This is a genomic window from Bacillus sp. N12A5, assembly GCF_026790125.1.
Lineage (GTDB): Bacteria > Bacillota > Bacilli > Bacillales > Bacillaceae > Bacillus.
The window spans coordinates 57672-173014 of record NZ_JALAMR010000002.1; the positions used below are offsets into that span (position 1 = coordinate 57672).

A 115343-nucleotide genomic window follows, 5' to 3' on the forward strand; every position below is an offset into this window, starting at 1 on the left:
CTGCGGACATTGCCGGAATCAAGCGGTTTATTATGGTCAGCGCCCTGCAAGCCCATAACCGTGAAAATTGGAATGAGACACTCAAACCTTATTATGTGGCCAAGCATTATGCTGATAAAATTCTGGAAGCGAGCGGTTTAACTTATACGATTATCCGTCCGGGAGGCCTTCGCAATGAGCCTGGAACGGGAACTGTTTCAGCAGCGAAGGATCTGGAGCGGGGATTTATTTCCCGTGATGACGTTGCAAAAACGGTCATTGCCTCTTTAGATGAGAAGAATACGGAAAATCGGGCCTTTGATCTGACAGAAGGAGATATTCCGATTGCCGAAGCATTGAAGAAACTATGACAGTACTGACACTCAGGGCTTTTTGCTCTTGAGTGTTTTTTTCTGTTTCTCTATAATGGAGGAGAAAGCTTGGCTTCAATAATGAATGACTATTCATTCACTTTAAGGGGTGGGAGAATGAATCTTGTTTCAAAATTGGAAGAAACAGCATCTGAGAAGCCCGACAGCATCGCATGCAGGTTTAGGGATCATACTATGACGTATCAGGAGCTGAATGAAAGCATTCAGCGATTTGCGGACGGCCTTCAGGAAGCCGGTATGGAGAAAGGGGACCATCTAGCTTTGCTGCTTGGCAATTCGCCGGATTTTATCATCGCATTTTTTGGTGCGTTAAAGGCTGGAATCGTAGCCGTGCCCATCAATCCGATGTACACGCCGACAGAAATCGGTTATATGCTGACAAATGGTGATGTAAAAGCAATCGTGGGCGTTGATCAGCTTTTGCCGCTTTATGAAAGCATGCATGAGTCGCTGCCGAAGGTTAAGCTCGTCATTTTATGCCAGACGGGAGAGGCTGAGCCGGAAGCTTCAGACCCAGAGGTCAGAATGAAAATGACAACGTTTGCAAAAATCATGCGCCCGACATCTTCCGCTCAACAAAACCCAGAGATTGTCCCTGATGCTACCGCGGTTATTTTATATACGTCAGGAACAACCGGAAAACCGAAAGGCGCAATGCTGACCCATCAGAATTTGTACAGCAATGCCAACGATGTCGCCGGCTATTTGGGAATGGATGAGAAGGACAATGTGGTTTGCGCTCTTCCCATGTTTCACGTATTTTGTTTAACCGTTTGCATGAATGCTCCGCTGATGAGCGGTGCAACCGTTTTGATTGAACCTCAGTTCAGTCCGGCATCTGTTTTTACGCTTGTTAAGCAGCGGAAGGCGACCATTTTTGCGGGTGTGCCTACAATGTATAATTACTTGTTTCAGCATGAAAACGGCAAGAAAGATGATTTTTCTTCCATCCGGCTGTGCATTTCGGGAGGAGCGGCCATGCCAGTCGCACTGCTGACGGCGTTTGAAGAAAAATTCGGCGTTACCATTTTGGAGGGCTACGGGCTCTCAGAAGCATCGCCCGTCACGTGCTTTAACCCGTTTGACAGGGGAAGAAAGCCGGGCTCCATCGGGACAAGTATCTTACACGTCGAAAACAAGGTCGTAGATGCGCTCGGACGCGAGCTGCCCGCTCATCAGGTCGGTGAATTGATTGTGAAAGGCCCCAATGTGATGAAGGGCTATTATAAAATGCCGATGGAAACAGAGCATGCGTTAAAAGATGGGTGGCTTTATACGGGGGACTTGGCTAGACGGGATGAGGACGGCTATTTTTACATTGTTGACCGGAAAAAAGACATGATCATTGTAGGGGGATACAACGTATATCCGCGTGAGGTGGAAGAAGTGCTGTACAGCCACCCGGATGTCAAGGAGGCGGTCGTTATCGGCGTGCCTGACCCACAAAGCGGGGAAGCGGTAAAGGGATATATTGTACCAAAGCGCTCTGGGGTTACAGAAGCGGATATCATGCAGCACTGTGAAAAACATCTGGCAAAATACAAACGGCCAGCCGCCATTACGTTTCTTGACGATATTCCGAAAAATGCGACGGGGAAAATGCTCAGACGGGCGCTCAGAGATATTTTGCCACAATAAAATGAAAAAGCGAAGCGGCGGAGCTTCGCTTTTTCATTTTCAATCCTTTGCTTCTTTTTTCATAATGTTTAGCAGCGCCTTTGTATCGCTTTTACTTAATTTGTAGTATGTGCCGTCCTTCAAATAAACGGCTTGCTGGCTGCCGTCAATCCATAGCCTGAATGAGTCAAAACGGTCTTTATGAAACTTGATTGTCCCTTCGTAATCAGGGGGTGATGTTTTTTCTGGCTTCATCTGTTTCCCCTGATTCATAATGTCCAGCATATCCTTAACATGCTGCCTTTTTTTAATTTCGATATCCTCCTGGCCGTTTGTAGACAGTGTGATCATATCCGCATCTACTGATTGATACACATCGCCTGACCGGCTGTAAAGGTAGAAAAATGCAAGAAACACAAGACCGATAACCACGATGGCTGCCACGATTTTTTTCATTTTCATCACTCCAAACGTTGTTAGTTTTCCCAGCGATCGGGCTTTCCATGCTTAAAAGGACGGAAAAGTGCGAATGCACAGCTTGGTTCTAAGAATTTGAATTTATGATTACAATAGAAGTAACGGGTAGATGTGAGGAGTGAGGCGTTATGCGCAAGTGGATTGCGGCGGCAGGGCTTGCTTACGTGCTGTACGGGCTGTTTTTTTATTGGTATTTTTTCCTGTCCGGTGATTCCGCCGTACCGGAGGCCGTAAAAGGGACGCAGGCTGATCCGGCTTCTTTCATGAAGCCGTCTGAATTGGCAGTGGCCGAGCAATATTCGAATGTAAAGAACTTTTTATTTTTTATCGGAATTCCTCTTGATTGGTTTTTGTTTTTTGTATTGCTGATCAGTGGCGTTTCTAAGAGAATCAAGAAATGGATGGAAGCGGCCGTCCCTTTTCGTTTTTTGCAAATCATTGGTTTTGTGTTTGTGCTTTCGCTTATCACAACGTTGGTGACGCTGCCTTTAGATTGGATAGGCTATCAAGTATCGCTTGAATTCAATATTTCCACACAGACTGCAGCCAGCTGGGCCAAGGATCAGGTCATAGACTTTTGGATCAGCTTTCCAATCTTTACGCTTTGCGTTCTCGTGTTTTATTGGCTGATCAAAAGGCATGAAAAAAAATGGTGGTTATACGCGTGGCTGTTAACTGTGCCGTTTTCGCTGTTTTTGTTTTTCATTCAGCCGGTCATTATCGACCCTTTATACAATGATTTTTATCCGCTGAAAAACAAAGAGCTTGAAAGCAAAATTTTAGAGCTGGCAGAAGAAGCCGATATACCGGCGAATCATGTATATGAAGTGAACATGTCTGAAAAAACAAATGCGCTGAATGCCTATGTCACAGGAATTGGGGCGAACAAACGGATTGTGTTGTGGGATACGACACTGAACAAACTTGACGATTCAGAAATTCTCTTTATTATGGGCCACGAAATGGGCCATTATGTCATGAAGCACGTCTATATCGGACTGGCCGGCTATTTGCTCGTGTCGCTCGCTGGATTTTATTTCATTGATAAGCTTTACAAGCGGACGGTCCGCTTTACCCGCAATATGTTTCATTTAGAGGGACGGCATGACCTTGCAGCACTGCCGCTGCTATTGCTTTTGGTGTCCGTTTTGAGCTTTGCGGTCACGCCTTTTTCTAATGCGGTTTCGCGGTATCAGGAGAATCAGGCTGACCGGTATGGGATCGAGCTGACGGAGAACAGAGAAGCCGCTGTGAAGACGTTTCAGGATTTGGCTGTGACGGGACTGAGCCAGGTTGATCCTCCCGTGCTTGTAAAAATTTTCAGAGGCAGCCACCCTTCGATTATGGAACGGATACAACACGCGGAAAAAGAAGAGAATGCGTCGGAACATCAGGATGCCGACAAATAAAAAAGAAGCAGGTATGGAGGAACCTGCTTCTTTTTAATATTATTGTGCAGCTGCTTGTACGTTGATTAACCCTTTTCCATAGTAGAAAGAGTTTCCAAGGTATGTTGCAGTGCTTTCTAAACGATCACGGACTTGCGCGTTTGTCCAAGTCGGGTGCTTAGAAAGAATTAACGCTGCTGCTCCGGCAACGTGAGGAGTCGCCATGGACGTTCCGTTGTAAGCACCGTAAGTGCCTCCAGGAAGTGTGCTTTGGATGGATACGCCAGGAGCCATCACATCAAGCTCAGAACCTGCGCTTGAGAATGAAGCTCTTTGGTTGCTGCTGTTTACCGCACCTACCGCAATGGTAGAAGGATATTTTGCAGGGTAGCCGACTGTGCTTGTGCTTCCGGACGAACCTTCGTTTCCGGCAGCGGCGGCAACAACGATGCCGCTGGAAACGGCTTTGTCAACGACTGTTTTCAGCGCTGTAGAACCAGTAGGTCCGCCAAGGCTCATGTTGATGACATCCATATTGTTGGAAATGGCCCACTCAATGCCGTTAATAATCCAGCTGTATTGGCCGCTTCCTGATGAATCAAGAACTTTTACTGCATATAACGATGCGTTTGGCGCTACGCCCAGTACACCGATTGTGTTATTAAGAGCGGCAATTGTACCGGCTACATGCGTGCCGTGAGAGCTGCCGTCCTGGTATGGGTTTGTTTCAGAAGGTACGAAGCTTGCTCCGCCTTTAACGTTTAAGTCAGGATGAGAAGAGTCAATTCCGCTGTCGATAACAGCTACTTTTACGTTAGAGCCTGTGTAGCCTTGAGAGTGAAGAGCCGGCGCTTTAATTTGAGAAATGCCGTAAGGAACAGATTGCGCATATTCATGTGCAATATGATCTTCTTCCACATATGCAACACTCGGATCTTGCTTTAATTCTTTTACAGCTTTTTCATCCAATGTTGCTGCGGCTGCGTTAACATATTTGAACTGCTTTTGAACTTTTCCGCCTTTCTCAGAAATAACATCCTTTTTCTTAGCGGAACTCATGGCACTCATTGTCTGTTTAAATCCAACAATATACTTCTTTTCTGTACTGCTTTTTCCGGCAGCCTGCGCAGACATGTTGCTGAACGCCATCGTAAAGATTAACGTTAACGCAAACAACAAACTGATCCACAATTTTTTGCTTCTCACTCTTTACCCTCTCCTTTTAAAAAGATTCAGATTAGACCCATTAGAGGGACTATTCTGTAAATTTATTGTAATAGATGGATTAATATTTTAGTAGACCTATTTTTTCGCGATGATTTTAACTCTATTTAGGTATATCATCTCTCGTTATTTCCGTAGAGACTCGAAATAACGATTTTCATACAGAAAAGAACGAAAATAGACATGAGTAAATGTTCATTATGCTGAAATGTCATCCTTTTTTAGGTTAAATGCTCCTGTGTCCCGGCAAATTCCTGTCGAAAAAATTCCTTCTAATGACCTGTGTATGTTGCGGGTCGGTTATTGGATATTATTGTGATATTTTTTTAATGCATGCTGATAAAAGTATTCTGAAAAACAAACTTTACAGAAAATTCTACTAAAGATAAAATAAAACGATTATAGAGAGGGAGGAAGAAATAATATGAATATTCGACAAGCAAAGTTATCAGATGCGGCAGACATCGCACCTCTGTTTAACCAGTATCGGGAATTTTATAAGCAGGCGTCCGATCTGAAAGGGGCGGAGGCTTTTATAAAAGCGCGTTTGGAAAATCACGAGTCTATTATTTTGATCGCTGAAGAAAATGAAGAATTCATAGGCTTTACCCAGCTCTATCCAACGTTTTCTTCTGTGTCCATGAAAAGAATCTATATATTAAATGACTTATTCGTCGCTCCTCATGCGCGAACAAAGGGAGCCGGCGGGCAGCTGCTGTCTGCCGCGAAGGATTATGCTGCGGAAAACGGGGCAAAATGTTTATCGCTTCAGACGGAACACCATAATCGGACGGCAAGAAGCCTATATGAGCAAAACGGCTATGAAGAGGAAACAGCATTTGTCCATTATCGTCTCAATGTGCCGGCGAAATGAAAATGGAAGCTTGATGATTTGGTTTTTTGAACGTTCTTCGGTTACGATATAAATGAAAAGGAGTGTGCCGAATGTCAACGTTATTTCAAGCATTGCTGGCAGAAAAAAATGCCGATGAGGTTTCAGTCAATGTAAAAACCATGTCAACAGAGGATTTGCCGAAAGACGGTTTTCTGATTAAAATCGCTTATTCCGGCATCAATTATAAAGATGGCCTGGCCGGAAAAGCAGGCGGAAATATCGTCAGAGAGTATCCGCTAATTTTAGGCATTGATGCTGCGGGTACGGTCGTCTCTTCCAATGATCCGCGTTTTGCCGAGGGGGATGAAGTGATTGCGACCAGCTATGAGCTTGGTGTCTCTCGCAATGGCGGATTAAGTGAATATGCTTCAGTGCCTGGTGACTGGCTGGTGCCTTTGCCAGCGAATCTTACTTTAAAAGAAGCGATGGTGTACGGAACGGCGGGATTCACTGCGGCGTTATCGGTGCATCGGCTTGAGCAGAACGGGCTGTCTCCCGAAAAAGGGAGCGTGCTCGTCACAGGAGCAACCGGCGGAGTCGGCGGTATTGCCATATCGATGCTGAACAAGCGGGGCTATGATGTGGTGGCAAGCACCGGAAACCGGGATGCCGCTGACTATTTGAAGCAGCTTGGTGCTAGCGAAGTGATCAGCAGGGAAGATGTCTATGACGGAACGCTTAAAGCGCTGTCCAAGCAGCAATGGCAGGGAGCGGTTGATCCTGTTGGCGGAAAACAGCTTGCGTCGCTTTTAAGCAAAGTCCAATATGGCGGATCTGTCGCGGTGAGCGGATTAACGGGCGGGGGAGAGGTTCCTGCAACGGTGTATCCGTTTATTCTCCGCGGGGTCAGCCTGCTCGGAATCGACTCAGTGTATTGCCCGATGGATGTCAGAGCCGCTGTTTGGGAGCGCATGTCTTCTGATCTCAAGCCTGATCAGCTGCTGTCAATCGTGGACAAGGAAGTATCATTGGAAGAAGTCCCGGCTGCATTAAACGATATTTTGCAAAATCGCATTCAAGGAAGAATCATTGTGAAGCTTTAATAGGTCAGCTTGCAGAGAAAGCCAAGCTTTTCTGCAAGCTTTTGTATGTTCAGGAATATGTACAAGGTATTAAGCTGCGAACTGCTGTGCCCGAAACATACGCGAATGCCCCTTTAAATGATGTTCCAAATGAGCTTGTCAGATATGCCTCGTTACTGTAACGCCTGCGTAACTAAGTTTCTGGTGCACTGATCTAAAACATCAATGCTTGTCATGTTTCATTCTCTAAATATGAATTGATATCGTTAACAAAAATAAGGTCATCGGCCAGGAGTTCATCCAAGCTTCGATTCTCTTGAAAGCTGTTTTTAATCGTTCCTCTAGGATTTTCCCCCCCTCACTTTGTTACAGTGAGAAACAAGTTTTTCCTGTAAACTGAACTTTCTCTTCTTATGAAAAAATAATTAGTGATAATGATTCTCATTCCGTGTTATACTATCTCTTGGACATCTAAATCGCAGAAACTACATACAGGAGAGACTGGAACGCATGAAAAAAACACTGATTATTCTTACAGTTTTACTTCTTTCTGTCTTAACGGCTGCCTGCTCGTCTTCAAGCGGCAACCAAAACAGCAAAGAACATAAAGTGACGGTAACACATGATTTAGGAAAGACAAACGTGTCTGCGAATCCGAAGCGGGTTGTTGTTCTTGAGCTTGGTTTTATCGACACGCTGCTTGATCTCGGCATTACACCTGTCGGAGTTGCCGATGACAATAAAGCGAAGCAGCTAATTAACAAAGACGTGCTGAAGAAAATTGACGGCTATACATCGGTCGGCACCCGCTCACAGCCAAGCATGGAAAAAATCGCTTCATTAAAACCTGATTTCATTATTGCCGACACGACCCGGCATAAAAAGGTATACGATCAGCTGAAAAAAATCGCGCCGACGATTGCGCTTGATAATTTAAACGCTGATTACCAAGATACAATTGATGCTTCACTTATGATTGCAAAAGCAGTCGGCAAGGAAAATGAAATGGAGAAGAAGCTGACGGCACATGAAGAAAAGCTTAACGAGACAAAGCGAAAAATCAGTGCTAACAGCAAATCTGTGCTTTTGATTGGAAATACAAACGATACGATTATGGCAAGAGATGAAAATTTCTTTACATCAAGACTTTTAACACAGGTCGGCTATCGATATGCGATCAGCACGTCAGGCAACAGCGAATCAAGCAATGGCGGCGACTCAGTGAACATGAAAATGACACTTGAGCAGCTGCTGAAAACAGATCCGGATGTCATTATCCTGATGACTGGAAAAACAGATGACCTCGATGCGGACGGCAAACGCCCGATCGAAAAGAATGTGCTTTGGAAAAAGCTGAAGGCAGTGAAAAACGGACAAGTGTACCACGTAGACCGTGCGGTATGGTCTCTCCGCCGCAGTGTGGACGGGGCGAATGCTATTTTGGATGAGCTTCAGCAAGAGATGCCAACCGAGAAGAAATAAAAGAAAAGACAGGCGAATGCCTGTCTTTTCTTATTTGATAAAACCGGATAAATGGCTGTTGATATTATAGTCTTTAATACGCCATTTCTCTTCAGCAAATTCAATATTGCTGAGGCAGGCGTTGACAAGGCGTGTGTTTTGAAGCTCAGGGTCACCGCCGGAAATTTCCGTCAGCAGTGCATGAATCGCTGCGCCATGCGCGACGATCAGCACCTTCTGGTTTGGATATGCATGATTTACTTTTACTAAACCGCCCATCAGCCTATCAGTGAGTTCTTCCAACGTTTCCATATTCGGATAGTTTTTATCCGGATAGCGCTTTGTCCGTTCTTCCAGCAGCATGCCCTCCGCATCGCCGTAATCACGTTCTTTAAAGTCATCCATTTCGACAATCGGAAGGTGCAGATATTCATTTATGATTTCCGCGGTTCTTTTCGCTCTTTTCAGCGGACTTGTCACAATGACATCCCAAGAAAAATCCTTTACATATTCTCCGGTTTCTCTTGCTTGGCGTTCACCTGTCGCGTTCAGCGGGATATCGGTTTTGCCTTGGCATTTTTGCTGCAGGTTCCAATCGGTTTCTCCATGTCTTACTAAGCAAACGGCTGTCATAAAATCCCCTTCCTGACTTTGATCTTATCGCCATTATACTAAATCAAAAGCACGCATCCTATGAAAAAGTCCTACGCCAGAATTTCAAATAATAAAGCCAGTCCGACTCCGCCGCCGCTTCCGATGGCTGCAACGGCATATTGACAGTCTTTCCGCCTTTGCGCTTCATAAAACAACCTGGTTACCAGAGCTGCACCCGATGCGCCGTACGGATGGCCGAGAGCTAATGCGCCGCCGCGCACATTGATTTTTGAAAAGGGGATGCCGAGTTCTTGCGAGCAAACACAAATTTTGACGGCAAAGGCTTCATTGATTTCATATAAATCGATATCATCAGGTGTTACTTCGTGTGCGGTTAAGAGATTACGGATTGCATCAACCGGTGCTGCGGGCGGATAGTTTGGATGAATCCCGCTGACAGCGCTGCCGATAAACCGGAGCACAGGCTTAAGCCCTAGGGCGGCCGCTTTTTCTTCTTCCATTACAAGGAGAGCGGCTGCTCCGTCTGATATGCCGCTGGTGTTGGCTGCTGTAACTGTTCCGGAGCGGGTGTCGAAAACGGGCTTTGCACGGGAAACAATTGCTTCTATCCGCCGCTTCTTCACAAAGGCTTCGTCCGTTTTTAGTTCTCCTAAAGAAACAATTTCTTCATGGTAATATCCTGCATCATGCGCCCTTCTGCTGCGTTGATGGCTGAGAAGTGCATATTCATCCTGAAGTTTTCTGCTGATGGCATAACGTGCTGCTGTATATTCTGCTGCTATCCCCATGTCTGGATCGCCGATCACATCTGGAGAAAAGCGGGCCCGTTCTGGAAAAGGCGATCGGCTGCTGCTTTCTGAGCCGCCCGCGATATACATCGTACCGGCTCCAGCTTGAATCAGACTGCAGGCATAGCGCACGGCTTCAAGGCCGGAGCCGCATTGTCTGTCAATCGTCATCCCAGGAACCGATAAAGGCAGTCCGGCTTGCAGTGCTGACAGCCTGGCAAGGTTGCCGCCTCGACCGGTCGCGTTTCCGAGAATCACTTCATCGATTTGATCCTCTAGGTTTTGGCTGAGACAGCTGATGACAGGAGCGGCTAAATCCTCAGGAAGAAACTGCTTTAGCAGTCCGTTTTGTTTTCCGAAAATCGTTCGTTTTGCACCAACAATAACCGCATTCAAGTTATACGGCACCTTCCTCAAGCCATTTCCTCAGCCTGGAACGGGCGATTTTTCCGCTGCTCGTTTCCGGCAGGCACTCTGTAAACACCCATTTTTTCGGAATTTTATAGGATGCCAGCTTCTGTTTGCACCAGGCTTTCAGCTTTCTGGCATCAGTGTTTCCATGAATGACAGCCACGGCAATTTCTCCCCAGTACTCGTCAGGGATTCCAATGACAGCCGCGTTTTCAACCTCTGGACAGGAGAGAAGCACACGCTCAATCTCTTCCGGGAAAATATTCAATCCCCCATATACGATCATTCCGTTTTCTCTCCCCGATATGTATAAAAAGCCATCCTCATCGACAAAGCCCATATCATCCACTGTCAACCATTCATCTGGTGTGCTGCCGTTGACATAGCCGGAAAAACGCATTGGGCTTTTGACAAATATTTTTCCGATTTCCCCGGGCTGACAGCGTTCTCCGGCAGCGTTGCGGATTTCAATCTGGACGTTGTGAAAAGGGCGCCCTGCTGAATGCGGCTTTCGTTGGCTGTCTTCCGGTGAGGAGTATGTCACAAAGCTTAGCTCTGATGTACCGTAAAAATCGTACAGCTTGAGATGAGGCCATGTAGCGGCCAGCTTCTTCTTAGATTCTGCCGGCCAGTCTGCACCCGATGAAATGACTTTAACGGGATTGCTGGGAAAGCCCTCAATCCGGGTGAGGGCGTCTGTCATCGTCGGTACGGTATAGAGAACACTAACGGGTTCACGGTTCAGCCATTCCTTCGTCTGAGAAGGGGAAAACTTTTTCAGCAAACAAACGGTTCCTCCGAGAAACAAAGTACTGATTGCCCCATATAAGAAGTGAGAAGACATTAACGTTCCAGGGATCAATACCGTGTCATTTGATGAAATTGAAAAATCTGATTCTGTACATGTAAAGCTCTCTATCCATGAGCGGTGAGACCGCGTGAAGGCCTTCGGTTTTCCTGTGGAGCCAGACGTAAAACCCATGTAAAAGGGATGCTCTGGGTCAACGATAGGCAAGGGAGCAGTAGATTCCTCAGCGATATTTGCCATGCAGTTATCCAGCAACACAACTGGTGTCTCGCTATCCATTAGTTTGTGTTTGAAAAAGGCTGTAGTAACCACTAGATCCGCATTGCTTACAGACAGCCTCTCCTTACATTCAGCCGCGCTCCAGCGAGTGTCGATAGGAATGGCCGTACACCCAGCCGCCGCAGCTCCGGCAAACAGCTGTAAAAACGCCACGCTGTTTGGAAGCAGGATCGCTACACGTTTCGGCATGCTCGGCTGTGATCGCAGCCAATTTGCGGTTTGAGAGACAAGACGAGCCCAATCCCGGTACGTGATTTGCTGTGATTCGGTGTGGATCGCTACACGTCCGGGCGATGTTTCGGCGGTAGATGAATAGGTATGAGTAATTGTCATGTAGTGTCAGCCTCCTTTCGTAAACATCGTATCAGAAAGAGACAAGGCTTGGGTGATTTTTATAGCCAGAAACGCAGATACGGCAGCTTTTATCAAATCACCGGGCACATATGCAAGGCTCATGAAGGCGGCCTGTGACAAATCAATATGCATGATAAAAGCTTGTACGGGTATACCGAGCAGATAAATAAAGATGATGCCAAATACGATATGAGTAAAAAAGAGACGCAATACAGTCACCTTTCGCAGCCTGGCAGCGGCTAAACTGATCAGCCATGAGGCGAAGGGATAAGCGATTAAAAAACCCGCGCTCGGTCCGAAAAAAACGCCGAACCCGCCTCGGCCGCCGGGCAGAAGCGGCGCTCCGAAGGCAACAAGCAGCAAAAAGACAAGCTGGCTTAAGAAAGCAGACTTTGGCTTGAGGATGCTGCCTGCCAGCATGACACCAAGCGTTTGCAATGTAATCGGAACGGGTGTAAAGGATAAGAAGAGAGGGGGCATAAAACCCAGCACTGCCATCAGTGCGGTGAAAATGGCAATATGCATCATGTCTATTAATCTCAGCATGTGAAATCCTCCAAACAGTAATAAAATATGGTTATACAATAAAGGCAGGCAAATACTATGTCAACTTATTTTTATTTATAGTTAACATAAAAAGCACGAAAAAACCGGCCATTTGGCAGACCGGTTTTTTGATGCTTATTCTTCTGTCAGGATGACTAGCGAATCAACAGATGCGGCCACGTGAGAAACGGCGCGGCTGACTTCCTGAAGCCCTCCAAGAAAGGCCTGCAAATCGACGTCGATTTTGCCTGATTGCTCTTTGCTGATTTTCATGCTGTGGACGATTTCATCGAATAAGCGGTTAATTTGCGTCATTTTTTCTTTGCTCTCGCTGACCAGCCCATTTACGTCTTTGATATGCTTGGATACGATATTAATTTGTGTATTCGTATTGTTCACAAGCTCTGACACAGTAGAGACAGTTTTTTTCGTGTCCTCAGAAAGCTTCCGCACTTCATTTGCTACTACAGCGAAGCCTTTTCCGTGTTCGCCGGCACGCGCAGATTCAATCGAAGCATTAAGCGAGAGAAGGTTTGTTTGCTCTGCAATACCTGTAACGATGCCGAATATTTTTTCAATTTGCTGTGCAATTTCATCCAGCTTGACCATTTCCTTTTCGATTTGGACAAGGCTTGTGTCAATTTGGTTCATCTGTTTTTGTTGGATTTCAAGCTCTTTTTTCCCGCCGATTGACTTTTCTTCAACAGTGCTGGATGTCACTGTGCCGGCTTTGGATGCTTGGGAAATGCCTTCAGATTTGTCCACAAGCTCTTGAACGGATCTGCTCGTTTCTGAAAACAGATTGGCAATCGACCCAGACGTTTCTTGAATTTTCTGATGAAGAAGGTTTTTCTTTTCTTCTTGTTCATCACGAGTCTGATTGTACTCATTTTGAAACGCTTCAAGGACGAGCTGTTGTTCTAAGTTCAAGATTTTAGTTGTCGCTTTGATGGCTTTCAGCAATTCTTGGTGGTCTGTAATGGATGACTCGTAAATATCAATCATTGACAATAGCAGTTCTTGAAAAGCACCCATATACCATTTTGGCAGAAGGCCTATTCTCAAATGAATGGAGGCGATTCGGTTGCGTTTTTCAATAAATTCATCGTCAATAATGCCTGCAAACATTTCTTGAATATGCTGTTTTAACGTTTGTTTTAAGCGGTCAACTGAGCTGTGATCATTAATGATATCCATCAATGAGCTTTCATGGTCAAGGTTTTTATAAAACGCATCGACGATGTATACGATGTTTTCTTGAATTAACGGCTGAAGCTGCTCTAACACGTAAAGCTCGGCATCTCCTAACCTGACCATTTTGAGCTGTTTTTTGACATCTGCATGTTTGTTTGTGAGGTGAATGCGGTTTTTTTGCTGTCCGTTTGATTCAGAAAAATAAGCTGTTTTTTGTTTTCTATCTTTTTTAAATAACAATACAATGATCCCCCTTGGGAAAAATATAATTTTTACTTTTTGGCTTTTTAAGCCTTTTTCTTTTTTATCGGCCAAGAGAAACATGAATGAAGCTGCAGTAGAAAAATATTTGAAAAACCGTTCATTAAAATGAACGGTTTAATCGAGATCTATTTGTTTTAATGGTTTGATGGCCGGGCCCTCTACAACTTCGCCAGATGGCTTAAAGCGTGATCCGTGGCACGGACAATCCCATGTATGCTCACCGTCGTTCCACTCGACCTCGCAGCCTAAATGGGTGCACGTTGTATCAACGAGGTGGAGGCAGCCTTGTTCATCCCGAAAAGCTCCCGCGCGTTTGCCGTTCACGGTGACGGCTTTCCCTTCACCAGGCGCAATGTCTTCAAACTGGACGTCAGGCTTTTCAAGCTTTCCTTTAATAAAATGCTTGGCGACATCGGCATTGTAGGAAATCACTTTCTGCACTCCGGGGTTCAGATGGAAACGGGACGGTGTAAATATGCTTTCGTATGGATTGTCTTTTTTCTCTACTAGGTCTGACAATAGAGTGGCTGCGACAGCTGATGTCGTCATGCCCCATTTTTTGAACCCGGTTGCTACAAGAATATTGTTCTCATTTTCCGACATCGGCCCGATAAACGGGATTTTATCGATTGTCACGAGATCCTGGGTGGACCAATAATATGGAATGCTTTCGATGCCGATGGTGCTTTCGGCCAGCTGTCTCAGTGTTTCATAATGTGTCGACATGTCTTTTCCCTGTCCTGTTTTATGGCTTACTCCGCTGAAGAGAATCAGCTTTTCACCGTTGACAATGGTATAGCGGAGCGCTATTGACGGCTGGTCGATACTCAAATACATGCCCTCGGGATATTCGCTCTTCGGCTTGATGGCGAGAACGTACGATCTGTCAGAATACATTCTCGCAGCATATAATCCGCCTCCGTCATAAAAAGGGAAGTGGGAACAGCATATGATAAAGCGGCTCTTGATGGCGTGCCGGCTTTTGGTTACCACTTCAGGCCTTTCTCCTTTTTTGATATCAAGCGCGACGGTCTCTTCATAAATCCGTCCGCCTTTTTGAACAATCTGCTCCAGAAGCGCTTTTAAGTATTGCAGCGGATGAAATTGGGCTTGATTCTTCATGACAAGCGCCAGCTTAGAACCTACGGGAATCGGAAGATCCTTGATAAGATCTCTTTCAATTCCAAGCTTTGTGTATGCCTCATGCTCAGTGCGGATTTTTTGTACAGCGTTTTCTTTTGCTGTGTAAAGATAAGCATCTTGTTCGATCCATTCGCAATCAATTTGATGTTCATCTACAATGCCTTTTATGTAATCAATTGCGTTTTGATTCGCTTCATAATAAAGCCTTGCGTGGTTCAGCCCGAAATTGCGGATAAACTCATCGTATATCATGTCATGCTGGGCAGTAATTTTAGCGGTCGTATGGGCAGTGGTGCCGTTGAGCACCTGGTTTGCTTCAATCAATACGACACGGAAGCCTCTTTTCGTAAGTTCATATGCCGTTGTGATCCCCGTAATCCCGCCTCCGATAATGGTGACGTCACATTCAGTGTCCTCTTGAAGCGCCGGAAAAGAAGGCAGGTCAGTTGATGTTTTCCAGTACGTTTCAGGTGATTCCTTTGCAAAATGTTGATTAGCCAAGCCGTTATACCTCCCATCAGATTTATTCTTAATTTTTCCATATTCTATCTTTTCATACATAGGAAGCAGGCAATGTTCATAACATAATAGGGTTGAAAAGGAGTGATTTCATTGGCGAATCAAAAAAAGAAAACATTGCCGCCTCAGCAACAGAACCAGCAGCCGGGTTTAGAATATCTCATGGATCCCCGTCCGGTTTTTGATAAGCCGAAGAAAGCGAAAAAATTAGAGGGCAAAACCGCTATTATTACCGGGGGAGACAGCGGAATCGGACGCGCTGTTTCGGTATTATTCGCAAAAGAAGGGGCTAATGTGGTCATTGTGTATTTGAATGAACACCAGGACGCCGAGGAAACAAAGCAGTATGTAGAAAAGGAAGGAGTTAAATGCCTGCTGATTGCCGGAGATGTCGGGGATGAAGCGTTTTGCAATGATGTGGTCAGGCAGGCAAGCCAAGCGTTTCCGTCCATTGATATATTGGTCAACAATGCGGCAGAGCAGCATGTCCAGCCAGGTATTGAAAAAATCACAAGCCACCAGCTGGTCAGAACCTTCCAAACGAACATTTTCTCCATGTTTTACTTAACAAAGGCGGTGCTCCCTCATTTGAAAAAGGGCAGCTCTATCATTAATACTGCCTCAATAACCGCTTATAAAGGCAATAAAACGCTGATTGATTATTCAGCGACAAAAGGTGCAATTGTTACGTTTACAAGGTCACTTTCCCAGTCGCTCGTTCAGCAGGGCATACGGGTTAATGCAGTAGCGCCGGGGCCCATCTGGACACCGCTTATCCCGGCCAGCTTTGCCGCAAAGGATGTGGAAGTGTTCGGATCAGATGTGCCGATGGAACGCCCAGGGCAGCCGGTGGAAGTGGCGCCAAGCTATTTATACCTTGCAAGCGACGATTCCACATATGTCACAGGACAGACGATTCACGTCAATGGAGGAACGATCGTAAACGGGTAATAAAAAGCCAATCCTTATGGATTGGCTTATTCGCTCTTCTTGAGCGCAGCATATTCTTTAGAGAGCGTAAGAAACGCATCTTTATCTTTTTCGTCCAAGGCTTTGTTAATTTGGTCCGTCAGCATGGAAAGCCGACGCTTATACAAGGATTCATCGAGCACCATTTGAATGTAGATATCCGTCATTGTGACATCGAATTCTTTTGTTTTTTGCGTGTTGCGGGACTTCATGAGCTCAGTGTACGATTTTTTCTCTTTCATAAAGAATCCCCCCAATGCCTTTTTTATAGTATATGGATAACGGTCGAAAAAATCAATAAATTTTTATAATTTTTAGACAACTAATACTTGGCAATCTATCGACATATCCTGCAAAATGCCGAAAACCAGCTGTTCTTATAAAAGTAAAATTGGTTTATTACTAGTTAATTAGTACCATTAAATATCATTAAAAGATGATTTTAGCTTATTTGTTAAAAAAACCTGTCGTTTTATAAAAACAGATGATAGATTATTAGTATAAATTTTGCAGAAAAAGGATGGAGGCCATAATATGAGTCAGAAAACTGACACTCCCTTAGAATCGTATGAAGTAAACAGTGAAACAATTGCTGTGCTGCCAGAGGAAATGGACGGTAAAATCTGTTCTAAAATTATTGAAAAAGACTGCGTGTTTTACGTCAGCATGAAGCCGCTGCAAATTGTCGACAGAAGCTGCCGTTTTTTCGGATCAAGCTATGCGGGAAGAAAAGCTGGAACGTATGAAGTGACAAAAATTTCACACAAACCGCCGATCATGGTGGACCCTTCGAATCAAATCTTTTTATTCCCTACACTTTCTTCGACAAGACCCCAATGCGGCTGGATTTCCCATGTTCATGTGAAAGAATTCAAACCGACTGAATTCGACGATACGGAAGTGACGTTTTCGAACGGCAAAACGATGGAGCTGCCGATCTCCTATAATTCGTTCGAGAACCAGGTTTACAGGACAGCATGGCTCAGAACCAAATTCCAAGACAGAATTGAACACCGCGTGCCGAAGCGGCAGGAATTTATGCTGTATCCGAAGGAAGAGCGGACAAAGATGATTTATGATTTTATTTTGCGTGAGCTCGGGGAGCGGTATTAGAAAATAGAAAGGAGCTGGCCGAACAGGGCAGCTCCTTCTCCTGCTTTAGGCTGTCGGAATTCCTCCGGTGATGCCATATACCTGTGATGTTACATAGCTCGAATTCTCTGAAGCTAAGAATACATAAACATCAGCCAATTCCACTGGCTGCCCAGCACGGTTTAATGGGGTCGGGGGCGTGCCTTGGCCGAATTTCGGGATGTTTTCCGCCGGCTGTCCGCCGGAAACTTGCAGGGGCGTCCAAATTGGCCCAGGCGCAACTGAATTCACTCTGATGCCTTTAGAAGCCAGCTGTTTTCCCAGTCCGATGGTAAAGCCGATAATGGCGTTTTTCGTTGCTGCGTAATCTAACAGCATTGGGCTTGGATTGTAGCCTTCAACTGAGGTAGTAGTAATAATCGATGCGCCCTCCGGCAAATACGGAAGTGCCGCTTTTACAACCCAGTAAAGGGAAAAGACGTTCACTTCAAATGTTTTATAGATTTGTTCAGTAGGCAGATTTTCGATGTTTTCGACCGCTTGCTGTTTGCCTGCAACGAGCGCCAGTACATCAAGCCCTCCGAGCTCCTGATGCGCCTGTTTGACTAGTTCCTGGCAAAAGGATTCATCGCTCAAGTCTCCGGGGATCAGCACTGCTTTTCGGCCTTCTGCTTCAATCAGTTCTTTTACCTCATCAGCATCTGGCTGTTCCTCTGGCAAGTAATTAATGGCCACATCGGCACCTTCCCGGGCGTAAGCAATCGCGGCAGCGCGGCCGATGCCGGAATCGCCGCCGGTGACAAGCGCTTTTCGGCCTGTTAGCTTGCCAGATCCTTTGTAGCTTTTTTCTCCGCAATCAGGGACAGGCTTCATGTTCTTTTGCAGGCCTGGCGGCTCTTGATATTGTTCGGGAAATTCATCATGAAAAAATGTTTTTATAGCATTCGTAAGATTTGAATCAGACATCATCAACGCTCCTTTTCTGTTTGGTGTACACTCGTATGTGTACCCCTGAGCATAAGGAGAAAAACATGTTTTGGCAGTTTGAACACTGGTGGATCAAAGAAAAAAAGAAAAAACAAACCCTTCTTCCATATTTATCTTGTCAAATAAGACTATATGAATTATGATAAATTCGAGCTATAAATCAACTAAATTTTGGGTGTTGGGGGAGTGAATCGTCATGAAAAAAGCGGCGGCGGTTTTGCTGTCACTCGGTCTCGTTTTCAGTTTTTCATACGGAGCTGACCATGTGGCGGAAGCCAAAACAAAGGTGAAGGTGTATAAGAACTGCAAGGAGTTAAACAAAGTATACAAAGGCGGGGTGGCCCGCACTTCGAAGGTGAAAAACAAAGGCGGAAAAACAAAGTACAAGCCTTACGTCTCTAAGGATCTTTATGATGCCAATAAAAAGAAAGACCGCGATAAAGACCTTATCGCCTGTGAACGGTAAATAAGAAAAAGAGCAATCTGGTGTCCAGATTGCTTTTTTTATGCTTATGCCGCCTGATCGGCCGCAGCGCTTTTCGCTTTCCTTGTCATAAGGCTGACTGCCATCATGACCGAGATGTTCAAAAGCAGGGCGGCGATGCCGACATTCAAGTCTTTTGCGGCTTGCGGCAGCGCGGGAAATAAAGTGCCGATCGTTGTTTCCGTCATTGTAATATAAGTAACTGCCCCGACACCTGCAATAATGCCCGCGAAGGCTCCCTGCTTCGTCACCACATTATGCTTGAACAGGCTGAACAAAAGGGCGGGGAATAGCTGTGTGACAAGGCTGTAGCCCATCAATAGCAGCGTTACAATGGTATTCCCGCCTTTGAATGTAAAGTATACCGAGATTAACGCGATCACCGGAACTAAATACTTAGCCAGCACCGATATATGCTGTTCTGTCGTGCGGGGCGCGAACACCTTGTACACATTTTTTGCAAACAGCGTGGAGGCGGACATTAAGATCATAGACCCCGGAACAAGCGCCGTTAGCAGTCCGGCAGCACCGATGATCCCGACAAACCAAGGGTCAAATGTTTGCAGTGACAGTCGCAAAAGAGATAGATCTCCGTCCGCGCCTTTCAAACCGGGAACTTGCAGGATAGCCGCAAAGCCGACGAAAAGGACGAAGAGCAGGACCAGCTGGTATAAAGGCATGAAGATGGCGTTTTTGCGAAAGACTTTTGGGCTTTCGGCTGAATAAGATGCGGAAAACGTATGCGGCCACATGTAAAACCCAAGCGCTGTCAAGAGCACAGTTGAACTGAACCACGCGGCACTTTGTCCTGTATCAGGAAGCGTAAGAAAACCCGGCTTTGCCGTTTCAATCTGCTGAAACATGTCTTGAAATCCGCCGTAGTAATGAATCGGCAAATACACACCTAAAAACAGGACGACAACCAAAATCATGATGTCTTTCACAACCGATATCCAAGCAGACCCATGAATGCCGGATACCATAACGTAAACCGTGATGGAAACGGCGCCGATCCAGATGGCGGCGGCCGGAGAGATTCTGCCGTACGATGTTTCCGATACAATCAGCCCGAGGCCTTTCAGCTGCAGCACGAGATACGGAATGAGAGCGGCAATGCCTACCAGTGAAACGAGAACGCCAAGCAGAGGGCTGTCGTATTTTTTGGTAAAAAAATCAGACTGTGACATCAGCTTATGCTGTTTCGCGTACGTCCAAACTGCCGGAAGAAGCCAATAAGAAAGGATGTAGGCCAGGCATCCGTAGGCGATGATGTAAAAGGCCGGACCGCCTTTCCCATAGGCCCAGCCGCTGCCGCCGAGAAACGTAAAGGTGGTATAAATTTCGCCTGCCATCAATAGGAAGACGAACACGGTTCCGAAGCCGCGGCCTCCAACCGTCCACTGTTCAAGATTCATGTCTTTTCCTTTTTGGGCGCGAATACCGAGAAAAATGCTTAAGAGCAGGACGCCGAAAATGATCATGAGAGCTGCGTTCATTCTGCTTCCTCCTTTTTATTTTCTTTGTCGAGCACATACACAATCGCCATCAGCGCGGAGGTCAGAAGGGCCCACATGACGATATAAGCAAGAATAAACGGCATGCCGAACACATAGGGAGTCACTTTATTTGCAAAAGGGATGCCGAGCAAAATTCCGATAAAGGGCAAAGCGGCGAGAACGTGAATCAGTTTCATAGAATCCTCCTTCTAGGTTAAGGTTGAGGTGTGCGCGCAGATATGGCGGCAGATGTCATTTTTTGAGGTGAAAGGCTGTGGTTCGAATTATAAATAAATTTATTTTGTTTGTATAGTGTGAATTATCTGATATTTATTGTTGGAAGCTCCCGAAGAGGGAGCGGTCAGTCTCGGGAGTGCGCAGAATAATGCAAAAGACTCAGGGTCTGTCAGGGGCAAATAAATAGAGCGTTAATAACTCGCTGACCTGCTCTCGGATTCGCGGATTAAAATAGCGGTGCTTTTCTTCATAACCATCAATTACAAATACATAAAGCGTAAAGGCCTCATCGCGTTCCGCCTCGTGGATTGAAATTTTCCTTTCCCTCAGTTCTTTTCTGACCTCAATCAAATCCTTTTGTGCTATTTTTAATGATTCGCTGATAAGCTGTTTATAAGGATGCTTCAATTTTAAAGTGCTTTGCTCAATTCCGGCGAGATCACGATTGAAAATTGTAATTGCCATGGGCAAAAAGAGAGCCCTTTCAATTAAATCGTATATTTCCTCTTTCTGATTCGGCATGCTGACTCCTTCTTTCTGGCGGGAACGTTTGTTCTATTTGTATTCTATATCGGCTGGTGAAATGTTTCAAGACAGAAAAAATCACCAAAACTTTTTAGTTTTTTGCTGATAATGTGTAGAATAAGGATAGACAAACCCGGTAAGGAGTATAAATGTTGGAGCATTTTTTATCCTATTTGACACAAGAACATTTAACTGAATTCTTTCAAAGCTATAGGGCTTTCGGTCCGCTCATTGCTGTGCTGCTGCCTTTGATTGAAGCATTTCTCCCGTTTTTGCCGCTGATCGTGTTTGTGGTGGCGAATACAAACTCGTTTGGCCTGTGGGAAGGATTCATCCTGTCTTGGGCAGGGTCAACTGCTGGATCAATTCTTGTTTTTTTGATTGTCCGTCAATATGGACAGAGAAGATTGCTTGGTTTTATCCGCAGTCATCCGTCGGTCAGAAAACTGATGTTATGGGTGGAAAGACACGGCTTCGGTCCTATGTTTCTTCTGCTTTGTTTTCCGTTTACACCGTCAGCCGCGGTGAATGTTGTTGCCGGTTTGTCAAGGATCGGAACGCGGCCGTTTATTTTGGCGGCAGCCTCGGGAAAGCTTGTCATGATTTTTATGATCAGCTTCATCGGATATGATCTGCACGCGCTGATTACACAGCCGATTCGAACGGTCATCGCCGTATTGGTGATCACTGTCTTATGGTATGTCGGCAAAAAGGTGGAGCGGTACCTGCATGTGAGGGCCAGTCAGCGTGAGCATGATGGAGGGAGACAGTAACATGAAAAAACGGTTTTGGTTTCTTGCCGGTGTAGTGTCCGTCGTTCTCGCCATTCAGGTTAAAAATGCCGTCTTTATCGATTACAAAGTGGAAGGCGTCAGTATGAACCCGACCTTTCAGGAAGGGAACGAACTGCTGGTCAATAAATTTTCGCATCGATTTAAAACCATCCATCGTTTTGATATTGTCCTTTTTAAAGGCCCTGATCAAAAAGTGCTGATTAAGCGGGTAATCGGATTGCCCGGTGAATCGATCAAATATAAAGATGATCAGCTATATGTGAACGGAAAACAGGTTGCTGAACCATTTTTGAAGCATTTGAAGTCTGTTTCAGCGGGAAGCCATGTCACGGGTGATTTTTCTTTGAAAGATGTGACAGGATCAAGCAAGGTGCCGAAAGGACAATATTTTGTCGTTGGAGATAATCGCATATACAGCTTCGACAGCCGGCACTTTGGCCCGGTTAGAGAAAAAAAGATTGTCGGTGTGATTTCCGATGCTGAACAAAAAGACGCCAATTGAAGAGGCGTCTTTTTTATGCTGTTTGGAAAAATGTGTTGAAGAAAAATTTGTTAGGGGATATAATCATTATTGTTACGTGCGTAACAATAGAGTGGTTTGTTTCTTAATTTGTGTTTATTTTTCAATATCTTTAAATTTGTTTCAAACGAAACAAAAGGAGTGATGAAGATGAATTATGAAGCAGTGATTATAGGTGGAGGCCCGGTTGGATTTATGGTGGCCTCTGAGCTTGCGATGGCCGGAGTGAAGACATGTGTAATTGAGCGGCTTGAAAAGCCTGTCCCGCATTCCAAGGCACTGACGCTGCATCCCCGCACGCTCGAGCTTCTTGAAATGAGAGGGATCTTAGAGCGTTTCATATCCTGCGGAAGCAAGATACCATCCGGGCACTTTTCAATGCTGGATACCCGTCTTGATTTTTCAGGCTTGGAAACGAGCTGTCCTTATACGCTTTTGCTTCCGCAGGCTAAAACAGAGCAGCTGCTTGAGGAGCATGCGCGAAGCTTGGGAGCAGAGGTGTTTCGAGGGGCAGAGGTGCTGACGGTTACGCAAAACGCATCAGAGGCGCAAATCATTTTCAAGGATCGGGATGGCAGTGTGAGGACGATCACAAGTATGTTTGCCGTTGGTGCCGATGGAGCAGGAAGTACTGTCCGGAAACAGGCTGGAATTGAGTTTCCGGGAACAGACAGCACCATTACTGCATCGCTTGGAGATGTGGCGCTCCTTTCTCCGCCGCCGTCAGGCGTGCTGTCCCTTTGCACAAAAGAGGGGGGTGTCATGATTGTTCCGCTTTCTCCTGACCGATACCGTGTCGTCGTGATCAGCCCTTATCGCACGCAGACGCCGAAAGATGTGCCTGTCACTGGGGAGGAGCTGAAAACGGATCTCATGCGAATTTGCGGGAGTGACTTCGGTTTAACCGAGCCTTCGTGGATGTCGCGGTTCGGGAACGCCGCACGCCAAGCGAAGCGGTATCGGGACGGCAGGATCTTTCTTGCGGGAGATGCGGCGCACATTCATTTTCCAGCGGGCGGCCAAGGGCTGAATGTCGGCCTTCAGGATGCGATGAACCTTGGATGGAAGCTTGCAGCGGCTGTTAAGGGATCTGCGCCTTCATGGCTTTTGGACAGCTATCATGAGGAACGGCATCCGGTTGCTGAAGGCCTTCTGAGAAACACGGAGGCGCAGACAAAGCTGATCGATTTTACTCAAGCCGGTCTCCATTTACGTAGTATGATGTCCGAGCTGCTCGCCTATCCTGAAGTGAACCGAGATGTAGCGGGGCAAATTTCTGCGCTTGATGTCAGGTATAAACCTGATCCCAATATGCCGCCGCATCGTTTGAACGGGGCAAGAGTGGCTGATATGGAGCTGATTCTTTCCGACGGCAGTATGGAGCGGCTGTACAGCTGTCTTCAAAAGGGTACTTTCGTTTTGCTGTCATTGATGCAAGATGCTGATGGTCATGCCCAAGGTAAAGGCTTACGCACGGTAAACGCTTCGCTTACAGAACCGAATGAAGAGTGGCGGGACGTGCATACAATATTGATTCGCCCTGACGGACATGTTGCTTGGGCGGTAGATGCATCGGCGCCCGATTGTGCCGAGGTGATTCAAAAAGGGATTAGCCGCTGGCTTCCCGCCATCAGCCGAGTGTAACGCAATTCGATTGTTTCATCAGTAACAAAACGGTATGATAGAAGAAACAATCGAATGAAAAAGGATGGAAAACCCGATGGACACAGATCATACGAAACGCAATCTTTTTGAATTGTATGCGGAGCTTATTCATCAGCAGGAGAAATGGGAGGGGCTTATTAAAGCCTTTTTATCCGACGAATTGAAGAAGCTGGATGCCGAGCACGGGAGTAAATCCCAATTGACGATGACAGAAATTCATGTTCTTTCGTGTGTCGGTGACAATGAACCAATCAATGTCACGTCTATAGCAGAAAAAATGAATACGACAAAAGCGACTGTATCGCGCATCAGCACAAAATTGCTCAGTGCGGGATTCCTTCATAGAACTCAGCTTAGCGATAACAAAAAGGAGGTCTACTTCCGACTGACGCCGGCTGGGAAAAAACTTCACAATTTGCATAAATATTATCATCAGAAGGTCGAACAGCGTTTTCTGTCATTTTTTGACCGGTATACAGAGGAAGAGATTCTTTTTGCGGAACGGCTGTTTCGGGATTTGGTGACAAAATGGTATCCGTCGTCAGAAGAAATGGAAGATGGTCTTCACAACGTTTTTAAATAAAAAACACGCACTGAGGTGCGTGTTTTTCACGTTTCTTCTTTCTTTTTCAGGATAGTAAGGTAAATCAGATTTCCTCCGGCTAAAATCATAAGCGGCAGTCCAGGGGAGCCGGATGTCACCACATTATAAATCAGCCAGATTCCTAAGCATATTCCGTAATATAAGTGCATTGTTTTCTCGGGATTGTCGCGAAGCAAAAGAGTCACTCCTTCCCCTTCTGCTGTAAGTGTACCATGGGAGGATTTTTTCTCCAATTAGGCATTACTGCCGCTAATTGGGCTCTCTTTGTCTTTTTTCTCACCATGTAGATGGTGAAGCAAGCGATAAAACGGCGGCAGCAGGGCGATAACCAGAATGACGCGTATGACCTGAACTGCAACGACAAAGGTGGAATCAGCATGCAAGGTTACAGACGTCGTCGCCATTTCTGCAATGCCGCCGGGCGCAAATGCCAGAACAGAAGTGATGAGTGAGATTCCTGTCAGCTTGGAAACGATCACGGCGCTCAAAAACATAGCTGCGATTAAGCCGACGGACGAGACAAACCCGACGATGATAATGCGGGTAACGCCAGAAAACATGCTTTTGTACATCTTCGAGCCGATCGTTGCCCCGAGGAATACCTGCGACACATGGTTCGCTTGTGACGGCCACCATGCCATCATGTCATGCCCTGTCACCGCAGCTCCGCCAACGTGCACAAGTGCCACACCGAGCATGCTGCCGAGCAGCCATGGAGCCGGGAACTTTAAACGTTTTGCAGCTTTGCAGGCTCCCCAGGCAGCGAGAATAAGAATGGCGGTCCATAAAACGGGAGCAAGCCTAAAATCTGTCGTTGCTGTGGAAAGCGTTTTTGCCGCGGCACTTGCTGAGCTATCTTGTTTTGAATAGATCAGGATGACCAAAAACGGAATAGATAGCACCACGAGCAGCACCCGCATCATTTGAACGAGGCTGACTATAGCGGTATTGGCGCCTACTTCCTGTGCGATGCTCGGCATGGCGGAAAGCCCGCCGGGAGCGGTGCCGACAAAGCTAGTCATCATATCCGTTTTGCTGAAACGCCAAAGCACATATCCTGACAGCATGGCCAGAAGTATAGACAATATCAGCATAATGCCGACTGAAAACCAATGGTCTTTGAGAACAGAGAGAACGGATAAATTCAGCTTTTGGCCCAATTCAATGCCGAGGATCATCTGCCCGAGGGCGAGCCACCGGCGGTTAATTCCTTTTTGGTCTGGCGCCATCATCAGCCATGCCGGCCGTATCATGGCGAGGCAGCAGGCAACAATCAGCGTTCCGATCATCCATCCAATCGATATTCCGGTTAATGAAAGAATAAATCCCCCGGCTGCACTGATTGCGATAAACCATAGATCTTTGAGGAGATTTTCGTCTTTCTTCAATATAAAACCCTTCTTCCTTTACACGTAACGCTCTAATTGTTCACGTAGTGAATGTATTATTACTATAATATATTTTCATTGATAAAGAAATTATGAATTATTTTCGATTAGCCATTCATTTTTCTTATGGACTTGTGTTCGAGTTTATCTATTGTGTAAGTCAGGCATAAACCCGTTGTCAGGATACATGCGGCAAGGAAATAAAAAATCACTTCTCCGCCAAACGATGCCAGGATCATCCCGCCTGCCAGAGGTCCGATTGCACGGGAAATATCCCAATGCAGACCGTACACTGCATAAAACCGGCCGAGCAGATGGGGCGGTGCCAATCTTGCTATGAAGGTCTGGATGTGAGTTAATCCGATGCTTTCGCCAACCGTCATCACCGCTGCCGTCACTAAAAGCATTGTCAGGGAAGTTGAGCATGCAAAGCCGGCAGCCGCAAGGGAGTAGCAGATATAAGTAATGAAAAGGATTGTTTTCATTGAAAGCTTTTCTGTCCCTTTGACAAGAGGTACTTGGAGAACAAAGCTGAATAAAGCTTTTGCTGCCGAGTAGATGGTCAGCATGAACAAATAATCAGAAAATATATTTTTGCTGAACAGCCTATATGTTGTTTCGGTTTGTGCATATAGCATGCTGATGGGGAGAGAAAGCAGCAAAAGAAGCAGGACAGGCCTGTATATCATAAAGCTCGCAGACATTTCCAGTGTTACAGTTGTGTTTAGCGGCTTTGTCTCTGGCAGTTTCAGTGCAGCGATCAGAAAGTAGATGAGCAATGCCGCGGCATCCAAAGCGAATATCCACACGGGGTTATACTGGTACAGCAGCATCCCCAGCAGCGGCCCTGCCGTCAGGCCCGCCGAATAGATTGCATTGATCATTGCAAATACTTCAGAACGTCTGCTTTCCGGCGTGCTTTCGGCCATTTGGGCCCGGGAAGCAGGAATGTACAACGATCTCCCGATGCCATTCATGACATAGAGAAAGGCGAAAACATACGCATGTTCAGCAAAAACAAATCCCGTCATTGCTGCTGATTGCAGAAGCAATGCGATCAGAATCGCTGTTCGCCGTCCGAGCTGGTCCGCCACTCTTCCCGCAACGAGCGTCAAGCAAATATCGGCAAATGGCTGAAGGCTGATGATCAGCATTGGAATCATGATACTGCCGTTTAATTGTTCATGCAGATACAGCACCATAAAAGGGGCCATCATTGCACCTGTCAGGCTTGTCAGCATTTCGCCGAAAAAGCGGAGCCAAACGGGAGCGCTGTATCTCGATTTTATCGATTGAAAGCTGGTCAACATGTGATCGCCGCCTTTCGCTGTTTGATATAGTAGTAGTGTATAGAAGGGGCAGCGGCCCAAAAAGTGAAGAAAAGAAGAGAAAAAGATTCCCCTTTTGTCGGGAGGTGCGGGGATTGAAGCTGATTGAGCACTACGTGGCACTTGTAAAAACAGGACGCGCTGCGTATGGGCAAATGAACGAAATGTCGCTCGCTGAGATTGCTGCCTGTTTATTTTGTACAGAACGAAATGCAAAGCTCATTTTGCATAAGCTGGAGAACAAGAATTGGATTATCCGGGAAAGCGGGGCGGGACGCGGCCGTAAGTCCAAAATCGCGTTTCTTCGCCAGCCGGAGGAACTGCTTCTGCAAACTGCCAAGGAATATACAATGGCTGGAAAGCTTAAAAAGGCAAAGGAACTGCTTCAGCAGTATCAGTCCGCGTTTCCTGGGCTTGGAAACGAGTATGATATGTGGTTTTCTAAGGTGTTTGGCTTTGTAACAGAGGCCAGCCGGGATGGAGCGATGGATGTGCTTCGGCTGTTCATCACCCCTGGAGCTGTCCGCAGTTTGGACCCGTGCCAGATATTTTTGCGGTCTGAGGGGCACTTCGTCAAACAAATATTTGATACATTGCTCACATTAGAACCGGATGTGCAGGAGCCCAAACCTCATTTGGTTCATGGATGGGAAGAGGAGAAAAAACGATGGAGATTTTTTCTTCGAAAGGGTGTGTCTTTTCATAACGGACAGCCGCTGACGGCGCGGGATGTTGTGTTTACGTTTCAACGCTTTATGGCACAAGCTGACAACCCGTTTAAATGGCTGCTGCACGGAGTGAAACAAGTCTTAGAAAATGGGCCTTATTGTGTGGAGCTCATACTTGATAAGCCGAATGAGCTTTTGCCGTATGTTCTTTGTGATGAACGCTTGTCCATACTGCCCGCAGAACAGGGCGGAGGGATAAATGGATCAGGGCCTTTTCGGGTGATGCAGCATCACGGCCGGATGCTGGTGCTTGAGGCCAATGAGCGCTACTTCAAGGAACGGCCCTTTTTGGATCGCGTGGAGTTTGTGTTTTCTGAGCAAGCCGGAGAGATGAACGGTTTTACCATTCAAGAAAAACAACCATGTCCCGAGCGGCAAACTGTTTTTGATGAGCGGCATGTTCAGTATTTGTCGCTCAATCTGAAAAAGAAGGGGCCTCTTCAGCATCGAAGCTTTAGAAAAGCGCTCCGCCTGCTGATTTCCTCTGAACGGCTCGTTCGTGAAGCGGGAGGGCACCGCAGAATCCCGGTTACGTCTTTTTTGCATCAGAGTCCTTTTGAGTGGGAAGGCGTTTCATTTTCTGAATTGCTGAAGCAAAGCGGATACAAGGGAGAAACGCTGGTGCTTTCTACCTTTTCGGAAACGGATCATCGTGAGGACGCGGAGTGGATTCAAAATGTTTGCGCCCGGCACGGTATCAGGCTTACACTTCAATTCTATGATTCTGCTGATCTGCGCCGCGCCGACATCGTGCAGATGGCGGATATCATTCATGATAGTGCGACGTTTTATCAAGACAGCGATTTTGGTTTTCTGCACTTGCTGCTGTCCGGGAACAGTTTTTTGTATCAGCATCTATCTAAACAGATGAAACAGATGTGCTCAGAAATGACAGACCGCATGTTTTCGGTGCCTGACCGCTGCTTGAGAATCAATATGCTGCGGGACATTGACCGCCAGCTTATACAGGAGTTCAATGCGATTCCGTTGTATCAAAATGTGCTCCAGGTGACATCAAGTGAGAATGTGAAAGGCCTGGTGCTTGATGAAGAGGGGTGGGTCGATTTGTACGCCGTGTGGCTGTCCAAATGAAAAAGAGGGTTCTTTCATGAACCCTCTCTGTTTTTTATGCCGCTGCCATGCTGCGGCATTGTTCAGCGCAGGCATAGCAGGATTTTGCACATGCCTGGCAATGATCTTGATCATGTTTTTCGCATTCTGTGCCGCACGTTTCACAAATATCGGCGCAAAGTGCACAGATTTCTTTTATGAACGGGCTGTCCGTTTGCATCGCTTTGGCTGCCAGAGCGCAAATATCCGCGCATTCCCTGTCAAGCCGATGCAGCCGCTGAGATCGTGCTGCGCGCTTTCTTCCAAGCATTTTGTAAAACAATGGTTACAAGCCTCCATACAGTTGATGCAAGCCTCCATACATGCTTGTGAAGTGTGCTCCATGGTTGATTCCCCCTGTTCAGTGTATGGTTTTATGTTTCCCGGCTGCATGTGAAAAAAACTGCTGAGTGTGTTTGCGGGGAAGGGATATGTACATATAACCTGAGCGGGTATATCTAATGTTCCATCAGATAGTACAGGAACCAAACAGCGTGATTTTGTTCATCGCGTGCGGCGCGCGTAAAGATGCCTTTTGCTTTTAAGTTTGAGGTTTCTTCAGCTGTGCGCAAGTAAAAGTCGACCGTCCTTTGTTCATCCTTAAAAGCGGCGTCCAGTCCTCTCGTGAAATTGTCCGGGCATTTCTCTGTTTGTTTCGGCATGATGGGCTTGCCGGTAATGGCTCCGTACAGTGTGGAAAATTCACGAAGATGGCGCATTTCGTCACGCCTGATTTCTTCAATCTGTTTTCTGACGTCGTCGCGGTGGGTAAGTTCGGCAAGCTTGCGATAGCATTGAATCGCGCTGAATTCTGCATGAATGGCCTTTTTCAGATTCTGAATCAAAACAGGATCTGCCCGGTATGGCGCCGGATAGGGGTAGTAGCTGTAATACAAGAGGGGTCAACTCCATTCTTAAGGAATTGGGCTTCCCTAAAAGTATATGTAGGGCAGGGAGACTTGTGCGGAGAAAATCAGCTTTTTATATGCGAAAAGGCCGTTTTTACCAATAGATCAGATTGGTCATTTTCGTCAACATTCGATAAAATATAGAAAGATAAAAAGAGAGGGGTCTTCTAATTTGGGAGCAGAGTTTTTAGTAGGCAGGTCCGGGAGTGGAAAAACGAAGCTGATCATCGACAGCATTCAGGATGAACTGCGCCGGGCTCCATTCGGGAAACCGATCATTTTTCTAGTCCCGGATCAAATGACGTTTTTGATGGAATATGAGCTTGCTAAAACGCCTGATATGGGCGGAATGATACGTGCCCAAGTGTTCAGCTTTTCACGATTGGCCTGGCGTATCCTCCAGCATACGGGAGGAATGAGCAGGCCGTTTCTTACGAGCACAGGCGTACAGATGCTCCTGCGGAAGCTCATTGAGGAGCATAAACAGGAGTTCAAAGTCTATCAAAAAGCGAGTGACAAAAGCGGTTTTACTGCACAGGTTGAACGGATGCTGACAGAATTTAAGCGCTACTGTCTTGAACCGGAAGATATCCGGAGGATGGCGGAAAGCGGAACGGCTTCCGAGTATCGCGGAGAACGTGTTTTATCCGAAAAGCTTCATGATTTATCGATTCTGTATCAGCAGATGGAAAAAAGCCTTGCAGATCAATACCTTCACTCTGAGGATTATTTGACACTGCTGGCAGAGCATATTCCGTTTGCGGAAGATATAAAAGGCGCGCATATCTATGTGGACGGCTTTTATCAGTTTACGCCGCAGGAATTTAGGGTGTTGGAGCAGCTTATGGTTCATGCGGAAAACATTACGTTTTCGCTGACAGCGGACAAGCCGTCATATGAGCGGGAGCCGCATGAACTGGATTTGTTCAGAATGACGGGAAAAACCTATTACCGCCTGCACCAGAAGGCGAAGGAACTGAATCTGGACATTACGTACAAAGAGCTGAACGGGACTGAACGGCATGGGCGCACGCCGGAATTGGCACATTTAGAGGCGCAGTATGAAGCGCGTCCGGCCGTCCCGTACGCAGAAGAACAAGAGGCCTTTACTGTGATGCAGGCCGCAAACAGACGAGCTGAGCTGGAAGGTATTGCCCGGGAAATTCACGCTCTTGTCAGAGATAAGGGTTATCGATATAAGGATGTAGCGATTCTTGCGCGCCAGCCGGAAGATTACAAGGATATGGTGAAGGAAGTTTTCGCAGATTACGAGATTCCTTACTTCATTGATGGAAAAGCATCTATGCTGAACCATCCATTAATCGAATTTATCCGGTCTAGCCTAGATGTTCTGAAAGGGAATTGGCGTTATGAGGCGGTGTTTCGCTGCGTGAAAACCGAACTGCTATTCCCGCTTAACGAGCCGAAAGCAAAGGTGAGAGAACAGGTCGATCAGCTTGAAAATTACTGTATCGCCTATGGGATCAAAGGTGACCGCTGGACAAAGGGCGACCGTTTCCGCTACAGACGTTTTGTGTCATTGGATGATGATTTTGCCCAGACAGATCAGGAAATCGAAATGGAAAACATGCTGAATGCCACACGCGACTGGATTGTTCCGCCGCTTCTTCAGCTCCAGAAACGAATGAAAAAAGCAAAGACGGTTCAGGAGAAGGCGGAGGCGCTCTACCGTTATCTAGAAGAGACAGATGTCCCGCTGAAGCTGGATCAGGAAAGACAGCGTGCTGAGGAAGACGGCAGAATCGTTGAGGCGCAGCAGCATCAGCAGGCGTGGGATGCAGTCATGCAGCTGCTTGAGGAGTTTGTTGAAATGATGGGAGATGATGAGATTTCCCTTGATTTGTTTCAGCAAATGATGGAAGCCGGTGCGGAGTCGCTTACATTTTCTCTAATTCCGCCTGCGCTTGACCAGGTGTTTGTCGGCAATATGGATTTGTCCAGAATGTACGGCACCTCCTGCACCTTTGTGCTGGGGGCAAACGACGGCGTTCTGCCGGCGCGCCCTGATGAAAACGGAGTGCTATCAGATGATGACCGGGAATGGCTGAAAACAATTGGGGTTGAGCTTTCCTCGGGAGGAAGGGAGCGTTTGCTTGATGAGCATTTCCTCATCTATATGGCACTTTCCAGTCCGTCTGACCGGCTTTATGTAACGTATCCGATTGCTGATGCGGAAGGAAAAACACTTTTGCCGTCAATTATCATTAAGCGGCTGGAAGAACTGTTTCCGTTGCATAAGGAGCGCCTGTTGACAAATGAACCCGAGCAGGTCAGCGATGAGGAACAGCTGATGTATGTCGTCAATAAAAGCGTGGCACAGTCCTTTACCGCGAGCCAGCTTAGATTATGGACTCGGGAATACGACATCAGCGACGTCTGGTGGAGCACATACAACGTGCTGATGAATGAGCCGGACAGGCTGCAATCGAAAAAGCTGTTCTCAAGCCTATTTTTCCGAAATGAAGTGAAGCAGCTTGAACGCAGCGTGTCGAGACAGCTCTATGGTGAACGAATTCAGGGCAGTGTATCGAGAATGGAAACCTTTAACGCGTGTCCGTTCTCCCATTTTGCATCACACGGTCTTCATCTGAAGGAACGGCAATTTTTTAAGCTCGAAGCACCGGATATCGGCCAGCTGTTCCATTCCAGCTTAAAGCTGATTTCAGACCGGCTGCGCGAACAAAAAATGGATTGGCGCGATTTAACAAAAGAGCAGTGTGAGCTGTTTTCCTATGATGCGGTAGAACGGCTGGCGCCGAAGCTGCAAAAGGAAATTCTGCTCAGCTCAAACCGGCATTATTATGTAAAGGAAAAACTGCAAAAAATTGTGACACGCGTGTCCGGCATTTTAAGCGAGCATGCGAAAGCGAGCGGATTCGTGCCAATCGGGCTTGAACTGGGCTTTGGAGGAAAAGGGCCGCTTCCGCCGCTGACCTTCAAGCTGAAAAACGGCTGCACGATGGAGCTCGTCGGGCGTATTGACCGTGTCGATAAAGCGGAAAGCTCAAAAGGCCTGCTCCTCAGGATTGTCGATTATAAATCAAGCGACAAAGGCCTTGACTTAGCAGAAGTATATTACGGACTGGCGCTGCAAATGCTGACGTACCTTGATTTGTCGATTACTCATTCAGCCGACTGGCTCGGAATGAGAGCGACACCTGCCGGAGTGCTGTATTTCCATATTCATGACCCGATGATTCAATCTAACCTCCCGCTCGGGCTTGATGAGATTGAACAGGAGATCTTTAAGAAATTTAAGATGAAGGGCCTGCTCCTCGGCGATCAGGAAGTGGTTCGCCTCATGGATACAACCCTTCAAGAGGGACGGTCAAATATCATCAACGCCGGCTTGAAGAAAGACGGCTCTCTCAGATCGGATTCAGCCGCAGTCGGAGAAAAGGAATTTGAGCTGCTGACGAAGCATGTGCGCCGCACCTTCCAAGAAGCAGGCGAACAAATCACCGACGGACGCGTATCCATTGAGCCGTATAAAATGAAGAACAAGACGCCGTGCACATACTGTGCGTTCAAATCAGTATGCCAATTTGATGAGTCATTAGAAGAAAACGAGTACCGCACGTTAAAGGCAGAAAAGGACAAGACGATACTTGAATGGATAAAAAAGGAGGCGGATGGCAATGAACATTCCTAAACCGGCAGACAGCACATGGACAGATGACCAATGGAATGCCATTGTTTCAACCGGCCAGGATATTCTTGTGGCAGCGGCAGCGGGCTCCGGTAAAACCGCTGTACTTGTTGAACGAATGATCCGGAAAATTACCGCTGAAGAAGACCCGATTGATGTAGACCGGCTTCTCGTTGTGACCTTTACAAACGCCTCAGCGGCAGAAATGAAGCACCGGATCGCGGATGCTCTGGAAAAAGAGCTTGTAAAACGCCCGGGATCGCTGCATATCAGACGCCAGCTGTCTCTTTTAAATCGGGCCAGCATTTCGACGCTTCATTCCTTTTGCCTGCAAGTGCTGAAGAAATATTACTACTTGATCGATCTTGATCCGGGCTTTCGGATTGCCGATCAAACTGAGGGCGAGCTGCTTGGAGATGAAGTGCTGGACGAGCTGTTTGAAGACGAATACGCAAAGGGCGAAACGGCGTTCTTTGAGCTTGTTGACCGCTACACGACAGACCGGCACGATCTGGATCTGCAATTTCTCGTTAAACAGGTGTACGAGTATTCCCGATCTCATCCCAACCCGGAGGCATGGCTGGAAAGCTTTGTCCATTTGTATGATGTATCAGAAAAGAGCGCCATCGAGGAGTTGCCGTTTTATCCATATGTCAAAGAGGATATTGCAATGGTGCTTAACGGGGCGAAGGAAAAGCTGCAGCGCGGGCTTGAGCTGACGAAAGCGCCGGGCGGCCCCGCGCCGCGCGCAGACAATTTCCTTGACGATCTTGCGCAGATTGATGAACTGATTCAGTATCAGGACGATTTTACTGAACTTTATAAGCGGGTGCCCGCAGTTTCTTTTAAGCGCGCGAAGGCAGTAAAAGGGGACGAGTTTGACCCTGCGCTGCTTGATGAAGCGACGGATTTAAGAAATGGCGCAAAAAAACTGCTTGAAAAGCTCAAAACCGACTACTTCACAAGAAGCCCTGAACAGCATTTGAAAAGCTTAGCTGACATGAAGCCTGTTATTGAAACACTCGTACAGCTTGTCATCAGCTATGGAAAACGGTTCGAAGCTGCGAAACAGGAAAAATCAATTATAGATTTTTCTGATTTGGAGCATTACTGTTTGGCGATTTTGACGGCTGAGAATGACAAAGGTGAACGGGAGCCGAGCGAGGCTGCAAGATTTTATCAGGAGCAGTTTCATGAGGTGCTCGTTGACGAATATCAGGATACCAACCTCGTGCAGGAATCGATCCTGCAGCTCGTCACAAGCGGGCCGGAGGAGACTGGTAACCTGTTTATGGTAGGAGATGTCAAACAGTCGATTTACCGATTCAGGCTGGCAGAGCCGCTTCTTTTCCTCTCCAAATACAAACGGTTTACAGAGAGCGGTGAGGGCACGGGGCGGAAAATCGACTTGAATAAAAATTTTCGAAGCCGGACTGATATTTTAGACAGCACAAACTTTTTATTTAAACAGCTGATGGGCGGCAAAATCGGTGAGGTTGATTATGACGAGCAGGCTGAACTGAAGCTTGGCGCGGCATATCCGGACAGTGATGAGACGGAAACGGAGCTGCTGTTGATCGACAACTCGGAAGAGACGGATGCAGGTGAGGAAGCAGAAGAACTGGAAACGGTGCAGTTCGAGGCGAAAGCGATCGCAAAGGAAATTCGCAAGCTGATTTCATCGCCGTTTAAGGTATATGACGGAAAAACGAAAACACACCGCAACATTCAATATCGCGATATTGTCATTTTGCTACGTTCGATGCCGTGGGCGCCGCAAATCATGGAGGAGCTGAGAGCACAAGGCATACCGGTTTACGCCAATTTGACGTCAGGGTATTTTGAAGCGGTTGAAGTCGCTGTCACTCTTTCTGTACTAAAGGTGATCGATAACCCGTATCAGGACATACCGCTTGCCTCTGTTCTGCGCTCACCGATTGTCGGAGCAGATGAAAACGAGCTGTCTTTGATCCGGCTTGAAAATAAGAAAGCGCCGTACTATGAAGCGATGAAAGACTACTTGGCTGCCGGCGACCGAAACGACGAGCTTTATCAAAAGCTGGAAACGTTCTACCGACACCTGCAAAAATGGCGCGCGTTTTCGAAAAACCATTCGGTGTCTGAGCTCATTTGGGAAGTGTACCGCGACACGAAATACATGGATTATGTCGGCGGGATGCCGGGCGGAAAACAGCGCCAGGCCAATTTGCGTGTTCTCTATGACAGGGCGCGCCAATATGAATCGACGGCATTTCGCGGTCTGTTCCGATTCTTGCGGTTTATCGAACGCATGCAGGAGCGGGGCGATGACCTCGGAACGGCGAGGGCGCTTAGCGAGCAGGAGGATGTTGTCCGATTAATGACGATCCACAGCAGTAAGGGGCTTGAGTTTCCAGTCGTGTTTGCAGCAGGCCTTGGCCGGAATTTCAACATGATGGATTTGAACAAATCGTATCTGCTCGACAAGGAGCTCGGGTTTGGCACGAAGTTTATTCATCCGCAATTGCGCATCAGCTATCCGACGCTTCCGCTCATTGCAATGAAGAAAAAAATGCGCAGGGAGCTGTTGTCAGAGGAATTGCGTGTTCTCTATGTTGCATTAACGAGAGCGAAGGAAAAGCTGTTTCTGATTGGCTCGTGCAAGGATCATCAGAAACAGCTAGCAAAATGGCAGGCATCTGCATCCCAAGCTGACTGGCTTCTCCCTGAATTTGACCGCTACCAGGCAAAAACCTATTTAGATTTCATCGGTCCGGCTCTGGCCAGACACAGAGATTTGGAGGCTTTGGCTGAAAACGGTGCCCCAGCAGCGCATGCTGACATATCAGGCCACCCGGCTCGTTTTGCGGTTCAAATGATCCATTCCTATGATTTGCTGGATGATGATCTGGAAGAAAGAATGGAAGAAAAAAGCGAGCGCTTAGAAGCGATCCGCCGAGGTGAACCAGTTCCCGGCTCGTTTGCGTTTGATGAAAAAGCCCGCGAGCAGCTGAGCTGGACATATCCGTATCACGAAGTGACGCAAATTCGCACAAAGCAATCGGTTTCTGAGATCAAGAGGAAAAGAGAGTACGAGGATGAATACAGCGGCAGGGCGCCCGTTAAACCGGCTGACGGAAGCATTTTGTACAGGCGTCCCGCTTTTATGATGAAAAAAGGCCTGACAGCGGCGGAGAAAGGGACAGCCATGCATACGGTTATGCAGCATATCGCGCTTACACATGTACCGTCGATAGAAGAAGCGGAGCAGACGGTTCACAAGCTTTATGAAAAAGAGCTGCTCACTGAAGAACAAAAAGCGGCTATTGATATAGAAGAAATCGTCCAATTCTTTCATACAGAAATCGGCGGACAGCTGATCAGCGCTAAATGGAAGGACAGGGAAGTGCCATTCAGTTTAGCGCTTCCCGCCAAGGAGATCTATCCTGATGCACAGGAGGCGGATGAGCCGTTGTTGGTGCAGGGAATTATTGATTGTCTCTACGAAACGGAGGACGGTTTATATCTCCTGGACTATAAATCAGATCGGATTGAGGGCAAATTCCAGCACGGCTTTGAAGGAGCGGCCCCGATCTTGAAAAAACGATATGAAACGCAAATTCAGCTGTATACGAAGGCAGTTGAGCAAATTGCAAAAACAAAGGTAAAGGGATGTGCGCTTTATTTCTTTGACGGAGGGCACATTCTGACACTATAGCGAGATCCGTAAGCTCCGGGATTCAGGCGGAGCGGATCTCGTTTTCCTATAAAAGAGAGGTGATAGCATTTGCGGATTTTACATACGGCTGACTGGCATCTTGGGAAAACACTTGAAGGAAGAAGCAGGCTGAGTGAACAGGCCGATGTGCTTGATGAATTGAATACGATTGTAAAGGAAGAGCAGATTGATGCGATTGTAATGGCAGGGGACGCGTTTGACACCGTGAACCCGCCGGCTTTAGCCGAGCAGCTCTTTTATGAAAGCCTGTCTGCGCTCAGCGACAGGGGGAAGCGCCCGATTGTTGTCATTGCCGGAAACCACGATAATCCTGACCGTTTGTCCGCCGCTTCACCGCTGACACATGAAAACGGGATTTATTTAATCGGCTATCCGACAACAGAACCGCTTCATATTGAAGTGCCTTCAGCAGAGGAACTCTTAGGGGTAGGAGCGCTGGCGTACCCATCTGAAGCGCGTTTAAATGAAGTGCTTTCCGATACATTTGATGAAAAGCTGCTCCGTGATCATTATGACGTAAAAATTAGACAGGCATTTGAGCATATGACAAGCCGGTTCCGGAACGATGCAGTGAAGATTGCCGCCAGCCATATTTATGTCGCAGGCGGAAACCAAACCGATTCTGAGCGGCCGATTGAAGTAGGCGGCGCTTATACGGTGGCTGCAGAAAGCCTGCCGGCGGATGCCGCTTACGTGGCGCTCGGCCATTTGCATCGTCCGCAAACGATCAAGCGGGCGCGGACGCTTGCGCGTTATTCAGGATCTCCGCTCGCCTACAGCTTTTCTGAAGCGGGATATGCCAAATCAGTGACAATCGTGGATGCAAAACCGGGGGGAGGGGCCTCTTGGAATGAGGTTTTATTATCAAGCGGCAAGCCTCTGGTGAAGTGGAAATCGGCAAATGGCTTAAGCGAGGTGTACAGCTGGCTGGATGAAGGCAGGGATCAGAATGCCTGGATTGACTTGGAAATCCGTGTCACGGACCAGCTTTCACTTGAAGAAATTCATAGGCTGCGGAAGGCTCACCCGGGTTTTATCCATATCAGGCCGGTTTATGAAGAACAGAACAAAGAACGGGAACGGATTGAGGTTAAGCATGTCTCAATCGAAGACCGGTTTAAGAAATTTTATGAAAAACAAACGGGGGGCGCGGTGCCGGATGAAGAGATGGTGAAGCTGTTTTTAGAGCTTGCATCAGGCGTTGAAGAGGAGGATGCGAAATGAAGCCGATCGCCTTAAGCATAAAGGGGCTCCACAGCTTTAGAGAGGAGCAGACGATAGATTTTGAAGGCCTTTCTGGTGCCGGTGTTTTCGGCATTTTTGGGCCGACAGGAAGCGGTAAATCCTCTATCCTCGACGCAATGACGCTAGCTTTATACGGAAAGGTGGAGCGGGCGGCGAATAATACGCACGGGATCTTAAACCATGCGGAGGATACGCTGTCTGTTTCCTTTACCTTTGCGCTTCAGACGAATCATCAAATCGCCTACAAAGTGGAGCGTGTGTTTAAGAGAACGGATGAGATGAAGGTAAAAACGGCACTTTGCCGCTTCATCGAAATCAAGGATGAGCATACAGTGCTGGCTGATAAAGCCAGCGAAGTGAATAAAAGAGTCGAGGAGCTCTTGGGGCTGACGATTGACGATTTTACGAGAGCTGTGGTGCTGCCGCAAGGGAAATTTGCCGAATTTCTCTCTTTAAAAGGGGCGGAGCGCAGGCACATGCTTCAGCGTTTATTTAACTTGGAGCAGTACGGAGACCGGCTTGTGAAAAAGCTGAGACGGCAGGCGCAGGAAGCCTATGCGAGAAAAAATGAAATGCTTGCTGAACAATCAGGTCTCGGTGAAGCGAGTTCAGAAGCGGTTGAGCAGGCGGAAAAGGCTCTCGAGCAAGCTGAAGTCCGGCTGGAATCGATGAAGAAGAATCGTGATCAGGCAAAAGAGCGGTTTGCGGAGCACCAGGAGATTTGGAATGTCCAAAAGGAAAAAGCAACTTATGAAGAAGAGAAAAAACGTCTTGAAGAGGAGCAGCCGCACGTAGACAGCATGCAAAATCGCCTGCTGGAAGCAGAAAAAGCCGCCGCCCTTAAACCCTATGCGGACCGATACGCAGAAGCGATCCAGCATGAAGAGAAAGCTGAAAAGGAACAAACGCTAGCCCAAAAGGATTTAGCAGACCGGACTGCTTTCTTTCAGCAAAAACATGAAGAGTATGAAGCGTGGCGCCGGCATAAGAGCGAGAAAGAGCCTGAGCTTTTAACAGAGCAGGAACAGCTTTCCCGCTTGCAGGAGGTCGAAATCAAACTGAGTGAGGCCAAGCAAGAGGAGGCTCGCAAAAAGGTTGAACTCCAGCAGAAAGAAGAGGCCCTTCAATCTGTCATGAAGGAATTGGAGACGGTAACAGACCGCCTGGCACGTGGGCAAAACAGACAGACGGAATTGAAGCAGCAGCTCAAATCCCTGCAGGTGACATCTGATGAGCGAAAACGCTGCCAGCAGGCCGCTGAAATGGCTTTGCGCATCAGACAGACGGAGGAGCAAATCGAAAAAGAGAAAAAACGAACTGACGCATTGAACCTTGTGGTGCAAAAAATGAGCAAAGATAAGAACATGCTCGTTCAAAAGACGGAAGCGGAAGAAAGCAACATCATTCAGGCATATGAGGCTGTCCAGACCGTGTACCATTTGGTGTGCGAGACAGAGCGGTCGCTAACACGTATGACTGAACAGGCTAAAAAGAGACAACACACGCTTCATTCGCAGCGGGAAAAAGCTAGAGTGGCACTGCTGACAAAAGAGTTAGCCGAAAAACTGACGGCTGGAGAGCCTTGCCCGGTTTGCGGATCAACCCACCATGATCCATCTGCCTCAGCGCATGAAACATATGAGCTTGACAGCAATCTTGATGAAGACATCAAACAGACAGATGCGGTATTGGCGGAAGCGGCCGTTCTCAGCCAGGAGATTCTTTCAGCTAAAATCACGCTTGAAGAACAGTCTGCCCGCTTTATTGACCAGTGCCCGTTTTTGCAGACGATTCAAGCGCAAAACCTTGAAGCAGCAGCTTCATACGAGAGTCAATCGGTGTATGACGCATTCGAAACTGCCAAACTAGAATGGAAACGAGTCAAACAGGACATTCTTTCTGTTAAAACACGGATGGCACAAATGATCAGTGCCTATCAGGAGTCTTTAAAAAAGGCCGAGCAGCTTAATGAAAAAATCGGTTTTGAAAAAAGAGAGGCTGACCGCATTGATAGCATCGTTGCCGAGCTGCAGTCCTCTATGGACAGCCGCATGAAATTGTTTAAAGAAGCATTTCAGGATCAATCTGTGGATGACGCGGAAAAATGGCAGCAAGCTATTGAAGAAAAGGACCGGGCTGCAGAGGAATGCGAGAAACGAATTGAGCGCAGCATTGCATTTCTTGCTGAGCATGAAGCTCAAAAGGAAAAGCTGCGGGAGTCGGGGCACCAGCTTGAACGGGAAAAACTTGAGCTTCATTATGCGGCTGAACGCATCAAAAGCGTGATAGCTGATTATGAGCATGAACTCGGAGATTACGCAAAAGGAGAATCGCTCGAAATCAAACTCCGCTCTGTCCAGCAGGACCTAAAGCTGTTAAAAGAAAAAGAGCAAGCTTTATATGAAGATCTGCAAAATGCCCAAATGAGGCTCAATCAGGCGAAAAGCCGCGCTTCAGCAAGCGAGCTCACCCTTCAAGAGGCGAAGGGCAGATTGGAAAAAGCAGAAGCCGCTTGGGTTGAGCATACAAAAAGTACACGTTTTACCCGGCCTGAGGAGGTGGAACGAAGCCTCATTCCAGCCGATGAGCTTGAAAAGATAAAAGCCGGCATAGACCAGTTTATGGATAAACTAAAGCAAAACGCTGCAAACTTAAAACGTGTAGCTGAGATACTTGCCGGCCGAGCGTTATCAGAGAGCGAATGGAACGAAACCGTTACGGCATTACAAGAAGCTGAGGACGCATTTGGCGCTGCTATAGAGGAAAAAGGCGCAGCAGCAAAAGCGCTGGCCGTTATCCGCGACCATCATAAACGGTTTAACGAAATTGAAGCCGAACTGAAAAAATGGCAAACTCATATCGACAGACTGGACAAGCTGCAAGCTGTGTTTAAAGGGAATACCTTCGTTGAATTTTTGGCTGAGGAGCAGCTTGAAAGCGTTGCGAGGGACGCCTCAGCAAGACTTGGCATGCTGACGAGACAGCGCTATGCCATCGAAGTGGATTCAGAAGGCGGATTCGTCATGCGGGATGATGCAAATGGCGGTGTCAAACGCCCGGTATCCAGCTTGTCTGGGGGAGAGACCTTCCTCACCTCGCTTTCTCTCGCTCTTGCGCTGTCTGCGCAGATCCAGCTTCGCGGAGAATACCCGCTCCAGTTCTTTTTCTTAGATGAAGGGTTTGGCACGCTTGATCAAGATCTGCTGGATACGGTTGTAACAGCTTTGGAAAAGCTGCAGTCAGACAATCTGTCTGTCGGTGTCATCAGCCATGTGCAGGAGCTGCGGGCGCGGCTTCCGAAAAAACTGATCGTCCATCCGGCCGAACCGAGCGGCCGAGGCACACGGGTGACACTTGAGTTGATGTAAGGGAGGAGCAGATATGGCAAAGCAGACTGTCGGAATATGTGAGCTATGCGGCCGGAGCGATGTCCAGCTGACAGAGCACCATCTCACACCGAAAGAAGAAGGCGGAACGTTTCTGCCGACAGCGATGCTTTGTATTCCTTGCCATAAACAGATCCATGCTTTATATCCAAATCAAGAGCTTGCGGTTCGCTTAAACGGAATAGATGAACTCAGAAGCGATCCGCAGCTTGCCCGGTTTGTCAAATGGATCAGAAAACAGCCGCCTGAGAAGCTGATCAAAACAAAAAAATCAAATAAACGAAAAAAGAAAAAATGACTAAAAAGCAGCCCTCTCTTGGCAGAGCGGCTGCTTTTATCCATTTCCAACCATATCCTGATCGCTGACATCGGGGTCTATATAATTTGTCGCGTTGACTGCATTGTTTAATAGAAGGAAATCTCCCGTGTTTCCTGCTCCCGAACCGAGCGCAGATTTTGAAGAGCTTTTCGGAGAAAGGTAAAAGGAATCACCAAAGTTTACGACTCCGCCCGATATGGAATTGATAGCTATAGGCCCGACAATTGCTGGCATAAACGACACCCTTTATCAAAGACTCTGTTTATTATATGCTTTTGCCGGGCGATTGTGAGCGCGGGGACTGAATCTGTCTAATATGTTTGATTCTCGCATCGCCGCGGACAAGAGAAGCCGAGCCTGCATGAAAAACAGAAGAGGATGAGACCCCTTGGATTTTGATGTTGCGTACATAAATGACAGGCACCTCGTGGCAAAATGCGCTTTGCACCCCTGTTTCGGGAATTGGCGTTACTGCCTGCTGCTGAAAGATCTGGTACTCCTTTCTGTTAAATGTACCTTCATCACTGTAAAACGTAGACAGCGAGCGCTGAACAGCAAATACTTTGATTTTCATATCGATTTCGTTCGTGTCGCCAACTTGAAACACACTTGAAATTCCAAGAGAGTTAAATTTAACCACCCTGATGCGGGATATACGCTTAAGCATTGTTCGATGGCAGCGGAGCAAACGGCCCGATAATAAGAGATTCAGGCGGTGTATCGAAAATAGAAGAAAGGTAGATAGATTCAGTGTCTCCGATGTGGAAAACAGAGGAGCTGGACACACCATTCATCCGGATATCCCCGACTTCCAGATTACGATTGATGACTGTGAAGATCATGTTTGCTCATCTCCTTTCATTTCTGATGGGATATGTTCCAGAAAGTGTTCAACAGCACGGATCACGTCACGCTTCACATGCTCAGCGATATGTTCCGCATATTGGTTAGGCGGTGTGTTTTCTTCTTTTTTGATATGGGACATATAATAGTGAATCCGGCTGTCCATTTGTTTTCTGATGTCTTCAATGACATGATGTCTGTTTGTATCGTCAAGCCTGCTGTCATATTGTTTTTCAAGCTGCTCCAAAACCTCTGGGATTTCCTCGGTTAAGTACATGTCGACATTCTGGCGGATCTGCTGCATGATCTGGGCGCTCTCTTCCTGCTGCATCATCCCGATTTCGGGTGCCGTTTGGCTGACCTCAAAATTTTGGACGCTGTTTGGGTCAGTTGGGTTTAAGCCGATATTCAATGTTCCGTCAAGCCTTTCGATTTTCAGCTGATCAAATTTATACTCCACACGCTCAATGGTAGTGGCCGGCCGCTGTTTCATCGTATTCATTTCCGCTTGAATCTCTTTCAGCTGACGTTCGAGCTGCTGAATATGAAGCGCCTGCTGCTGCACGAAGGAATTCAAGTTTTGCAAGTAAGAGGAAACAGATTGATCATACATGTTCTTTCACCTCTTTCATATGATTAACGGCCAGGAGGCTGGAGGGGGACAAATGCTCCTGTATCGGGCTCATCCAATTCAACTGGCTCCCCTTGAGCGGAAACCTCGGGAGCCGCTTCCACATAGCTGCCTGTGTTGTACAGGTTAGATAGCGATTTAATGGACCCGGCGCTTCCGATTTGCAGAATGGAGGAGTTGCTGATTGATTCCAGCCGGAGATAGTTAATTTGAATGGTTTGATTAATATAAAAATTCATGAAAACACTCCTTTACGCATTCCCTGCGATCGGCTGATCAACGGCATCGTTGTCAAACACCTTCGTCGCGTTCTGGTAATTCATCACCTTGAGGCTGTCACCGGTATTAAAACTGCCCGCACCGGCAAATGTTCTGACCTCTGCCTGAGGAGAAATCGTTATACAGTCCCCGATGTGAACGACTCCACTCGTACCTACCGCATTAATTTTAAACGCTCCGACAATGGCCGGCATACGAGCACATCCTTTGTTGAAAAATTGATAAAAGGCAGGTAAAGTAATAAGAGAATTTGATGTAATTGGGCTATTCACGATAGCTTATGACAAACGCACATATGTGTGAGAGAAATTTAAAGGGGATATATCGGTATCGGATGTAAACGCTATCATTTTTCGGCCGTTATGTTTAAAGTGTTTAAAAGCGGCAGTGTATAAAACTGAGCGGAAATGCGGCGATGGATGCCGCTATCCGCCTGTGTGATTTTTGTTTCAGTTTCTTTGGTGTTTTTGTTCGTAGAAAAGCTTTTTTGGAGTATGTCGTGCTGCGGATTCGTTTCTTGGGTGGGCACATTTTCGCCCAGAGGTATATCCCAAAAGTGATGAGTTAAAAAGCGGAGTTTCCTATAGTGCATTCAAATCCTTATAGATAATGATTCACATACGGGAGTTTTCAGGATACCCCCAAAAAATCATTTCTTCTTTAATTCGGATGTTCAGCAGACTGTCAAGCTCTTGGCTACATCGAATCGTCTCCTTTGAATTCATGCCGTATTTTTGTGCTGTTTCAATTAGTGTGATTCTCATTTCTTCAATTTTACTGTTCATTACACGATCTCCAATTCTAGAATTTATTTTGATAAACACAGGATATCGTTAGTATAACCTATTTTTGCTGAAAAGGTTGCCTTTCGTCAATTTGACTAAAAAAGCGACAATTTTTGCTGCGCTTTTTTTATGGAAGAAAGGACTATAGTCTTGCTAAGTGTGCTTGCAAAAAGTCCTGCCGCTCCTCAATTTCCCTCAGTATATTTGTCTGCTCCTTTTCGAATAGCAAGGGGCTTTTTTTTATGAAAGGATCATCATCACCTTTTTGACAAATGTCAAGATGCCACTCTCTGATGAAAGGGGACAAGCGTTCAATTGTAAATGACCGGTTCAGCACGTTTTTCATTAATGTGTGATATTGCGACCGAAAGGCGGGGATGGAAAGAAGCCTCGACGAAAGCGTTGGCCCCTTAGCGAGCAGAGGGTCTTCGTCAGTTCTTCTGGGTGCAGCAAGCGAACGGGTTTCTATCGGTGAAATGTAAAGACGGCTGGATTCGTTTGAACAAAATGTGTAATAAAAACCTTCGTTCGTGCAGACGCTCCCGATCAGCCACAGAAAAAACAGTTTGACATCCAGATACATTTTAATGCGTTCAGCTAATACATCATCTTCGGCGGTGCGGACCAGGGTGAGAAATTCATGCAAGAATGCGGAAGATTCATCTTTAAAAATGCACAGCGGAACCCTCGGATCGGCGGTCTTCAATTGGTCACTTGCCCTGCCGGCCAGCTGAGGGTTCTTGATCTTCAAATAAATGCCTTCTGGCTGGCCATTGATGGTCAAAAAGCTGTACGAGGCAGCGGGAGCAGGAACGCCGATCTGGTCAAAAAAACAATAGGCGAGCCTCCGCCGCATCAGTGAGGGATCATTCTGTTCCGCATTCAAAAAAAGGTTGCTTTCGCCAAGCAGAGACTTTTCCCAGCTGATTTCATAGGATGCCTTTTCCGCTCTGTCTCGCTGTGTGAGAAGAATGGGAGAAACAGATCGGTCTGTCACCAAAAGCCCCTTGGCAGCCCCTTTTCTATTTAGCTGCTGCCGATGAAAAAATAAATGTATGTTCTCCATATTCTTTCCTCCTCCTCAAAACGCCATTTGTATGATATGTGCGGCATGCCCGTCCTGAAACGAAATGAAAACGGACACGAGAAAAAGGGATTTCAGCATTCGACAGAGAATACATGAAGGAGCATTCTGATTTAAAAGATGATGGAGGAATAACATGAAATTTGCGACAGGGGAACTTTACAACCGAATGTTTGTCGGCCTGATCATTGATGATGAAAAAATTATGGATTTGCAAAAGGCTGAAAAAAAACTGTTTGAACTTGAGACGATTCCGGGATCGCTGATTGAATGTATCGCAGAAGGGGATAAATTCGTTGCGCATGCAAGGCAGCTGGCTGAGTGGGCAAAGAAACCGAATGATGAGCTGGGATCATTTATGTACTCATTATCTGAGGTGAAGCTCCATGCACCCATTCCTAAGCCATCAAAAAATATCATTTGCATCGGCAAAAACTACAGGGATCATGTGATTGAAATGGGGAGTGAGGCTGACATTCCGGAGCATCCGATGGTGTTTACAAAATCGCCGGTAACCGTTACAGGGCATGGTGATATCGTAAACAGCCATGAAGAGGTCACCTCTCAGCTCGATTATGAAGGAGAGCTTGCTGTCGTCATTGGAAAAAGCGGGTCACGCATCTTAAAAGAAGACGCATATGACCATATTTTCGGATACACCATTGTGAATGATATTACGGCGCGTGATCTGCAAAAAAAGCATAAGCAGTTTTTTATCGGAAAAAGCCTGGATACGTCATGTCCGATGGGGCCTGTACTTGTACATAAATCAGCGATTCAGGAGCCTGAGCGCCTCAGAGTTGAAACGAGAGTCAACGGTGAGCTGCGCCAATCCGGTTCGGCAAGCGATATGATCTTTTCCATTCCGGAATTAATCGAAACCCTCTCAAAGGGGATGACGCTTGAAGCGGGAGACATCATTGCCACAGGTACGCCGTCCGGTGTCGGAAAGGGTTTTACGCCGCCAAAATTCTTGCGGACAGGTGACCGAATCGACATTACGATTGACCCGATTGGAACGCTGTCAAACCAAATCGGCTGACTCAAACAGGAGGGCGGACTTGGACCGCCCGTTTTTTCTGAGACTATCTTTGTGACAGCGGACAAGTTCATGGTACTATAAGTGGGGTAATTTATCTGATAGGGGGAACATATATGACACACCTACATATTACGACATGGGTGGTAGCGCTGATTCTGCTTTTCGTCAGCTATTCGCTCTATTCGTCAGGAAGTGCGAAGGGCGCAAAAATCACTCATATGATTCTGCGGCTATTCTATATCCTAATTATTTTGACAGGAGCTTGGCTGTTTATCCATTTCGCCAACTGGAACGGAGAATACGCCGGGAAAATGATTCTTGGCATTATCACCATCGGCTTGATGGAAATGCTCCTCATCCGCAAGAAAAAAGAAAAATCAACTGGCGGCCTATGGATCGGCTTTATCATTGTCCTTGTGCTGACAGTGCTGCTCGGTCTTCATCTGCCGATTGGATTCCGATTATTTTAATAGAAAAAGCTTGAACCCGGTTCTAAGAGAGTCGGGTTTTTTTGTATGGTTCCCCCCTGATATTCCAAATCATTTAAAATAACCTTAAAATTCCCTGTAAGCGGTATCTCGTCCTATGAAATTATGATACCTTCAAGAAGATTCATTATTTTGCAGGAGGGATATCATGAAACGTAGAAAATTCAGTTCGTTCGTGGCAGCAGTGCTTATTTTTGCACTGATCTTCAGCCTTTTTTCTCCGGGAACCAAAGCGGCAGCGGCCGGTGCGATCGATCAGGCGGCTGCTCTGGAAAACGGCAAAGAACAGACAGGCGCCATGAAGGAACCGGAACAGGTAAAATGGTACAAAGTGACTCCGGGAAAAGAGGATATTCAGAAAAACTCACATTTGGCACTGACCGTTAAGAGTGATGCAGTACTGAATGTATCTGTATATCCGAGCAAGGAAAAAGCGCTTAAAGATGAAACGTTTGAGATGTACCGTTCTTTCACAGCGGAGGATGGAAAAAGCGATATTATTTTTCCATACGCGTGGAGCGGCCCTTACTATGTAAAAGTTGAATACCTTGGAGAAGAAGAACCAGAGGACGGCGGAACGGCAAAGGCAGCAGCTGCGGAAGCCAAGTATACGATTGGGTATAAAGGCACCAAAAAACAGCCATCAGATTTAGAAGCGGAAGAAGCTTGTCCGGTTGAAATGAGTGTTGATCAGAAGAAATCAGGTAAAGGCATCCTGGAAAAGCTGAGAGCGATTCGTGATGAGCAGCTGAGCCAAACAGCAGAGGGAAAAGAGCTCACAAGCCTTTACTACAAAGCGGCGCCGTTTATCGTGGCAAAGCTCGCACTCAATAAAACTGCGAGAAATGAAATCTATCAAGATCTTGTGACATTAAAGCCGATGTTTGATGATGTGTCAGAAAACGGTACGTCCTCTTCATATACAATTACCGAAAAGGATCAAAAAGCAATCAACCGGCTGTATGATACAGCTTTACAATCAGTCCCGTCTTTTCTTAAAGAGGAGCTAAAGAAACAGGCGGAACGATTAAATATCAAGCAGCTGCAAGGCAAAACAGCAGGAGCTATTTTAACAGAAAACAGTATTGCGGCAAAAAGTGAAGTTCAGACAACAAAGGTTATTTTCAAGGTGAAGGACAATAAAAGCCTCTCATCAGTACATAACGAAATGAAGGGCTTTTCTGCAAGCGCGCAATCGAAAAAAGACATTTCCAATGTGAAAAAAGCAAAGAAACTGTTTGACAATCTGTATTCCTTCGAACTTCCGAAAGATGAAAAGCAAAACGGTGTATACACAGCTAGTGCCAAACGGGTCAAAAGCGCTGCTGCGACATTATCCAAGATGTCTAACGTTGAGTTTGCGGAACCTGTACAGGAATACAAAAGCCTGTCAAATGATATTCAGTACCCGTACCAATGGCCGCTTAAAAACAGTGGTGAAAACGGCGGAATCAAAAATGCGGATGTGAAATATGAGCCAGCCAGCACATTGCTGTCAAAACGCAAGCTGAACGATACGTTAATTGCGGTAGTAGATACAGGTGTGGACAGCACGCTTGCTGACTTAAAAGGAAAAGTAAGAACCGATCTCGGGCGTAATTTTGTCGGCCGGAATAACAACGCAATGGATGATCAGGGACATGGGACGCACGTCGCTGGCATTATTGCAGCTCAAAGCGATAATGGCTATTCTATGACTGGATTGAATGCCAAAGCGAAAATTATTCCGGTAAAAGTGCTTGATTCCACAGGAGCCGGAGATACTGAACAAATTGCTCTCGGCATCAAATATGCTGCTGACAAAGGAGCAAAGGTGATTAATTTAAGTTTAGGCGGAAGCTACAGCCGCGTGATTGAATTTGCTTTGAAATACGCAGCTGACAAAAATGTCTTGATTGCCGCAGCCAGCGGAAATGACGGAGCCAATTTCTTATCGTATCCTGCTTCTTCTAAATATGTGATGTCAGTCGGAGCAACGAACCGTATGGATATGACCGCTGATTTCTCTAACTATGGAAAAGGTTTGGATATCTCTGCCCCAGGGTCTGATATTCCAAGCTTAGTGCCGAACGGGAATGTCACGTACATGAGCGGAACGTCCATGGCAACGCCATATGCTGCCGCTGCTGCAGGATTGCTGTATGCTCAAAACCCTAAGCTGAAAAGAACAGAAGCAGAGGATATTTTGAAAAAGACGGCCGACGATATTTCCTTTGAAAGCGTCGATGGCGAGGAAGAGGAATTGTATGATGATAATGGCGATCCGATTGACATTCCAAAGACGCCTGGAGTAGACTGGCACTCAGGCTACGGGCGGCTGAATGTCATGAAGGCCGTCAGCGCAGCTGATGTACAGCTCAAAGTTAACAAGCTTGAAAGCACACAAACAGCTGTCAGAGGAAGCGCGAAGGAAGGCACGCTGATCGAGGTGATGAGCGGCAAGAAAAAACTCGGCAGCGCTAAAGCCGGAAAAGACAGTATGTTCAAGGTTAATATCCCGACTCAAAAACAAGATCAAGTCCTGTATGTGAAAGCAACAAAAGGCGATGCGAAAACATCGTATAAAGTTGTCGTTGTCAAAGGGAAACCTTCCGGCACACCGAAAGTAAATGCAGTGAAAACGAAAGATACAGCAGTGAAAGGAAAGGCGAACAGCAAGGCAATGATCAGAGTGAAAAACAAATCCAAGAAAGTCATTGCTTCTGCCAAAGCTGACACGAAAGGAACGTTCACGGTGAAAATCAAAAAACAAAAAGCCGGAACGGTGCTGTACGTCACGGCTGCTGATCCAGACAAAAAAGAAAGCAAGGAGGTAAAAGTGGTCGTTGAAAAGTAATCAAAAAGCGGTGCTCGCTGCACCGCTTTTTTTATTTGCGCCCCCGCTGGACTGCTGAATACATAATCGATCGCTTTCCATTTGAAGCCGTCCATTCGAACCGGTCTCCTGTCCCTTCGCAGCTGTAGTGATGCTGCATCGCACATTGGGCGGTGTCATTTGAAAAGTGATAAAAAGAAACACCCTGCTCCTCCAAGTTATTCGAGAAAACGCCCTTATTATAAGAAAATACGCAATCGAATACGGATAAGCCGAAGCTGTGCAAGTGCTGCAAAAAGGCGAGAAAGGTTTCATCATCAAGCGAATCTAAAAGCGCCATGAGCGGCCGCTTGACCGATTTTTCATAGCGGATGCGTTCTCCGCCGGAAAGGGAGATGTTTTCTTCACCGCATGCCAGAGTCAATTGATCCTGAAAGCCGGCCTGCTCCCATCTTCCTTTATGATGGATCCAGATTGGGCTGTGATGCAGACTGTCCGCCAGCAGTATATCGCCTTCCCCGTTTTCGATTAAACAGATGCCGTCTTCAATGAGGACGGTGCCATACTCCCATTTTCGTTCCTCTCTATATAACAATTGTTTCCGTTTCATACATGCTGTCTCCTTTTTCTTCTTTCCTCTCCTTTCTTTCCAATTCAAGCCTGTCTCATACAACTCTTTTATGGACAAATCAACTATCTGCCTTTTGATGCATAAACTTACTAAGGTGCTGAATGAAACGAATTTGTTACGAAAGAAACGGGATTGGAGCTGATATTACATGTGTGGAATTACGGGTTGGGTCGATTTTAAAAAGCAGCTCGTCCAGGAAAAACAAACGATCAACAGAATGACAGACACTCTTTCCAAACGGGGTCCTGATGATTCCAACGTTTGGGGGGAGCACCATGTTTTATTCGGACATAAAAGGCTTGCGGTTGTTGATATTGAAGGCGGGCGCCAGCCGATGGCATGCACCTTTAAAGGAAATACGTACACCATTATTTACAATGGCGAGCTGTATAACACGGAAGATCTGCGCAAAGAATTGCGGGCCCGGGGCCATCAGTTCGAGCGGACATCAGATACCGAGGTGCTGCTGCACAGCTACATTGAGTGGCAGGAAGACTGTGTAGACCATCTCAATGGCATATTTGCTTTTGCTGTATGGGATGAAAAGCGTGATCTGCTGTTTGCGGCGAGAGACCGCCTCGGCGTGAAGCCGTTTTTTTATACGAAGCAAGGCTCTTCTTTTCTCTTTGGGTCGGAAATCAAAGCGATCCTCGCACACCCTGAGGTAAAAGCGCAAGTGGACCGAACAGGACTTTCTGAAATCTTCGGGCTTGGACCGTCCAGAACCCCGGGTACTGGCGTATTTAAAGGCATTAAGGAAGTCCGGCCGGCCCACGCGCTGACGTTTTCCAAAGACGGGCTGAATATTTGGCGTTATTGGAATGTCAAAAGCGAAAAACATACGGATGGTTTTGGTGATACGGTCGCCAGTGTCAGATCGTTGTTTCAGGATGCGGTGACGCGGCAGCTTGTGTCGGATGTGCCGGTTTGTACATTCCTATCAGGCGGACTGGACTCAAGCGCGATTACTGCGATTGCGGCAGGCCATTTTGAAAAGGAAGGGAAAGCGCCGCTTCATACTTATTCAATTGATTACGAAGAGAACGATAAATTTTTTCAAGCGAGCGCCTTTCAGCCCAATGATGACGGACCATGGATTGAAAAAATGACAGAGGCCTTCGGCACGACGCATCACAAATGCGTGATCAGCCAAAAAGATCTCGTCGATCATTTGGAAGAAGCCGTGCTGGTCAAAGACTTGCCGGGAATGGCTGATGTCGACTCGTCTCTGCTGTGGTTTTGCCGGGAAATTAAAAAGGACTTTGTCGTCAGCCTGTCGGGAGAGTGCGCGGATGAGATCTTCGGCGGGTACCCATGGTTTCATATGGCTGACGTTGAGTCGGGCTTTCCATGGATGAGGTCGACAGAGGAACGGATTAAGCTGCTTTCTGATTCATGGCAGAAAAAATTGAATCTAAAAGAATACGTAAATGCCAAATACGAAGAAACCTTGGCAGAAACGCCATTATTAGACGGAGAAACGGGTGTGGACAAAGCAAGGCGACAGCTGTTCTATTTAAATATGCTTTGGTTTATGACAAACCTTTTGGATCGGAAGGATCGGATGAGCATGGGGGCGAGCCTTGAAGTTCGGGTGCCGTTCGCCGATCATAGGCTTGTGGAATATGTTTGGAATATTCCGTGGGAAATGAAAATGCATGACGGCCGGGAAAAAGGCATTTTCCGTAAAGCGCTTGAGGGGATTTTGCCTGAAGACATTCTATATCGCAAAAAAAGCCCGTACCCGAAAACACATCACCCGGAATATACAAAAGGCGTCAGTGAATGGCTGAAAACGATCAGAAGCCAAAAGGACTCCGTGCTCCATACCCTGCTCGACAGAAAGCAATTGGATCAGCTTTTAGAAACGGAAGGCTCTTCCTTCAAGGTTCCGTGGTTCGGGCAGCTCATGAAGGGGCCTCAGCTGATCGCCCATCTTGCTCAAATTCATACATGGTTTGAAGCGTACCGCATTGATATTGATGAAGGATAAAGAAAAAGCCGATTCTGCGCAAAGGAATCGGCTTTTTCTTCATATACAATTGGGAGAAAACATAATAGACTTGAAGAAGCAGTGATACATAGGAGTGAATAGAAATGAAAGAGATAAAAGAAGCCTATCAGCAGTGCGGCCAGATCGTAAGCGTCAGCGAACCGGCCTGTTACAAAGCATTCTCGTTTCTTCCCCTGAAGCAAAGACAGGCAGCTTGGGCAATTATGGCGTTTTGCCTAACGGCAGCCGATGCGGATGAGAAGAAGTTATCTGCCATTGAAGCTGAGGCGGAACATGTTTTTTCCGGGACATATAACGGGAATCATTTTTTATGGAAGGCTTTCAGCCACGCGTATCAGACCTTTACATTGGACAGTGAGCCATTCCGTGGGTTCATTGCCGCACAGAAGGCGGAGGATAAACCGTTCGAAAGCCTAGATGAACTGCTCATGCACGCATACCAGACGGGCGGTGCGGCCGGATTAATGCTTCTTCCGACTATGGCGCGCCGGCATCAGGAACAGCTTACACATGCAGCCGGCTCTCTCGGCTTAGCGATTCAGCTGATTCGGCTTCTAAGGGATATCGGCACGGACCAACAGCAAAAAAGCCGCATTCCCCGGCAGGTGATGCAGCAATTTGGATATACAGAAGATGACCTTGAGAAGGGCGTCGTCAATAAGGCGTTCACCATGACATGGGAGTATATCGCTTTTGAAGCGGAAGCCTACCTTGAGGAGTGCCAGGATGCCTTGCCGCTATTCCCGCTATATTCGCAAAAAACAGTGAAAGCCGCCCTTCATTTGTACCGGGCTGTTTTAGAAAAAATCCGGGCGGAGCAGTACGTTGTATTTCAACATCAATACGCCGTCACAGAGAACGAAGCGAAACGGATTCTGTCTGACTTATAAAAAACGCCCGGCCTTGTTTGAGCCGGGTGTTACGCCATCCCTTTTTGAATCCAGATGCGTGAGCGCCATCTTCTGTACATTAGGATTCCCCGGACCCATTCATCCGCGATAAAGGAAATCCAAATGCCGGCAAGACCGAATCCGAGCTGGATGCCGAATAAATAAGCAAGCGGGAGGCCGATGCCCCACATCGAAATCATTGCCATGTAAACCGGGAATTTGGCATCTCCTGCGGCACGCAGGGAGTTAATGATAATGACATTAAACGAGCGGCCTGGTTCAAGAATAATCGTCATGGCAATCAAAAGGCTCGCAGTCGCAATGATATCAGGGCTTTGTGTAAAGAGGCCGATCAGGTCTTTTGAAAAGATCGTCATTAAAACAGATGTAGCTGCAGCAATTCCGAGTGCCCAATATAAGCTCTTCATGCAGCGTTCATAAGCGGCATCAAACTGTTTGCCGCCGATATAGCGGCCGATTAAAATTTGTGTGCCCTGGCTGATCGCGGTACCGAACAGCAAAATAAACATCGTAATATTTTGCGTATATACTTTTGTTGTCAACGCCTGCGCGCCCATGATCGCAATAAAATAAGTGACAATCATTTGCGACAGGTTGTATGAAAGCTGTTCACCAGCAGAAGGGATGCCGATTTTCAGCAGCTTGCGCAAATGGTCTTTATGCATATGAAAGACTTTTTTCAGAGACATTTTCAGCTGGATGCGTTTGTTGACAATGACAATCATGGCAATTAATCCAATGACGCGGGCAATGGATGTAGACATGGCTACACCGGCAACGCCGAGAACAGGAAAGCCGAACAAACCGAAAATCACAACAAAGTTTCCGGCAATGTTTAAAATATTCATGCCGATTGTGACAAACATTGTATCTTTAGTATAGCCGTAGCTTTTTAAGATTGCGCTGAATGTCATGATTAAAGCCTGAATAAAGGACAGACCTCCGACAACTTGTAAAAAGACTTTCGCATCAGGCATTAGCTCGTTTGATAATCCCATCATATGAAGCAGCGGGACAGCCGCGAAAAAGACAACGGCGCTGATGGCGAGGCTGATGAAGAAGTTGGCGCCGATTGACACATAAGCGACTTCCATGGCTTCTTTCTTTTGCCGTGACCCTAAAAATTGTGAAATCACAACGGTCGTTCCTGTTGCGATAAAGCTGAACATCACGATAATTAAATTCAAAATCTGGTTGCTGACGCCGACTGCTGCCACACTGTTATCTGAATATTGGCTGAGCATCAGTGTATCGGCATTACCCATAAACATATATAATGAGACCTCGATGAAAATCGGCCAAGTAAGCGAAAATAATGAGAACGATTTGTCAGCGGGTTTTTTCAAAGCAGTTGATTTGAAGACAGCTTGTTTCATAGTGTCTAACCCCTTTCGTAAATAAAATCAACGTTTTAAAGTGTACCTCCATTTCCTTATAATAAAAAGGGAGAGAAACGATACTTCTTGCAAAAATCCGACTTAAAAGGGAGGATGATTCAAATGCCTCGCATCCTGTTTACAGTCCCGCCTTTTCCGGTATTTATCGCAGCCGGAGAAGGGGTTTTTAAAAGGGGAGAAACCCATGTGAACCGTGTATTCTCTGTGTTTGATCTAATATACGTCAAACAGGGAACGTTATATATAACGGAAAATGAAACATCGTTTTCTGTTGAAGGCGGCGAGTACATCTTGCTTTCTCCCGGTCTTGAACACTACGGGACGAAGGGCAGTGATGAAGCAACCTCCTATTATTGGCTTCACTTTGATGAACATCAATATGAATTTACGACAAAGGGAGGGAGCAACTGGTCTGAGCTTCAGCAGGAAAAAGGGAGCTTCGAGACGCCGGCCCGCTACGGCCTGGCCTTGCCGAGAAAAGGCAAGGTGCAGCGCCCGCAGTTTATGGCGCAGCAGTTTGAAAGGCTCATAGATTACTCAGCGGAAAACTCCGATTTGCCGCTCAGAAAGCAAATCTTATTTGAGGAGCTGATGCTGCATCTTCAGAAAGAGGCGTTTCAAATTCCGTCTGCAAAAGAGCGGGTTGCCTGGGAAGCTGCCCGGTACTTACAGGAGCATTATAAGGAAAAGACGACAATCAAGGATCTCTCGCTTGCCCTTCACTATAACCAGGATTATGTGAGCCGCTGCATGCAGCAGGTGCTTGGTGTCACGCCGGCACAATACACGAACCGGGTGAGAATGACGGAAGCGAAGCGTCTTTTATCCTCTACAAATGATAAAATGGGCGTCATTGCGGAAACGGTGGGAATGGAAGATCCGACATACTTTTCAAAACTCTTTAAGCAGATAGAAGGCATTTCACCAATTGAATACCGGAAAATTGTCAGCCGGAAAGTTCAATAACCAGACGAGGGATGAGCATGAAAACAACAATTTACGATGTAGCAAGGGCAGCGGGTGTCTCGATCACAACTGTGTCGCGTGTGATTAACAATACGGGCAGAATCAGCGGCAAAACGCGGCAGAGGGTGATGAATGTCATGAAGGAAATGGCGTACACGCCCAATGTCCACGCTGCGGCGTTAACGGGAAAACGAACGAATATGATCGCCCTCGTGGCTCCTGATATTTCAAACCCGTTTTACGGCGAACTCGCCAAAAGCATTGAGGAAAGAGCGGATGAGCTCGGTTTTCAAATGATGATTTGCAGCACCGATTACGATCCGAAAAAAGAAACGAAATATTTTTCTGTATTGAAGCAGAAAAAGGTGGACGGGATTATTTTTGCGACAGGGATTGAGAATCGTGACAGCATGTCTGCTTTGGAGGAAATCGCCAGCGAACAAATTCCGCTTGCCATGATTTCACAGGATAAGCCGTTGCTCCCGATGGATATTGTCGTGATGGATGACGTTCGCGGCGGGTATGAGGCTGCCAAGCATCTTCTGTCACTCGGCCACACGAACATCGCCTGCATTGTGGGAGACGGGTCAACGACGGGTGAAAAAAACAGAATCAAGGGCTTCCGCCAGGCGATGGAGGAAGCGGGCGTGCCTGTCGATGAATCGCTTATCGTCCCGACACGATTTTCATTGGAAAGCGGTAAGGAAGAAGCAGGAAAATTGCTGGATAAGAACGCTCCAACGGCTATTTTTGCCTTCAACGACGTATTGGCCTGCGCTGCTATACAAGCTGCGAGAATAAGAGGCATAAAAGTGCCGGATGACCTTTCCATCATCGGTTTTGATAACACGATCCTTGCAGAAATGGCGGCCCCGCCTCTGACCACCGTGGCCCAGCCCATTAAAGGCATGGGGCGGAGCGTCATTGAACTGCTTGCTGAAGCAATCGAAGGAAAACGAAAGACGAAACAAAAAATTGTGCTGCCGCCTGAGCTTGTGATCAGGCATTCCACATCAACGCCCAAAAGATGAACCCGCGAATGAGCGGGTTCTTTTCATTTTGGCAGTTGAAGCCCCAAAAAACATATTGCGTGTAAACAAAAGGCAGTGTAAAATGAAATCATCTTTTGAGAAAGCGCTTGCGCAAAAAAGTGAAAGCGGATTGACCGCTGTTTTTTTAGCTGGTTAAGAGAAAGCGCTTTCTTAAAGCGATCCTGAAATGAGATAAAGGAGAGGATGGGACGTGAAACATCAAGTAAGATGTGCAGTATTGGGATTAGGAAGGCTCGGTTATTATCATGCGAAGAATCTTCTCACCAGTGTACCTGGGGCAAAGCTGGTCAGTGTCGGTGATCCGTTGAAAGGGAGAGCGGAGCAGGTAGCCAGAGAATTCGGCATCGAAAATTGGTCAGAGGATCCGTATGAGATGCTAGAAGATCCCGGTATTGACGCTGTCATTATCGTAACTCCGACAAGCACACATGGTGATATCATCATCAAAGCAGCCGAGAACGGCAAGCAGATCTTTGTTGAAAAACCGCTGACATTAAGCCTTGAGGAATCAAAAATCGTTTCCGAAAAAGTGAAAGAGACAGGAGTCATTTGCCAAGTGGGCTTTATGAGACGATTCGATCCCGCATACGCAGATGCCAAAAGGAGGATCGACGCTGGTGTAATCGGCAAACCCATCTATTATAAAGGCTTTACACGTGATCAAGGAGCGCCTCCAGCAGAGTTTATTAAACACAGCGGCGGAATTTTTATTGACTGCTCCATCCATGACTATGACATTGCCCGTTTTTTGCTCGGAGCGGAGATCACTTCTGTTTCAGGACACGGCAGGATCCTGAACAACCCGTTTATGGAGAAGTACGGCGATGTGGATCAGGCGCTGACGTATTTAGAATTTGACTCCGGCGCTGCGGGGGACGTCGAGGCTAGCAGAACGTCTCCATACGGACATGACATTCGGGCTGAAGTTATCGGAACAGAGGGCAGTATTTTCATAGGGACATTGAGAAACCAACATGTGACCATCCTGACAGCGAAAGGGAGCAGCTATGATATTATCCCAGACTTTCAAACTCGTTTTCATGAAGCCTACTGCTTAGAGCTGCAGCATTTTGCTGAGTGTGTCCGGAATGGAACAACACCGATCGTGACAGATATCGATGCGACGATCAATTTAGAAGTCGGCATCGCCGCGACCAATTCCTTTCGAAGCGGCAGGCCCGTACAGCTTGATGTGAAGCGTGCTTATACCGGTATGTAAAAGTGAATATGTTGCATTTGAGGCTTTCCGCAAAACAAGCAAGGACAGTTTAGCCCTTGCTTTCTCTTTTCTCATATAAATAGTACATATAATCAGTAGGTACGCCTGAATGGCCCAGCTGTCTCAGCATGGCCGTCACGTTCCCTCTGTGATAAGTGCCGTGATTGACGACATGCAGGATGGTGTCTGCATAGGTTGATTCCAGTGTACCGAGTTTCGGATGCTGCATTGAGAAGGTCTGTTCTAAGTCCGTCTGGCGGCTGAAGAAATCATGATACTGTAATTCCAACTCGGAAGTGTGCTGTTTAATCGCTGTCATCTTGACATGCGCGGACTCGAATTTGCCTGCGCCGTCTATAATCTCTTGGTAGGCCACTCCCGAAAGAACGTTCAGCCAAATGTAGTCAGCCCTGCACATATGAAGCAGCACGCCGCTGATAGAAGGGAATACGCTCTTTACTTCTTGATAAGCCGTTTCCTCCGGCAGGTTTTCGATATGGTTCAATATTCGCTTGTTCGCCCAGCAATGGTAGTCATAAAGCTGTTTTGCATCAGTCATCAGCATTGCCTCCTTTTCTAATAAATTCGCTGTTTCAAATTGTTATTCCTTCAATTGCTGAAGAGCGATGCCCCGAAATATCCTGCTGCTGCCCACATTACCACTGCAGAGCATTTGTTTACGATCAGCATAAGCCTGCCGCTCGTATCTATTGACTGAAACAGCCGGCCCGCTATTGCAAGACTGATAAACCAAATCCAAGACACAGCGATGCAGCCAGCCATAAAGAGCCATTTCTCAAGCCCCGAATATTGAAGAGAGCTCGTGCCGATGACGCCAATCGTGTCCAGAATGGCGTGCGGGTTTAAAAGAGAAACAGCGGCAGCAAATGCAGCTTGTTTTTTCGCTGTGAACCTGTTTTTCTCTGTTTGGTTTTCTTTCGGTCGGCTGTTCCAAGTCACCCAGCCCATATAGAGGAGAAACAAAAATCCGCCGGCCATCATCACGGTCTCAAACACAGGCAGCTCTTGCACAATGACGGATACACCTGCTACGGCTAATACAATGAGCAGGGTATCGCAGACAGAAGCGCTGATGACGGCGGGGAGTGCCAGCCAAATATGCCTTTGCCATGCTCCTTGCTGAAAAATAAACACATTCTGCGCTCCCAGAGGCAAAAATGAAGCCAAAGCCAAGCAGAATTCCGTGAATATTGCATTCAGGCTGAGCAAGTTCTCTGTAATACAAAAAAGGATCTACTCTTTAAGTGTAAATCCTTTTTAGTTGATAGATTTGTTAAATCATAATATCTTGACTTTTCCCGACAAAAAAACAGCTTTATATATCTTTACTAATACACCTCATAGTTTAAATACAATCCTTCTGCTATTAATAAAAAAGTAAAATCATTCTTCATTAATTTTAAATTTGGATTGGAAAGCGATTATCGGATCATTAATCCGAATCATTGTTACTGAAATAGATTGCGAAACCAGAGTACTCCTCCGATTTTTATAGATTGAAAAAAATAATATATGCAGTTATTATTTATTTGCCAAATTTTTCGATGGCCTGCTTTAATTCAATGTGAGTCTCAGCATATTCATTAAGGGATACACCAGAAACTGCTGCTTCCCACGCTTGAATCATGCTTTTAACACCTGCTTTCGAGCCACCTGGATGCCCAATGATGCCCCCACCTGCTAAATGCATGACATCAATTGTTTCCATTGATTCATAGGAAATGGGTGCAGTTCCTGCCCATTGGCCGGAAGACAATACGGGCATCACGGTATAACCGCCAAACATTGGGGTTATACAATCTTTTACCGATTTGATAACGGACTCATTAGACTCATAGAACTTGCTGTTAATAGCGTTACAATGTAAATGATCGACTCCAACCAGGCGGCATAACTTTTGATAAGCCGTAAATTCCATACCTAACTGCGGACAACGGGTTATAGCTCCCCACTGGTTACGGTGGCCATGAATGGGAACCTCACTAAATTTCCTCAAATGTGCAACACCTGCCAGCCCTACACTATTAATACTGACCATTACGCAGTTTCCACCAGCTTTTAAAACGGTTTCATAATTACGTTCAAGCTGATCCATGTCATCCGTTATATTAAATGCATACATTAACTTTTTACCTGTTTTATCAGCAACCCTCTCGATTTCTTCCATTGCAGCGGTTACACGGTCTTTCAAAGGAGCGTATGGAGGGTTAGCATTTAGTTCATCATCTTTGATAAAGTCTATCCCAGCTAACGCCAAATCTCTTACAACTCCCCGTAGTTCATCTGGTGTTAAACCAATACTAGGCTTAATTATCGTTCCAATAAGGGGACGATTGTACACATTGGCTAATTTTCTCGTTCCTTCAATCCCAAACTTTGGACCGGGATACTTTTCAAAAAAGGCATTTGGAAATTCCAGGTCCATGAGTCTTAATCCACTAACTTCACGAAGTTCATACAAGTTACCTGCTACAGCTGACAATAAATTCGGTATTGAAGGGCCAAAGTTATGTAAAGGGAACGATAACACGACCTTTCCTCGGTGATATGAAATCGATTTATTTGATGCATGAGGCAATTTGGAACCAGGCAAGGTTGGAGAAGAAACCACCTCTAATTCTTCAATCGAAACTACTTTCGCTGCAAAGCGATCCTTAAGCTCTTCTGTTTCTCCAGGAACAGCAATAAACGTACCGGTAGATTGCTCACCTGCCATGACTTTTGCAGCATATTCCAAATCATAGGGCGTCTCAATGTGATACGTTGCAAAAACACGATCTTGGCTCAAATGGTAACACTCCTTAATATTTAGTATTTTAAGGTCATATCATTTAAAGTTTCCGCGTCAGATGAAGTAGCTTCCTTAATCTTCGCAAAAAATTCAGTACTGCCCATCTGCCCACCTTTTAAAGCGATTTCAATACCATTTATAGTTGGATCTGATGAATAGCCACAACACAGTGGAACACCTGGATCAATCGGAAGAATCATTTCCAATGCAAAGATTTTCAATTCTTTTGTCACAAAACCCGAAGTATCTCCTCCAGCAACAATGATTCGGCGAATACTAGTAATTTTCATAATTTCCAAAGTCCATTTACCTAATTGACTGCCGATCAACTCTCCTGATTCTCTTTTCTTTATTCCCATTTCATCAAAGAGTCTGCGGGTTTCAGCAATAGCAGAATCTTCTGATCCACGAGCTGTATATAAAATAACACTTTTACCGTTTTTAATATGTTTAATTACCTTATCCAATAAATCTTTTGGTAGTTCTTCTTTATTAATAATATCTTGCGGAGAAATTTGAATCCCCACGAAACCGGCTTCAATTGCAGAATCGATTTGGTTTTTGGTGATTGGTGAGCAGCTACCAGCTACAACAAGAACTTGATTAACAGCAGAAATTTTTATTTGCTCTTTTTTGTTGCTTGATGCTTGCAATCCTCGTCGCTTCCATTCAGCTGTTAATGCATATTCAACACCTGATGATCCGACTATGAAGCGTAAACCCTCTTGGCTTTTTTCCCACAATAGTCGGCCAACCTTCTGACAATGGCTATTATCCATTCCATCAAAAAGAACGATGTCATTACTTGATGCTAATTTTTGCTCATACACTTCTTTAACATGGCTATAATCACCGGAGAGTTCCACCACATCCATCAAACCAATTTGCTTGGGTGTCTGAAACTGTTTGTTTAAATGAACTCGTAAATCTGATTCGTTCATAGGTGTCATCGGGTGTTTTGACATCGTTGGATGTCGATCCAACCGATAAACGGTATCATACATTCTAGCAAAGTGGTTTCCAAATAGTGTATACCTTCCTAGTGGTGGTGCCGCAACAAAAATCGGCACTGCTTTTTGTTGTTCAGTGTAATCAAGCGCAATTTCAATCGCTTTCCCAATACTGCCAATTTCTGGATTAGAATCAAATGTTGAACATGTTTTATAATGAATCACATCTGTTTTCAACTTAAATAATGACTCGAACATTGGTCGTAATTCTTGTTCCATTTCATTAGGATTTTTAGCCCGGCTAGTTCCTGGAATCCCAATACATTGAACGCCAATGAATTTTCCCAACATCTCTGGTGAAGGCATATCTAAAAATAGGATTGTGCGGTAGCCGTTTGAAGCTAACGCTTCCATTGCATCAGTAGAACCGGTAAAATCATCCCCGTAAAAAGCAAGCAATAGATTTTTTTCGGTCATTCTCAACCTTCCTTTCTATCCTTCTTTATCTGGTTCTTCAAGTAGATTTTTGTTTAAATAGACGGCAACTTTCACTTGACAATGTGAATTGTTTCGTATTGTAACAATAGAAAGATTAAGAGGCAATTTATCATCTAAAATTTAAAATGTTTGATTTTTTTCACTCGGTGTATTGTCTGAATTCCTATTCTTAATCCATTTCATCCACAACTTAAGAGACATTTGTATACCGTAAATTCCAGTATAAAGATCCTTTTTTTCTAGTGCCTCAATAAGAATTCTATGATTTTCAATTGTCGTTTTCTTGTCCTCGCCCTTTATTTGGCCAATAGCGTAGTTTTCTAAGATCATTGGCGAAAAAATTTCAAATGCAAACAAATATATCTCTGCCATTAACTTATTTTTAGTTGAAGCAGCTAATGCTTTATGAAATCTCAAGTCTAATTCATGAATGAGTTTATAATCATCTGGATAGGTTTCAATGCATTCCAAAAAAGAATTATGAATTGTCTTTAAACCTTGTATATCTTCCTTAGTAGCGTACGTAATAGCTAATTTTACTACTGCTACTTCTATCTGCTCACGGAACTCAACTAATTCTTTAAGTTGCATATTATTTAAGATTATTTTAAACAATAGAGATTGAGAAAAAGATATAGCTTCCGGTTCTGAAATATACGTACCATCTCCTCTTCGTATCTGGATAATATTAATAGCTTCCAAGATCTTTAATGCTTCTCGAACTGAACTTCTACTAACATCTAAAATTTCACTTAATTCACTTTCAGTAGGAATCTTATCATTAGGCTTTAACTCTTTATAAATGATCTTATGCTTAATGTAGTCCGTTACTTGATCTACAGCTGTTTTTGTTTTTTCTTTATTAACTGCAGCTGACATAATTAAATCCATTTCGTTATCCATTTTCTTATTCACCTTTATTATTTTTAATTTTGGTTCTTACAAGTATTATATAGTTAAATTAGCTGCAATTTTGGGTTCAAGCATTTACATTCCAATATTTCCAACATTCTGTACCTTTCTTTTCTCAACTCGTTTTGCATACCAAACGGTTAGTACAGGGGATAATATCGCTGTAACGATAACAGCCGCTGATACTTGAAGTGTGGCGCTCACAGCAACTTCATTATAGATAGGATTAACAGCTGCAAGGGATAATGGTACGGCAGCTGCATTCCCCGCGGTGTTTGAAGCCGCCAAACCTCCCACACCGTCTCCACCTGTAATTCGATCTAGTATAAATAGAGCAACTCCAGTAATTATAACAACAGCTATACCTAAAAAAATGCCAGATAAGCCTGCCTTCACTACATTGGTTAAATTAATTCCAGCACCAATTGCTAAACCTAAGAGAGGAATAAAGACGTCCTCACCTTTACTTAAGAAATCTCGCATCTTTTCATCTAGATTTCCTAGAATCATTCCCACAAGTAGAGGAAGAAGTGTAAAGACAAATGCGGAAATTGGAAAACTTGCTAATCCAGCAATACCTAATATTAACATAGTAAAGAATGGCCCAGATTCAATTGACATGATGGAGTAAGCAGCTATATCCTCTTTTTTCTTTCCTAATTGCCCCATAAGAGCCATATAAATAGCACCATTTGTATCAGAAAAAGCAGCAACTATTGCTAACGCGGATAGTCCTAAAAATAAGTTGTTTTGATCAGGGAAAATAGATTTAATCAGTAAAGCGATTGCAAAAGTTGTGCCTATTTTGCCAAACCATAAGGCTCCACCTTTTTTCAACACATAACCAGTTGCATTAAATCGTATGGTTGAGCCTAAACATAGATAAAATCCACCTAGTAATGCTGTCGTGCCGGTTAATAGTCCCCCGGTAAAAGAATGTGTAAATGTTTGCGATTCAAATGCTTCTGGAAAGAGTGTGCGAATCAAAGATCCTATAAATAAAGGAACTAGCATTAGGCCTGCAGGAATTTTATCAATTGCCGCTTTTATTTGCATAAATTCAACTCCTGATATTGTTTTAGAATTTGTGCAACTCTAGTTATCAAACAATGTATAGTAACATTGGTGCAATTTATTTCAACGACCCATCCCAGTTACGCAGGGATTTTGAAGCGCTTTCAATATTTGGTCTAATGTTTATTCAGCTTGGTACTGGATGGATCCTCCATATTGATGCTAACTCTTTCTAAATGCTATAATGCGCTATTTTCTGGTGAATTATGTTCTGAATATTATGTTTTTTAGAAACGTTTTTGATCCTTTAAGAACATAATTTTTCCAGCACCTTTATTTACCTGTTCAAATGCTTCATCTATTTGTGAAAATGAATAACGATGTGTTACAACTTCAAGTATATTAATTTTTTTTGACTCAACTAAGGATGACAATTTCCACCATGTTTCCCAAATACGTCTTCCAAATAATCCTTTAATTGTAGCACCCTTTAGATTAATGCTTTGTGTTACATTAATTGGAATTGGACCGCCAGGGTGCCCTACAGTGACGACTCTTCCTTCTAAACGAAGGTAATCAAACAACGTTTCATATACTTTTGATGAACCCGTCATTTCAAAAATAAAATCTACACCACCTCTGCCAGGCGTCAGTTCCTTAATAATTGCTGAAAGATCTTCTTTAAGTGAATTAACCCCAATAGCACCAAAACTTTTGGCCATATCCACTCTGTACTGGTCTATATCAACTGCTATAACTCTTGAAGCCCCACATGCCAGCAACATTTTTATAGCCAATAGACCTATAGCTCCACATCCAAAGATGAGGGCTGTATCACCAGGCTGAATTTGGGATTCTTCCACTGCTCGCATAGCTACACCGGCTGGCTCAAAGAGGGCACCTTCTTCGAAGGATACAGAGTCAGGTAATTTAAATGCTACACTTGCCGGAGCAATTGCATAGTCTGCAAAACAGCCGTCACAACTCGTTCCATAAATACCCATATTCATACAATTATGAGCATTGCCTGTTTGACACTGAAAACACTCTTCACAAGGAATATGAGTTTCCAAAGCTACTCTGTCACCAATCTTTCTATTCTTAACTTCACTACCCACCTCAATGATCGTCCCGGAACACTCATGACCAACAATAAAAGGAAACTTCACATTAAATTTTGACGCAAAATCCTTAGCGGATTGCCCCCATTTATAGTAACTTATATCCGTTCCACATATAGCTGCTGCTTCTACTTCAATTAAAACCTCATGAGGTTTTGGTCTAGGTTCCTCCACTTCTATATAAGAGAAACCATAATTTTCCTCTGTTTTTACAACCGCTTTCATTTTAGAGTGCCTCCTTAGGTAGACGCTTTTATTATTCAGGGCTGGTGTTTTATACCACCATATATTTGTGATAAACCATCTGACTTATAGGCAATATTGAATTTGTTTAGATCAATTTGGTTACAATACCTTAACTCGTAAGTATGCAAGCTAATCTACTCTACTCTCCTTTCAAATTTGTATGATGTTTAACCTGGGCGAATAGATTGGAATTAGTCATATGAAATCCAATTCACTTGCCAGATCTTGAATAATCATCAGATGATTAACTTTGAATCAAGTGTATAATAACAAGGTAAAATCAGTCAATAATAATTTTTTCTTGTTTCAAGTACCTAAACAACTAAGTGATAAATAACTGTTTTGTGAAATTCATCTGATGTTTACGACAGAGGGTTGTTAAAGTTACTTTTGATGTTTTGCTTCTATTCATCTGATGTTTAAATACTAAATGAAACTCCAAATGATTTAATTCAGTAACAGATGAAGGAGCGGCTTTATAAGCCTCACCTTCGGCTTTAATTGAAAACACGTGCAAATGAAATTCATATCGTTACACTGTACACTTATGTTTTTCTGAACCCCTCTGAGTCCGTTATCCTATTAAAAAGCCTAACATTCTATAAAGAAAAGAGATCTTTAGCTGAGTTCAATCAGCGGGGATGCGGCTTCGCGGCTTGCCGATGGATGAAGCAGGAATCGAAGCGGCGCTTGTTTCTCCTTATCGGAAACAATACGGAGGACGGCTGCTGTACACGATTCCGTCATTTCATAATCCGACAGGCGCTGTCATGTCAGAGCAGCGAAGAAAAGAGATCATCAGCCTGTCAAAAAAAGAGCGGCTGCCGATCATTGAGGATGATGCGTACGGTGATTTATGGTTTGAAGAAAAACTTCCACAACAGTTAAAAGCAATGGCAATATTCTGTATCTGGGCACTTTTTCAAAAACAGTGAGTCCCGACCTTCGAATCGGCTGGCTGGCCGGACCGGAGCCGGTCATTGAAAGGCTGGCCGACATTAAAATGCAGACAGACTACGGATCGAGCGGCCTGTCTCAGTGGACGGCTGCCGAATGGCTGTCACAGGGATATTATGAAGAGCATCTGACATGGATACGCAGGGAGCTAAAACAAAGGAGAGACGCGGCGCTTCGTTTTCTTGAGCAGTATGCAGGGGACATCGCGACGTGGACAACTCCCGCCGGAGGCTTTTATATTTGGGTGACATTTCATAGATCCCTGCCTGTCGCCCGTTTCTTTCATGAATTGCTGAAACAGCAGGTGCTGGTGAATCCCGGTTCCATTTATGACGGTGAAGATCGAAACAGCATCAGGCTGTCATATTCCTATGCATCTCTTGCCGATTTGGAAACAGGCATTAGAGCGGCAGCTGATACAGCCCGCCGCCTGATGTCCTAAGCGTTTGTTATACAATGACAGCTCCCAGCGTCCTGGCGAAAGCAATCGCGTGCTCCGGCGCGATTTTGCAGCCTTTCAATTTGTCGAGGGAGACGTGAAGCTGTTCAAACCGGCATGTGCTGAGATCCATGTTTTGAAGGGACGTGCCAAAAAAGCTGGCGCTTTCCAGTTCGCACGCGTCAAAGTGTGTCTGCTGGAGCGCCATATTGCTGTACTCACTTTGCACCAGTGTACAGCGGTCAAATCGAACTTGTCTCATATTTGAGTATGAAAATGAGCTGAAATGTCCGTGGCATTCCTCGAATGAAACATTCCGAAGCGTTGACTCCGCTGCATTCATTCCAACCATTTTTGATTGCTTTACGGAGGTTCTGTGTACGACAGCCCCGCTGAAATCGGCGTTTGACAAATCACACTTTTCGAAGATCACATCGGTCAGTTCAATATGCCGAAAAGACACGTCAATAAACACGACATTTCTGAATATTGTTTTTTCAACACAAAGTCGTTCGATATCTTCGTCGCAGATTGTACAATCTTCAAACAAATGCATGCTGATGACCTCATCCTGCGCAGCGGTTTCATGAAAATCTGCGGTTTGCAGGTTTTCCGGTATGTGCGGTTTTTGAATCACTGTTTTATTCATGTGGTGACTTCCTTTACTGCCCGAAAAACGAGACGCCTTCGGGATCAATTTAATAGATCGTTATGGGAATTGATACATATAGTAAATCGTGAAGAGCCTTTTCTTGATACAGTAGCCTGCTTGTTTTGTAAGCATAAATGGAAAGATTCCTGTACGTCAAGGCGTTTACAGGCCGGGAAAGAAAAGGGAACAGGAGGAATGCGGAATGGGGCATTACGTCAAGACAGAGGAGCATGTGACACTGTTTGTAGAGGATATTGGGCATGGAAGGCCGATCATCTTTTTGCACGGGTGGCCGCTGAATCATAAGATGTTTGAATATCAAATGAATGAGCTTCCGAAAAGAGGATTCCGTTTTATCGGCGTTGATTTACGTGGATATGGGCAATCTGACCGCCCGTGGGAAGGCTACGACTATGACACGATGGCCGATGATGTCAAAGCTGTTATTTATACGCTGCAGCTTGAGAATGCGGTCCTTGCCGGTTTTTCGATGGGCGGCGCAATTGCAATCCGTTACATGGCAAGACATGAGGGAGCCGATATCAGTAAGCTGATTTTGCTGTCTGCAGCGGCGCCCGCATTTACAAAACGTCCGGGATATCCGTACGGGATGAGGAAGCAGGATATTGACGACATGATTGAACAATTCAAAAGTGATCGGCCAAAAACGCTTGCTGATTTAGGAAAACAGTTTTTTGAGAAAAAAGTGTCTCCAGAGCTCAGACAGTGGTTTCTCAATCTGATGCTGGAGGCTTCTTCCTATGGGACGATCCACTCCGGCATTGCACTAAGAGATGAGGATCTCAGAAAGGATCTTGCGGCAATTAAGGTGCCGGCACTGATTCTGCACGGCGGAAAGGATAAAATTGCGCCGTTTGATTTTGCGAGGGAATTGAAGCGCGGCATCAAACAGTCGGAATTGGTTCCGTTTGTAAACAGCGGGCACGGAGCTTTTTATGAAGAAAAAGAGAAGATCAACCGTTTGATTGCGCAGTTTGCCGGCTCATAAGAAAAAACCCGATATGAATCGGGTTTTTATATGATTCCTTTGTTTTGCAGTTCTGTAATGATCAGATCAGCTCCATCGGAAATAGATGTCTGGTCTGTTTCAATGATAAAATCGGGTGAAAGCGGCGCTTCATACGGAGAATCGATCCCGGTAAAATGCTTGATCTCTCCGTTCCGCGCTTTTTTATAAAGGCCTTTCGGATCGCGCTGTTCGCACACATGCAGCGGACACTTCACATAAATTTCGAAGAACTCTCCTTCAGGAAAGAGCGCTCTGACCATGTCCCGATCCTCTCTGAATGGAGAAATAAAAGCCGTTAAAATCATTTGCCCGCTGTCGACAAACAGCTTCGCCACTTCACCAATCCGGCGGATGTTTTCAATCCTGTCGTCAGTCTGAAATCCAAGATCTTTGTTTAAGCCATGGCGGATATTATCGCCGTCAAGCACATAGCTCTGAATGCCCATGTGGTAAAGCTTTTCATCAACAGCATTGGCCAGCACCGACTTTCCTGAGCCGGACAGCCCGGTAAACCAGAGGGCGCAGCTTTTGTGTCCGTTTAAGGACTGTCTGTCAGACTTTGAGATTGCAGCGGGATGCCAAACGATGTTCCGATTGTGACTCATTGCAATCCCCTGCTGTTTTGCTCGATGGCAACGGGCTGTTGATGAAGACCCTTGATTAGTACGTTTGCGACCTCAGGCCGGCTGAATTCTTTTGGCGGCTTTTTGCCGTGGCGGAGAAGTTCTCTCACTTTTGTGCCTGATAAGTGGATGTGGTCTCTCGGGCTGTGGGGGCAGGTTTTCGAGGTGCCCATGTTTCCGCATTTTCGGCAGTAAAAGCTGTGCTCGAAAAACAGCGGCTTGATGCCCAGCTCCTCTTCTGTGAATGATTGAAAAATATTTTGTGCGTCGTACGTTCCGTAATAGCTGCCGACACCTGCGTGATCACGGCCTACAATAAAATGGGTGCAGCCGTAGTTTTTGCGGACGAGCGCATGGAAAATCGCTTCCCGCGGACCTGCATACCGCATGGCGGCAGGGAAAACCGATAACATAACCCGATCCTTTGGATAATAATGATCAAGCAACACCTGGTAACTTTCCATTCTGATATCGCTCGGAATATCATCTGATTTCGTTTCACCGACAAGCGGGTGAAGCAGCAGACCGTCGACCGTTTCTAACGCTGTTTTTTGAATGTATTCATGCGCTCTGTGAACAGGATTCCTTGTTTGAAAACCGACAATCGTTTTCCAGCCGAGTTCTTTAAAGGCCGCCCTTGTTTCTGCGGGCGCTGCGTAAAACTGTTCGAAGGATTTGTCGGGAAGGCGGCTGACAGTGATTGGCCCGCCGATATAGTAATCCGGGCGCGCCAGCAATTTTTTTACGCCTGGGTGGGCTGAGTCGTTTGTTTTATAAAAAGACAGTGCTTCTTGTGTTTTATCGGGCTGGTAAATATCAGTGACTGTCATCACGCCGTAGGTGACGCCGTTTTTCACAAGCTTGACGCGATCTCCGGCAGACAGCAGTTTTGCTGTTTCTTCTCCGACAGGCAGCGTAATCGGCAGGCTCCATGGCAAGCCGTTGTCCAGCCGCATCTCTTTCACAACAGAATGATAATCTTTTTCTCCCAAAAAACCAGTTAACGGGCTGTAGCCGCCGATCGCGATAAGTTCAAGGTCGCTCAGTGCAAGCTGATCCAGCTCCGCTTCGCACATGCACCCTTCAAAATGGCATGCGGGATCGCAGCGGTTGATTAACACCCCTCCATGGGGCTCGTTTCCATACAACGCGTTCAACCTCCATTTTTATGTGTCCTTTGTTAGCTTTTCTGCGGCGCTGGCTGAAAGCTTTAAAGCAGCGCCCCATCATCATTTCGTTCCCTGGCATGGATGCCGGACATTAATCCTGATGCAGGCCGCATTCTGTTTTCTCCCGTCCGGCCCATCTTCCGGCCCTCTCATCGTTTGGATCTGAGGATGGCAACGTGCACATTTCACAGCCTATGCTCGGGTAATGTTGATCGTGCAGTTTGTTATAAGGCAAATTGTGAAGGCGGATATACGTCCAAACGTCATCCCATGTCCAGTGGATGAGCGGGCAAATTTTAATGAGCTGAAATTTCTGATCCAAATTCACGTATTGAATATGCTTTCTCGTAGGAGACTGCTCCCGGCGCAGCCCTGAAATCCAAGCTGTCATGCCGGACAGGTGTTTTCTCAGCGGCTCGATTTTCCGCAACTGGCAGCAGAGGTTCGGGTTATGCTTCCACAGCTCTCCGCCGTATTGCGTCTCCTGCTCTTTTAAGCTGAGCTCGGGTTCGAGCAGCTGGATTGTAAATGACGGATATCGCTCCTTGACAGTCTCGATCAGCTCATATGTTTCCTGAAAATGCAGCCCTGTATCCAAAAAGATGATGTGCGCGTTCTTGTTGATTTTTGATATGAGGTCGAGAAGCACCATCCCTTCTGCGCCAAAGCTGCATGCGTACACTATTTTATCCCCGTACGTTCGGTAAGCCCATTTCAACACATCGAGCTCATCGATCAATTGATCCATTATCTGTTCGGACAGCGTGTTGTTCCATGTGTCATATGTGATGATTTGTTCGTTCAAGATTTTCCCCCCGTTTGCATCTGTCTGTTTTCTTATCTATTGATCGAGTTATAGGCAGACTATTCATTTTTTACATAAACGTTCAGGGTTTTTAGGTGTGGCGCCGCCTAAAATGAGGGGCCGGAACCATTAAGAGACCGGCTGAATATGCTTTTAAGCAAAATGGTTTTTATGCCCAAGGAGAGGTAGTATGCCGATTACCATTTATCAGGGGCATCATCAATCGCTTGCCCCGGCGGATATTAACATCGTCATTGATGTCATCAGAGCCTTTACGGTCGCCCATTATGCGTTTATCGGCGGGGCGAAAGAGATTTTATTAGCCCGAACAGCAGAAGAAGCCTTTGCGCTGAAAAAAACGTATCCGGATTATGTGTTGACGGGAGAGGAAAAGGGGGTCGGTATCAGCGGGTTTGATTTGGATAATTCGCCAAAACGCATGGCAGAGCAGGATATGGAGGATAAACGCCTGATTCAGAAAACAACAAACGGCGTCACAGCGGCATTAGGGGCGCTGAACGCCAAGCATCTGTTCGTGACTGGATTTTCCAACGCCAGAACAACAGCTGAGCATGTAAAAACGCTGGCTGCAAAGGATTGTGTTTTGAACATTGTCGCTTCCCATCCATCAGGTGATGACGATATGGCGTGTGCGGAATATATCAAAGGCATCATCGAGGGGACAAACGCGGTAAAGGCTTCGGAGGCGGCTGAAAGAATAAAACGCTCTTCTGTTGCGGAGAAATTTTTTGACCGCCGCCAGCCGTTGTTTGATCCGGAAGACATTGCATATTGTACAAAAGAACAGACAGGCGATTTCGTGATGAAAGTGAAACAGGAAAGAGAAGTTCCAACGATAGAGAGGGTCATAATATGAATGATTTTTCACTAGAATTGCCAGTGAGAACAAGCAAGCCGAGAGAAACTGGGCAGAGCATTTTAATCGATAACGGCTATCCCTTGCAGTTTTTCAAAGATGTGATAGCTGGAGCGTCCGACTATATTGATTTTGTGAAATTCGGCTGGGGCACATCTTTACTTACGAAAGATCTTGAAGAAAAAATCAGCACGCTGAAAGAGCATGACATTAAATTTTTCTTTGGCGGCACATTGTTTGAGAAGTATGTAAGCCAGAAAAAAGTAAATGAATTTCATCGGTACTGCACTTATTTCGGCTGTGAATATATCGAGATTTCAAACGGCACGCTTCCAATGACAAATAAAGAGAAAGCAGCTTATATAGCCGATTTTTCTGATGAATTTCTTGTGCTCAGCGAGGTGGGAAGCAAGGATGCGGAATTATCAAGCCGGCAAAGCTCTGAGGATTGGCTTGAATATATCGTAGAGGATATGGAAGCGGGAGCGGAAAAAGTGATTACAGAGGCAAGGGAAAGCGGGACAGGAGGTATTTGCTCGAGCAGCGGCGATGTCAGGTTTCAAATTGTCGATGACATCCTTTCCTCGGATATTGATATCACCCGGCTGATTTTTGAAGCGCCGAATAAAACGCTCCAGCAAGGGTTCATTCAACGGATCGGGCCGAATGTAAATCTGGCTAATATCCCATTTCAGGATGCGATTGCATTAGAGACGCTGCGTTTAGGACTGCGTTCCGATACCTTTTATTTGTAAAACGCGGCTGCGGGGCTCTCGTCATGAAGAGAGCCTCTGCCTATTATTTTTTATGGCGGTACATAGGCGTGAGATAGGGGAGTGAAGTCAGACGGATGTTATAGATGAAGTCGATGACTCTTGTTGATATCACTTGGCATATCAGGGCTTGAATGACGATGCCCCAAGCGATAATAGACGCGGTTACCATAAAAATGATGCAATTCATAATGAGCAGGATCGTTCCGGGATTCCCGCCGCGGTAAATGGAAATCATCAGAGCAAGGGCCCCGAATCCACCGTTTGAAATTTTGTATTTGTATAAAAGTCCAATGCCGAGTCCCAATAACACTGCGCCGCTGCCTAGATCAAGCCACAGGTTTGATGTGATATCCGGAAAAACCGCATCAAAAATTAATACCGATACAGAGGTGACCGTAATCGAAGCGAGGGTGCCGGTGAATGTTCTCATCTCCAGCCATTTTAAAGCGGTAAAAAGCATCGACACATTTACAGCCCACACGGAAAAACCATGGGGAATTTGAAACAGATAATGCAATAGCACCGCAATACCTGCTGCCCCGCCTGTCGGAATATCATGCGGAAATAAAAACAAGGACATGCCGAGTCCCTGCAGTACGCCGCCTACGATAATCATAAACGTAAGTTTTGCTTTCATCAGCAGTTCAGCCATTAAGTCATTTGCTCCTTTATGAAAAGACTTGTCCGCTGTTTCCATTTTATGAGGCTGTCCATGATTTATGTCTGCAAATAAAAGATGGCCCAGCTTAATATGCTGAGCCATCCCATTTGTAGCAATTAACGATCTCCATATTGATTTCTGTTCCAATGCCTTTTCCTTTCGGGAGATGCACTATTCCTTTTGAAGGCTGAAGGCTGATGAGATCGGTAAAAGGATTTTCCATGACATCCCATTCGATCGGTTCAATTTGATCGTTCTCCATTTTTGACCATGGAGGGAGACAGGCTTGCGCAAATAAAGCGTACAGCCGTGAAAGGGAACCGTCATATGCATGAGCGGATGCTCTGACGCCGAAATAACGGGCGAGCTGGAGGCAGTCCCGAAACTCATCGATTCCGTTGACATGCATGACATCGGGCTGAATGATATCCAAACAGCGCTGTGAAAGGAGATGCGCAAATGGAGCCGCGCCTTTCATATTTTCTCCGCCGGCAACAGGCACAGATAAACGGCTGCGCAGCAAAGCGTAATCCTGCGGATGATCAAAGGGCAAAGGCTCCTCAAACCAGCCGATGTTCGTCCATTCTGAGAAATAGCGTTCCCATTTAAAAGCGGCTGCAGCGTCGTAGCTTTGGTTTGCGTCCAGAATCATCGTAATAGAGCTGCCGGCCGTATGCTGCAACGCATTGATGTGCCGAAGATCTTCCTCGAATGAAGTCCCGCCGATTTTGACTTTGATTTGCTTAAAGTCTTTTTTTAACTGGGCTTCAACGTTGGAAACTGAACGGCTGATCCATTGCGGCTGGTCTGAATATGATTGAAATGAGGCATATACAGGGATCTCTTCTCGAAATCGCCCGCCCCATAGTTCACAAACCGAACAATCCGCAGCTTTGGCCGCAATTTCTGTCAGTGCCATGCTTACAGCAGAGGCCGCCCGCTGGTGCCATTTTTGAATCGTGCGCACCAGGGGCAGGCGGCTGCCGGCCTGTTTTCCTAAAAGATACGGGATAATCCTTTTGGTAAAACCGACATGGAGAGCCGGAAGCCAATCGACGCATTCTCCCCAGCCGTCGATCCCGCTTTCTGTGACAATTCTGATGAGATAGCAAGTTCGATATCGTTTAAACCCGTTTGCATCTCCGTATGCATTTTCTAATTGGTGCAAAAGCGGAAAGGTCTCAACCCGTTCAATTTTCAAACTGGATGCTACCTTTCCTCAGCAGGCTGTAGCCGGTTGCCAGCCATTTTAGATTCTTCTTCTTTTTCTTTTGTTTCTTCTTTGTTTTGATTGACATGGATCAGCATGATCACGAGTATGCCGACAACAAGCGTCAATCCGGCAATACTTAAAAACATGCCGGGTCTGGACCATTCCATCAGGCGTCCGAAAATCGGAGGCCCGATGGCAACCCCTAAGAATCGAACTGATCCGTACAGCGAGGTTACAAATCCACGTCTTTCTTTGCCGACAGCTCCGGTTATAAAGCTGTTTACACAAGGAAGTACAAGGCCTGAACCGATACTGCTCAGGACGAGAACGCTGATAAAGAGCACAAGATTTTCAATGAAAGATAAAGCCGCATAAGATACGGTCATAAACGCCAATCCCAGAACGATCAGCTTTTTCATTAGCGATTGCTTTTGGCCGATTTTGCTTCCGGTTGTATAAGATGTCACACACATGACCAAAAGGGGAATTGCCAAAATCAAGCCTTTTTTAACGCCGTCGGTATCGTATGTTTTTTCTAGGACATCTGAAAGGTAAAAAAGGATGCCGAATAAAGTAAATAAACAAGTTGCCCCTGCTAAATAAGCAGTAAACAGCCATCTGCCCTCATGTTTAAAAACACTTAATAGCCCTTTTGCATATTTTCCAATCGGGGGCGGTTCTTTTTCCTTTTTCTTTTCCTTAATAAAAATCCAAGTCAGCACGATTGAAATGATACAAAACACCGGGAAGGCGAAAAACGCGCCATACCAGACAAGCAGGGCGATTAGCGAGCCAATGATCGGCGAAAGCACTTTCCCCATGCCGTTTGAAGCTTCAACAAGGCCAAGCACCTTGCTTTCCTGGGCGCCTTTAAACAGATCCCCTGACAGCGCCATGGCAATTGGGCCGGTCCCGGCTGCTCCGAGTCCCTGAAGCGCCCGGCCAGCCATAACCCAAGGGTATGCATTGTCAAAAAAACCTGCGGCAAACCCGGCTAACAAACCGCCCGCTCCATATAGAAATAAACAGGGGATAATGATGGCTTTCCGGGAAAAACGGTCTGCGAGATAACCGACAATCGGAATCGCAAACGCCGCAATCAAGGAAAACACTGTGATCACGAGACTGACTTGAAATTGTGATAAATGAAGTTCAGATTTCATTTTTGGCAAAATCGGAATAAGCATTGAGTTTCCTAGGGTTAATATTAAAGGGATTGAACCGATTGCAACAATCGTCATTCCGTTATTTTGTTTTGATGATTCCATCTCAGAGCACACTCCTTTTCTTCTGCTTAGAATGTCCCTGATGGCTCCGTTTATTCAACGATCAGACCGCAAAAAACCGAACAGAAAATACCTGTTCGGTAAAAAAGAGGATTAGCCGAGGGCCTGTGATATTAAAGCATATAAGTGTCCATTTTGGATAGGAAGCTTCTTTTTCTGGTAAAGCATAAGCGGAGGCTCATCGTCTGCTTGAAATCCCATTTCTATCAGGCTGTCATGCAGAGAGGTGTGTTCAGCCGGTATGTCGATTCGCATCGGACTTTGTTTGCCGGCGGCCAGCCTGCTGATTAATCGTGCAGCAACGTCTGATGATGGGGCGACAATGGGGCCGAATTTCAGATTGGCTGGTGTTTGTACAGTTAGGCCGTAGCCAATGAGATGTCCCTTGTTGTTTCTGGCAACGATACATTCCTCTGAATTGGAAATAAGTTGCTGCAGAAGGTTTGATCGGTCTCCGCCAAAGGCTGCCAGATCTGCTGCGGCTATGTCTTGAAAGTCTTGTTCTTTAAAGGAGGCGAGCTCAGCGTTGGGCTGCTTTGCAAAAGGCTGAAAACTGTGACAGCTGTATTTTCGGACTGAACCTGCGTGATGAAAACCAGCTTTTTCATAAAGCGGCAAACCTTCTTTTGTGGCGCAAATCCTGATGGCGGTGCTTTCATCCGTTTTGCTGATACACGCGTTTACCATCCGCCGCCCGAGACCGAGCCGTTTGTATTCTATGTCGACGATGACGAGGCCGATAGAAGCGAGACGGCCAAACAAAAATAAGCCGATACAGGAGATGATCTCACCGCGGATGTTTTGATAACCGAAAAAGCGTCCTTGCCGGACAAGCAGTTTCAGTTCTTGTTCGCCATAATCCGGCCATCCGGCCTGCCTGCAAAGCCGCAATAAGCCGGGGACATGTTCTTCATGAAACTCAAACAGCTCATCCATTACGTTCATCAGATCACCTGCTTGTTCCGATTTTTTTGCACATGACGATATGAGTGCCAATGCCAGGAATCTCAAACGGTTCGCCGCGTTCTTCCCAGCCAAGTTTTGCGTAGTAGCCTTTGACATGTTCTCTTGCATTGCACCAGACCGCCTGCACGCCTCTCTCTGCCAGTTTCTGCTCCGCGTGTTTGATCAGTGTGCTTCCAGCTTTTTGATCGCGATATCCTTCAAGCGTTGCCATGCCTCTCAGCCTGTACGCAGGGGACTCCGTTAATAAAGGCTGATTTTGAGGGGAAAAAGAAGCGATGCTGATTAGCTTCCCTTCATAAAATGCACCGAGATGAAAGGAGCCTTCTGTATGATCCTGTTCATATTTGCATTGTTCGATGGATTGATGGGGACGCAGGACGCGGTGCCGGATGCCGTATGTATCTTCCGCAGAAATGGTTTTAACTTCGAGCATGATGTTCCTCCTTATAAACTGATTTTCTTTATCGTAACACGAATTACGCTGAAAAAGACCGCCCGATTGGCTCAGGCAGTCTTCTAGGCATTAATGCAAATAGATATTTTGGCGCTGCTCATCCTTTTGCTGAATATACGAAGTGAGCTCGGCGGTTAAGTCAGATCTAAGAAAAGGCGTAATCAAGTAGATCCCGTTAAACAGCTCGCATGCCGTATCCAACAGAGAGCGTGCAATCGCAAGGCCTTCCGCTTTTTGTTTCTCCTTATCCTCGCCGGCGAGGGCCATTTTTTCGCGAATAGAGTCAGACAGCTTAATGCCCGGAATTTCATTGTGGATGAATTCAGCATTCCGGCTGCTTGTGAGCGGCATAATGCCGATATAGATCGGTGTCTTCAGATGCTTGGTTTCGTTATGGATATCGACAAGCTGCTGCTCGGAATAAACAGGCTGTGAAACAAAGTAATCCGCGCCGCAATCTATTTTTTTCTCCAGCCGTTTTACGGCTTTATCCAGATGGCGGACGTTAGGATTAAATGCGGCGGCCACTGAGAAATTCGTTTTCTTGCCAAGCGGCTTTCCTGACAGGGACAGCCCTTCATTGAACTGTTTGATCAGCCTGATTAAATCAAAGGATGTTAAATCATACACAGACGTTGCACCCGGAAAATCCCCGATTTTAGATGGGTCACCCGTAATGGCCAGCACATCATTCAGCCCTAATGTATCCAGGCCCATTAAATGTGACTGCAAGCCGATAATGTTTCGGTCCCGGCACGTAATATGGACAAGGGACCGCATATCGAGCTGCTGCTTCACAAGGGCACCGCAGGCGACATTGCTGATCCGCGGGGTAGCCAGTGAATTGTCGGCGAGTGTCAGGGCATCAATTCCCGCTTCCTTTAATTCAGCAGCTGCGGACAGAAATTTGTCAAAGCTCAATTTTTTCGGCGGATCCAGCTCTACGATGATGGAGCGTTTTTCCGCCGCGATCTCATTCAATCCGGGCTCCATCCGCTCGTGCTGAACGGAAATGAATTCCTTTTCCCTGGTTTTGACTTCTTTTTCCGTAATCGGAGCAAGTCCGCCAACCGCTTCGGCCATGGCTTTGATGTGATTCGGCGTGGTGCCGCAGCAGCCGCCGATAATCCGTGCGCCTTGCTTGCGGAATTCTGACGCGCTATTTTGAAAATACGTGTCGTCTGTTTCATAGACGAGCCGTCCCTCTTCAAGCGACGGAAGACTGCTGTTTGGATAAACTGATAAGAACACATCATCAAAAATCGGCACTTCGCTGAGCGCTTCAATCATGTGATAAGGGCCAAGGCGGCAGTTAATGCCGACGATATCAGCTCCGAGATCCGCAATCGATCGCAATGCTTCGGAAAGCGGTGTTCCGTCCTGCAGTACACCTTGCTCATGCATCGACACATTCAGCATAATCGGAAGATCAGTCTCTTTCCGCGCGATTTTGAGTACTTCACGTGCTTCTTCCAAATCATAATACGTTTCTAGCAGCAAGCCATCCGGCCCTTCATGCAGCAGCAGGTACAGCTGCTCGCGAAAACTGCGTTTGATCTCGTCAAGGCTGTACGCGTTTTTATTAAACGTGCGGATGCCGCCCATCGTCCCAAGCACGTACGCGTCGCCAGCTGAAGCCCGCGCGATTTTTACTGCCTCTTGATTCATTTTTTTGATGTCATCCTCAAGGCCGTGTCTGGATAATTTAATATAATTGGCGCCGTACGTATTCGTTTGAATAATGTTGGCTCCCGCTTCAACGTACGCTTTATGTATGCGCTGAATTTCCTCCGGCTTCGAGATGTTAAGCTCCTCAAAACACCTGTCAATGCCATAGGAGTAGAGGAGCGTCCCCATGGCGCCATCACCGATTAGCACCTGTTTTTGTAAATCTTCTAAAAGTCCCATTGTCTGCCTCCTTTATTCACATTCAGCAAGGAAAAAAGAGAAATAAAAAAAGTCCTCTTAAGAAGAAGACTTTGTCAGTGATTTTGTCTCTTCTTATCTTCCAAGCTGTTCGAGCTTGCTGGATTTAGCACCTTGGTCATGGCGATTGCCATTACACCGGTTGCTGAAGCTTCGTCGGGCCAGTCCCTCTGCTTCTCTTGATAAGAACGGATATGAAGTTTTGTGTTCAGGAAATGCCAAGATGCCGGGCCTTTTCCCTTTCTCCAAATTTACCGAAAATAAAGACAATAATCAATAGGATTCAGAAAATTTATCTGAAATTTATAAATTGAACGTCAATTGGCAGCTCCGCACCCCGCACAGCTGAGATAATTTGCTGCAGGTCATCTTTGTTTTTTCCAGTGACGCGCACTTGATCATCCTGCACCTGAGACTTTACTTTCAGTCCGGAGTTTTTGATGATCGTATTGATTTTTTTGGCGTTGTCCTTGTCAATGCCTTGAACAAGCTTTGCACGCTGGCGTACCGTTCCGCCTGATGCGTTTTCCACCTTGCCGTAATCAATGTTTTTTGTCGGTACGTTTCGTTTAATCAATTTACTGACCAGCACATCCTTCAGCTGGCTTAATTTGAACTCGTCATCGGAAACAAGGACCAGCTCCTCTTTATCTAAAGAAATGTCGCTTTTGCTTCCTTTAAAGTCATATCTTGTACTGATTTCCTTCAGTGCAATTTGGATTGCGTTTTGCACCTCAGGCAATTCCACCTTGGATACAATGTCAAATGAACTTTCTTTTGCCATATGAAAACCTCCATAACATTTAATTTATGTGTTGATTATAGTAGAATAAAGAGAAACTTCCAACAGAACAAAGAATCAATTTGTGATGATTGGAAAAAATGTTAACAAAATCCGCAGAAAATAAGCGGAAAGGAAGGACGATAGCATGAGACCAGGGCAGCAATTAACCTTGAGTATAGATCACCAAACCGACTTCGGTTACTTTTTAACCGACGGAGAAGATACGATTCTCTTACATAACAGTGAAATAACTGAGGATATCGAAGACAGAGACGAGGTAGAGGTCTTTATATACGTCGATCAGCAGGAAAGGCTTGCGGCCACGATGAAAATTCCGGTCATCAGCGCGGATGAGTACGGCTGGGTCGAAGTGGTGGATACAGTGGAAGATATGGGCGTTTTCGTTGATGTCGGCTTATCGAAGGACGCGCTTGTCGCAACCGAGCATTTGCCGCCATACGAGGATGTCTGGCCGCAAAAAGGGGATAAGCTTTACTGTATGCTGAAGGTGACGAACCGGGGGCGCATGTTTGCGAAGCCAGCGCCAGAGGATATCATCAGCGAACTGTTTACCGACGCTTCAGACGATCTGATGAATAAAGAGCTGACAGGTACGGTGTACAGGCTGATCGCATCGGGCTCATTCATCATCACGGATGACGGGATCCGCGGTTTTATCCATTCTTCAGAGAGAAAAGAGGAGCCAAGACTCGGTTCAAGAGTCACAGGCCGGGTGATTCAAGTGAAAGAGGACGGTTCAGTCAATATGTCGCTTCTCCCTAGAAAGCAGGATGCGCTGTCTGTCGATGCTGAGTATATCCTTACCTATATGAGAACGAGAAACGGTGCCATGCCGTACAGCGACAAAAGCCAGCCTGACGATATCAGAGAACGTTTCAACATGAGCAAAGCTGCCTTTAAACGCGCGCTCGGCCATTTAATGAAAAACGGAAAGGTGTATCAGGAAGACGGCTGGACATACGAGAAAAAATAGCATGAAAAAGGCTCGCCTGCAGCAGAACTGCGGAGCGAGCCTTTTTTGATGTCTAGTTTAATTCATCAACCAGCGTTCTGATTGCCATTTCGCGATCCACATTGTCTGAAATCGCGATCGGCGTAATATCAATAGCAAGAATGACCAAAATCAGGGCACCGGCTGCAGCAACATAGGAAACATAATAGAAATAGTTTGCGGTTTCAACCGTGTTGACGAGCTCGGCCTGAACTCTGGATGTATCATCCTTGGAAGCTGCGATTTCCTTTGCAGCCTCTACTTTTTCTTCAACGATTTGTCCCGCTTTTTTCAGCAGTTCATCCACTTTCAATGCATCTTTGCTGTACACAGCTTTCTTCAGGTTGTCAAAAAAGTCAGCATCCTCTTTTTTAATATCAGCGACAACCTGATTGGCAAATGCCTTTGCCTCTTTTGTGTTGAGTTTGTCAGTCATGGCTTTATTAAAGACCTCTGGAAGCTGTTTGCCGACTTCCCCCTGAGCAAACACAAACCCTTTAAAAATCTCTTCACCTGAGTATTCAAGCTGCTTTGCCTGTGCTACACTTTCTTGCTGCTTCACCAAAAACACAGTCGTCACCAATACAACCGACAAAAACACTAGAAACGCCTTCTTCAAACTGAAACCTCTCCCTTCTTTTGTTTTTTATTCCACAACAGTCTGCGAATATATGTAAATTGAATCGTGGAATCGATAGGAGTGAGATACAATATCAAAATGCCGGCCATGATAAGCGAGAAACTGATGAGGCCCAGCATGACTGCAAAAATCTCATGCATAAAAACAGCGATGATCAAAATCAATTTCCAATGCTTTTTCGGCGCAAACAGCGCCGCGAAGATGACAGTCTGAACCAACAGCGTCCCCCATGTCGGAATCACCACGAACGGACTTGTTACAATTGGCTTCGTTAACGCCTGAAAAAAGCCGTTGAAGCCAATGGTTTTTTCCTGGGCGAAATAATAGACGGCTGTTCCGTCCACCCATTCCTGCTGGGACAGCTTAGCGACGGTAGAGTGAAAATAAAGCACCGCCACTTGGATTCTGATTACAAAATAAGAAATAAAAGCTGTTATTTTTCCAAGTGTTCTTTGGCCCTCTATAGGCCTCGTGCTCCAATGCCATTTTCTCGGATCAGTCAGCGTGATGGGAAGCAACAAAAAGGTCATGACAGCTGCTGCCTGCTCGCCTCCGTCGATGACGATTAGTGATGACTGGAGGCTGTAACTGACATACCAATGGAGAACTCCTGTAATTCTGGGTCGCCAGCCAATGACGACAAGCACCAGAATGGCAATGCAGACCCATCTGAAAAGATTTAACATCATATAGTTATTTTCGCCAAGGCAAAAGAGACTGAGATTCATTTTACAAGCAGGGTAACTGCTGATTCCGCTGGCTGGCTTCATGATGAGGCTCGGATGATTGACGAGCAGCGTCAGCAGGCTGGATAGCGCGATAATGCTTCTCGCAAGGCCGTATACATTTGTCCACGGGTTTCTTTCGTCCCATCCGGTGATGGTTTGTTTTATGTTTTCGAGCATGAGATCACAACCTTGACTATGCTTTTTACCTGATAAGACGAAGGGGTGTATTTAGAATAGCTCCAAGGCACAATATCCTCTTTCGTCAAATAATAGCTGCCGCAAAGCAGCGGGCGGGGAGCAGGCGTTTTTAACTGCACGGTTTTGGCTGTGCTTTTGCAGGCGCCAAGGTCCTTTTCTTTACATGCTGTCCACTGTTCCTTGCCGACCTGGCCGTAGATCACGCCCATTTCAACACCTTGTGACCTTCCGTACCGATACAGGCCGAAGAGGTTGTCAGCCCTCATATTGGGCCATCTGACCTTGGCGCTGGCATCTTCAGCCTCATATAAGCCGATTGCAGTATCACGCGGATTTTTGCTGAAAAAGCCCCAGCCCTGCGGGAGGATGCTGGACATGAGAAATTTGGAGTCCTTTGTCAGCGGAATAGGGGTTGTCCCTAGGCTGCCAATAATAGAAAACAGAAATAACGAACCCCAAAGCACTGAAAAAATGACAAAAAATGATATCGATTTCTGCATTCGACTGCTCCTTTTAACCTCTAGAATCGTTTTTTCACTTTTCATAATATAAAAACATTTATGTAATAAAAAGGTTAAAAGGTATGAGAAATTCCATTTTTTCCAAAAGAGAAAAACAGGACATTTTACTCAGCTATATGTGATTGATATATAGTGTTTTTTTCGATATATTTAAACCATGAAAACGAATCAAGTTAATGACCGCTGGATTGTTCAATTTCGAAAAGGGATTTTCGAGCTGGCCATTCTTTCCCTGCTGCGCTCTAAACCGATGTACGGCTATGAGCTGACGTCATCCTTAAAAACCACCTCGGCACTTGCTATTTCAGAGGGGGCGATTTATCCGATTCTGAAACGAATGACCGAGAAAGGATGGATCGAATTTTTTTGGGAGGATTCAATGGACGGCCCGAAGAGAAAGTATTACAAAATGACGCAAAAAGGAGAAGAAATGTTAAAAGAACGGCTGGAGAAGTACCTGGAAACCCATCAAGCCTTACTGTCTTTATCGGAGGATTTGCTATGAATGCACAGCATATCATTGACCGGTACATGGAGGAACTAAATGCAGAGCTGGCGAATATGCCTGATGTAGAGAGAGAAAACGCTATCGACGAATTAAAGGGGCATATAACTGCTTTCGTTCAAGACAGAATCAAAGCCGGCTTTAGTAAAGAGGAGCTGCAGGAAGCTGTCGAAACCGAATTTTCTCATCCGAAGGAGCTTGCAGCAGTTGTGATGGGTGATAGGGGAGAAACGAAAAGGAGGAGGTCTTTATTGGGCAAAAGCTGGCTTTCGGTCCTTCTCATTGCCGTGATGATCGCCCTGCCGCTGCTGCCGCCCGATTACAGATATGTGCCGCTGGCCGTTTATTTAGCGGTGCTTGCCGGATATGTGTGGAAGCGGAAAAAACTGATGATGTTTGCCGGCGTCAGAAAAAACAAAATGCGCTCTCAAAAGGAGATTGACACGATTTCGAGAGTCGGTGCGGCTTATCTGCTGTTTTTGGCAGTGCTGCTTCTGTTGCAGCCGTTCCTCAATGCTGTCGTCGTCCTGCTGCTGATTGCTGGGAGCTGTGCCGCTTTTTTTCTTTTTCTAAACGTCAAGTAATGTTGTAGGAGGCTGTAATATGGAAATCAGCATCAATTATCTGTTAATCGTCATCGCGCTTTTATTTTTTGTGGTTGCCTATTTTGTCGGAATCAAAAAACAAACCTGGATGCTGGCCGGATTTAATGAGGCGCGTATCCGGGATAAAGATCGGCTGGCCAGAATAGCGGGCTACTTTTTCTTGAATTCCGGTTTGTTCATATTGCTGAATAGCTTTATCTCATTCCAAGGCCAGGAACAGCTCATACCCCCGCTTATATTGGCATATGGAGCAGGAGTTATTATTTATGTGAATAAAAAATTAGTAGAGTAGAAAAAGAAGGGCAGAGCGAAATATCTCTGCCCTTCTTTTTTTGGGAAAATAAGAACGAAGCACCACATACAAGTGTTTGTTTTTTTGATAGGATGAAGAAAAAATGATAGATTCCAAAACAGGAAGGAAGTGGTTTTTTGCACAATCTGGCCAAGACCTCTCTATTGCTGGCCGGCTTATGCACGGCAGCCCAAATGTTTTTTGTAACGCCTGCCTCAGCTGACCAAAGCATCAAATACGACCATACGTATCAAACCCCTTCATACATCATCGAAAAGTCACCACAGCAGCCAGCAGAAAACACAACACAGAAAGAAGCGCTATTTTCCTATCTTGACGAGCATCAAACGCATTTTAAGCTTAAAGGGAATGCGAACAGCCATTTTAGCATTTCCAAAACCATAAAGGATCCAAAGACAAAACAAACGTTTTTTAAATTAGCGGAAGTTTACAAAGGAATTCCGGTTTACGGCTTTGAACAAGCGGTCGCGATGAAGGAAAACAGTCAGGTGAAAAGTTTTTTCGGAAAGGTGCATCCGCAAATCCAGGGCGTACCCGCCACACCGTCTATTTCAGAGGAAAAAGCAATACGAACAGCGCGGCACGACCTCGAGGCTGCCATTGGAAAAATCAACTATCTTGACGGGGAACCGAAAGGCGAACTATATATCTATCCGCACGACGGTAAGTATGATCTTGCCTACCTTGTGAGACTCTCGACATCTGAACCTGAGCCAGGATATTGGCATTATTTTATTGATGCCAATAGCGGAGAGGTCATCGAGTCTTTTAATGCCATTCATGAAGCGGCAGGTACAGGAATCGGCGTGTCAGGCGATGAAAAAAGCTTTGAAGTCACAGAACTGAATGGGCGCTTTTATTTGGCGGACGAAACAAGGGGAAAAGGGATTAATACGTTTGACGCGGAGAACCTCAATGAAACCTTGTTTACGATTTTGTCTCAATTGATCGGGTATACCGGCAAGGAAATAGTCAGCGGCACATCCGTATTTAAAGAACCGGCTGCAGTAGACGCGCATGCAAATGCGCAAGCCGTTTACGATTATTACAGCAAGACATTTGGCCGTGATTCTTTTGATCGAAACGGAGCAAGGATTACGTCTACCGTGCATGTCGGCAATCAGTGGAACAACGCGGCGTGGAACGGCGTCCAGATGGTATACGGTGATGGAGACGGCGCAACATTTAAGCCGCTGTCCGGATCGCTCGACATTGTCGCACATGAAATCACACACGCAGTCACACAGTATTCCGCCGGCCTGTTATATCAAGGAGAACCCGGTGCATTAAACGAGTCCATTTCCGACATTATGGGGGCAATGGCAGACCGCGATGATTGGGAAATCGGCGAGGATGTCTATACCCCGGGTATTGCAGGAGATTCATTACGGTCATTAGAAGATCCGTCTAAGCAGGGCAATCCAGATCATTACTCGAACCGTTACACAGGAACGGAGGATTATGGCGGAGTCCATATCAATTCGTCCATCCACAATAAAGCAGCTTACCTTCTGGCAGAAGGAGGCGTACACCACAATATACAGGTTGAAGGCATTGGGCGTGAAGCATGTGAACAAATTTACTATCGGGCTTTAACGTATTATGTAACGGCATCTACAGATTTCAGCATGATGAAGCAAGCAGCGATCGAAGCCGCCAATGATTTATATGGTGAAGGCTCAAAGCAATCAGCTTCAGTTGAAAAAGCGTATGAGGCTGTCGGCATTCAATAGCAATCAAAAAACAGTCGGGACACTGGAGCCTGACTGTTTTTGTTTGCTCATTTTTTTAAAAAGAAAATTGCCAATGTGCCGGGGCCGGCGTGCGAGCCGATTGCAGAACCGATTGAATGCATGATAATCTCTTTCGGCTTGAACGCATCCTCAATCAAGTGTTTCATATCAGCGGCTTTTTCTTCGTTCGCGGCGTAGCTGATCCCTACGGTTTGATTGCTCCAATCATCTCCGCGCTCTTTCATGAGCTCGATGATCCGTTTGAAAAGTTTCTTCTGCCCGCGGATTTTTTCCAGAGGCACAAGCTTGCCATCCTCCATATGAAGCAGCGGTTTAATATTCAGCAGACCGCCGACAAAAGCGGATGTTTTTGAGATGCGGCCGCCCCTGGCGAGATATGTTAAATCATCCACGGTAAAAATGTGCTCAAGCTGTTTGCAAAAGTTCTTTACAGACGTTTCAATTTCTTGTATTGTATTCCCGTTGATACAGAGATCGGCGGCATGCCGGACGGCCAGCCCGTATCCTAATGAAGCGCATTTGGAATCAATGACCCGCAAATCGAAATCGGGGAATTCCTCCTTCACTTCATTGGCGATCATCACAGCCGTCTGATATGTGCCGGAGAGGCCTGAGGAAAAGGCAATATAAAGAGCGGGATTACCTGTTTCGGCATATTGCAAAAACACATTTTTAATTGTTTGCGGTGAGGCTTGGGACGTCTTAGGCGTTTCTCCATTTTGCATCGCTTCAAATATTTGATCCGCATGAATTGTGACTGCATCTTCGAACTCTTTATCGCCGAGAGAAACCCTAAGCGGAATAAAGCCAATGCCTTTTTCTTCAAAATAAGAACGAGGCAAATCAGTGGCGCTGTCAGCGATGAGATGAACTGTCATATTGCTTCCCTTCTTTCCGTTATCAAGAGAGTTAAGCCAACTATATCATATTAATTTGCCAAAATCGTGTTCAAATATTTGTTTTAAGGGAAAACATAATAAAGAAGAATGAGCGGAGGAACATGCCATGGTATTAGATCAAACAAAAAAATTACTCATCGTCATCATCGGCGCTTTACTTAATGCAGCCGGGCTGAATTTATTTTTGATTCCGGCAGATGTATATGCCAGCGGATTTACGGGTGTGGCACAGCTTTTATCAAGCGTCATTGTGCAATATGCCCCCTTTTACATATCGACAGGAACGCTCTTGTTCCTCTTAAACATTCCGGTCGGTATTTTAGGGTGGCTGAAGGTCGGCAAATCGTTTACGGTGTACAGCATTTTAAGTGTCGCACTCACTACTTTGTTTATGGGGATCCTGCCGGAAACAAGCCTGTCGCATGACATTTTGCTGAACGCCGTATTCGGCGGCGTCATTTCAGCAGTCGGGATCGGCTTAACATTAAAATACGGCGCTTCTACAGGCGGGCTGGATATCGTTGCCATGGTGCTTGCGAAGTGGAAGGATAAACCCGTTGGCACGTATTTCTTCATTCTGAACGGGATTATCATCTTGACGGCAGGATTATTGCAAGGTTGGGAGAAAGCATTATATACCCTGGTTACACTTTACGTGACAACAAGGGTGATCGACGCCATTCACACCCGCCATATGAAGCTCACGGCGATGATCGTGACGAAAAAAGCGGACGAAATCAAAGAAGCCATCTACGGAAAAATGGTGCGCGGCATCACAACTGTTCCGGCAAAAGGAGCTTTTACGAACGAACAGAAAGAAATGATGATTATCGTCATCACGAGGTATGAACTGTACGATTTAGAAAAGATCGTCAAAGAAGTTGATCCAAAAGCATTTACGAACATCGTTCAAACGACAGGGATTTTTGGTTTCTTTAGAAAAGACTGACGAAAGCAGGTGGAAGTCGTGAAACGGCTGCTTGTGATGCTCCTCCCCGTGCTGCTTTTGATAGGCTGCGGGAAAGATGAGCAGACAGAACCCGATAAGGAGGTATCAGGCGGAATGGAGAATCAAGAGGTTGTTTTATCTATTGACGCAATTCAGGAGCCTGAACAAATCAAGTTTAATATGTCGCTGAAGAACCAAAGCGAACGTGCTGTCGAGTTTCAATTCAGCACAGGACAAAAATTTGAACTTGTCGTGTATGATTCTGAGCACAAAGAAAGATACCGTTATTCGAAAGACAAAATGTTTACGCAGGCTTTTCAAAACCTCACGCTTGAATCTGGCGAAACATATGATTTCTCTGATGTGTGGAAGGAAGTCCCTGAGCCCGGAACCTATGAAGTGAAGGTGACATTTAAGGGCAGAGCGGAAAATCTCAAGCAGGTTCAGGCTCTTCAGCAGTTTGAAGTCAAATAAAAGGCTATGGCGATTCGCCATAGCCTTTTTTTATTGAAGTTTGTCCAGCTGATCCTGAAATTGATGGAGCTGGCGACGTTCTGCATCTGTCGAATTGGCATACGCAGAAGATACAGCATTTCTGGCTCTCAGAATCGCTTGCTCCTGATCGCCTTCCTCAAAGCCGTTTGTCACCATGACAGCCTGTTGAACAAATGATTTTGCCTGCTGAAACAGTTCATTTCTCATTTAATATTCATACTGCCTTTCGGCCGAGTCTCGTGCTGCGGCATGCTGGTGAGCTTCTTCTAATGTAGACCGATATGGAAATCTTGCGGCGTGTTGCCCGATGGAGTCTTTACCCTGGTGAATAAACCTTCTGGATTTGCTTCGTTTACCCATTTTGAGACTGCCCCCTTCCATACTTTGACGAGATGAGTCGTCTTCAATAGTATGGTGGGGCGAAGTAAGGTTTATGAGTGGGAAAAATCGGGCTTCAAAGTGAGAAATATTCTTTCAAAAACCTTGCCACGCCGTCTTCTTCATTTGCAGCCGTTGTTCGGTTGGCAATTTGCTTGACTGCGTCAATTCCATTTCCCATTGCAACGCCGCAGCCGGCGAATTCAAGCATTTCCAAATCGTTATCCTCATCTCCGAAAGCAATGATCCGCTCCCTCGGCACGCCGTAATAATCACTGATTTTCTGCAGGCCGACCGCTTTATTCATGCCGCTTTTAATAATTTCAATGACGTGCCACGGGGCGGCCCATCTTCTATGATCGATTACCTCGGCATGCACATCCGATAAATAGGAGCGAATAGCTGGGACGTCTTCTTCTTTTGCATGAATGAGCACAGACGTAACATCCTCACCGAGAGTCTCCCGCAGATCTCCAACCGTCACATTCGTTGTGTTCATGTTAAAGGCATCAATCAGGTGCTCATCATGGTAATGAAAGTACACGTCATCAATGACTTCAGCAAGCACATTATGTACGTTGTAGCTCTCGCTGATCTCCACTAGCTGTTTGACAACATCAAGCGGCAGCGAGGTATGATACCGTCCCCAGCTGTCGTCCTGCGGATGATGGACAAACGCTCCGTTAAAATTGACAATTGGCGTTGTCAGCCCCATCTGCTGGTAGTACATGGAACTTGAACGATACGGACGGCCCGTCGAGATGCAGACATAATGCCCGTCATCTTTTAGGCGCTGTATGGTCTGAAGGGTGTTTTCTGATATGGTTTTATCATCCTTTAATAGCGTTCCATCTAAGTCTAATGCGATTAAATAGGGTTTTGTCTCCATGAAAAGCTCCTTTAACCTTAGATTTTGCTTGTTTTGCCTTACTTACAGTGTAGCTTTTTACCATCTTTATTGTCTACATGTTACACTTATGATTATGGTTATCCTAAGGAGGGGCACATTGTGATTCAAATTGAAAATCAAACCGTTTCCGGTATTCCGTTTTTACATATTGTAAAGGAAGAGAACAGGCACCGCGCTGTTCCTCTCGTGATCTTTATACATGGTTTTACGAGCGCGAAGGAACATAACCTTCATATCGCTTATCTGCTTGCGGAGAAGGGCTTTAGAGCGGTACTGCCGGAGGCTCTGCACCATGGCGAACGGGGAGAGCAAATGGCTGTTGAAGAGCTGGCCGGCCATTTTTGGGACATTGTTCTCAACGAGATTGAAGAAATCGGCGTACTCAAAACCCATTTTGAAAAAGAGGGCCTGATAGATGGCGGCCGCATCGGTCTGGCAGGCACGTCAATGGGCGGCATCACAACGCTTGGCGCATTGACTGCTTATGATTGGATAAAAGCCGGCGTCAGCCTGATGGGAAGCCCGAATTACGTGGAACTGTTTCAGCAGCAGATAGACCATATTCAATCTCAGGGCATTGAAATTGATGTGCCAAAAGAGAAGGTGCAGGAGCTGATGAAGCGTCTCGAATTGCGTGATCTCAGTCTTCAGCCGGAGAAACTGCGCCAGCGCCCGCTATTATTTTGGCACGGCGTAAAAGATAAAGTCGTGCCTTACGCGCCGACTCGGAAATTTTACGACACCATCAAATCCCACTACAGCGAGCAGCCGGAACGCCTGCAATTTATCGGGGATGAAAACGCCGACCATAAAGTCCCGCGGGCAGCAGTGTTAAAAACGATTGAATGGTTTGAAACGCACTTATAAAGCACGAAGTTATTAACAAGGGCTGAATTTACGTTATACTGTATAAAAAAAGGAGTGAGGGAACGTGGAAGAAGCATTAAAAGAAAACATCATGGGCGCCCTGGAACAGGTTGTTGATCCTGAGCTTGGCGTTGATATCGTGAACCTTGGCTTGGTATACGACGTTGATATGGATGAAGACGGCTTGACGCACATTACAATGACACTGACATCGATGGGATGCCCTTTAGCGCCGATTATCGTGGATGAAGTAAAAAAAGCGTTAGCGGACCTTCCGGAAGTGAAAGAGACAGAAGTTCACATTGTATGGAATCCGCCTTGGACAAGAGATAAAATGTCCAGATACGCAAAAATCGCGCTTGGCATTCAATAAAACAAAACAAAAGAGGACAGCCTGACATGTGAGGCTGTCCTTTTTTACAGCTGAAAGGAGATGAAAGGAAATGATGTACCTGCTGGCTGTCTTATGCCCGCCGCTCGCTGTTTTGTTTTCGGGAAGACCGTTTCAGGCATTGCTGAATCTCATATTGACCTGTATTTTTTGGCTGCCGGGTGCCATTCACGCTTGCTTTATCGTCGCCGACCGCCGTGCCGAAAAACGGGCAAGAAGATAATCTGGAAAAATGAGGGCGCAGACATGGTATAATGGTCATAAAAAAACAGCAGGGAGAGCGCCATGAAAAAGAAATTGCTTGCATTCGCGCTTTGTACAGGCGCGTATGCAGCCCTGTTTGCGTATTCTGTTCACTCAGATCAAAATACAGACACTAGCGAGATGACGGATGTCAGCCGCCTGATGCCTGTGAAAATTAAGCAGACAGTGAAAGGGCAGGAAGAGGAAACGCTCATTGACACGGTCAAAGAAGCAAATCGAAAAAACATAAAGATTTCAATTGCCGGGGCCCAGCACTCCATGGGCGGCCATACATATTATGAGGACGGCATCGTTCTCGACATGACAGGGTACAACAAAATCCTGTCACTCGATCAAGAAAAGAAAACCATCACAGTGCAAAGCGGTGCCACATGGAATGACATTCAGAAATACGTGAATCCATACGGGCTTGCGGTAAAAGTCATGCAGTCACAAAACATTTTTACAATTGGCGGCTCTCTCAGCGCCAATGCCCACGGACGTGATATCCGCTATGGTTCGCTGATTGATACCGTCAAATCATTTCGGCTCTTAAAAGCGGACGGAACAATCGTCACCGTTACTCCAAAAGATGATTTGTTTACGGCAGTCATCGGAGGGTACGGTCTTTTTGGCGTGATTCTCGATGTCACGCTTGAGCTGACGGATGATGAGTTATATGTCATGAAGACTGAAAAAATCAACTACAGCACCTATGCAGACTATTTTACAAACCATGCAAAAGGCAATCCGGATGTCCGGATGCATCTGGCGCGAATTTCAACAGCGAAAAAAGGATTTTTGAAAGACATGTATGTCACGAATTACGTATTGGCTAATCATCAGGATCAGCTGTCCTCATACAGCGAACTTAAAGAAGACGAGTATACGGGAGTCACAAAGTTTGCACTCGGCTTGTCAAGACGGTATGAATGGGGAAGGAATTGGCTGTGGAACACGCAGCAATCCTATTTCCTGAGCCAAAACGGCACAGAGATCTCACGCAACAACGTGATGCGGTCCGAATCCAAATTTCTCGAATATGAAAACAATGACAACACAGATGTTCTGCAGGAATACTTTGTGCCGGTAAAGGAGTATGCATCCTATATTGACGACCTGAGACAAACGCTTTCGGCTGAGGACTTAAACCTGCTGAACATCACGATCCGCTACGTACAGAAAAATGAAAAAGCCGACCTTTCTTACGCGAAGGATGATATGTTTTCGCTCGTGCTTTTAATAAATGAAGGCTTTTCAAAAGAAGACACGGCAGACACTGCCCGAATCATCAGACGCATGACAGACGTTGCCATTAAGCATGGCGGCAGCTATTATTTGCCGTACATGACATATCAGACGAAAGCGCAAATGAGACAGGCGTATCCGAAAAGCGAAGCGTTTTTTCAGAAAAAACGTGCGTATGACCCGGATGAACGCTTTATGAATTATTTTTATCAGAGGTATAAATGATGGGGAAAAACAGATTAAAATGGCTGACATTATCACAAAGCGGCGTGTTTTTCGCAAGCAGCTTAATCTTTCCGTTTTATATTTTGTTTGTGAAAAACATCGGCTCAAGCTACACGCAGTTCGGTTTTTCCTACGGATTGTTCGGACTGAGCGGAGCGCTCATTTTTCCGCTGCTCGGACGGTTGTCTGAAAGGCTCGACAGTCGTTATTTTTTGCTTGCGAACTCTTGGGGCATGGCCGTGCTGCTTTTGTATGTCCCGCATATCGGAAGCGTCGTTCAAGTGTATTTTGTCCAAGTGCTGTTAGGGCTCTTTGGAGCAATGCAGAAGCACGGAGAAAAAGTGCTGATCGCCGATTTTACAGACAGCGGGGAGCGCGGAAAGAAAATTGGAAATTACCATTTTTGGACAGCGGTCTTTTCAGCGGCAGCGATTATGCTAGGCGGCTTTCTCGCTGACTTTTTCACGGTGCAAATGATTTTTTATGCAAGCTCTATTCTATACTTTTTGAGCGGATTGATGATGATGAAAACAGGCTGACGCGGTCAGCCTGTTTTTTTATGCGATTGAAAATAGCGGAAAATCAACGTTTTCTGCTGCAAAAGCACCATTTTTTCGAAACGGATTTTTCATTGAACAGAAAATGTATAAATGAATAAAAATATTAAATATACGATTGAATTAATTTTTATTCATGTTATAATGTTAAATAATTTCACAAAGACCAAGAAGGTGAACTTGTTTTGAAAATAGGAATTGTAGGCGCTACGGGTTATGGAGGCACCGAACTTGTCAGGATTCTCTCCCACCACCCGCATGCAGAGGAATGTATACTTTATTCATCCAGTGGTGGAGGAAATGTCTATAGCGAGGTTTATCCTCATCTTGCCGGCTTAGCGAATCAGAAGCTGAAGCCCATTGATATGAATACGATCAAACATGAAGTAGATATCATGTTTCTTGCTGCACCGCCCGGGGTATCAAGTGAATTGACTCCGCAGCTGGCAGATGCGGAAATTCCGGTGATTGATCTGTCAGGTGATCTGAGGATACAAGAGCCGGCTGAATATGAAAAATGGTATAAACGGACAGCGGCACCGAAGGCGGTGATTCAAGAGGCGGTTTACGGCCTGGCAGAACTGAATCAAAAGCAAATTCAACAGGCAAAGCTCATCGCTAATCCGGGCTGTTTTCCAACTGCTGTTTTGCTTGGCCTCGCGCCATTGGCTCAAAAGAAGCTGCTCAATGAGTCCTTCGTGATTGTTGACGCGAAGACCGGTGTTTCCGGAGCAGGAAGAAAAGCATCCATGGGAACTCACTTTTCTGAGCTGAACGACAATTTCAAAATTTACAAAGTCAATGAACATCAGCATACGCCGGAAATTGAACAGGCGCTGCAGGAATGGCAGCCGGGGCTCGGGCCTATTACGTTTTCAGCTCACTTGGTTCCGATGACAAGGGGCATCATGGCGACGATGTATACACAATTAACCTCTGATCTATCGGCAGATGACCTGCATGATTTATATTCGGAATTTTACCAAGATTCATATTTTGTGAGAGTAAGGCCAAAAGGGCAGTATCCGCAAACGAAGGAAGTGTACGGCAGCAATTTCTGTGATATCGCCGTTACCCTCGACGAAAGAACGAACAGAGTTACAATCGTCTCGGTAATCGATAATTTAATGAAGGGTGCCGCCGGTCAGGCTGTGCAAAACTTTAATGTAATGAATGGCTGGAATGAAGAGACTGGACTCACCATGATGCCAATTTATCCATAGAACGGGAGAGAATCGAACCATGATTCAGTTAAGTGAAGATCAAATTGTTAAAGTAACAGGTGATGTATCCTCGCCAAAAGGGTTTCAGGCAAAGGGTGTGCATTGCGGTCTGCGATACTCGAAAAAAGACCTCGGCGTCATTATCAGCGAGACACCAGCAGTCAGTGCAGCAGTTTATACCCAAAGCCACTTTCAGGCTGCTCCGATCAAAGTCACACAGGACAGCTTAAAGCATGGATCAGCATTGAAAGCCGTCATCGTCAACAGCGCCATTGCCAATGCGTGCACGGGTGAACAGGGCTTAAAGGATGCATACGCAATGCGGGAGTGCCTTGCTTCACAGCTTGGCATTGAGCCGGAACTTGTCGCTGTTTCATCAACCGGCGTCATCGGAGAACATTTAGATATGGAAAAAATCCAGGCGGGCATCAAGCTGCTGAAAGAAACACCTGCGGGCTCGGGAGATTTTGAGGAAGCGATCTTAACAACCGATACGGTGATCAAGCAGACGTGCTATGAGCTGACAATTGGCGGAAAAACAGTCACGATCGGTGGAGCGGCTAAAGGCTCGGGAATGATTCACCCGAACATGGCCACGATGCTGGGATTTGTGACAACAGATGCGGCAATCGAAGAAAAAACGCTGCAAAAGGCGCTTCGCGAGGTCACTGACGTTTCATTTAACCAAATTACAGTTGACGGAGAAACATCCACGAACGATATGGTATTGGTTATGGCAAACGGCTGCGCGGAAAATGAGTGCCTGACAGAAGAGCATCCAGACTGGCCTGTCTTTAAAAAAGCGCTCTTGCTTACCTGCGAGGATTTGGCTAAAGAGATTGCTAGAGACGGAGAAGGCGCGACCAAACTAATCGAGGCGCAAGTGCGAGGCGCAAAAAACAATCTTGATGCAAACGTGATTGCCAAGAAAATAGTCGGCTCAAGTCTCGTGAAAACGGCAGTCTATGGAACAGATGCCAACTGGGGGCGGATCATCGGAGCCATCGGACACAGCGCAGCACAGGTGACGGCAGAAGAAGTAGAGGTTTATCTCGGCGGCCAATGCCTGTTTAAGCATAACGAACCTCAGCCATTCTCTGAATCTCTCGCCAAGGAATACCTTGAAGGAGATGAAATCACCATCGTTATCAAGATGGATGAAGGGGACGGGAACGGAAGAGCGTGGGGCTGTGACCTGACCTATGACTATGTCAAAATTAACGCGAGCTATCGCACGTAATAAAGGGGAGCGAAATGAAGAAAACCATCGTTTTTAAATGCGGGGGAAGCGTCATACGTGAGCTGTCGGAGGAATTTTTTCATAACCTGAAAGAATTGAAGGCGTCTGGATGGAAACTGGCAATCGTTCACGGCGGCGGCCCGGAAATCACAAAGATGCTGAAACGGTTAAATATCAATACAGAGTTTTCGGGCGGACAGCGGAAAACAACGAAGCCGGTACTGGAAGTGGCGGAAATGGTTTTATCCGGTTCTATTAATAAATTTTTCGTTGCCGAGCTTGCCAAACGCGGACTGCGGGCCGCAGGCATCTCTGGTAAGGACGGCGGTCTTTTGGAGGCGGATTATCTCGATCAGGAAACATACGGGGAAGTCGGAGAAATCAAAAGAGTCGATGCGTCCATGGTGAACGCGCTGATGGAAAAGGGCATCATCCCTGTTATTGCGCCGCTGTCTATGACGAGTGACTGCAGGACGCTGAATGTAAATGCCGACCTTGCTGCTTCAGCAGTTGCCGGAGCGCTGGAAGCTGAAAAGCTGATGTTCGTCACAGATGTAGATGGGATCATGAAGGAAAAGCAGCGTCTTGACGTTCTGACCCCTGAGGAGATTCAGATGCTGATCAAACAGGAAGTGATCACAGGGGGGATGATTCCGAAGGTTAATTCAGCTTTGTCAGCTTTATCAGATCAGGTGTCTGAAGTCATGATCGTAAACGGAAAAGGATCATTCTTCACAGACCAAACCTTTCAAGGAACAAAAATCGTTAAAGCAAAGGAGGCTGTTTCATGAGCAGCTTGTTTCAAACCTACGGACGCTGGGATATTGACATCAAAAAAGCAAAGGGAGCGTACGTTGAGGATCAAAACGGCAAAACATACCTCGATTTCATTCAGGGGATAGCAGTATCAAACTTAGGCCACTGCCATGAAGCGGTAACAGAAGCAGTCAAAAAACAGCTCGACAGCGTATGGCACGTTTCCAACCTGTTTCAAAACAGTCTCCAGGAGCAAGCGGCACAAAAGCTGGCGGAGCACAGTGCAGGAGATCTCGTCTTTTTCTGCAACAGCGGTGCGGAAGCGAATGAAGGCGCGATAAAGCTCGCCCGAAAAGCAACTGGAAAAACAAAAATCATCACTTTCCTGAAGTCTTTCCATGGCCGCACGTATGCAGGGATGGCTGCGACCGGTCAGGATAAAATCAAAACAGGCTTCGGCCCGATGCTTGAAGGCTTTCACTACCTTCCATACAATGATCCTTCTGCTTTTGAGGCTTTTGGGCAGGAAGGCGATATTGCCGCGGTGATGCTTGAAACAGTGCAGGGAGAAGGCGGGGTCAACCCGGCGAGCGCTGAATTTTTAACAGCTGTACAGTCGTTTTGCAAGGAAAAGAATGCCCTTTTGATCATTGATGAAATTCAGACTGGCATCGGTCGGACAGGAAAGGGCTTCGCATACGAGCACTTCGGACTCTCACCGGATATCATCACAGTCGCAAAAGGATTGGGAAACGGCTTTCCGGTTGGCGCTGTCATCGGCAAGAAACAACTGGGTGAAGCATTTACCCCTGGTTCTCACGGAACAACCTTCGGAGGAAATATGCTGGCGATGGCTGCAGTGAATGCCACATTGCAAACTGTGTTTCAGCCTGACTTTCTGCAAGAGGCTTCTGACAAAGGGTCATTTTTAAAAGAACAGCTCGAAGCTGAACTAAAGAGCCCTTTTGTCAAACAAATCCGCGGTAAAGGATTAATGCTTGGAATTGAGTGTGATGGCCCTGTTGCTGACATCATTACTGAATTGCAGACATTAGGCTTGCTTGTATTGCCGGCCGGCCCGAACGTCATTCGGCTGCTGCCGCCGCTCACCGTGACAAAGGATGAAATGGCAGAAGCTGTCAGTAAGCTGAAACAGGCAATCGCACAGCATTCAGCAGTAAACCAGTAATTTTTTTTCGGTAAAAAAGCATAAAAATTCATTTTTATAATTAATTATTCATCAAGAGGTGGGCTGTTAGATGGAAGGTTATTTAGTGTTAGAAGATGGAACAGCGTTCAGCGGCGAGCTGGACGGTCATGAAAGCTGCACGGGAGAAGCTGTTTTTTTTACAGGAATGACAGGCTACCAGGAAGTGCTGACAGATCCATCGTACAAAGGGCAGATTATCGTATTTACCTACCCGCTGATCGGCAACTACGGCATTAATGAAAAGGATTTTGAAAGCAAAAAACCGCAAGTGAAAGCCGCGGTTGTTTACGAGGCGTGTGATCATTTTTCCCATCATGAAGCGGTATACAGCCTCAGGGAGTATTTGCAGAAATGGAACATCCCGCTGTTAACCCATGTTGATACGAGGGCTGTCGTGAAAAAAATCCGGGCAAACGGAACGATGGGAGCGACTGTCACAGCCTCTAAAGAAGCAGCTGAGATCGCCCTACAGCCTGAGAACGTGGCAGAGCAGGCATCCGCACAGAAAATCAGCACCCTAGGAGACGGAAATAAACATATCGCCCTCATCGATTTCGGCTATAAAAAGTCTATAGCATCATCACTCGTCAAACGAGGCTGCAAGGTCACCGTGGTGCCGTATCAGCAAATAGAATCTGTATACGACATAAAGCCGGACGGCATTGTGTTATCAAATGGGCCTGGAGACCCGAAAGCCATTCAGCCGTATTTAGGAAGGATCAAAAGCATCGTCAGCCGTTATCCGACTCTCGGCATTTGTCTCGGCCATCAGCTGATTGCGCTCGCGTTCGGAGGGAATACATTTAAGCTGCCATTCGGACACAGGGGCGCAAATCATCCGGTTATCGACCGTAAAACGAAACGTGTTTTCATGACAAGCCAAAATCACAGCTATGTGGTAGATGAACAGTCGATTAATGAAGAAGAGCTCACGATCAGGTTTCATCATGTCAATGATACGTCAGTTGAAGGGCTTTCCCATAAAAAACTGCCTGTCATGAGTGTTCAATTCCACCCGGAAGCCCATCCCGGACCAGCGGAAAGCGAATGGATTTTTGATGATTATTTAAAGAATGTGATACCAGCAAGGAGAGAGATCGCGCATGCCTAAAGACACCAGTATTTCAAGCATATTAGTAATCGGCTCAGGTCCGATCATCATCGGGCAGGCGGCGGAATTTGATTATTCAGGCACTCAAGGATGCATCGCGCTGAAGGAGGAGGGCTACCGGGTAATCCTTGTCAACAATAATCCGGCGACAATTATGACCGATGAAGCCTTTGCTGATGAAATTTATTTTGAACCGCTGACAGCAGAAAGCCTGACAGCCATCATTAAGAAAGAAGAGCCCGATGGACTTCTTGCCAATTTAGGGGGGCAGACCGCGCTGAATTTAGCAGTGGAACTTGAAGAAACGGGTGTTTTAAAAGAGCACGGCGTCAAACTTCTCGGTACATCTGTTGAGACGATACAAAAAGGAGAAGACCGGGAAAAATTCCGCTCGTTAATGAATGAATTGAACCAGCCGGTGCCAGAGAGTGAAATTGTTGATAACGAGGCCGACGCCCTGCGTTTTGCGGAATCCATCGGTTTTCCTGTCATCATTAGGCCCGCTTACACATTAGGCGGAAAGGGCGGCGGCATCGCTCCTGATAAAGCGGCCTTTACAGCCATGATCAAGCAGGCGCTACTAGCCAGTCCGATCAATCAATGCCTTGTCGAAAAAAGCATAGCCGGCTTTAAAGAAATCGAATATGAAGTGATGCGTGACAGCAATAATACCTGCATTACCGTGTGCAACATGGAGAACATCGATCCGGTCGGTGTGCATACCGGTGACTCCATCGTTGTGGCGCCGTCACAAACGTTAACAGATGAAGATTACCAAATGCTCCGGACGGCAAGTCTGACAATCATCTCAGCGCTTGATGTCGTAGGCGGCTGCAACATTCAATTCGCGCTTGATCCATTGAGCAAGCAATATTATGTCATTGAAGTCAATCCGCGGGTAAGCCGGTCATCTGCTCTCGCGTCTAAAGCAACCGGTTATCCGATTGCAAAGATGGCTGCGAAACTGGCGGTCGGATACACCCTTGACGAGCTGAAAAATCCGCTCACAGGATCGACTTACGCAAGCTTTGAACCTGCGCTGGACTATGTCATCGTCAAGTTTCCGCGCTGGCCGTTTGATAAATTCAAAAACGCAGACCGCAAACTCGGCACAAAAATGAAAGCCACCGGTGAAGTGATGGCGATTGAACGGAATTTAGAAGCAGCGATACAAAAAGCAGCGGCGTCACTTGAACTAAAAAATATCGGTACGCACCTCCCAGAGCTCAGCGGTTTGTCGATTGAAGCGCTATGGGATTTGGCAGTCACTCCTGACGACCGCAGATTTTTCGTAGTCATGGAACTGCTTAGCCACAGCGTGGCGATTGAGGACATTCATGCAAAAACAAAAATTGATCCGTTTTTCCTGCATACCTTTGCCAACATCATCACACTGGAAAACCGCCTGATGGAAGCGGGAGGCGAACTCTCTTTTGAATTATTGAAAAAAGCAAAGGAAAAGGGATTTTCAGACGCAACGATTGCCGCACTGATCGGCAAAACAGAAGAAGAGGTGCGCATGCTTCGCAAGGAGATGGGCATTACCCCTTCATTTAAAATCGTAGATACCTGCGCGGCTGAGTTTGATGCAAAAACAAACTACTTTTACTCCACATATTTCGGGGAGACCGATGGAGACATCAGCTGCAAAGAGAAAAAACGCGCGCTGATTATCGGATCAGGCCCGATTCGGATCGGCCAGGGCGTTGAATTTGATTACAGTGCTGTTCACGGTGTATTGACACTGCAAGAGCTTGGGTTCGAGACGATCATGATTAACAATAACCCGGAAACGGTCAGCACTGATTATGAAATTGCGGACCGCCTGTATTTTGAACCGATGACCACGGAGCACATTTTAAATGTGGCGGAGCAGGAAAACATTGATTTTGCAATCGTGCAATTTGGCGGCCAAACCGCGATCAATGCTGCTGAAGCACTCGAAAAAGCCGGCATTACCCTTCTCGGCACATCATTTAAAACGCTCGACGTGTTAGAGGACCGGGATCAATTTTATCAGCTTCTTGATGAGCTTGGATTGAACCATGCAAAAGGAGAAATCGCTTATACAAAAGAGGAGGCCGTTGAAAAAGCAGATGAGATCGGTTATCCGGTGCTGATCCGCCCATCTTACGTCATCGGCGGAATGGGCATGATCATTGTTGACTCGCAAGCTCAGCTTTCTGAGCTGCTGAACGGTGAAGACAGCATGCCGTACCCGATATTAATTGATCAGTATGTATCTGGAAAGGAAGTCGAAATTGATTTGATTTCCGACGGTGAGGACGTCTTTATCCCGACCTATACTGAGCATATTGAACGGGCTGGTGTCCATTCGGGAGACAGCTTTGCCATTCTTCCTGGACCATCCATCACAAGCGTGCTGCAGCAGGGAATAAAAGATGCCGCGCAAAAAATTGCCCGAAAGCTTTCATTTAAAGGCATTATGAACATTCAATTTGTGATTGATAATGGAAACATTCTTGTTCTTGAAGTGAATCCGAGAGCGAGCCGCACAGTTCCCGTTGTGAGCAAAGTGATGGGGGTTCCGATGATTCCGCTTGCCACACGGCTGCTGGCGGGTGCGTCTTTAAAAGATGTAAACCCTTCAGTTCAAAATCATCATGGCGTTGCCGTGAAGTTCCCTGTATTTTCTTCTCATGCGATTCAGGATGTGGACGTTAAGCCGGGGCCGGAAATGAAATCGACAGGAGAAGGCATGTGTGTTGCATATGATGCCGACAGCGCCTTGAAAAAAATCTATACACGTGTCTGGAATCAAAAAGGAAGCATTTATTTGCAGAACGGGCCGGAAGATCTGCAAAAGCTAGCAGTAAACGCTGGTTTTACGGTTCATAAAGGAACATTTGCCTCGTGGATGGAACAGGAAGGAAAAGGGCTCCACATCAATTTGAGCGGCTCTGAAGAAGCGCGTAAAGAACGTTTGGAAGCGATGACGCACGGCATCCCAGTCTTTACAGAAGAAGAAACCGTGCGGGCGTTTTTACAAAGCGGTTCAGGCCATCCTCAGCCTGTATCTCTCAAAGACCTCTATAAAAAGGAAGTGGCATCATGCACACAGTGACGCAGACCAGTTTATACGGAAAAGACTTATTAACGTTAAAGGATCTTAATGAACAGGATATAAACGCATTGCTCGCAGAAGCCGGTGAACTGAAACAAAACAAAATCCAGCCTATTTTTCAAGGAAAAACCTTGGCGATGATTTTTGAAAAATCATCAACGCGGACCCGAGTTTCATTTGAAGCCGGCATGGCGCAGCTGGGCGGGAGCGCCCTCTTCTTAAGCCAGAAAGATCTGCAGCTGGGGCGCGGTGAAACTGTCGCTGATACCGCAAAAGTGCTGTCAGGCTATGTCGATGCCATTATGATCCGGACATTCGAGCATGAAAAGGTGGAGGAGCTTGCCAAAGAGGCTGACATTCCGGTCATCAACGGTCTTACTGATAAATACCATCCATGCCAGGCGCTGGCGGATCTTTTGACGATTAAGGAAATAAAAGGGAAGCTTAAAGGCGTGAAAGTCGCATACATCGGTGACGGAAATAATGTGGCGCACTCATTAATGATCGGCTGCGCGAAAATGGGCTGTGTTATCTCGATCGCTTCGCCAAAGGGATACGAAGTGTTAGATGAGGCAGTTGAAGCGGCAACATCAGCTGCACTTCAATCCGGTGCTTCTATCACGCTGACGGCTGATCCGATTGAAGCTGTAAAAGACGCAGACGTGATTTATTCTGATGTGTTTACAAGCATGGGGCAGGAAGCGGAAGAGCAAGAGCGTCTCGCTGTCTTTGCGCCTTACCAGGTGAATGCGGCGCTTGTCAGCCATGCCAAGCCCGATTATACATTTTTACATTGCCTTCCCGCGCACCGTGAGGAAGAAGTGACAGCTGAGATTATAGACGGGCCGAATTCCGCAGTATTCCAGCAGGCGGAAAACCGTCTCCATGTGCAAAAAGCCCTGCTGAAGGCCATTTTATACAAAGGGTAGTAATCAAAAACTGCTGAGCCAGACTTAGCAGTTTTTTGATGGCAACATATTCACAGCCGCTTAGGCGCATACTACACGAAAAAGGAAAAGGAGGAAAAACAGTGGGACAGCAGCATCAATTCCGGCCGGGACAGAAAGCGCCCAATAATGGTGTCTACGTTGAAATCGGCGAGACGGGGAGCATGGTTAAAAACCCTCAAAAAATCCATCTGTCAGCAGGGGATATGTTTCCAGAAACATCAAATCATAATCGGCTATGGACATATAAAAGAAAGCCGTGAACACGAAAAAAACCCAAAACAATGAAATGTTTTGGGTTTTTGGCATTTTAATGCTGGCTTGCATTTTTGTTCATAGGCATGATTTCCGCTAAAACCATGATTAAGACATACAATACAACAGCGATTACTGATGATGTTTTGACATTATACGCAGCACTGTTCATGCTGGCAATCAAGTAGCATGCCATATGTGATAAAAGGAACGTCCAAATAAAAGCAATAATAAATCGCACGTTTCCACCTCGTCTTTCTCATTCTATTCTAGAAGCTATCATACCATACAAAAAGCGAAGGGGGAATCCAATTTTAGAAGAAAGTGAGGTGACAAAAGAGTCTGATTCGTCACATTTTAATGGTAAAATATAAAAAATCGCCAATCGGTATAATAGCCAAAACTGTAAAAGGCTAGGGCTTTACCTTATTCGTTTCTTTTCTTTTTACATAAGATAGCGTGAGATGAAGTGTGAAAGGAGGCGGGCAAGCGATGGGAATAACGGAAAGGTATTTTCAATTGGGAACGGAGCATAATGTCATTCATCTGCCCTATCGCCCGAACGGCTTCGGCATCTTTATCTTAGGGGACAGGACCCACTTTGTCGGGAATGATTCAAGCTTTTGGCTTCAGCATTACGGCAGAAATCAGCTTCTGAACATGCTGAGGAATGAAGGATATACCCTTTTTAACAGCAATTTGTTCGGAAGGCACTGGGGCGCGGAAAAAGCGGTCGTCTATGCCAAACAGCTGATACATTACGTGCTGAAGCAGGAAATACTCAATCCGAAGATTCATATTTTAGCAGAAGGCATGGGTGCTCTCGTGGCCGATGAACTGCTTCGTTTTTCCCCGGATCATATCCGCTCAGCCGCAATGTTGAATCCTTGTCTCGATCTTCATGCACATTATGAATCAGAGAAAGAGAATAAATTTTTCTATAAACAATTTGTAAAAGAGATAGCGGAAAGCTACGGCATTTTTGAAAAAGAAGCGGAAGCGCTCCGTTACAAAACAATTGAAAGCTATTCAAGCCGTGTGCCGGTTCATATATGGCAGCGGATGACCGGAGCTCCCTATCCATACAGCGTACATGCGGAGGTATTCAAGGAAAAACAACAAAGGCAAGGGTCACCGGTAGACATGACATTTCACTTATTTGAGCATCCAAGCAGAATTTATGCATCAATTTGTAAATTCTTTCACAGTCATGAAAAAGAGTTATAGAGAATACAATAACAGCAGCCTTCTCTTTTGCGGAGGCTGTTTTGTTTTGGAAATGAGAAACTGGAAGGGCGGCAGATGCAATGGAATCAACACTGATTGTAGGTGCGGACGAATTTTTCGGCCTTTCATTATGCGAGCGAATGATGGAAGAAGGCATACATGTTGACGTTATTCTGGCGGAAACAGAAGATGAAATGAGGCAAATGTACTTAGAAGAAAGACTCATGTGGCTTGGGAGAAATGAACTCTTTCGCCAGCTTGAGCACATTGGGGAGCGAAAATATGATACAATTTGTATCCAGTTCGGCGGTTTGCCCTTAGACCGATATGATTCCCCCTATGTATTGGTATATGAACAAGATCGAACAGAATGGGAAAAAATCAAAAAGACAGGTTCAGAAAAAGCGGTGATCCTGCCGAAAATGTATGGGCCGTGGAAAGAAGACACCGGGGAAGACGGCTTTTACACAGACGATGTGGCAGACGAACTGCTGAGGTTTCTGCTTGAACCAAGCCGTGATAAAAACAATAATCAGATTTTTAATTTGCAAGTCACACAAAAAACCTCGAAAGAAGAAGCAAAAACAAAAATTATCGAGTGGAAAAGACAATTTTCATCAATTTTCGACAAATATTAAGAAAAACCTTCCATGTTTCGAGGTTTCTAGATACAATAAACGTATAAAAATAATACATGTTATAGCTTGTCAAAAGGAGTTGAACATGACTTGATCACAAGGCTTGTCATGATCTTTTCTGTCCTCCTTTTATTGAGCGGATGTGGACAAACTCCGTTTAAAGGAAAAATTGAGAAGGTCGGCATGCTCTTTCCTGATACGATTAATGACCTCGTATGGGGCACAAAAGGGTACAAAGGATTACTGAATATTCAATCAAAATACAATGTGGACGTCTACTATAAAGAAGGCGTTAAAACAGATGAAGATATCATAAATGCGATTGAGGATTTTCATAAGCGGGGCGTCAATCTTCTCTACGGCCATGGAAGTGAATATGCAGAGGTATTTAACTTAGTCAGCGAAGATTATCCGGATATGGAATTTGTCATTTCTAATGCGAAAGCGAAAGGTGATAATGTGACGAGTGTCCATTTTAGCGGAGAAGCAATGGGCTTTTTTGGGGGAATGACAGCTGCCCATATGTCGAAAACAAATCAGGTCGGTGTAATTGCTTCCTTTACGTGGCAGCCGGAGGTTGACGGCTTTATCAAAGGGGCCAAATATGAAAATCCTGATATAGAAGTAAACACGAAATATACGGATCATTGGGATGATGATTCGACAGCAGTAAAGCTTTATCAGAAAATGAAGAACGAAGGCGCGGATGTTGTGTATCCTGCTGGAGACGGGTATAATGTTCCTGTCATTCAACAAATCAAAAAAGACGGCCTTTATGCCATCGGTTATGTCACAGATCAATCAGACCTTGGCGAGAATACCGTATTAACCAGCACGGTGCAAAATGTGGACAAGGCCTATGAAATCATCGCTGAGCAATTCAACAAAGGCACCCTTGAAGGCGGCGATCATTACTACGACCTGAAAACGGGAGTTGTTGAAATGGGAACATTTAGTCCGCTTGTCGATAAAGACTTTCAGCAGAGAATCGCCAAGCTGATCAAAACCTATAACAAAACAGGCGAACTGCCAAAAAATGAGTAATGGAGTGACTTCACATGCAGCACGAAAAATCAATGGAATTCTTGCAAATTGCCATGAAATATCTGCCTGAAGCGAAAGAGCAGCTTGAGAAATCGGGCATTGAGCTGTCCATGGAGGCCATCCAGCCGTTTATGAATCTATTCACAACGGTGATGGCGGAAGCGTATGAGCTCGGCAAATCTGACGCAAAATCTGAAACCGAATAAGAAGAAGCCACTTTTTGAAAGTGGCTTTTCACATGATTTTCTTTTTAATAGCGGAAATCATCGGTGCAAGCTCCTTTAAAGCGGGCTTGATTTGATCAAGAGAGTTCATAATTGAACCGATTTGATCCATAATATGCATGTAATTAATCGTTTCTTCTTCGTTTGGCTGGGAAACCTCCTCTTGCTGTTCTTCCTTCTCTGCTGTTTGCTTTGCGGAATCGCCGAACATCATCCTTGAGAACACATCCAACTGCATACGCCTCCTTTCTATATACCATACTCTATGAGTAAGATGAACTGATAGTTTAGACGAATATATTGCCATGTGAAAAAAAATAGGATAGAATTAGTACCTGATACTAATAATTGATCTCAACCAGATTGATCTTCTAAATTTACGATATAAAGGAGTCTTCCCTAATGAAAGCTGGAATACTTGGTGTTGGACGTTACATTCCTGAGAAGGTTTTAACAAATCACGATCTTGAAAAGATGGTTGAAACTTCTGATGAGTGGATTCGTACCAGAACAGGAATAGAAGAAAGAAGAATTGCCGCGGATGATGTGTATTCATCACATATGGCAGTTGCAGCAGCGAAAAATGCGCTGGAACAAGCTGAAGTGGCTGCTGAGGACCTGGATATGATCCTGGTTGCAACTGTTACACCTGATCAATCATTTCCTACGGTCTCTTGTATGATTCAAGAACAGCTCGGCGCGAAGAAAGCGTGTGCTATGGATATCAGCGCGGCTTGCGCGGGCTTCATGTATGGGGTTGTAACCGGCAAACAATTTATTGAATCCGGAACCTACAAGCATGTTCTTGTTGTCGGTGTAGAAAAGCTCTCAAGCATTACAGACTGGGAAGACCGCAATACAGCCGTTCTGTTTGGAGACGGAGCAGGTGCTGCGGTAGTCGGGCCAGTCAGCGATGACAGAGGAATCCTTTCATTTGAACTAGGGGCAGACGGCACAGGCGGTCAGCACTTGTATCTAAATGAAAAAGGTCATACAATCATGAATGGACGAGAAGTTTTCAAATTTGCAGTCCGCCAAATGGGAGAATCATGTGTAAATGTTATTGAAAAAGCCGGTCTCTCAAAAGAGGATGTCGACTTTTTGATTCCGCATCAAGCGAACATCCGCATCATGGAAGCCGCTCGCGAACGTTTAGAGCTTCCTGTCGAAAAGATGTCTAAAACCGTTCATAAATATGGAAATACTTCTGCCGCATCCATTCCGATTTCTCTTGTAGAAGAATTGGAAGCCGGTAAAATCAAAGACGGCGATGTGGTCGTTATGGTAGGTTTCGGCGGAGGATTAACATGGGGCGCCATTGCAATCCGCTGGGGCCGATAAAAAAAGGTGAGGTGCACACAAGATGAGTAAAAAAAGAGTAGTTGTTACAGGACTTGGAGCATTATCTCCGCTTGGCAACGATGTCGATACAAGTTGGAATAACGCAATCAACGGTGTGTCCGGTATCGGTCCGATCACTCGTGTTGATGCTGAAGAATATCCGGCAAAAGTAGCTGCTGAATTAAAAGACTTCAATGTTGAAGATTATATGGATAAAAAAGAAGCCAGAAAAATGGACCGCTTTACACAATATGCGGTTGTAGCTGCCAAAATGGCAGTTGAAGATGCAGATCTTCACATTACCGATGAGATCGCGCCGAGAGTCGGTGTTTGGGTAGGCTCCGGAATTGGAGGACTTGAAACACTTGAGTCTCAATTTGAAATCTTCTTAACAAAAGGCCCAAGACGCGTAAGCCCGTTTTTTGTGCCAATGATGATTCCTGATATGGCGACCGGCCAGATTTCTATTGCTTTAGGAGCAAAAGGGGTTAACTCTTGTACGGTTACAGCATGTGCTACAGGAACGAACTCCATCGGTGACGCGTTTAAAGTCATTCAGCGCGGCGATGCAGATGTTATGGTTACAGGCGGAACAGAGGCCCCACTGACAAGAATGTCATTCGCGGGCTTCAGCGCCAACAAAGCGCTGTCTACGAATCCAGATCCGAAAACAGCAAGCCGCCCGTTTGATAAAAACCGTGATGGCTTTGTCATGGGTGAAGGTGCAGGAATTATCGTTCTTGAAGAACTTGAGCATGCTCTGGCCCGCGGCGCTAAGATTTACGGCGAAATTGTCGGCTACGGCTCAACGGGAGACGCTTATCACATCACAGCGCCGGCACAAGACGGTGAAGGCGGAGCGAGAGCGATGCAAGAAGCCATTAAAGATGCTGGCATTGCGCCTGAAGACATCGATTATATTAATGCTCACGGAACAAGCACGTATTACAACGACAAATACGAAACAATGGCGATTAAAACCGTTTTCGGCGAGCATGCGCATAAACTTGCGGTAAGCTCTACAAAATCGATGACAGGCCATCTCTTAGGAGCGGCTGGCGGTATTGAAGCGATTTTCTCTATCCTTGCCATTAAAGAAGGCGTGATTCCGCCGACAATTAATATTCAAACACCTGACGAAGAATGCGATTTAGATTATGTGCCTGATGAAGCCCGCAGACAGGATCTCAATTATGTCCTCAGCAACTCATTGGGATTCGGAGGACACAACGCAACATTAATCTTTAAGAAATACCAATCATAATTAAGCCAAGCCGGCTGCCCTTAAAGGGTAGCCGGTTTTTTTATGTGCGCATAGGATAAAAAGAGGAGGCGATCACATGAGTGTGGAACAAACATATAGCTGGCTCAGAAAGGCTGGTTCAATAGATGATTTGGCGGATTACATTGTTCCGCTTTTTTCAGGTGTGGAAAAAAAGAATTGGAAAGGCATTTTGGGGCATCTTCAGCATCATGGGATGTTTAAAAACATAAAGGAGGGGATTCATACGGCTTCAGTGATGAAAGAAAAAGGGGTTTACGAGCATATTCAAAAGGAAGAACAGTACCTGAAAAACAAATGGCAAGGTCCTGATGTACCGATTGTTCCGCTGCCTGTTGATGAACGAAACAGAAGAATTCGTTTAGAATTCGGATCAAAATCTGGACTCGCCTTTCAAGACAAAATGTTCCTCTTTCTCTCGTCAGATTTGGATTTTGCATCGGTATCAGCCCTGATGACACATGAATATCATCACGTTTGCCGGTTAGATCATCTGACAAAAGAGGAAAAGGATGTCACATTACTTGATACAATCATCATGGAAGGGCTTGCAGAATATGCTGTTTATGAGAGGTTCGGCCGAAGTCAAACGGCTGAATGGACGTCTTGGTATACCCCGGAGCAGCTACAGGCTTTGTATGAAAAAAAGATTGCCCCCTATCAGGATATCAAACGGGATAACCGGTTATTCTCCCAGCTGTTATTCGGCAAAGGATATCAGCCAAAAATGCTTGGATACGCAGTCGGATTCAATATTGTAAAAAAATATTTAATAGCCAACAAAGCAAACACAGCAGATGGGCTGTCCATTCCTGCAGAAGCCTTTTTGAGTGCAACGCTTTAAAAGAATAAAATAATGGAATTTCATTAATATTATTACATTTATCCTAAAAAATTCTTGATTTTGCAAAATGATTGTAATAATATACAACTATAAAATTTTTCGATAATTCAATATTATTTATTATTTCTGAATAAAGGGATTGCTTTCTCTTGAAAACGTTTGGAAACAAGAGGGGGAAGGGGAGCTAGCATGAGCACACTTTTAGAAGTGAATAATTTAAAGACTTATTTTTTTAGAAAAAAGGAGCCGATCCCTGCGGTAGACGGAGTCGATTTTCACATTAGCAAAGGCGAAACCGTCGCGCTTGTAGGTGAATCGGGCTCCGGAAAAAGCATTACTTCGTTATCAATTATGGGCCTTGTCCAAAGCTCAGGCGGAAAAATCATGGACGGCTCTATTAAACTCGAAGACAAAGACCTCACCTCATTCACTGAAAACGACTATTGCAAAATCCGCGGAAATGAAGTATCCATGATCTTTCAGGAACCAATGACCTCCCTTAATCCGGTGTTGACAATCGGAGAACAAATTACCGAAGTGCTGATTTACCATAAAAATATGAAGAAAAAGGAAGCTCATCAAAGAGCTGTTGAACTCTTGCAGATGGTCGGTTTCTCCCGGGCCGAGCAAATCATGAAGGAATACCCGCACAGGCTGTCCGGCGGGATGAGACAGAGGGTGATGATTGCTATCGCACTCAGCTGTAACCCTAAACTGCTCATTGCCGATGAACCGACAACAGCGCTGGATGTGACCATACAAGCCCAAGTTCTGGAGCTCATGAAAGATCTCTGTCAGAAGTTCAATACTTCGATTCTTCTGATCACACACGACTTAGGTGTCGTGTCGGAAGCAGCCGACAGAGTGATTGTCATGTACTGCGGACAAGTCGTAGAAAACGCCACCGTTGACGACTTATTTTTAGAACCGCTGCATCCTTACACAGCAGGCCTGCTTACATCGATTCCAGTCATAGATGGAGAGATTGATAAATTAAATGCGATTAAAGGCAGCGTGCCGACACCAGATAATCTGCCGCCGGGGTGCCGTTTTGCCCCAAGGTGTCCGAAAGCCATGGATAAATGCTGGACACATCAGCCTTCGCTTTTAACACACAAAAGCGGAAGAACGGTGAGATGCTTTTTATATGAGGAAGAGGGTGCCGAACAATCATGACAGCAGCAAATCAAGAAACAATCTTAGAGCTTCGTGACGTGAAAAAATACTTCCCGATCCGCTCAGGCCTTTTTCAAAGAAAAGTCGGCGATGTAAAAGCGGTAGACGGTGTTTCATTTTCGTTACAAAAAGGAGAGACACTCGGAATTGTTGGAGAATCGGGCTGCGGAAAATCAACTGCCGGCAGAACGATGATCAGGCTGTACAAACCGACAGAAGGCCAAATCCTTTTTAAAGGGCAGGATATCTCCAAGCTGTCAGAAGAGAAGCTGCGGAAAAGTGTCCGCAAAAATATTCAAATGGTTTTCCAAGACCCATTTGCCTCTTTAAACCCAAGAAAGACGCTGCGTTCTATCATTAAGGAACCATTTAATACGCATCACATGTATACGATGCGTGAACGAAACGAAAAAGTCGAAGAACTGCTTGCAAGAGTAGGGCTTCACCCGTCGTTTGCCAGCCGTTATCCCCATGAATTTTCAGGCGGTCAGCGACAGCGGATCGGCATCGCCAGAGCGCTCACGTTAAACCCCGAGCTGATTATTGCCGACGAGCCGGTTTCTGCACTTGATGTATCCATTCAGGCCCAAGTGATTAACTTAATGGAAGAATTGCAGGAAGAATTTAATCTTACCTATCTATTTATCTCTCATGATCTAAGTGTCGTCCGCCATATCAGCGACAGAGTCGGGGTCATGTATCTTGGCAAAATGATGGAACTGACCGGCAAGCATGAGCTTTACAATAATCCGCTTCATCCTTACACCCAAGCACTTCTCTCGTCCGTTCCGGTTACCAGAAGAAAAGGATCTGTCAAACGTGAACGCATCGTCCTGAAGGGAGAACTGCCAAGTCCGGCCAATCCGCCAAAAGGCTGCGTTTTCCACACAAGATGTCCTGTTGCAAAACCGATATGCAAGGAACAAACACCAGAATTCAAAGAAGCTGCTCCCAGCCATTTTGTGGCTTGTCACCTTTATAGCTAAAGTTGCCGCACCGCTTTGAGAGGGGGTATGCACACTACATAAACAACAGCTGAGAAGCACGAACATTTCAAGAGGGGGAATATTAAATGAAAAGACGGAAAACCGCACTGATGATGCTAAGTGTATTGATGGTTATGGCCATCTTTTTATCGGCCTGCTCAGGATCAAAATCGAGCAGCAGCGAGAAAAAACCAGCAGGCAAACCGCAGCAAGGCGGGGATTTGGTTATTGGTTCAACTGGGGAGCCAACTTTGTTTAATCCACTCTATTCTACAGATGTTTCCAGTTCGGATATTGAAGGGATGATCTATAGTACTTTATTAGAAACAGATGAAAAATTAAATGTAAAGCCTGCTTTGGCTGAGAAAGTAACAGAATCCAAAGATGGCCTGACTTATGATGTCAAAATTAGAAAAGGTGTAAAATTTCATGACGGAAAAGAACTTACAGCGGATGACGTTGTTTTCACTTATAGCATACCTTTAAATAAGGACTATAATGGTGAACGCGGCTCGGGTTTTGAATCATTAAAATCTGTTACAAAGAAAGGTGATTATGAAGTTGAATTCAAATTAAAGAAAAAGGATGCGTATTTTTACAATGTTGTTTTAGATAGTTACGGTATCCTGCCTAAACACATTTTAGGGAAAGTGCCAGTTGCAGATTTAGGCGAAAATGAATTTAATAGAAAGAATCCGATTGGTTCAGGCCCATTCAAATTTGTAGAATGGAAAAAAGGCGATTATGTAAAACTTGAAGCCAATGATGACTATTATGGCGGAAGACCGTATTTAGATACAGTAACAGTAAAAACAATTCCGGATTCAAATGCAGCTGTAGCCCAGTTAAAGGCTGGAGATATTGATTTCTTTGTTGTTCCGGGCACTGATTTCGAGACAGTCAAGACATTTGATAATGTGCAAGTTAAATCAGATCTTGGTTTGAACTACAGCTATATTGGTTGGAATGAGAAAAATGAATTATTTAAAGACAAAAAAGTCCGCCAAGCTCTTACACATGCACTTGATCGAAAAGCAATGGTGGATCAGGTATTAAACGGTGATGGCGAAGTAGCAAACGTTCCTGAAAGTCCGCTTTCTTGGAACTATCCGAAAGGTGATATACCTACATTTGATTACAATCCTAAAAAGGCTAAAAAGCTCTTGAAAGAAGCAGGATGGAAGGATACAGATGGAGACGGCTACCTTGATAAGGACGGAAAGAAATTCTCATTTACAATTAAAACGAACCAGGGTAATAAAATTCGGGAGGATTTAGCAGTTGTCGTTCAGCAACAGCTTAAAGAAGTAGGAATTGAAGCAAAGCCTCAAATTGTTGAATTTAGCGCTCTTATTGAACAAACAAGTTCACCAAATTGGGATTATGATGCTTTACTGCTTGGTTGGAGCTTGGCTACATTCCCAGATCAATTTTCGATTTTCCACTCCAGTCAATCTAAGAACGGACTAAACAACATATGGTATAAGAATCCTAAAGTCGATAAACTTTTGGAAGAAGCTAAATCTATTACAGACAGAAAAGAATATCAGAAAAAATACGAAGAAATCTATAAATTGATTGCAGAGGATCAGCCTTATTCATTCTTATTTTATTACAATTATCATAGGGCAATCCCGGCAAACATGCACGGCTATGTATTCCATCCAAAGAATGACTTGTATCATATTGAAAAATGGTGGCTTGAACAATAATAATGAAATCCCTAGAGAGGTGAGGATCCAGTATCCTTTCCTCTTTATCCTATTTTAGAAAAGGGGACAAGAATATGGTTACATATATTGTTCGTCGAACATTAATGTCTCTGCCAATTCTTTTGGGCATTACAATTTTATCATTTGCAATCATGAAAGCGGCGCCGGGTGACCCGATGTCACTAATGATGGACCCGACAATAAGTCAAGCTGACAGAGCGAAATTTATTGAGAAGTATGGACTCAATGACCCAGAACCTGTTCAATACTTAAAATGGCTTGGAAATATGCTCCAAGGCGACTTTGGGACATCTATTGTGAAAAAGGGTACACCAGTTTCTGATCTAATCCTTTCACGTTTGCCGAATACCCTGGTGCTTATGGTTTTTTCAACTCTTGTTGCTCTTCTGATTTCAATTCCTTTCGGAGTTCTTTCCGCGAAACGCCCTTATTCTAAACTTGACTATGGGATAACTGTCACATCATTTTTAGGGCTGGCCATACCAAACTTCTGGTTCGGATTAATTCTTATTATGGTTCTTTCCGTAAATCTCGGCTGGTTTCCTACGGGGGGTGTCAGCACTTTAAACGCTGACTTTAGCATTTTTGACAGGCTCCATCATTTAATTCTGCCTGCATTTGTTTTAGCAACTGCTGATATGGCCGGTATTACTCGATATACACGTTCAAGTATGCTCGATGTATTGAAGCAGGATTATATAAGAAC

Annotated in this window: 113 protein-coding genes, 5 pseudogenes and 1 riboswitch (2 of these 119 cut by a window edge); of the genes and pseudogenes, 62 read left to right on the forward strand and 56 right to left on the reverse strand. The window is 45.7% G+C overall.

The window, feature by feature from the left end; all coding sequences use genetic code 11:
• Window positions 1–350, forward strand: the 3' portion of a protein-coding gene (locus tag MOC09_RS00625) for an SDR family oxidoreductase (protein ID WP_268369243.1). 295 nt of this gene lie to the left of the window's left edge; only the last 350 of its 645 coding nucleotides appear in the window; its start codon lies beyond the left edge, outside the window; the stop codon is at window positions 348–350.
• Between the two features lie 117 nt (window positions 351–467).
• Window positions 468–2009, forward strand: coding sequence for a long-chain-fatty-acid--CoA ligase LcfB (lcfB, locus tag MOC09_RS00630; protein WP_268369244.1), 1542 nt, complete (start codon window positions 468–470; stop codon window positions 2007–2009).
• A gap of 39 nt (window positions 2010–2048) precedes the next feature.
• Here lcfB and MOC09_RS00635 read toward each other — a convergent pair whose 3' ends face one another.
• Window positions 2049–2444: a hypothetical protein gene (locus MOC09_RS00635; protein ID WP_268369245.1), complete on the reverse strand. Its 396-nt coding sequence runs from the start codon at window positions 2442–2444 to the stop codon at window positions 2049–2051.
• Between the two features lie 149 nt (window positions 2445–2593).
• Between MOC09_RS00635 and MOC09_RS00640 the strand changes: the two genes are divergently transcribed.
• A complete protein-coding gene (locus MOC09_RS00640) occupies window positions 2594–3874 on the forward strand; it encodes a M48 family metallopeptidase (RefSeq protein ID WP_268357875.1) in 1281 nt (426 codons plus the stop codon).
• 39 nt (window positions 3875–3913) lie between these two features.
• On the opposite strand, the gene aprE is transcribed toward MOC09_RS00640, so the two are convergent.
• Window positions 3914–5059 (reverse strand): subtilisin AprE, encoded by a 1146-nt coding sequence (aprE, locus tag MOC09_RS00645; protein WP_268357876.1) that lies wholly within the window; start codon window positions 5057–5059, stop codon window positions 3914–3916.
• A gap of 442 nt (window positions 5060–5501) precedes the next feature.
• Here aprE and MOC09_RS00650 point away from each other — a divergent pair, with 442 nt between their 5' ends.
• The 3 genes from MOC09_RS00650 (at window position 5502) to MOC09_RS00660 (ending at window position 8476) form a co-directional block, all read left to right on the forward strand.
• Complete coding sequence (locus MOC09_RS00650) at window positions 5502–5951, forward strand: GNAT family N-acetyltransferase (RefSeq protein WP_268369246.1); 450 nt, start codon at window positions 5502–5504, stop codon at window positions 5949–5951.
• 71 nt (window positions 5952–6022) lie between these two features.
• Window positions 6023–7015, forward strand: coding sequence for an NADPH:quinone oxidoreductase family protein (locus tag MOC09_RS00655; RefSeq protein ID WP_268369247.1), 993 nt, complete (start codon window positions 6023–6025; stop codon window positions 7013–7015).
• A gap of 489 nt (window positions 7016–7504) precedes the next feature.
• Window positions 7505–8476 carry an ABC transporter substrate-binding protein gene (locus MOC09_RS00660; RefSeq protein WP_268369248.1) on the forward strand — a complete coding sequence of 324 codons (972 nt, stop codon included), beginning with the start codon at window positions 7505–7507 and terminating at the stop codon, window positions 8474–8476.
• A 30-nt stretch (window positions 8477–8506) separates the two neighbouring features.
• Here the strand turns inward: MOC09_RS00660 and phoE are convergent, their stop codons facing one another.
• The 7 genes and pseudogenes from phoE to MOC09_RS00690 form a co-directional block, all read right to left on the reverse strand.
• Window positions 8507–9088, reverse strand: a complete 582-nt coding sequence (gene phoE, locus MOC09_RS00665) for a phosphatase PhoE (RefSeq protein ID WP_268357880.1) — start codon at window positions 9086–9088, stop codon at window positions 8507–8509.
• Window positions 9089–9159: 71 nt separating this feature from the next.
• Entirely contained in the window at window positions 9160–10254 is a 1095-nt protein-coding gene (locus MOC09_RS00670; protein WP_268369249.1) for an acetyl-CoA C-acyltransferase, read from the reverse strand.
• Window position 10255: 1 nt separating this feature from the next.
• The gene (locus MOC09_RS00675; protein ID WP_268369250.1) at window positions 10256–11689 is read right to left on the reverse strand and encodes an acyl-CoA synthetase; all 1434 of its coding nucleotides are present in this window, start codon (window positions 11687–11689) and stop codon (window positions 10256–10258) included.
• A gap of 6 nt (window positions 11690–11695) precedes the next feature.
• Window positions 11696–12256, reverse strand: coding sequence for a biotin transporter BioY (locus MOC09_RS00680; protein ID WP_268357885.1), 561 nt, complete (start codon window positions 12254–12256; stop codon window positions 11696–11698).
• Between the two features lie 135 nt (window positions 12257–12391).
• Window positions 12392–12907 carry a methyl-accepting chemotaxis protein gene (locus MOC09_RS20205; RefSeq protein WP_419900987.1) on the reverse strand — a complete coding sequence of 172 codons (516 nt, stop codon included), beginning with the start codon at window positions 12905–12907 and terminating at the stop codon, window positions 12392–12394.
• Window positions 12908–13147: 240 nt separating this feature from the next.
• A pseudogene (locus MOC09_RS20210) lies at window positions 13148–13774 on the reverse strand (protoglobin domain-containing protein); the annotation flags it as partial.
• Between the two features lie 54 nt (window positions 13775–13828).
• Entirely contained in the window at window positions 13829–15358 is a 1530-nt protein-coding gene (locus MOC09_RS00690) for an FAD-dependent oxidoreductase (RefSeq protein WP_268369251.1), read from the reverse strand.
• 111 nt (window positions 15359–15469) lie between these two features.
• Between MOC09_RS00690 and MOC09_RS00695 the strand changes: the two genes are divergently transcribed.
• A complete protein-coding gene (locus tag MOC09_RS00695) occupies window positions 15470–16327 on the forward strand; it encodes an SDR family oxidoreductase (protein ID WP_268357890.1) in 858 nt (285 codons plus the stop codon).
• A 26-nt stretch (window positions 16328–16353) separates the two neighbouring features.
• Here the strand turns inward: MOC09_RS00695 and MOC09_RS00700 are convergent, their stop codons facing one another.
• Window positions 16354–16587 (reverse strand): IDEAL domain-containing protein, encoded by a 234-nt coding sequence (locus MOC09_RS00700; RefSeq protein WP_268357892.1) that lies wholly within the window; start codon window positions 16585–16587, stop codon window positions 16354–16356.
• A gap of 292 nt (window positions 16588–16879) precedes the next feature.
• Between MOC09_RS00700 and comK the strand changes: the two genes are divergently transcribed.
• Window positions 16880–17458, forward strand: coding sequence for a competence transcription factor ComK (gene comK, locus MOC09_RS00705; protein WP_268367232.1), 579 nt, complete (start codon window positions 16880–16882; stop codon window positions 17456–17458).
• A 45-nt stretch (window positions 17459–17503) separates the two neighbouring features.
• Here comK and MOC09_RS00710 read toward each other — a convergent pair whose 3' ends face one another.
• Window positions 17504–18403: an SDR family oxidoreductase gene (locus MOC09_RS00710; protein WP_268369252.1), complete on the reverse strand. Its 900-nt coding sequence runs from the start codon at window positions 18401–18403 to the stop codon at window positions 17504–17506.
• Window positions 18404–18620: 217 nt separating this feature from the next.
• On the opposite strand from MOC09_RS00710, the gene MOC09_RS00715 reads away from it, so the two are divergent.
• Window positions 18621–18890, forward strand: coding sequence for an excalibur calcium-binding domain-containing protein (locus tag MOC09_RS00715; RefSeq protein WP_268369253.1), 270 nt, complete (start codon window positions 18621–18623; stop codon window positions 18888–18890).
• Window positions 18891–18934: 44 nt separating this feature from the next.
• On the opposite strand, the gene MOC09_RS00720 is transcribed toward MOC09_RS00715, so the two are convergent.
• The 3 genes from MOC09_RS00720 to MOC09_RS00730 all read right to left on the reverse strand — a co-directional run bounded on the left by MOC09_RS00720 (window position 18935) and on the right by MOC09_RS00730 (window position 21163).
• Window positions 18935–20404 (reverse strand): sodium:solute symporter family protein, encoded by a 1470-nt coding sequence (locus MOC09_RS00720; protein WP_268357897.1) that lies wholly within the window; start codon window positions 20402–20404, stop codon window positions 18935–18937.
• Window positions 20401–20601 (reverse strand): DUF3311 domain-containing protein, encoded by a 201-nt coding sequence (locus MOC09_RS00725; RefSeq protein ID WP_003224377.1) that lies wholly within the window; start codon window positions 20599–20601, stop codon window positions 20401–20403. Before MOC09_RS00725 ends, MOC09_RS00720 begins: the two co-directional genes overlap by 4 nt.
• Window positions 20602–20800: 199 nt before the next feature.
• Window positions 20801–21163 carry a hypothetical protein gene (locus MOC09_RS00730; protein ID WP_268369254.1) on the reverse strand — a complete coding sequence of 121 codons (363 nt, stop codon included), beginning with the start codon at window positions 21161–21163 and terminating at the stop codon, window positions 20801–20803.
• Window positions 21164–21315: 152 nt separating this feature from the next.
• On the opposite strand from MOC09_RS00730, the gene MOC09_RS00735 reads away from it, so the two are divergent.
• The 4 genes from MOC09_RS00735 (at window position 21316) to MOC09_RS00750 (ending at window position 24728) form a co-directional block, all read left to right on the forward strand.
• Window positions 21316–21939, forward strand: coding sequence for a TVP38/TMEM64 family protein (locus MOC09_RS00735; RefSeq protein ID WP_268357901.1), 624 nt, complete (start codon window positions 21316–21318; stop codon window positions 21937–21939).
• Window position 21940: 1 nt separating this feature from the next.
• Entirely contained in the window at window positions 21941–22462 is a 522-nt protein-coding gene (lepB, locus tag MOC09_RS00740; protein WP_268357902.1) for a signal peptidase I, read from the forward strand.
• A 162-nt stretch (window positions 22463–22624) separates the two neighbouring features.
• Entirely contained in the window at window positions 22625–24124 is a 1500-nt protein-coding gene (locus MOC09_RS00745; RefSeq protein ID WP_268357904.1) for a monooxygenase, read from the forward strand.
• Between the two features lie 76 nt (window positions 24125–24200).
• On the forward strand, window positions 24201–24728 hold the full coding sequence (locus MOC09_RS00750) for a MarR family transcriptional regulator (protein WP_268357906.1): 528 nt from the start codon (window positions 24201–24203) through the stop codon (window positions 24726–24728).
• A gap of 26 nt (window positions 24729–24754) precedes the next feature.
• Here the strand turns inward: MOC09_RS00750 and MOC09_RS00755 are convergent, their stop codons facing one another.
• The 3 genes from MOC09_RS00755 to MOC09_RS00765 form a co-directional block, all read right to left on the reverse strand.
• A complete protein-coding gene (locus tag MOC09_RS00755) occupies window positions 24755–24925 on the reverse strand; it encodes a hypothetical protein (protein WP_268369255.1) in 171 nt (56 codons plus the stop codon).
• A 57-nt stretch (window positions 24926–24982) separates the two neighbouring features.
• Entirely contained in the window at window positions 24983–26137 is a 1155-nt protein-coding gene (locus MOC09_RS00760; protein ID WP_268369256.1) for an AbrB family transcriptional regulator, read from the reverse strand.
• 107 nt (window positions 26138–26244) lie between these two features.
• The gene (locus MOC09_RS00765) at window positions 26245–27447 is read right to left on the reverse strand and encodes an MDR family MFS transporter (RefSeq protein WP_268357909.1); all 1203 of its coding nucleotides are present in this window, start codon (window positions 27445–27447) and stop codon (window positions 26245–26247) included.
• A gap of 113 nt (window positions 27448–27560) precedes the next feature.
• Between MOC09_RS00765 and MOC09_RS00770 the strand changes: the two genes are divergently transcribed.
• Window positions 27561–29285, forward strand: coding sequence for an ABC transporter substrate-binding protein (locus tag MOC09_RS00770; protein WP_268369257.1), 1725 nt, complete (start codon window positions 27561–27563; stop codon window positions 29283–29285).
• Between the two features lie 34 nt (window positions 29286–29319).
• Here MOC09_RS00770 and MOC09_RS00775 read toward each other — a convergent pair.
• A pseudogene (locus MOC09_RS00775) lies at window positions 29320–29648 on the reverse strand (four-helix bundle copper-binding protein).
• Window positions 29649–29761: 113 nt separating this feature from the next.
• Window positions 29762–30199: a ferritin family protein gene (locus MOC09_RS00780; RefSeq protein WP_268357912.1), complete on the reverse strand. Its 438-nt coding sequence runs from the start codon at window positions 30197–30199 to the stop codon at window positions 29762–29764.
• A 184-nt stretch (window positions 30200–30383) separates the two neighbouring features.
• Here MOC09_RS00780 and addB point away from each other — a divergent pair, with 184 nt between their 5' ends.
• From addB to MOC09_RS00805, 5 genes are all read left to right on the forward strand, one after another.
• Window positions 30384–33884, forward strand: coding sequence for a helicase-exonuclease AddAB subunit AddB (addB, locus tag MOC09_RS00785; protein WP_268369258.1), 3501 nt, complete (start codon window positions 30384–30386; stop codon window positions 33882–33884).
• The gene (gene addA / locus MOC09_RS00790) at window positions 33871–37578 is read left to right on the forward strand and encodes a helicase-exonuclease AddAB subunit AddA (RefSeq protein ID WP_268369259.1); all 3708 of its coding nucleotides are present in this window, start codon (window positions 33871–33873) and stop codon (window positions 37576–37578) included. The genes addB and addA overlap by 14 nt, the downstream gene beginning before the upstream one ends.
• 69 nt (window positions 37579–37647) lie before the next feature.
• Window positions 37648–38823 (forward strand): exonuclease subunit SbcD, encoded by a 1176-nt coding sequence (sbcD, locus tag MOC09_RS00795; RefSeq protein ID WP_268369260.1) that lies wholly within the window; start codon window positions 37648–37650, stop codon window positions 38821–38823.
• Window positions 38820–42212, forward strand: coding sequence for an exonuclease subunit SbcC (sbcC, locus tag MOC09_RS00800; protein ID WP_268369261.1), 3393 nt, complete (start codon window positions 38820–38822; stop codon window positions 42210–42212). Before sbcD ends, sbcC begins: the two co-directional genes overlap by 4 nt.
• Before the next feature lie 13 nt (window positions 42213–42225).
• Window positions 42226–42528 (forward strand): HNH endonuclease, encoded by a 303-nt coding sequence (locus tag MOC09_RS00805; protein WP_268369262.1) that lies wholly within the window; start codon window positions 42226–42228, stop codon window positions 42526–42528.
• A 36-nt stretch (window positions 42529–42564) separates the two neighbouring features.
• On the opposite strand, the gene MOC09_RS00810 is transcribed toward MOC09_RS00805, so the two are convergent.
• The 8 genes from MOC09_RS00810 to MOC09_RS00845 form a co-directional block, all read right to left on the reverse strand.
• Window positions 42565–42783, reverse strand: coding sequence for a spore germination protein (locus tag MOC09_RS00810; protein WP_010333667.1), 219 nt, complete (start codon window positions 42781–42783; stop codon window positions 42565–42567).
• A gap of 31 nt (window positions 42784–42814) precedes the next feature.
• Window positions 42815–43216 carry a spore germination protein GerPE gene (locus MOC09_RS00815; RefSeq protein ID WP_268369263.1) on the reverse strand — a complete coding sequence of 134 codons (402 nt, stop codon included), beginning with the start codon at window positions 43214–43216 and terminating at the stop codon, window positions 42815–42817.
• The gene (gene gerPD, locus MOC09_RS00820) at window positions 43209–43391 is read right to left on the reverse strand and encodes a spore germination protein GerPD (RefSeq protein ID WP_019258000.1); all 183 of its coding nucleotides are present in this window, start codon (window positions 43389–43391) and stop codon (window positions 43209–43211) included. The genes MOC09_RS00815 and gerPD overlap by 8 nt, the downstream gene beginning before the upstream one ends.
• Window positions 43388–44005 (reverse strand): spore germination protein GerPC, encoded by a 618-nt coding sequence (locus tag MOC09_RS00825; RefSeq protein WP_268369264.1) that lies wholly within the window; start codon window positions 44003–44005, stop codon window positions 43388–43390. Before MOC09_RS00825 ends, gerPD begins: the two co-directional genes overlap by 4 nt.
• Before the next feature lie 23 nt (window positions 44006–44028).
• Entirely contained in the window at window positions 44029–44262 is a 234-nt protein-coding gene (locus MOC09_RS00830) for a spore germination protein GerPB (protein WP_268357923.1), read from the reverse strand.
• A 12-nt stretch (window positions 44263–44274) separates the two neighbouring features.
• Window positions 44275–44496 carry a spore germination protein gene (locus MOC09_RS00835; RefSeq protein ID WP_268357924.1) on the reverse strand — a complete coding sequence of 74 codons (222 nt, stop codon included), beginning with the start codon at window positions 44494–44496 and terminating at the stop codon, window positions 44275–44277.
• A 420-nt stretch (window positions 44497–44916) separates the two neighbouring features.
• The gene (locus MOC09_RS00840; RefSeq protein ID WP_268357926.1) at window positions 44917–45087 is read right to left on the reverse strand and encodes an aspartyl-phosphate phosphatase Spo0E family protein; all 171 of its coding nucleotides are present in this window, start codon (window positions 45085–45087) and stop codon (window positions 44917–44919) included.
• 142 nt (window positions 45088–45229) lie between these two features.
• The gene (locus tag MOC09_RS00845) at window positions 45230–46153 is read right to left on the reverse strand and encodes a CotH kinase family protein (RefSeq protein ID WP_268369265.1); all 924 of its coding nucleotides are present in this window, start codon (window positions 46151–46153) and stop codon (window positions 45230–45232) included.
• A 154-nt stretch (window positions 46154–46307) separates the two neighbouring features.
• On the opposite strand from MOC09_RS00845, the gene MOC09_RS00850 reads away from it, so the two are divergent.
• From MOC09_RS00850 to wprA, 3 genes are all read left to right on the forward strand, one after another.
• On the forward strand, window positions 46308–47213 hold the full coding sequence (locus MOC09_RS00850; RefSeq protein WP_268369266.1) for a fumarylacetoacetate hydrolase family protein: 906 nt from the start codon (window positions 46308–46310) through the stop codon (window positions 47211–47213).
• Window positions 47214–47326: 113 nt separating this feature from the next.
• Complete coding sequence (locus tag MOC09_RS00855; RefSeq protein WP_268357931.1) at window positions 47327–47683, forward strand: YisL family protein; 357 nt, start codon at window positions 47327–47329, stop codon at window positions 47681–47683.
• Between the two features lie 166 nt (window positions 47684–47849).
• Window positions 47850–50537 (forward strand): cell wall-associated protease WprA, encoded by a 2688-nt coding sequence (gene wprA / locus MOC09_RS00860; RefSeq protein ID WP_268369267.1) that lies wholly within the window; start codon window positions 47850–47852, stop codon window positions 50535–50537.
• Between the two features lie 31 nt (window positions 50538–50568).
• On the opposite strand, the gene MOC09_RS00865 is transcribed toward wprA, so the two are convergent.
• Window positions 50569–51126, reverse strand: coding sequence for a DUF2777 domain-containing protein (locus MOC09_RS00865; RefSeq protein ID WP_268357934.1), 558 nt, complete (start codon window positions 51124–51126; stop codon window positions 50569–50571).
• Between the two features lie 169 nt (window positions 51127–51295).
• Here MOC09_RS00865 and asnB point away from each other — a divergent pair, with 169 nt between their 5' ends.
• Window positions 51296–53140, forward strand: a complete 1845-nt coding sequence (gene asnB / locus MOC09_RS00870; protein WP_268369268.1) for an asparagine synthase (glutamine-hydrolyzing) — start codon at window positions 51296–51298, stop codon at window positions 53138–53140.
• Window positions 53141–53221: 81 nt separating this feature from the next.
• A pseudogene (locus tag MOC09_RS00875) lies at window positions 53222–54051 on the forward strand (phytoene/squalene synthase family protein).
• Window positions 54052–54080: 29 nt separating this feature from the next.
• Here MOC09_RS00875 and MOC09_RS00880 read toward each other — a convergent pair.
• On the reverse strand, window positions 54081–55448 hold the full coding sequence (locus MOC09_RS00880; protein ID WP_268357938.1) for an MATE family efflux transporter: 1368 nt from the start codon (window positions 55446–55448) through the stop codon (window positions 54081–54083).
• A 123-nt stretch (window positions 55449–55571) separates the two neighbouring features.
• Between MOC09_RS00880 and MOC09_RS00885 the strand changes: the two genes are divergently transcribed.
• The 3 genes from MOC09_RS00885 (at window position 55572) to iolX (ending at window position 58706) form a co-directional block, all read left to right on the forward strand.
• Window positions 55572–56435 (forward strand): AraC family transcriptional regulator, encoded by an 864-nt coding sequence (locus MOC09_RS00885; RefSeq protein WP_268369269.1) that lies wholly within the window; start codon window positions 55572–55574, stop codon window positions 56433–56435.
• Between the two features lie 17 nt (window positions 56436–56452).
• Entirely contained in the window at window positions 56453–57466 is a 1014-nt protein-coding gene (gene degA, locus MOC09_RS00890) for a transcriptional regulator DegA (RefSeq protein ID WP_268357940.1), read from the forward strand.
• Window positions 57467–57677: 211 nt separating this feature from the next.
• Window positions 57678–58706 (forward strand): scyllo-inositol 2-dehydrogenase, encoded by a 1029-nt coding sequence (iolX, locus tag MOC09_RS00895; RefSeq protein ID WP_268369270.1) that lies wholly within the window; start codon window positions 57678–57680, stop codon window positions 58704–58706.
• Window positions 58707–58755: 49 nt separating this feature from the next.
• Here the strand turns inward: iolX and MOC09_RS00900 are convergent, their stop codons facing one another.
• The 7 genes from MOC09_RS00900 to MOC09_RS00930 form a co-directional block, all read right to left on the reverse strand.
• Window positions 58756–59265, reverse strand: coding sequence for a DinB family protein (locus MOC09_RS00900; protein WP_268357944.1), 510 nt, complete (start codon window positions 59263–59265; stop codon window positions 58756–58758).
• A gap of 50 nt (window positions 59266–59315) precedes the next feature.
• Window positions 59316–59960 carry a LysE family transporter gene (locus tag MOC09_RS00905; RefSeq protein WP_419901061.1) on the reverse strand — a complete coding sequence of 215 codons (645 nt, stop codon included), beginning with the start codon at window positions 59958–59960 and terminating at the stop codon, window positions 59316–59318.
• Window positions 59961–60252: 292 nt separating this feature from the next.
• Window positions 60253–61515, reverse strand: coding sequence for a ribulose-bisphosphate carboxylase large subunit family protein (locus MOC09_RS00910; protein ID WP_268357947.1), 1263 nt, complete (start codon window positions 61513–61515; stop codon window positions 60253–60255).
• A 20-nt stretch (window positions 61516–61535) separates the two neighbouring features.
• A complete protein-coding gene (locus MOC09_RS00915; RefSeq protein ID WP_268369272.1) occupies window positions 61536–62945 on the reverse strand; it encodes a four-carbon acid sugar kinase family protein in 1410 nt (469 codons plus the stop codon).
• Between the two features lie 141 nt (window positions 62946–63086).
• Window positions 63087–63869: a FadR/GntR family transcriptional regulator gene (locus MOC09_RS00920; protein ID WP_268357950.1), complete on the reverse strand. Its 783-nt coding sequence runs from the start codon at window positions 63867–63869 to the stop codon at window positions 63087–63089.
• 84 nt (window positions 63870–63953) lie between these two features.
• On the reverse strand, window positions 63954–64934 hold the full coding sequence (locus tag MOC09_RS00925; protein WP_187955957.1) for a 2-keto-3-deoxygluconate permease: 981 nt from the start codon (window positions 64932–64934) through the stop codon (window positions 63954–63956).
• 245 nt (window positions 64935–65179) lie between these two features.
• Window positions 65180–66238 carry a zinc-dependent alcohol dehydrogenase gene (locus tag MOC09_RS00930; RefSeq protein ID WP_268369273.1) on the reverse strand — a complete coding sequence of 353 codons (1059 nt, stop codon included), beginning with the start codon at window positions 66236–66238 and terminating at the stop codon, window positions 65180–65182.
• Window positions 66239–66888: 650 nt separating this feature from the next.
• On the opposite strand from MOC09_RS00930, the pseudogene MOC09_RS00935 reads away from it, so the two are divergent.
• Window positions 66889–67658 (forward strand): annotated as a pseudogene (locus tag MOC09_RS00935) (PLP-dependent aminotransferase family protein); the annotation flags it as partial.
• A gap of 7 nt (window positions 67659–67665) precedes the next feature.
• On the opposite strand, the gene MOC09_RS00940 reads toward MOC09_RS00935, so the two are convergent.
• Window positions 67666–68304 carry a pentapeptide repeat-containing protein gene (locus tag MOC09_RS00940; RefSeq protein ID WP_268369274.1) on the reverse strand — a complete coding sequence of 213 codons (639 nt, stop codon included), beginning with the start codon at window positions 68302–68304 and terminating at the stop codon, window positions 67666–67668.
• Between the two features lie 205 nt (window positions 68305–68509).
• On the opposite strand from MOC09_RS00940, the gene MOC09_RS00945 reads away from it, so the two are divergent.
• On the forward strand, window positions 68510–69316 hold the full coding sequence (locus MOC09_RS00945) for an alpha/beta fold hydrolase (protein WP_268362881.1): 807 nt from the start codon (window positions 68510–68512) through the stop codon (window positions 69314–69316).
• A gap of 26 nt (window positions 69317–69342) precedes the next feature.
• Here MOC09_RS00945 and cysC read toward each other — a convergent pair whose 3' ends face one another.
• From cysC to MOC09_RS00960, 3 genes are all read right to left on the reverse strand, one after another.
• Window positions 69343–69942, reverse strand: coding sequence for an adenylyl-sulfate kinase (gene cysC / locus MOC09_RS00950; RefSeq protein ID WP_268367339.1), 600 nt, complete (start codon window positions 69940–69942; stop codon window positions 69343–69345).
• The gene (gene sat / locus MOC09_RS00955) at window positions 69939–71108 is read right to left on the reverse strand and encodes a sulfate adenylyltransferase (protein ID WP_268358693.1); all 1170 of its coding nucleotides are present in this window, start codon (window positions 71106–71108) and stop codon (window positions 69939–69941) included. Before sat ends, cysC begins: the two co-directional genes overlap by 4 nt.
• Before the next feature lie 112 nt (window positions 71109–71220).
• On the reverse strand, window positions 71221–71877 hold the full coding sequence (locus MOC09_RS00960; RefSeq protein ID WP_419900993.1) for a phosphoadenylyl-sulfate reductase: 657 nt from the start codon (window positions 71875–71877) through the stop codon (window positions 71221–71223).
• A 247-nt stretch (window positions 71878–72124) separates the two neighbouring features.
• Here MOC09_RS00960 and MOC09_RS00965 point away from each other — a divergent pair, with 247 nt between their 5' ends.
• Together MOC09_RS00965 and MOC09_RS00970 are read left to right on the forward strand one after the other, a co-directional pair.
• On the forward strand, window positions 72125–72811 hold the full coding sequence (locus tag MOC09_RS00965; RefSeq protein ID WP_268369275.1) for a 2-phosphosulfolactate phosphatase: 687 nt from the start codon (window positions 72125–72127) through the stop codon (window positions 72809–72811).
• A complete protein-coding gene (locus MOC09_RS00970) occupies window positions 72808–73566 on the forward strand; it encodes a phosphosulfolactate synthase (protein WP_268358698.1) in 759 nt (252 codons plus the stop codon). Before MOC09_RS00965 ends, MOC09_RS00970 begins: the two co-directional genes overlap by 4 nt.
• A gap of 43 nt (window positions 73567–73609) precedes the next feature.
• Here MOC09_RS00970 and MOC09_RS00975 read toward each other — a convergent pair whose 3' ends face one another.
• From MOC09_RS00975 to MOC09_RS01005, 7 genes are all read right to left on the reverse strand, one after another.
• Window positions 73610–74239, reverse strand: coding sequence for a YitT family protein (locus MOC09_RS00975; RefSeq protein ID WP_268358721.1), 630 nt, complete (start codon window positions 74237–74239; stop codon window positions 73610–73612).
• A 94-nt stretch (window positions 74240–74333) separates the two neighbouring features.
• Window positions 74334–75449: a mandelate racemase/muconate lactonizing enzyme family protein gene (locus MOC09_RS00980; RefSeq protein ID WP_268358699.1), complete on the reverse strand. Its 1116-nt coding sequence runs from the start codon at window positions 75447–75449 to the stop codon at window positions 74334–74336.
• Window positions 75450–75457: 8 nt separating this feature from the next.
• Window positions 75458–76729 (reverse strand): MFS transporter, encoded by a 1272-nt coding sequence (locus tag MOC09_RS00985; protein WP_268358700.1) that lies wholly within the window; start codon window positions 76727–76729, stop codon window positions 75458–75460.
• Between the two features lie 111 nt (window positions 76730–76840).
• Complete coding sequence (locus tag MOC09_RS00990; protein WP_268367336.1) at window positions 76841–77692, reverse strand: GNAT family N-acetyltransferase; 852 nt, start codon at window positions 77690–77692, stop codon at window positions 76841–76843.
• A 4-nt stretch (window positions 77693–77696) separates the two neighbouring features.
• On the reverse strand, window positions 77697–78146 hold the full coding sequence (locus tag MOC09_RS00995) for a GNAT family N-acetyltransferase (RefSeq protein WP_268358704.1): 450 nt from the start codon (window positions 78144–78146) through the stop codon (window positions 77697–77699).
• Between the two features lie 90 nt (window positions 78147–78236).
• Entirely contained in the window at window positions 78237–80075 is a 1839-nt protein-coding gene (locus MOC09_RS01000; RefSeq protein ID WP_268358705.1) for a bifunctional homocysteine S-methyltransferase/methylenetetrahydrofolate reductase, read from the reverse strand.
• 90 nt (window positions 80076–80165) lie between these two features.
• Window positions 80166–80282: riboswitch (SAM riboswitch) on the reverse strand.
• 103 nt (window positions 80283–80385) lie between these two features.
• On the reverse strand, window positions 80386–80877 hold the full coding sequence (locus MOC09_RS01005; RefSeq protein WP_268358706.1) for a YajQ family cyclic di-GMP-binding protein: 492 nt from the start codon (window positions 80875–80877) through the stop codon (window positions 80386–80388).
• A 98-nt stretch (window positions 80878–80975) separates the two neighbouring features.
• Here MOC09_RS01005 and MOC09_RS01010 point away from each other — a divergent pair.
• Window positions 80976–81871: pseudogene (locus MOC09_RS01010) on the forward strand (S1 RNA-binding domain-containing protein).
• 52 nt (window positions 81872–81923) lie between these two features.
• Here MOC09_RS01010 and MOC09_RS01015 read toward each other — a convergent pair.
• The 3 genes from MOC09_RS01015 to MOC09_RS01025 are packed head-to-tail and all read right to left on the reverse strand — an operon-like array spanning window position 81924 to window position 83955.
• Complete coding sequence (locus MOC09_RS01015) at window positions 81924–82508, reverse strand: sporulation delaying protein family toxin (RefSeq protein ID WP_268358708.1); 585 nt, start codon at window positions 82506–82508, stop codon at window positions 81924–81926.
• Window positions 82505–83434, reverse strand: a complete 930-nt coding sequence (locus MOC09_RS01020; RefSeq protein ID WP_268358709.1) for a sporulation-delaying protein SdpB family protein — start codon at window positions 83432–83434, stop codon at window positions 82505–82507. The genes MOC09_RS01015 and MOC09_RS01020 overlap by 4 nt, the downstream gene beginning before the upstream one ends.
• The gene (locus tag MOC09_RS01025) at window positions 83419–83955 is read right to left on the reverse strand and encodes an SdpA family antimicrobial peptide system protein (protein WP_268358712.1); all 537 of its coding nucleotides are present in this window, start codon (window positions 83953–83955) and stop codon (window positions 83419–83421) included. The genes MOC09_RS01020 and MOC09_RS01025 overlap by 16 nt, the downstream gene beginning before the upstream one ends.
• 178 nt (window positions 83956–84133) lie before the next feature.
• Between MOC09_RS01025 and MOC09_RS01030 the strand changes: the two genes are divergently transcribed.
• The 4 genes from MOC09_RS01030 (at window position 84134) to MOC09_RS01045 (ending at window position 87132) form a co-directional block, all read left to right on the forward strand.
• Entirely contained in the window at window positions 84134–84481 is a 348-nt protein-coding gene (locus MOC09_RS01030; RefSeq protein ID WP_268358714.1) for a PadR family transcriptional regulator, read from the forward strand.
• Window positions 84478–85065, forward strand: a complete 588-nt coding sequence (locus MOC09_RS01035; protein ID WP_268369276.1) for an HAAS signaling domain-containing protein — start codon at window positions 84478–84480, stop codon at window positions 85063–85065. The genes MOC09_RS01030 and MOC09_RS01035 overlap by 4 nt, the downstream gene beginning before the upstream one ends.
• 19 nt (window positions 85066–85084) lie before the next feature.
• Complete coding sequence (locus MOC09_RS01040; protein ID WP_003233021.1) at window positions 85085–85378, forward strand: DUF3784 domain-containing protein; 294 nt, start codon at window positions 85085–85087, stop codon at window positions 85376–85378.
• A 137-nt stretch (window positions 85379–85515) separates the two neighbouring features.
• On the forward strand, window positions 85516–87132 hold the full coding sequence (locus MOC09_RS01045; RefSeq protein ID WP_268369277.1) for a M4 family metallopeptidase: 1617 nt from the start codon (window positions 85516–85518) through the stop codon (window positions 87130–87132).
• Between the two features lie 47 nt (window positions 87133–87179).
• Here MOC09_RS01045 and MOC09_RS01050 read toward each other — a convergent pair whose 3' ends face one another.
• Window positions 87180–88031 carry a DegV family protein gene (locus MOC09_RS01050; protein ID WP_268369278.1) on the reverse strand — a complete coding sequence of 284 codons (852 nt, stop codon included), beginning with the start codon at window positions 88029–88031 and terminating at the stop codon, window positions 87180–87182.
• 127 nt (window positions 88032–88158) lie between these two features.
• Here MOC09_RS01050 and MOC09_RS01055 point away from each other — a divergent pair, with 127 nt between their 5' ends.
• Window positions 88159–89001: a YitT family protein gene (locus MOC09_RS01055; protein WP_041520917.1), complete on the forward strand. Its 843-nt coding sequence runs from the start codon at window positions 88159–88161 to the stop codon at window positions 88999–89001.
• Window positions 89002–89019: 18 nt separating this feature from the next.
• Window positions 89020–89475 carry a BsuPI-related putative proteinase inhibitor gene (locus MOC09_RS01060; RefSeq protein ID WP_311766011.1) on the forward strand — a complete coding sequence of 152 codons (456 nt, stop codon included), beginning with the start codon at window positions 89020–89022 and terminating at the stop codon, window positions 89473–89475.
• Window positions 89476–89505: 30 nt separating this feature from the next.
• Here MOC09_RS01060 and MOC09_RS01065 read toward each other — a convergent pair whose 3' ends face one another.
• From MOC09_RS01065 to yitU, 3 genes are all read right to left on the reverse strand, one after another.
• Complete coding sequence (locus tag MOC09_RS01065) at window positions 89506–89703, reverse strand: DUF3813 domain-containing protein (protein WP_268361598.1); 198 nt, start codon at window positions 89701–89703, stop codon at window positions 89506–89508.
• Window positions 89704–89856 carry a hypothetical protein gene (locus MOC09_RS01070; protein WP_010329347.1) on the reverse strand — a complete coding sequence of 51 codons (153 nt, stop codon included), beginning with the start codon at window positions 89854–89856 and terminating at the stop codon, window positions 89704–89706.
• Between the two features lie 94 nt (window positions 89857–89950).
• Window positions 89951–90763 (reverse strand): 5-amino-6-(5-phospho-D-ribitylamino)uracil phosphatase YitU, encoded by an 813-nt coding sequence (gene yitU, locus MOC09_RS01075; protein ID WP_268369279.1) that lies wholly within the window; start codon window positions 90761–90763, stop codon window positions 89951–89953.
• A gap of 120 nt (window positions 90764–90883) precedes the next feature.
• Between yitU and MOC09_RS01080 the strand changes: the two genes are divergently transcribed.
• The 13 genes from MOC09_RS01080 to MOC09_RS01140 all read left to right on the forward strand — a co-directional run bounded on the left by MOC09_RS01080 (window position 90884) and on the right by MOC09_RS01140 (window position 104150).
• Window positions 90884–91651 (forward strand): prolyl oligopeptidase family serine peptidase, encoded by a 768-nt coding sequence (locus MOC09_RS01080; RefSeq protein ID WP_268361602.1) that lies wholly within the window; start codon window positions 90884–90886, stop codon window positions 91649–91651.
• A gap of 64 nt (window positions 91652–91715) precedes the next feature.
• Window positions 91716–92024: a metal-sulfur cluster assembly factor gene (locus MOC09_RS01085; RefSeq protein WP_071576496.1), complete on the forward strand. Its 309-nt coding sequence runs from the start codon at window positions 91716–91718 to the stop codon at window positions 92022–92024.
• Window positions 92025–92094: 70 nt separating this feature from the next.
• Window positions 92095–92265 (forward strand): YqaE/Pmp3 family membrane protein, encoded by a 171-nt coding sequence (locus MOC09_RS01090; protein WP_268361604.1) that lies wholly within the window; start codon window positions 92095–92097, stop codon window positions 92263–92265.
• 62 nt (window positions 92266–92327) lie between these two features.
• On the forward strand, window positions 92328–93758 hold the full coding sequence (locus tag MOC09_RS01095; RefSeq protein WP_268361606.1) for an FAD-binding protein: 1431 nt from the start codon (window positions 92328–92330) through the stop codon (window positions 93756–93758).
• The gene (locus tag MOC09_RS01100) at window positions 93758–94297 is read left to right on the forward strand and encodes an MFS transporter (RefSeq protein WP_268361609.1); all 540 of its coding nucleotides are present in this window, start codon (window positions 93758–93760) and stop codon (window positions 94295–94297) included. The genes MOC09_RS01095 and MOC09_RS01100 overlap by 1 nt, the downstream gene beginning before the upstream one ends.
• A gap of 203 nt (window positions 94298–94500) precedes the next feature.
• Window positions 94501–95538 (forward strand): N-acetyl-gamma-glutamyl-phosphate reductase, encoded by a 1038-nt coding sequence (gene argC / locus MOC09_RS01105; protein ID WP_268361611.1) that lies wholly within the window; start codon window positions 94501–94503, stop codon window positions 95536–95538.
• Between the two features lie 19 nt (window positions 95539–95557).
• Window positions 95558–96778: a bifunctional ornithine acetyltransferase/N-acetylglutamate synthase gene (gene argJ, locus MOC09_RS01110; protein WP_268369280.1), complete on the forward strand. Its 1221-nt coding sequence runs from the start codon at window positions 95558–95560 to the stop codon at window positions 96776–96778.
• A gap of 14 nt (window positions 96779–96792) precedes the next feature.
• Window positions 96793–97569, forward strand: coding sequence for an acetylglutamate kinase (argB, locus tag MOC09_RS01115; RefSeq protein ID WP_268369282.1), 777 nt, complete (start codon window positions 96793–96795; stop codon window positions 97567–97569).
• Complete coding sequence (locus MOC09_RS01120; RefSeq protein WP_268369284.1) at window positions 97566–98723, forward strand: acetylornithine transaminase; 1158 nt, start codon at window positions 97566–97568, stop codon at window positions 98721–98723. Before argB ends, MOC09_RS01120 begins: the two co-directional genes overlap by 4 nt.
• Before the next feature lie 70 nt (window positions 98724–98793).
• Window positions 98794–99855: a carbamoyl phosphate synthase small subunit gene (locus tag MOC09_RS01125; RefSeq protein WP_268369286.1), complete on the forward strand. Its 1062-nt coding sequence runs from the start codon at window positions 98794–98796 to the stop codon at window positions 99853–99855.
• Window positions 99848–102940, forward strand: a complete 3093-nt coding sequence (locus MOC09_RS01130) for a carbamoyl phosphate synthase large subunit (RefSeq protein WP_268369288.1) — start codon at window positions 99848–99850, stop codon at window positions 102938–102940. The genes MOC09_RS01125 and MOC09_RS01130 overlap by 8 nt, the downstream gene beginning before the upstream one ends.
• A complete protein-coding gene (gene argF, locus MOC09_RS01135; protein ID WP_268369290.1) occupies window positions 102928–103869 on the forward strand; it encodes an ornithine carbamoyltransferase in 942 nt (313 codons plus the stop codon). The genes MOC09_RS01130 and argF overlap by 13 nt, the downstream gene beginning before the upstream one ends.
• A 101-nt stretch (window positions 103870–103970) precedes the next feature.
• On the forward strand, window positions 103971–104150 hold the full coding sequence (locus MOC09_RS01140; RefSeq protein ID WP_087993455.1) for a YjzC family protein: 180 nt from the start codon (window positions 103971–103973) through the stop codon (window positions 104148–104150).
• Window positions 104151–104197: 47 nt separating this feature from the next.
• Here MOC09_RS01140 and MOC09_RS01145 read toward each other — a convergent pair whose 3' ends face one another.
• Complete coding sequence (locus tag MOC09_RS01145) at window positions 104198–104383, reverse strand: YjzD family protein (RefSeq protein WP_268361629.1); 186 nt, start codon at window positions 104381–104383, stop codon at window positions 104198–104200.
• 251 nt (window positions 104384–104634) lie between these two features.
• On the opposite strand from MOC09_RS01145, the gene MOC09_RS01150 reads away from it, so the two are divergent.
• The 4 genes from MOC09_RS01150 (at window position 104635) to comZ (ending at window position 107257) form a co-directional block, all read left to right on the forward strand.
• On the forward strand, window positions 104635–105369 hold the full coding sequence (locus MOC09_RS01150; protein ID WP_268369292.1) for a hypothetical protein: 735 nt from the start codon (window positions 104635–104637) through the stop codon (window positions 105367–105369).
• A gap of 80 nt (window positions 105370–105449) precedes the next feature.
• Window positions 105450–106007, forward strand: a complete 558-nt coding sequence (locus MOC09_RS01155; RefSeq protein WP_268361635.1) for a hypothetical protein — start codon at window positions 105450–105452, stop codon at window positions 106005–106007.
• 90 nt (window positions 106008–106097) lie between these two features.
• Window positions 106098–107051 carry a transcriptional regulator Med gene (med, locus tag MOC09_RS01160; protein WP_268361636.1) on the forward strand — a complete coding sequence of 318 codons (954 nt, stop codon included), beginning with the start codon at window positions 106098–106100 and terminating at the stop codon, window positions 107049–107051.
• Between the two features lie 14 nt (window positions 107052–107065).
• Window positions 107066–107257 (forward strand): ComG operon transcriptional repressor ComZ, encoded by a 192-nt coding sequence (gene comZ / locus MOC09_RS01165; RefSeq protein ID WP_010329363.1) that lies wholly within the window; start codon window positions 107066–107068, stop codon window positions 107255–107257.
• A 28-nt stretch (window positions 107258–107285) separates the two neighbouring features.
• Here comZ and MOC09_RS01170 read toward each other — a convergent pair whose 3' ends face one another.
• Complete coding sequence (locus MOC09_RS01170; RefSeq protein ID WP_268361639.1) at window positions 107286–107513, reverse strand: hypothetical protein; 228 nt, start codon at window positions 107511–107513, stop codon at window positions 107286–107288.
• Between the two features lie 164 nt (window positions 107514–107677).
• Between MOC09_RS01170 and fabH the strand changes: the two genes are divergently transcribed.
• The 7 genes from fabH to MOC09_RS01205 form a co-directional block, all read left to right on the forward strand.
• Window positions 107678–108616, forward strand: coding sequence for a beta-ketoacyl-ACP synthase III (fabH, locus tag MOC09_RS01175; protein ID WP_268361641.1), 939 nt, complete (start codon window positions 107678–107680; stop codon window positions 108614–108616).
• Between the two features lie 22 nt (window positions 108617–108638).
• The gene (fabF, locus tag MOC09_RS01180) at window positions 108639–109880 is read left to right on the forward strand and encodes a beta-ketoacyl-ACP synthase II (protein WP_268369294.1); all 1242 of its coding nucleotides are present in this window, start codon (window positions 108639–108641) and stop codon (window positions 109878–109880) included.
• 76 nt (window positions 109881–109956) lie between these two features.
• Complete coding sequence (locus tag MOC09_RS01185) at window positions 109957–110742, forward strand: DUF2268 domain-containing protein (RefSeq protein ID WP_268369296.1); 786 nt, start codon at window positions 109957–109959, stop codon at window positions 110740–110742.
• Window positions 110743–110931: 189 nt separating this feature from the next.
• Window positions 110932–111918 (forward strand): oligopeptide ABC transporter ATP-binding protein AppD, encoded by a 987-nt coding sequence (gene appD, locus MOC09_RS01190; RefSeq protein ID WP_268361648.1) that lies wholly within the window; start codon window positions 110932–110934, stop codon window positions 111916–111918.
• Window positions 111915–112904, forward strand: a complete 990-nt coding sequence (gene appF, locus MOC09_RS01195) for an oligopeptide ABC transporter ATP-binding protein AppF (RefSeq protein WP_268369298.1) — start codon at window positions 111915–111917, stop codon at window positions 112902–112904. Before appD ends, appF begins: the two co-directional genes overlap by 4 nt.
• 86 nt (window positions 112905–112990) lie before the next feature.
• Window positions 112991–114616, forward strand: a complete 1626-nt coding sequence (locus MOC09_RS01200; RefSeq protein WP_268361652.1) for a peptide-binding protein — start codon at window positions 112991–112993, stop codon at window positions 114614–114616.
• Window positions 114617–114690: 74 nt separating this feature from the next.
• Window positions 114691–115343, forward strand: partial view of an ABC transporter permease gene (locus MOC09_RS01205; protein WP_014113363.1) — the 5' portion only. Its footprint extends 298 nt past the window's final position; the window shows 653 of its 951 coding nt (coding positions 1–653); the start codon lies at window positions 114691–114693; its stop codon lies off the right edge, out of view.

Coding starts and splice junctions, on each gene's coding strand:
- lcfB (WP_268369244.1), top strand. CDS start 468: ATGAATCTTGTTTCAAAATTGGAAGAAACAGCATCTGAGAAGCCCGAC.
- MOC09_RS00635 (WP_268369245.1), bottom strand. CDS start 2,444: ATGAAAAAAATCGTGGCAGCCATCGTGGTTATCGGTCTTGTGTTTCTT.
- MOC09_RS00640 (WP_268357875.1), top strand. CDS start 2,594: ATGCGCAAGTGGATTGCGGCGGCAGGGCTTGCTTACGTGCTGTACGGG.
- MOC09_RS00650 (WP_268369246.1), top strand. CDS start 5,502: ATGAATATTCGACAAGCAAAGTTATCAGATGCGGCAGACATCGCACCT.
- MOC09_RS00655 (WP_268369247.1), top strand. CDS start 6,023: ATGTCAACGTTATTTCAAGCATTGCTGGCAGAAAAAAATGCCGATGAG.
- MOC09_RS00660 (WP_268369248.1), top strand. CDS start 7,505: ATGAAAAAAACACTGATTATTCTTACAGTTTTACTTCTTTCTGTCTTA.
- phoE (WP_268357880.1), bottom strand. CDS start 9,088: ATGACAGCCGTTTGCTTAGTAAGACATGGAGAAACCGATTGGAACCTG.
- MOC09_RS00675 (WP_268369250.1), bottom strand. CDS start 11,689: ATGACAATTACTCATACCTATTCATCTACCGCCGAAACATCGCCCGGA.
- MOC09_RS00680 (WP_268357885.1), bottom strand. CDS start 12,256: ATGCTGAGATTAATAGACATGATGCATATTGCCATTTTCACCGCACTG.
- MOC09_RS20205 (WP_419900987.1), bottom strand. CDS start 12,907: ATGAACCAAATTGACACAAGCCTTGTCCAAATCGAAAAGGAAATGGTC.
- MOC09_RS00700 (WP_268357892.1), bottom strand. CDS start 16,587: ATGAAAGAGAAAAAATCGTACACTGAGCTCATGAAGTCCCGCAACACG.
- comK (WP_268367232.1), top strand. CDS start 16,880: ATGAGTCAGAAAACTGACACTCCCTTAGAATCGTATGAAGTAAACAGT.
- MOC09_RS00710 (WP_268369252.1), bottom strand. CDS start 18,403: ATGTCTGATTCAAATCTTACGAATGCTATAAAAACATTTTTTCATGAT.
- MOC09_RS00715 (WP_268369253.1), top strand. CDS start 18,621: ATGAAAAAAGCGGCGGCGGTTTTGCTGTCACTCGGTCTCGTTTTCAGT.
- MOC09_RS00720 (WP_268357897.1), bottom strand. CDS start 20,404: ATGAACGCAGCTCTCATGATCATTTTCGGCGTCCTGCTCTTAAGCATT.
- MOC09_RS00725 (WP_003224377.1), bottom strand. CDS start 20,601: ATGAAACTGATTCACGTTCTCGCCGCTTTGCCCTTTATCGGAATTTTG.
- MOC09_RS00730 (WP_268369254.1), bottom strand. CDS start 21,163: ATGCCGAATCAGAAAGAGGAAATATACGATTTAATTGAAAGGGCTCTC.
- MOC09_RS00735 (WP_268357901.1), top strand. CDS start 21,316: ATGTTGGAGCATTTTTTATCCTATTTGACACAAGAACATTTAACTGAA.
- lepB (WP_268357902.1), top strand. CDS start 21,941: ATGAAAAAACGGTTTTGGTTTCTTGCCGGTGTAGTGTCCGTCGTTCTC.
- MOC09_RS00745 (WP_268357904.1), top strand. CDS start 22,625: ATGAAGATGAATTATGAAGCAGTGATTATAGGTGGAGGCCCGGTTGGA.
- MOC09_RS00750 (WP_268357906.1), top strand. CDS start 24,201: ATGGACACAGATCATACGAAACGCAATCTTTTTGAATTGTATGCGGAG.
- MOC09_RS00765 (WP_268357909.1), bottom strand. CDS start 27,447: ATGTTGACCAGCTTTCAATCGATAAAATCGAGATACAGCGCTCCCGTT.
- addA (WP_268369259.1), top strand. CDS start 33,871: ATGAACATTCCTAAACCGGCAGACAGCACATGGACAGATGACCAATGG.
- sbcC (WP_268369261.1), top strand. CDS start 38,820: ATGAAGCCGATCGCCTTAAGCATAAAGGGGCTCCACAGCTTTAGAGAG.
- MOC09_RS00805 (WP_268369262.1), top strand. CDS start 42,226: ATGGCAAAGCAGACTGTCGGAATATGTGAGCTATGCGGCCGGAGCGAT.
- MOC09_RS00810 (WP_010333667.1), bottom strand. CDS start 42,783: ATGCCAGCAATTGTCGGGCCTATAGCTATCAATTCCATATCGGGCGGA.
- MOC09_RS00815 (WP_268369263.1), bottom strand. CDS start 43,216: ATGCTTAAGCGTATATCCCGCATCAGGGTGGTTAAATTTAACTCTCTT.
- gerPD (WP_019258000.1), bottom strand. CDS start 43,391: ATGATCTTCACAGTCATCAATCGTAATCTGGAAGTCGGGGATATCCGG.
- MOC09_RS00825 (WP_268369264.1), bottom strand. CDS start 44,005: ATGTATGATCAATCTGTTTCCTCTTACTTGCAAAACTTGAATTCCTTC.
- MOC09_RS00830 (WP_268357923.1), bottom strand. CDS start 44,262: ATGAATTTTTATATTAATCAAACCATTCAAATTAACTATCTCCGGCTG.
- MOC09_RS00835 (WP_268357924.1), bottom strand. CDS start 44,496: ATGCCGGCCATTGTCGGAGCGTTTAAAATTAATGCGGTAGGTACGAGT.
- MOC09_RS00840 (WP_268357926.1), bottom strand. CDS start 45,087: ATGAACAGTAAAATTGAAGAAATGAGAATCACACTAATTGAAACAGCA.
- MOC09_RS00845 (WP_268369265.1), bottom strand. CDS start 46,153: ATGGAGAACATACATTTATTTTTTCATCGGCAGCAGCTAAATAGAAAA.
- MOC09_RS00850 (WP_268369266.1), top strand. CDS start 46,308: ATGAAATTTGCGACAGGGGAACTTTACAACCGAATGTTTGTCGGCCTG.
- MOC09_RS00855 (WP_268357931.1), top strand. CDS start 47,327: ATGACACACCTACATATTACGACATGGGTGGTAGCGCTGATTCTGCTT.
- wprA (WP_268369267.1), top strand. CDS start 47,850: ATGAAACGTAGAAAATTCAGTTCGTTCGTGGCAGCAGTGCTTATTTTT.
- MOC09_RS00865 (WP_268357934.1), bottom strand. CDS start 51,126: ATGAAACGGAAACAATTGTTATATAGAGAGGAACGAAAATGGGAGTAT.
- asnB (WP_268369268.1), top strand. CDS start 51,296: ATGTGTGGAATTACGGGTTGGGTCGATTTTAAAAAGCAGCTCGTCCAG.
- MOC09_RS00880 (WP_268357938.1), bottom strand. CDS start 55,448: ATGAAACAAGCTGTCTTCAAATCAACTGCTTTGAAAAAACCCGCTGAC.
- MOC09_RS00885 (WP_268369269.1), top strand. CDS start 55,572: ATGCCTCGCATCCTGTTTACAGTCCCGCCTTTTCCGGTATTTATCGCA.
- degA (WP_268357940.1), top strand. CDS start 56,453: ATGAAAACAACAATTTACGATGTAGCAAGGGCAGCGGGTGTCTCGATC.
- MOC09_RS00900 (WP_268357944.1), bottom strand. CDS start 59,265: ATGACTGATGCAAAACAGCTTTATGACTACCATTGCTGGGCGAACAAG.
- MOC09_RS00915 (WP_268369272.1), bottom strand. CDS start 62,945: ATGACCGAAAAAAATCTATTGCTTGCTTTTTACGGGGATGATTTTACC.
- MOC09_RS00920 (WP_268357950.1), bottom strand. CDS start 63,869: ATGGATAACGAAATGGATTTAATTATGTCAGCTGCAGTTAATAAAGAA.
- MOC09_RS00925 (WP_187955957.1), bottom strand. CDS start 64,934: ATGCAAATAAAAGCGGCAATTGATAAAATTCCTGCAGGCCTAATGCTA.
- MOC09_RS00930 (WP_268369273.1), bottom strand. CDS start 66,238: ATGAAAGCGGTTGTAAAAACAGAGGAAAATTATGGTTTCTCTTATATA.
- MOC09_RS00940 (WP_268369274.1), bottom strand. CDS start 68,304: ATGAATAAAACAGTGATTCAAAAACCGCACATACCGGAAAACCTGCAA.
- MOC09_RS00945 (WP_268362881.1), top strand. CDS start 68,510: ATGGGGCATTACGTCAAGACAGAGGAGCATGTGACACTGTTTGTAGAG.
- cysC (WP_268367339.1), bottom strand. CDS start 69,942: ATGAGTCACAATCGGAACATCGTTTGGCATCCCGCTGCAATCTCAAAG.
- MOC09_RS00960 (WP_419900993.1), bottom strand. CDS start 71,877: ATGGATCAATTGATCGATGAGCTCGATGTGTTGAAATGGGCTTACCGA.
- MOC09_RS00965 (WP_268369275.1), top strand. CDS start 72,125: ATGCCGATTACCATTTATCAGGGGCATCATCAATCGCTTGCCCCGGCG.
- MOC09_RS00970 (WP_268358698.1), top strand. CDS start 72,808: ATGAATGATTTTTCACTAGAATTGCCAGTGAGAACAAGCAAGCCGAGA.
- MOC09_RS00975 (WP_268358721.1), bottom strand. CDS start 74,239: ATGGCTGAACTGCTGATGAAAGCAAAACTTACGTTTATGATTATCGTA.
- MOC09_RS00985 (WP_268358700.1), bottom strand. CDS start 76,729: ATGGAATCATCAAAACAAAATAACGGAATGACGATTGTTGCAATCGGT.
- MOC09_RS00990 (WP_268367336.1), bottom strand. CDS start 77,692: ATGAACGTAATGGATGAGCTGTTTGAGTTTCATGAAGAACATGTCCCC.
- MOC09_RS00995 (WP_268358704.1), bottom strand. CDS start 78,146: ATGCTCGAAGTTAAAACCATTTCTGCGGAAGATACATACGGCATCCGG.
- MOC09_RS01000 (WP_268358705.1), bottom strand. CDS start 80,075: ATGGGACTTTTAGAAGATTTACAAAAACAGGTGCTAATCGGTGATGGC.
- MOC09_RS01005 (WP_268358706.1), bottom strand. CDS start 80,877: ATGGCAAAAGAAAGTTCATTTGACATTGTATCCAAGGTGGAATTGCCT.
- MOC09_RS01020 (WP_268358709.1), bottom strand. CDS start 83,434: ATGCTCGAAAACATAAAACAAACCATCACCGGATGGGACGAAAGAAAC.
- MOC09_RS01025 (WP_268358712.1), bottom strand. CDS start 83,955: ATGCAGAAATCGATATCATTTTTTGTCATTTTTTCAGTGCTTTGGGGT.
- MOC09_RS01030 (WP_268358714.1), top strand. CDS start 84,134: ATGAAAACGAATCAAGTTAATGACCGCTGGATTGTTCAATTTCGAAAA.
- MOC09_RS01035 (WP_268369276.1), top strand. CDS start 84,478: ATGAATGCACAGCATATCATTGACCGGTACATGGAGGAACTAAATGCA.
- MOC09_RS01040 (WP_003233021.1), top strand. CDS start 85,085: ATGGAAATCAGCATCAATTATCTGTTAATCGTCATCGCGCTTTTATTT.
- MOC09_RS01050 (WP_268369278.1), bottom strand. CDS start 88,031: ATGACAGTTCATCTCATCGCTGACAGCGCCACTGATTTGCCTCGTTCT.
- MOC09_RS01055 (WP_041520917.1), top strand. CDS start 88,159: ATGGTATTAGATCAAACAAAAAAATTACTCATCGTCATCATCGGCGCT.
- MOC09_RS01065 (WP_268361598.1), bottom strand. CDS start 89,703: ATGAGAAATGAACTGTTTCAGCAGGCAAAATCATTTGTTCAACAGGCT.
- MOC09_RS01070 (WP_010329347.1), bottom strand. CDS start 89,856: ATGGGTAAACGAAGCAAATCCAGAAGGTTTATTCACCAGGGTAAAGAC.
- yitU (WP_268369279.1), bottom strand. CDS start 90,763: ATGGAGACAAAACCCTATTTAATCGCATTAGACTTAGATGGAACGCTA.
- MOC09_RS01090 (WP_268361604.1), top strand. CDS start 92,095: ATGATGTACCTGCTGGCTGTCTTATGCCCGCCGCTCGCTGTTTTGTTT.
- MOC09_RS01095 (WP_268361606.1), top strand. CDS start 92,328: ATGAAAAAGAAATTGCTTGCATTCGCGCTTTGTACAGGCGCGTATGCA.
- MOC09_RS01100 (WP_268361609.1), top strand. CDS start 93,758: ATGGGGAAAAACAGATTAAAATGGCTGACATTATCACAAAGCGGCGTG.
- argJ (WP_268369280.1), top strand. CDS start 95,558: ATGATTCAGTTAAGTGAAGATCAAATTGTTAAAGTAACAGGTGATGTA.
- argB (WP_268369282.1), top strand. CDS start 96,793: ATGAAGAAAACCATCGTTTTTAAATGCGGGGGAAGCGTCATACGTGAG.
- MOC09_RS01120 (WP_268369284.1), top strand. CDS start 97,566: ATGAGCAGCTTGTTTCAAACCTACGGACGCTGGGATATTGACATCAAA.
- MOC09_RS01125 (WP_268369286.1), top strand. CDS start 98,794: ATGGAAGGTTATTTAGTGTTAGAAGATGGAACAGCGTTCAGCGGCGAG.
- MOC09_RS01130 (WP_268369288.1), top strand. CDS start 99,848: ATGCCTAAAGACACCAGTATTTCAAGCATATTAGTAATCGGCTCAGGT.
- argF (WP_268369290.1), top strand. CDS start 102,928: ATGCACACAGTGACGCAGACCAGTTTATACGGAAAAGACTTATTAACG.
- MOC09_RS01150 (WP_268369292.1), top strand. CDS start 104,635: ATGGGAATAACGGAAAGGTATTTTCAATTGGGAACGGAGCATAATGTC.
- MOC09_RS01155 (WP_268361635.1), top strand. CDS start 105,450: ATGGAATCAACACTGATTGTAGGTGCGGACGAATTTTTCGGCCTTTCA.
- comZ (WP_010329363.1), top strand. CDS start 107,066: ATGCAGCACGAAAAATCAATGGAATTCTTGCAAATTGCCATGAAATAT.
- MOC09_RS01170 (WP_268361639.1), bottom strand. CDS start 107,513: ATGCAGTTGGATGTGTTCTCAAGGATGATGTTCGGCGATTCCGCAAAG.
- fabH (WP_268361641.1), top strand. CDS start 107,678: ATGAAAGCTGGAATACTTGGTGTTGGACGTTACATTCCTGAGAAGGTT.
- fabF (WP_268369294.1), top strand. CDS start 108,639: ATGAGTAAAAAAAGAGTAGTTGTTACAGGACTTGGAGCATTATCTCCG.
- MOC09_RS01185 (WP_268369296.1), top strand. CDS start 109,957: ATGAGTGTGGAACAAACATATAGCTGGCTCAGAAAGGCTGGTTCAATA.
- appD (WP_268361648.1), top strand. CDS start 110,932: ATGAGCACACTTTTAGAAGTGAATAATTTAAAGACTTATTTTTTTAGA.
- appF (WP_268369298.1), top strand. CDS start 111,915: ATGACAGCAGCAAATCAAGAAACAATCTTAGAGCTTCGTGACGTGAAA.
- MOC09_RS01200 (WP_268361652.1), top strand. CDS start 112,991: ATGAAAAGACGGAAAACCGCACTGATGATGCTAAGTGTATTGATGGTT.